The sequence below is a fragment of the Erythrobacter sp. KY5 genome, from assembly GCF_003264115.1.
GTDB lineage: Bacteria > Pseudomonadota > Alphaproteobacteria > Sphingomonadales > Sphingomonadaceae > Erythrobacter.
Genome location: NZ_CP021912.1, coordinates 2177705 through 2293047 on the forward strand (window position 1 = coordinate 2177705; position 115343 = coordinate 2293047).

Annotated in this window: 104 protein-coding genes and 1 tRNA gene (2 of these 105 running past the window's edge); 36 read left to right on the top strand and 69 right to left on the bottom strand. The window is 60.4% G+C overall.

The annotated features are described in order from the left end of the window. Positions 1-1014, bottom strand: partial view of an acyl-CoA dehydrogenase family protein gene (locus CD351_RS10325; RefSeq protein WP_369880239.1) — the 5' portion only. 159 nt of this gene lie to the left of the window's left edge; only the first 1014 of its 1173 coding nucleotides appear in the window; its start codon is at positions 1012-1014; the stop codon falls past the left edge of the window. Positions 1015-1139: 125 nt separating this feature from the next. Here CD351_RS10325 and CD351_RS10330 point away from each other — a divergent pair, with 125 nt between their 5' ends. The 5 genes from CD351_RS10330 to CD351_RS10350 all read left to right on the top strand — a co-directional run bounded on the left by CD351_RS10330 (position 1140) and on the right by CD351_RS10350 (position 10041). Next, on the top strand, positions 1140-2012 hold the full coding sequence (locus CD351_RS10330; protein WP_234027101.1) for a mechanosensitive ion channel family protein: 873 nt from the start codon (positions 1140-1142) through the stop codon (positions 2010-2012). Between the two features lie 79 nt (positions 2013-2091). After that, on the top strand, positions 2092-3003 hold the full coding sequence (locus CD351_RS10335) for a haloalkane dehalogenase (protein ID WP_111992577.1): 912 nt from the start codon (positions 2092-2094) through the stop codon (positions 3001-3003). A gap of 62 nt (positions 3004-3065) precedes the next feature. After that, on the top strand, positions 3066-4229 hold the full coding sequence (locus CD351_RS10340; protein ID WP_111992578.1) for an MFS transporter: 1164 nt from the start codon (positions 3066-3068) through the stop codon (positions 4227-4229). Positions 4230-4575: 346 nt separating this feature from the next. After that, positions 4576-6612 (top strand): S9 family peptidase, encoded by a 2037-nt coding sequence (locus CD351_RS10345; protein ID WP_111992579.1) that lies wholly within the window; start codon positions 4576-4578, stop codon positions 6610-6612. 105 nt (positions 6613-6717) lie between these two features. Beyond that, complete coding sequence (locus tag CD351_RS10350; protein WP_162627689.1) at positions 6718-10041, top strand: S41 family peptidase; 3324 nt, start codon at positions 6718-6720, stop codon at positions 10039-10041. 17 nt (positions 10042-10058) lie between these two features. On the opposite strand, the gene CD351_RS10355 is transcribed toward CD351_RS10350, so the two are convergent. The 5 genes from CD351_RS10355 to grxC form a co-directional block, all read right to left on the bottom strand. Continuing rightward, positions 10059-12179, bottom strand: a complete 2121-nt coding sequence (locus CD351_RS10355; RefSeq protein ID WP_111992581.1) for a S9 family peptidase — start codon at positions 12177-12179, stop codon at positions 10059-10061. Between the two features lie 87 nt (positions 12180-12266). Next, positions 12267-12343, bottom strand: a tRNA-Arg gene (locus CD351_RS10360). A 33-nt stretch (positions 12344-12376) separates the two neighbouring features. After that, entirely contained in the window at positions 12377-12865 is a 489-nt protein-coding gene (locus CD351_RS10365; protein ID WP_111992582.1) for a DUF1178 family protein, read from the bottom strand. A gap of 21 nt (positions 12866-12886) precedes the next feature. After that, on the bottom strand, positions 12887-13708 hold the full coding sequence (locus CD351_RS10370; protein WP_111992583.1) for a carbon-nitrogen hydrolase family protein: 822 nt from the start codon (positions 13706-13708) through the stop codon (positions 12887-12889). After that, on the bottom strand, positions 13709-13972 hold the full coding sequence (gene grxC, locus CD351_RS10375; protein WP_111992584.1) for a glutaredoxin 3: 264 nt from the start codon (positions 13970-13972) through the stop codon (positions 13709-13711). Between the two features lie 177 nt (positions 13973-14149). Here grxC and CD351_RS10380 point away from each other — a divergent pair, with 177 nt between their 5' ends. Then, positions 14150-14641 carry an Hsp20 family protein gene (locus CD351_RS10380; RefSeq protein WP_111992585.1) on the top strand — a complete coding sequence of 164 codons (492 nt, stop codon included), beginning with the start codon at positions 14150-14152 and terminating at the stop codon, positions 14639-14641. 532 nt (positions 14642-15173) lie between these two features. Here the strand turns inward: CD351_RS10380 and CD351_RS10385 are convergent. The 3 genes from CD351_RS10385 to tpiA form a co-directional block, all read right to left on the bottom strand. After that, positions 15174-16811 carry a CTP synthase gene (locus CD351_RS10385; RefSeq protein WP_111992586.1) on the bottom strand — a complete coding sequence of 546 codons (1638 nt, stop codon included), beginning with the start codon at positions 16809-16811 and terminating at the stop codon, positions 15174-15176. A 104-nt stretch (positions 16812-16915) separates the two neighbouring features. After that, entirely contained in the window at positions 16916-17338 is a 423-nt protein-coding gene (gene secG / locus CD351_RS10390; RefSeq protein ID WP_111993703.1) for a preprotein translocase subunit SecG, read from the bottom strand. 115 nt (positions 17339-17453) lie between these two features. Beyond that, positions 17454-18218 (bottom strand): triose-phosphate isomerase, encoded by a 765-nt coding sequence (tpiA, locus tag CD351_RS10395; protein ID WP_111992587.1) that lies wholly within the window; start codon positions 18216-18218, stop codon positions 17454-17456. Between the two features lie 293 nt (positions 18219-18511). Between tpiA and CD351_RS10400 the strand changes: the two genes are divergently transcribed. From CD351_RS10400 to lexA, 10 genes are all read left to right on the top strand, one after another. Continuing rightward, positions 18512-20449, top strand: a complete 1938-nt coding sequence (locus CD351_RS10400) for a SurA N-terminal domain-containing protein (RefSeq protein ID WP_111992588.1) — start codon at positions 18512-18514, stop codon at positions 20447-20449. A gap of 50 nt (positions 20450-20499) precedes the next feature. Further along, positions 20500-22017, top strand: a complete 1518-nt coding sequence (trpE, locus tag CD351_RS10405; RefSeq protein ID WP_111993704.1) for an anthranilate synthase component I — start codon at positions 20500-20502, stop codon at positions 22015-22017. Beyond that, positions 22014-22853 carry a phosphodiester glycosidase family protein gene (locus CD351_RS10410; RefSeq protein ID WP_111992589.1) on the top strand — a complete coding sequence of 280 codons (840 nt, stop codon included), beginning with the start codon at positions 22014-22016 and terminating at the stop codon, positions 22851-22853. Before trpE ends, CD351_RS10410 begins: the two co-directional genes overlap by 4 nt. Continuing rightward, positions 22846-23823, top strand: a complete 978-nt coding sequence (gene pip, locus CD351_RS10415; RefSeq protein ID WP_234027102.1) for a prolyl aminopeptidase — start codon at positions 22846-22848, stop codon at positions 23821-23823. The genes CD351_RS10410 and pip overlap by 8 nt, the downstream gene beginning before the upstream one ends. Before the next feature lie 4 nt (positions 23824-23827). Beyond that, on the top strand, positions 23828-24430 hold the full coding sequence (locus CD351_RS10420) for an aminodeoxychorismate/anthranilate synthase component II (protein ID WP_111992591.1): 603 nt from the start codon (positions 23828-23830) through the stop codon (positions 24428-24430). Next, complete coding sequence (trpD, locus tag CD351_RS10425) at positions 24427-25419, top strand: anthranilate phosphoribosyltransferase (protein WP_111992592.1); 993 nt, start codon at positions 24427-24429, stop codon at positions 25417-25419. Before CD351_RS10420 ends, trpD begins: the two co-directional genes overlap by 4 nt. Before the next feature lie 5 nt (positions 25420-25424). Continuing rightward, complete coding sequence (trpC, locus tag CD351_RS10430) at positions 25425-26213, top strand: indole-3-glycerol phosphate synthase TrpC (protein WP_111992593.1); 789 nt, start codon at positions 25425-25427, stop codon at positions 26211-26213. A gap of 168 nt (positions 26214-26381) precedes the next feature. Next, positions 26382-26858, top strand: a complete 477-nt coding sequence (moaC, locus tag CD351_RS10435; RefSeq protein WP_111992594.1) for a cyclic pyranopterin monophosphate synthase MoaC — start codon at positions 26382-26384, stop codon at positions 26856-26858. Then, on the top strand, positions 26855-28033 hold the full coding sequence (locus CD351_RS10440) for a molybdopterin molybdotransferase MoeA (protein WP_111992595.1): 1179 nt from the start codon (positions 26855-26857) through the stop codon (positions 28031-28033). Before moaC ends, CD351_RS10440 begins: the two co-directional genes overlap by 4 nt. A gap of 214 nt (positions 28034-28247) precedes the next feature. Then, entirely contained in the window at positions 28248-28952 is a 705-nt protein-coding gene (gene lexA, locus CD351_RS10445) for a transcriptional repressor LexA (protein WP_111992596.1), read from the top strand. Here lexA and CD351_RS10450 read toward each other — a convergent pair. Further along, on the bottom strand, positions 28946-31261 hold the full coding sequence (locus tag CD351_RS10450; RefSeq protein ID WP_111992597.1) for a ComEC/Rec2 family competence protein: 2316 nt from the start codon (positions 31259-31261) through the stop codon (positions 28946-28948). The genes lexA and CD351_RS10450 overlap by 7 nt on opposite strands. A 36-nt stretch (positions 31262-31297) precedes the next feature. On the opposite strand from CD351_RS10450, the gene gltX reads away from it, so the two are divergent. Together gltX and CD351_RS10460 are read left to right on the top strand one after the other, a co-directional pair. Then, entirely contained in the window at positions 31298-32701 is a 1404-nt protein-coding gene (gltX, locus tag CD351_RS10455; RefSeq protein ID WP_111993705.1) for a glutamate--tRNA ligase, read from the top strand. A 45-nt stretch (positions 32702-32746) separates the two neighbouring features. Continuing rightward, positions 32747-34033, top strand: coding sequence for a citrate synthase (locus CD351_RS10460; RefSeq protein ID WP_111992598.1), 1287 nt, complete (start codon positions 32747-32749; stop codon positions 34031-34033). A 65-nt stretch (positions 34034-34098) separates the two neighbouring features. Here the strand turns inward: CD351_RS10460 and CD351_RS10465 are convergent, their stop codons facing one another. The 4 genes from CD351_RS10465 to CD351_RS10485 form a co-directional block, all read right to left on the bottom strand. Then, positions 34099-35520 (bottom strand): sensor histidine kinase KdpD, encoded by a 1422-nt coding sequence (locus tag CD351_RS10465; RefSeq protein ID WP_111992599.1) that lies wholly within the window; start codon positions 35518-35520, stop codon positions 34099-34101. Continuing rightward, on the bottom strand, positions 35517-36455 hold the full coding sequence (locus tag CD351_RS10470; RefSeq protein WP_111992600.1) for a hypothetical protein: 939 nt from the start codon (positions 36453-36455) through the stop codon (positions 35517-35519). Before CD351_RS10470 ends, CD351_RS10465 begins: the two co-directional genes overlap by 4 nt. 41 nt (positions 36456-36496) lie before the next feature. After that, positions 36497-37705, bottom strand: coding sequence for a hypothetical protein (locus CD351_RS15725; protein ID WP_162627690.1), 1209 nt, complete (start codon positions 37703-37705; stop codon positions 36497-36499). Between the two features lie 122 nt (positions 37706-37827). Beyond that, on the bottom strand, positions 37828-38145 hold the full coding sequence (locus CD351_RS10485) for an Hpt domain-containing protein (protein ID WP_111992603.1): 318 nt from the start codon (positions 38143-38145) through the stop codon (positions 37828-37830). Positions 38146-38215: 70 nt separating this feature from the next. Here CD351_RS10485 and CD351_RS10490 point away from each other — a divergent pair, with 70 nt between their 5' ends. Further along, on the top strand, positions 38216-40795 hold the full coding sequence (locus tag CD351_RS10490) for an ATPase (protein ID WP_234027103.1): 2580 nt from the start codon (positions 38216-38218) through the stop codon (positions 40793-40795). Positions 40796-40801: 6 nt separating this feature from the next. Here the strand turns inward: CD351_RS10490 and CD351_RS10495 are convergent, their stop codons facing one another. From CD351_RS10495 to CD351_RS10595, 22 genes are all read right to left on the bottom strand, one after another. Continuing rightward, positions 40802-41092, bottom strand: a complete 291-nt coding sequence (locus CD351_RS10495) for a DUF1467 family protein (protein WP_111992605.1) — start codon at positions 41090-41092, stop codon at positions 40802-40804. Then, positions 41092-42759 carry a ribonuclease J gene (locus CD351_RS10500; protein ID WP_174214265.1) on the bottom strand — a complete coding sequence of 556 codons (1668 nt, stop codon included), beginning with the start codon at positions 42757-42759 and terminating at the stop codon, positions 41092-41094. The genes CD351_RS10495 and CD351_RS10500 overlap by 1 nt, the downstream gene beginning before the upstream one ends. A gap of 32 nt (positions 42760-42791) precedes the next feature. Next, positions 42792-43589 (bottom strand): type III pantothenate kinase, encoded by a 798-nt coding sequence (locus tag CD351_RS10505; protein ID WP_111992606.1) that lies wholly within the window; start codon positions 43587-43589, stop codon positions 42792-42794. Between the two features lie 15 nt (positions 43590-43604). Continuing rightward, positions 43605-44315, bottom strand: a complete 711-nt coding sequence (locus tag CD351_RS10510) for a biotin--[acetyl-CoA-carboxylase] ligase (protein ID WP_111993707.1) — start codon at positions 44313-44315, stop codon at positions 43605-43607. 14 nt (positions 44316-44329) lie between these two features. Beyond that, a complete protein-coding gene (gene nuoN / locus CD351_RS10515) occupies positions 44330-45808 on the bottom strand; it encodes an NADH-quinone oxidoreductase subunit NuoN (protein ID WP_111993708.1) in 1479 nt (492 codons plus the stop codon). A 2-nt stretch (positions 45809-45810) separates the two neighbouring features. Then, complete coding sequence (locus CD351_RS10520; RefSeq protein ID WP_111992607.1) at positions 45811-47352, bottom strand: NADH-quinone oxidoreductase subunit M; 1542 nt, start codon at positions 47350-47352, stop codon at positions 45811-45813. A 15-nt stretch (positions 47353-47367) separates the two neighbouring features. Continuing rightward, positions 47368-49377: an NADH-quinone oxidoreductase subunit L gene (nuoL, locus tag CD351_RS10525; RefSeq protein WP_111992608.1), complete on the bottom strand. Its 2010-nt coding sequence runs from the start codon at positions 49375-49377 to the stop codon at positions 47368-47370. Between the two features lie 6 nt (positions 49378-49383). Further along, positions 49384-49692 carry an NADH-quinone oxidoreductase subunit NuoK gene (gene nuoK, locus CD351_RS10530; RefSeq protein ID WP_111992609.1) on the bottom strand — a complete coding sequence of 103 codons (309 nt, stop codon included), beginning with the start codon at positions 49690-49692 and terminating at the stop codon, positions 49384-49386. Then, the gene (locus tag CD351_RS10535) at positions 49689-50312 is read right to left on the bottom strand and encodes an NADH-quinone oxidoreductase subunit J (RefSeq protein WP_111992610.1); all 624 of its coding nucleotides are present in this window, start codon (positions 50310-50312) and stop codon (positions 49689-49691) included. Before CD351_RS10535 ends, nuoK begins: the two co-directional genes overlap by 4 nt. A 42-nt stretch (positions 50313-50354) precedes the next feature. Beyond that, the gene (gene nuoI, locus CD351_RS10540; RefSeq protein ID WP_111992611.1) at positions 50355-50843 is read right to left on the bottom strand and encodes an NADH-quinone oxidoreductase subunit NuoI; all 489 of its coding nucleotides are present in this window, start codon (positions 50841-50843) and stop codon (positions 50355-50357) included. Beyond that, entirely contained in the window at positions 50840-51982 is a 1143-nt protein-coding gene (gene nuoH, locus CD351_RS10545) for an NADH-quinone oxidoreductase subunit NuoH (RefSeq protein ID WP_111992612.1), read from the bottom strand. The genes nuoI and nuoH overlap by 4 nt, the downstream gene beginning before the upstream one ends. Beyond that, entirely contained in the window at positions 51979-53997 is a 2019-nt protein-coding gene (gene nuoG, locus CD351_RS10550; RefSeq protein ID WP_111992613.1) for an NADH-quinone oxidoreductase subunit NuoG, read from the bottom strand. The genes nuoH and nuoG overlap by 4 nt, the downstream gene beginning before the upstream one ends. Then, on the bottom strand, positions 53990-54160 hold the full coding sequence (locus CD351_RS15730; protein WP_162627691.1) for a hypothetical protein: 171 nt from the start codon (positions 54158-54160) through the stop codon (positions 53990-53992). Before CD351_RS15730 ends, nuoG begins: the two co-directional genes overlap by 8 nt. A 2-nt stretch (positions 54161-54162) precedes the next feature. Next, a complete protein-coding gene (gene nuoF / locus CD351_RS10555; protein WP_111992614.1) occupies positions 54163-55446 on the bottom strand; it encodes an NADH-quinone oxidoreductase subunit NuoF in 1284 nt (427 codons plus the stop codon). Then, on the bottom strand, positions 55436-55621 hold the full coding sequence (locus tag CD351_RS10560) for a hypothetical protein (RefSeq protein WP_111992615.1): 186 nt from the start codon (positions 55619-55621) through the stop codon (positions 55436-55438). The genes nuoF and CD351_RS10560 overlap by 11 nt, the downstream gene beginning before the upstream one ends. Before the next feature lie 217 nt (positions 55622-55838). Next, the gene (gene nuoE, locus CD351_RS10565) at positions 55839-56507 is read right to left on the bottom strand and encodes an NADH-quinone oxidoreductase subunit NuoE (RefSeq protein WP_111992616.1); all 669 of its coding nucleotides are present in this window, start codon (positions 56505-56507) and stop codon (positions 55839-55841) included. Beyond that, positions 56507-57718 carry an NADH-quinone oxidoreductase subunit D gene (locus CD351_RS10570; RefSeq protein ID WP_111992617.1) on the bottom strand — a complete coding sequence of 404 codons (1212 nt, stop codon included), beginning with the start codon at positions 57716-57718 and terminating at the stop codon, positions 56507-56509. Before CD351_RS10570 ends, nuoE begins: the two co-directional genes overlap by 1 nt. After that, a complete protein-coding gene (locus CD351_RS10575) occupies positions 57715-58494 on the bottom strand; it encodes an NADH-quinone oxidoreductase subunit C (RefSeq protein WP_111992618.1) in 780 nt (259 codons plus the stop codon). The genes CD351_RS10570 and CD351_RS10575 overlap by 4 nt, the downstream gene beginning before the upstream one ends. 1 nt (position 58495) lies before the next feature. After that, positions 58496-59089 (bottom strand): NADH-quinone oxidoreductase subunit B family protein, encoded by a 594-nt coding sequence (locus tag CD351_RS10580; RefSeq protein WP_234027104.1) that lies wholly within the window; start codon positions 59087-59089, stop codon positions 58496-58498. Continuing rightward, complete coding sequence (locus CD351_RS10585) at positions 59086-59460, bottom strand: NADH-quinone oxidoreductase subunit A (RefSeq protein ID WP_007164322.1); 375 nt, start codon at positions 59458-59460, stop codon at positions 59086-59088. The genes CD351_RS10580 and CD351_RS10585 overlap by 4 nt, the downstream gene beginning before the upstream one ends. 129 nt (positions 59461-59589) lie before the next feature. After that, positions 59590-60828: a hypothetical protein gene (locus CD351_RS10590; protein ID WP_111992619.1), complete on the bottom strand. Its 1239-nt coding sequence runs from the start codon at positions 60826-60828 to the stop codon at positions 59590-59592. Positions 60829-60839: 11 nt separating this feature from the next. After that, positions 60840-62273, bottom strand: a complete 1434-nt coding sequence (locus CD351_RS10595; RefSeq protein ID WP_255413007.1) for a coniferyl aldehyde dehydrogenase — start codon at positions 62271-62273, stop codon at positions 60840-60842. 157 nt (positions 62274-62430) lie between these two features. Between CD351_RS10595 and CD351_RS10600 the strand changes: the two genes are divergently transcribed. Beyond that, positions 62431-63627, top strand: a complete 1197-nt coding sequence (locus CD351_RS10600) for an acetyl-CoA C-acyltransferase (RefSeq protein ID WP_111992621.1) — start codon at positions 62431-62433, stop codon at positions 63625-63627. Between the two features lie 4 nt (positions 63628-63631). Here the strand turns inward: CD351_RS10600 and CD351_RS10605 are convergent, their stop codons facing one another. After that, positions 63632-64132 (bottom strand): SH3 domain-containing protein, encoded by a 501-nt coding sequence (locus CD351_RS10605; protein ID WP_111992622.1) that lies wholly within the window; start codon positions 64130-64132, stop codon positions 63632-63634. 88 nt (positions 64133-64220) lie between these two features. On the opposite strand from CD351_RS10605, the gene CD351_RS10610 reads away from it, so the two are divergent. Further along, complete coding sequence (locus CD351_RS10610; protein WP_111992623.1) at positions 64221-65240, top strand: D-glycerate dehydrogenase; 1020 nt, start codon at positions 64221-64223, stop codon at positions 65238-65240. On the opposite strand, the gene CD351_RS10615 is transcribed toward CD351_RS10610, so the two are convergent. The 9 genes from CD351_RS10615 to CD351_RS10655 form a co-directional block, all read right to left on the bottom strand. Continuing rightward, positions 65237-65689, bottom strand: coding sequence for a GNAT family N-acetyltransferase (locus CD351_RS10615; RefSeq protein ID WP_111992624.1), 453 nt, complete (start codon positions 65687-65689; stop codon positions 65237-65239). The two genes, CD351_RS10610 and CD351_RS10615, sit on opposite strands and share 4 nt — an antisense overlap. Positions 65690-65691: 2 nt before the next feature. Then, complete coding sequence (locus CD351_RS10620) at positions 65692-66480, bottom strand: enoyl-ACP reductase (RefSeq protein ID WP_234027105.1); 789 nt, start codon at positions 66478-66480, stop codon at positions 65692-65694. Positions 66481-66492: 12 nt separating this feature from the next. Continuing rightward, entirely contained in the window at positions 66493-67722 is a 1230-nt protein-coding gene (locus CD351_RS10625; RefSeq protein WP_111992626.1) for a beta-ketoacyl-ACP synthase II, read from the bottom strand. Between the two features lie 42 nt (positions 67723-67764). Continuing rightward, the gene (gene fabA, locus CD351_RS10630) at positions 67765-68274 is read right to left on the bottom strand and encodes a bifunctional 3-hydroxydecanoyl-ACP dehydratase/trans-2-decenoyl-ACP isomerase (protein WP_067506891.1); all 510 of its coding nucleotides are present in this window, start codon (positions 68272-68274) and stop codon (positions 67765-67767) included. Between the two features lie 122 nt (positions 68275-68396). Then, complete coding sequence (locus CD351_RS10635; RefSeq protein ID WP_111992627.1) at positions 68397-69119, bottom strand: class I SAM-dependent methyltransferase; 723 nt, start codon at positions 69117-69119, stop codon at positions 68397-68399. Beyond that, positions 69116-70243, bottom strand: coding sequence for a peptide chain release factor 2 (prfB, locus tag CD351_RS10640; RefSeq protein WP_111992628.1), 1128 nt, complete (start codon positions 70241-70243; stop codon positions 69116-69118). The genes CD351_RS10635 and prfB overlap by 4 nt, the downstream gene beginning before the upstream one ends. Positions 70244-70316: 73 nt before the next feature. Beyond that, positions 70317-70853, bottom strand: a complete 537-nt coding sequence (locus CD351_RS10645; protein ID WP_111992629.1) for a peroxiredoxin — start codon at positions 70851-70853, stop codon at positions 70317-70319. Further along, on the bottom strand, positions 70853-73363 hold the full coding sequence (locus CD351_RS10650; protein WP_111992630.1) for a penicillin-binding protein 1A: 2511 nt from the start codon (positions 73361-73363) through the stop codon (positions 70853-70855). Before CD351_RS10650 ends, CD351_RS10645 begins: the two co-directional genes overlap by 1 nt. Before the next feature lie 60 nt (positions 73364-73423). Next, the gene (locus CD351_RS10655) at positions 73424-74308 is read right to left on the bottom strand and encodes an N-acetylmuramoyl-L-alanine amidase (RefSeq protein ID WP_111992631.1); all 885 of its coding nucleotides are present in this window, start codon (positions 74306-74308) and stop codon (positions 73424-73426) included. Positions 74309-74771: 463 nt separating this feature from the next. Here CD351_RS10655 and CD351_RS10660 point away from each other — a divergent pair, with 463 nt between their 5' ends. Continuing rightward, entirely contained in the window at positions 74772-77489 is a 2718-nt protein-coding gene (locus CD351_RS10660; protein ID WP_111992632.1) for a ribonuclease E/G, read from the top strand. Positions 77490-77562: 73 nt separating this feature from the next. Here the strand turns inward: CD351_RS10660 and CD351_RS10665 are convergent, their stop codons facing one another. Continuing rightward, positions 77563-78165, bottom strand: a complete 603-nt coding sequence (locus CD351_RS10665; RefSeq protein WP_111993709.1) for a class I SAM-dependent methyltransferase — start codon at positions 78163-78165, stop codon at positions 77563-77565. A 204-nt stretch (positions 78166-78369) separates the two neighbouring features. Between CD351_RS10665 and CD351_RS10670 the strand changes: the two genes are divergently transcribed. Next, positions 78370-79386: a phosphoribosylglycinamide synthetase gene (locus tag CD351_RS10670; protein ID WP_111992633.1), complete on the top strand. Its 1017-nt coding sequence runs from the start codon at positions 78370-78372 to the stop codon at positions 79384-79386. A gap of 85 nt (positions 79387-79471) precedes the next feature. Continuing rightward, positions 79472-79756, top strand: coding sequence for a hypothetical protein (locus CD351_RS10675; RefSeq protein WP_162627692.1), 285 nt, complete (start codon positions 79472-79474; stop codon positions 79754-79756). Here the strand turns inward: CD351_RS10675 and CD351_RS10680 are convergent. Beyond that, a complete protein-coding gene (locus CD351_RS10680) occupies positions 79753-80487 on the bottom strand; it encodes an SDR family NAD(P)-dependent oxidoreductase (protein ID WP_111992635.1) in 735 nt (244 codons plus the stop codon). The genes CD351_RS10675 and CD351_RS10680 overlap by 4 nt on opposite strands. 317 nt (positions 80488-80804) lie before the next feature. Here CD351_RS10680 and CD351_RS10685 point away from each other — a divergent pair, with 317 nt between their 5' ends. Genes CD351_RS10685 through zapE form a run of 3 tightly spaced genes read left to right on the top strand, consistent with a single transcriptional unit; the run spans position 80805 to position 83249 of the window. Beyond that, positions 80805-81587, top strand: a complete 783-nt coding sequence (locus CD351_RS10685) for a succinate dehydrogenase iron-sulfur subunit (protein ID WP_007164343.1) — start codon at positions 80805-80807, stop codon at positions 81585-81587. Between the two features lie 49 nt (positions 81588-81636). Beyond that, positions 81637-82137, top strand: coding sequence for a PaaI family thioesterase (locus tag CD351_RS10690; RefSeq protein ID WP_111993710.1), 501 nt, complete (start codon positions 81637-81639; stop codon positions 82135-82137). Continuing rightward, complete coding sequence (gene zapE, locus CD351_RS10695; protein ID WP_111992636.1) at positions 82134-83249, top strand: cell division protein ZapE; 1116 nt, start codon at positions 82134-82136, stop codon at positions 83247-83249. The genes CD351_RS10690 and zapE overlap by 4 nt, the downstream gene beginning before the upstream one ends. A gap of 9 nt (positions 83250-83258) precedes the next feature. On the opposite strand, the gene CD351_RS10700 is transcribed toward zapE, so the two are convergent. The 13 genes from CD351_RS10700 to CD351_RS10760 all read right to left on the bottom strand — a co-directional run bounded on the left by CD351_RS10700 (position 83259) and on the right by CD351_RS10760 (position 99522). Then, positions 83259-84188 carry a crotonase/enoyl-CoA hydratase family protein gene (locus CD351_RS10700; protein ID WP_111992637.1) on the bottom strand — a complete coding sequence of 310 codons (930 nt, stop codon included), beginning with the start codon at positions 84186-84188 and terminating at the stop codon, positions 83259-83261. 222 nt (positions 84189-84410) lie between these two features. After that, positions 84411-86309 carry an XrtA/PEP-CTERM system amidotransferase gene (locus CD351_RS10705; RefSeq protein WP_111992638.1) on the bottom strand — a complete coding sequence of 633 codons (1899 nt, stop codon included), beginning with the start codon at positions 86307-86309 and terminating at the stop codon, positions 84411-84413. 14 nt (positions 86310-86323) lie between these two features. After that, complete coding sequence (gene xrtA, locus CD351_RS10710) at positions 86324-87355, bottom strand: exosortase A (protein ID WP_234027106.1); 1032 nt, start codon at positions 87353-87355, stop codon at positions 86324-86326. After that, positions 87345-88574: a TIGR03087 family PEP-CTERM/XrtA system glycosyltransferase gene (locus CD351_RS10715; protein WP_234027107.1), complete on the bottom strand. Its 1230-nt coding sequence runs from the start codon at positions 88572-88574 to the stop codon at positions 87345-87347. Before CD351_RS10715 ends, xrtA begins: the two co-directional genes overlap by 11 nt. Before the next feature lie 10 nt (positions 88575-88584). Further along, positions 88585-89646 carry a FemAB family XrtA/PEP-CTERM system-associated protein gene (locus CD351_RS10720; RefSeq protein ID WP_111992639.1) on the bottom strand — a complete coding sequence of 354 codons (1062 nt, stop codon included), beginning with the start codon at positions 89644-89646 and terminating at the stop codon, positions 88585-88587. Next, a complete protein-coding gene (locus CD351_RS10725; protein ID WP_111992640.1) occupies positions 89643-90578 on the bottom strand; it encodes an XrtA system polysaccharide deacetylase in 936 nt (311 codons plus the stop codon). The genes CD351_RS10720 and CD351_RS10725 overlap by 4 nt, the downstream gene beginning before the upstream one ends. 3 nt (positions 90579-90581) lie before the next feature. Next, complete coding sequence (locus CD351_RS10730) at positions 90582-91754, bottom strand: XrtA/PEP-CTERM system-associated ATPase (RefSeq protein ID WP_111992641.1); 1173 nt, start codon at positions 91752-91754, stop codon at positions 90582-90584. Between the two features lie 20 nt (positions 91755-91774). Next, complete coding sequence (locus CD351_RS10735) at positions 91775-93394, bottom strand: preprotein translocase subunit YajC (protein ID WP_234027108.1); 1620 nt, start codon at positions 93392-93394, stop codon at positions 91775-91777. A gap of 2 nt (positions 93395-93396) precedes the next feature. Then, a complete protein-coding gene (locus tag CD351_RS10740) occupies positions 93397-94377 on the bottom strand; it encodes a P-loop NTPase (protein WP_111992643.1) in 981 nt (326 codons plus the stop codon). A gap of 10 nt (positions 94378-94387) precedes the next feature. Next, a complete protein-coding gene (locus tag CD351_RS10745) occupies positions 94388-95911 on the bottom strand; it encodes an XrtA system polysaccharide chain length determinant (RefSeq protein WP_111992644.1) in 1524 nt (507 codons plus the stop codon). Between the two features lie 18 nt (positions 95912-95929). Then, entirely contained in the window at positions 95930-96571 is a 642-nt protein-coding gene (locus CD351_RS10750) for an XrtA/PEP-CTERM system exopolysaccharide export protein (protein ID WP_111992645.1), read from the bottom strand. Positions 96572-96745: 174 nt separating this feature from the next. Continuing rightward, positions 96746-97978 carry a pyridoxal-dependent decarboxylase, exosortase A system-associated gene (locus CD351_RS10755; protein ID WP_111992646.1) on the bottom strand — a complete coding sequence of 411 codons (1233 nt, stop codon included), beginning with the start codon at positions 97976-97978 and terminating at the stop codon, positions 96746-96748. Further along, the gene (locus CD351_RS10760) at positions 97978-99522 is read right to left on the bottom strand and encodes an acyl-CoA ligase (AMP-forming), exosortase A system-associated (protein WP_111992647.1); all 1545 of its coding nucleotides are present in this window, start codon (positions 99520-99522) and stop codon (positions 97978-97980) included. Before CD351_RS10760 ends, CD351_RS10755 begins: the two co-directional genes overlap by 1 nt. Before the next feature lie 25 nt (positions 99523-99547). Here CD351_RS10760 and CD351_RS10765 point away from each other — a divergent pair, with 25 nt between their 5' ends. The 4 genes from CD351_RS10765 (at position 99548) to CD351_RS10780 (ending at position 102456) form a co-directional block, all read left to right on the top strand. Further along, on the top strand, positions 99548-100570 hold the full coding sequence (locus CD351_RS10765; RefSeq protein ID WP_111992648.1) for a GNAT family N-acetyltransferase: 1023 nt from the start codon (positions 99548-99550) through the stop codon (positions 100568-100570). 123 nt (positions 100571-100693) lie between these two features. Continuing rightward, entirely contained in the window at positions 100694-100960 is a 267-nt protein-coding gene (locus CD351_RS10770; RefSeq protein WP_111992649.1) for a phosphopantetheine-binding protein, read from the top strand. Positions 100961-100984: 24 nt separating this feature from the next. Beyond that, entirely contained in the window at positions 100985-101668 is a 684-nt protein-coding gene (locus CD351_RS10775) for a hypothetical protein (RefSeq protein WP_234027109.1), read from the top strand. Further along, a complete protein-coding gene (locus tag CD351_RS10780; protein ID WP_111992651.1) occupies positions 101665-102456 on the top strand; it encodes a hydrolase 1, exosortase A system-associated in 792 nt (263 codons plus the stop codon). The genes CD351_RS10775 and CD351_RS10780 overlap by 4 nt, the downstream gene beginning before the upstream one ends. Here CD351_RS10780 and CD351_RS10785 read toward each other — a convergent pair. Genes CD351_RS10785 through CD351_RS10815 form a run of 7 tightly spaced genes read right to left on the bottom strand, consistent with a single transcriptional unit; the run spans position 102453 to position 110309 of the window. Beyond that, positions 102453-103658 carry a class I SAM-dependent RNA methyltransferase gene (locus CD351_RS10785; protein ID WP_174214267.1) on the bottom strand — a complete coding sequence of 402 codons (1206 nt, stop codon included), beginning with the start codon at positions 103656-103658 and terminating at the stop codon, positions 102453-102455. The genes CD351_RS10780 and CD351_RS10785 overlap by 4 nt on opposite strands. Continuing rightward, entirely contained in the window at positions 103649-105040 is a 1392-nt protein-coding gene (locus CD351_RS10790; protein ID WP_111992652.1) for an NAD(P)H-hydrate dehydratase, read from the bottom strand. The genes CD351_RS10785 and CD351_RS10790 overlap by 10 nt, the downstream gene beginning before the upstream one ends. After that, a complete protein-coding gene (locus CD351_RS10795; RefSeq protein WP_162627693.1) occupies positions 105033-105386 on the bottom strand; it encodes a hypothetical protein in 354 nt (117 codons plus the stop codon). The genes CD351_RS10790 and CD351_RS10795 overlap by 8 nt, the downstream gene beginning before the upstream one ends. Continuing rightward, a complete protein-coding gene (ilvD, locus tag CD351_RS10800) occupies positions 105367-107082 on the bottom strand; it encodes a dihydroxy-acid dehydratase (protein ID WP_111992654.1) in 1716 nt (571 codons plus the stop codon). The genes CD351_RS10795 and ilvD overlap by 20 nt, the downstream gene beginning before the upstream one ends. Before the next feature lie 40 nt (positions 107083-107122). After that, positions 107123-107845 carry an N-formylglutamate amidohydrolase gene (locus CD351_RS10805; protein ID WP_111992655.1) on the bottom strand — a complete coding sequence of 241 codons (723 nt, stop codon included), beginning with the start codon at positions 107843-107845 and terminating at the stop codon, positions 107123-107125. Further along, positions 107842-108666: a 4-(cytidine 5'-diphospho)-2-C-methyl-D-erythritol kinase gene (locus tag CD351_RS10810; protein ID WP_234027110.1), complete on the bottom strand. Its 825-nt coding sequence runs from the start codon at positions 108664-108666 to the stop codon at positions 107842-107844. Before CD351_RS10810 ends, CD351_RS10805 begins: the two co-directional genes overlap by 4 nt. After that, entirely contained in the window at positions 108663-110309 is a 1647-nt protein-coding gene (locus tag CD351_RS10815; protein ID WP_111992657.1) for an electron transfer flavoprotein-ubiquinone oxidoreductase, read from the bottom strand. The genes CD351_RS10810 and CD351_RS10815 overlap by 4 nt, the downstream gene beginning before the upstream one ends. Before the next feature lie 103 nt (positions 110310-110412). Between CD351_RS10815 and CD351_RS10820 the strand changes: the two genes are divergently transcribed. The 5 genes from CD351_RS10820 to CD351_RS15735 all read left to right on the top strand — a co-directional run bounded on the left by CD351_RS10820 (position 110413) and on the right by CD351_RS15735 (position 115040). Beyond that, positions 110413-111186 carry a hypothetical protein gene (locus CD351_RS10820; RefSeq protein ID WP_111992658.1) on the top strand — a complete coding sequence of 258 codons (774 nt, stop codon included), beginning with the start codon at positions 110413-110415 and terminating at the stop codon, positions 111184-111186. Further along, positions 111168-112949 carry a lytic transglycosylase domain-containing protein gene (locus CD351_RS10825; protein WP_234027111.1) on the top strand — a complete coding sequence of 594 codons (1782 nt, stop codon included), beginning with the start codon at positions 111168-111170 and terminating at the stop codon, positions 112947-112949. Before CD351_RS10820 ends, CD351_RS10825 begins: the two co-directional genes overlap by 19 nt. A gap of 14 nt (positions 112950-112963) precedes the next feature. After that, positions 112964-113494 carry a molybdenum cofactor biosynthesis protein B gene (gene moaB, locus CD351_RS10830; RefSeq protein ID WP_111992659.1) on the top strand — a complete coding sequence of 177 codons (531 nt, stop codon included), beginning with the start codon at positions 112964-112966 and terminating at the stop codon, positions 113492-113494. Between the two features lie 179 nt (positions 113495-113673). Next, a complete protein-coding gene (locus CD351_RS10835) occupies positions 113674-114762 on the top strand; it encodes a PA0069 family radical SAM protein (RefSeq protein WP_111992660.1) in 1089 nt (362 codons plus the stop codon). A 125-nt stretch (positions 114763-114887) separates the two neighbouring features. Then, positions 114888-115040 (top strand): hypothetical protein, encoded by a 153-nt coding sequence (locus CD351_RS15735; RefSeq protein WP_162627694.1) that lies wholly within the window; start codon positions 114888-114890, stop codon positions 115038-115040. Between the two features lie 75 nt (positions 115041-115115). Here CD351_RS15735 and CD351_RS10840 read toward each other — a convergent pair whose 3' ends face one another. After that, positions 115116-115343 carry the 3' portion of a universal stress protein gene (locus CD351_RS10840; protein WP_111992661.1) on the bottom strand. The gene runs 603 nt beyond the window's last position, so 228 of the gene's 831 nt are visible here — the last part of the coding sequence; its start codon lies beyond the right edge, outside the window — the gene reads right to left on this strand; its stop codon occupies positions 115116-115118.

The window sequence follows — 115343 nt, forward strand, 5'->3', positions numbered from 1 at the left end:
GTCCGCCGCCGCCCAGCTGGCTTCGGAAGCGAGCAGCTTTGCCATATTGGCTTCCGCTCCGGGATTGCCGCCTTCATCATAGACATGGGCCGCATGGTGGACCATCAGCTCCGCAGCGCGCATCTGCGCGTAACAGCGTGCGATTGGGAACTGGACTCCCTGATTTTGTCCGATGGGTCGCGCGAAGACGTTGCGGTCGCCCGCGTAGTTCTTTGCTTGTTCGATGAACCACTTGGCATCCCCGATGCATTCAGCAGCGATCAGGATGCGTTCGGCGTTCATGCCGGAAAGGATGTAGCGAAAACCCTTCCCCTCCTCGCCGACTAGGGCACTCGCCGGGATGCGCAGGTCATCGAAGAACACTTCGCAGGAAGAGTGGTTCATCATCGTGCGGATCGGCTTGATGCTCATTCCATTTTTGAGCGCGTCCTGCATGTTGACGAGAAAGATCGAGAGGCCCTCGGTCTTCTTTTCGACCTGTTCGCGCGGCGTGGAGCGCGCAAGAAGCAGCATGAGGTCGGAATGCTCAGCGCGGCTGGTCCATATCTTCTGACCCGAGATGACGTATTCATCGCCATCAAGAACGGCGCGCGTCTTTAAGCTCAGAGTATCTGTACCGCTGGTCGGTTCGGAAACCCCGAAAGCCTGAAGCCGCAATTCGCCGCGCGCGATCCTCGGCAGATACTCTGACTTCTGCTCGTCCGACCCGTATTTGAGCAGAGTGTTCATGATGTACATCTGCGCGTGGGCCGAAGACCCGTTGCAGCCGGTCGCCTGAATTTCCTCCATAATGACTGCGGCCGCATCGAGCGACAGGCCGCTGCCACCAAACTCTTCAGGGATGAGGGCGGCGAGAAAACCCGCCTTTGTGAGCGCATCGACGAATTCGCCGGGATATTCACGCGAGGCATCCTTTGCCCGCCAGTATTCTCCGGGAAAACCATCACACAAGGCGCGTACAGCACGGCGGATCTCGGAAAGCTCTTCGCTTTCATTCGTCATCGGCATCGTCATTGGCCTGCCTTGCCTTCGAGTGCGCGCCGCGTCCAGAAATTGTGTGGTGTCTGCCCCCTACAGCTAAGGAACAATTCAACAGGTCCGTTCGTTTGTCGGCTAACAGAGTTACCAGACGGGGAAATATGCTTACCACTTTGATGGACCAACTGAACGAGATGGGCACGGAATTCGTGCGCTTGCTGCCTTCGCTTGGTATCGCGCTCGTGATCGTCGTCATCACCGCGATCATCGCGGGTTTTGCAACAACGATTGCAGACAAGATCACGGGCAAGACGGACCTGCGGCCTTCGCTGCGCCAGTTGATCGAAACCCTCGTCAAGCTGGCCGTTTGGATCATCGGACTGCTCGTCGCGATGATCGTGATTTTTCCCGGCCTGACCGTCGGTAGCCTGATCGCCGGGCTCGGCATCGGCGCAGTTGCGATCGGCTTTGCGTTTCAGGACATCTTCGAAAACTTCCTCGCAGGCGTGCTCATCATGGTGCGCGAGAAAATGCGCATCGGCGACGTGATTGAGTGCGAAGGCATGATGGGCAAGGTCGAACATATCACCTTGCGCGAGACGCACATCCGTAAGCTCAGTGGCGAAGTCACCGTCGTGCCCAATTCTATCCTGTTCAAGAACCCGGTCGAAATCCTCACCGACAAGGAACAGCGCCGCCACGATGTCGTGATCGGCGTATCGTACGACACTGATCTGGACGAAGCCGCCGAAGTGATCCGCAAAGCGGTCACCGGCGTTTCGGAGGTGGATGAAGCCAGGGGCATCGACATTTTCGCGCAGGAATTCAATTCGTCCTCGGTCGATTTCCTGGTGCGCTGGTGGTCGGGATCAACCCCGCGCGCTGGCTGGGAATCGAAAGACAAGGTCGTGCGCGCGATCAAGCGTTCGCTTGACGATGCCGGGATCGAGATCCCCTTCCCCTACATCACCCACACCTTCAAGGAGAAGGTGCCGATGGGAGAGAGTCCGGGCGAGCCGAGCACGGGGAGCTAAGTTCACACCGTTTGATGAAGCGGGTTGGGATTGGGTCTTTTCGTGCTACTGACCTTCGCAACAGCGAAGGAGAACACCCTTGCAAATCCTGACATCCGATCCCGCCCGTTTCGCGAACCTGCCCGACTACGATTTTGCCGAGCATTGGATAACAGTCGATCTGGGTGAAGGTCATTCTGGCCGAATGCACTATATCGACGAAGGGCCAAGGGATGCGCCGCCTGTGCTGCTATTCCATGGCGAACCGAGCTGGAGCTTCCTCTACCGCAAGATGATCCCGGTGCTGGTCGATGCTGGTTTCCGCTGCCTTGCGCCCGATCTCATCGGGTTCGGCAAAAGCGACAAGCCTGACGACATCGCCTTCTATACCTATGACCGGCACATCTCATGGCTGCGCCAATGGCGTGAGGCGGTGGTGCCTCAACCAGCTGCGCTTTTCTGTCAGGACTGGGGTGGATTGCTGGGGCTCCGGCTTGTGGGTGAGGAACCCGAAAAATTCACTTGCGTCGTTGCGAGCAACACCTTCTTGCCGACCGGCGGAACCCCTTCACCCGCATTTCTCGCATGGCGCCAGTTCGCAAAAAGTTCGCCTGAGTTCCAGATCGGAGAATTGCTCCAGCGCGCAACCGCGACCGAGCGGACGCCAGAAGAGGTAGCCGCATATGACGCGCCCTTCCCTGACGAGCCTTCGAAAGCCGGCGCGCGTGCATTCCCTCAGCTTGTTCCCGTCGAAGATGGGATGGACGGAATCGAGCAGAACAAAAGAGCCTGGGAAGGCCTCGCAGCATTCGACAAGCCGTTTCTTACCCTGTTTGGTGCGGATGACCCGGTTACGGGCGGTCTGGGCAAGACACTGAGCGAGAGGATCAAGGGCGCAGAGGGCATGCCGCATGAGATACTCAGCACGTGCGGCCATTTTTGCCAGGAAGACCGCCCGAAGGAGTTGGCCGAAGGTGTGGTCCTGGCCGCCAAGAAAGCGGGCATGCTCTGAGCGAGACTGACGCTCCGCCCAAGCCAGCCTATCTTACACGCGGCCAGGAATATGCCTTGGCCGTGACCGCAGCCGTGGTCATCGCGAACGCCTATTACATCCACCCGATCATCGGAGAGGTGGCAGCGCATTTCGGCGTGAGTGAAGCGCGCATCGGGATTGTGCCTGCCCTTAATCAGCTCGCGCTGGCGCTCGGTATCCTGTTGCTCCTTCCGTTGGGCGATATCCACTCGAATCGGTCGCTGTGCATCATCTTCGTAAGCGCGCAGAGCCTGTTTATGCTCGGCATGGTGCTGGCTGAGGACTTTGCCTCGTTCACGCTGGCCTCGACCCTGCTCGGCTTCGTAACGATTGCGCCTTATCTCATCCCCGCCTTCGCCTCCAAGCGCGTTTCGCCTGACCGACTGGGGCAGGTCACCGCGCTCCTGACGGTTGGCGTCATCTTCGGGATTCTGGTCGCCCGCGTCGGTGCGGGCATTGTGGCCGAGCAGTTTGGCTGGCGCGCGGTATACTGGTGCGCCTTCGTCCTGATGGCGGCGACGACCGCCCTCCTCCCGCTGACTTTTCGGAGCGAAGGCAGCTCCGGCAAACAGCCCGGAACCGGTTACGGAGCCCTGCTCGCATCGGTTTTCACCTTGGCCAGATCCAACAGGGACATGCTGATTTCAGGAGCGATACAGGGTCTGAACTTTGCCGCTTTCACTGCGACCTGGCTTGCGCTGGCGCTACATCTGACCAGCGACGAACTTGGTTACGGAGTCGATACGGTGGGTTATCTCGCGGGGGTTTCCGCGATAAGCCTGTTCACCACAGCCCGGCTCGGCAAGATCGCTGACCGCATGGGAGCGCGCCGTGCTCGCTTCTATGCAGCAATCGTGCAGATGGTCGGAATTGCCCTGATGTACCCTCTCGGTTGGAACGCATGGGCGGTGGTCGTGCCGTTGGTCATCACGAACATTGTCGGGCCAAGCATCGATGTCACCGGGCGCATGACTTACCTCAGCCTCGAACCGGCAATACGCACCCGTCTGACCACGACTTATATCGTCATCATGTTCATCGGCGGAGCGCTTGGGAGCGTGCTTGGAACCTCGATCTACGATTATGCTGGATGGCTCGGAACCTGCGCCTTGTTGCTTGCGATTTCGGCGTTTGTGGTGGGTCTTTCATACTACGCACAGGCTACCTGGAATGATCGCCCGCAACCAAGTGGCGGCCCTAGGTAACAGTGCCTAGGAACCTTTTGTTGTGAACTGAAAGTTGAGCAAGTACAGAGGCTTTGCGCACGCAGGCACTAAGAGTTTGACCGAATGATCTTCAGCGTGACCTGATCATTCCCGGTCTTTTCGAATGCGGTGTGGTCAGCCCGAACTCCCACTGGACGGGAGATAAAAAAGACGCTGAGGCTTCATCCCGAATGGCTTTTCGCAGAGGCCTCTCCCGGGTTGGCCGAGCGTCTTTTCTATCGCACATCTTCGATGCATTTGATGGTTGCCTCTGCGCCACGCATTGCCCAAGCTGAGCGCCTGTTTTTCTCAAAGCAAAAGGTGCTCGATGCAACGAATTCTGGCTATGGCGATTTTTGCCGCAGGTCTGGCCACACCAGCGCTCGCCGACGATCACAGCGAAGAGCTGAGATTGTTTTCAGCCGAAGATGTGTTTGAGCTGGAATGGGCAGATGACCCGCAGGTATCCCCTGATGGCAGCCAGGCCATATATGTGCGGCGCTTCAACGACATCATGACCGATCGCACACGCTCGCATGTCTGGATCGTCAATCTGGATGGCAGCAGACACGAACCGCTCTTGGCCGATAGCGGATCATACCGATCGCCGCGCTGGTCGCCCGATGGTTCGCGTATCGCTTACATGACGTCCGAGAACGGTCAGACCGCGCTTTATGTTCATTACCTGCAATCGGGCAGAAGCGCGCTGATCGGCAGTTTTGAGCGCGGCCCATCGAACATTACGTGGTCGCCCGATGGAAGCATGATCGCCTTTTCGATGTCAGTCGAAGCCAAGAGCGACAAGCTTTTAAGCCTTCCGTCGCGACCCGAAGGCGCAAACTGGGCCAAGCCTCCCGTCGTAATTGATCGCGCCCGCTATCGTACAAATGGCGAAGGCTTCGTCGAGCTTGCCTACGACCATATCTTTGTCATCCCGGCAGAAGGTGGCACGCAGCGACAGCTCACCTCAGGCGATTTCAATCACGGTGGATCGCTCTCCTTCACTCCCGATGGCGAGCATATCCTGTTTTCGGCCAATCGCGACGAAGGCTGGGAATTGCAAAGCCGCGAGGCCGATGTGTTTTCGGTCACTATCGCTTCGGGAGAGCTGACGCAGCTCACAGACATGCCGGGCACCGAGACTAGCCCGCAAGTCTCACCCGATGGCGGATCAATTGCGTTTCTCGGCACAGGTAACGCGCGCGAGCCGTTCCTTCCCACCAATGTCTTCGTAATGGATCGCGATGGAAGCGATGCACGAAACCTGACCCAGGGTCTGGATCGGCGCGCAGGCGATGTGCAGTGGCTGTCGAATTCCGAAATCGCCTTCACGTTTCAGAACCGGGGCGAGAACAATATCGGCGTAGTCGACACGCGAGGCAATCGCCGCACTGCGGTCGAAGGCATCGGCGGGACGACCATCGGCCGGCCCTATGTCAGCGGATCCTATGACGCAGGCGCACGCGGCACGCTCGTTTACACCAAGGGCAGCGCGCAGCGTCCCGCAGACCTTTATGCATTTCGTTCCGGGCGCGACACGCGGCTCACCTCGCTCAACGGGGACCTGTTGGCCCACCGCGATCTTGGTGAGGTTACCAGCTTCACCTTCAATTCCGAGCTGGACGGGCTTGAGGTTCAAGGATGGATGATCAAGCCTCCGGGGTACGAGGAAGGCATGACCTACCCCCTTATCATCGAAATCCACGGTGGCCCGCACCTTGCCTATGGCCCGCATTTTTCTGCCGAACTGCAACGGATGGCGGCACAAGGATATGTGGTGATCTACGACAATCATCGCGGGTCGATCGGGTATGGGAGCGAGTTTGCGAACCTGCTGAAATACAAATATTCCAGTCCCGACGACTTCGCCGATCACAATTCCGCGGTCGACTGGGCGATCGACAATGGATTTGCCGATCCCGAAAACCTGTTCATCGCCGGCGGATCGGCAGGCGGGATTGCGACCGCTTATGCTATCGGGCTCACCGATCGTTTCAACGCGGCGATGGCGGCAAAGCCCGTGATCAACTGGGTTTCCAAGGTGCTGACCGCCGACAGCTATATCGATCAGATCGCAAACCAGTTTCCCGGACCGCCTTGGGAGCATCTGGATCACTATTGGGAGCGCTCGCCGCTCAGCCTGGTCGGCAATGTCACGACCCCGACCATGCTGATCACAGGCGAGGTAGACTATCGCACGCCGATTTCAGAGACAGAGCAGTTCTATCAGGCGCTGCAACTGCGCGGCGTGCCCAGTGTGATGGTTCGCGTGCCGGACACCAATCACGGCATTGCCTCGCGGCCCTCGCTGCTGAATGCAAAGACCGACTACACTATCGCCTGGTTCGAAAGGTATCGGACCGACCGCGATGGGGAGGAATAATCAGTTTATCGATCAGGGAGGTGCTTCATTCCTCCCTCGACGCTAGCCATGGATGATTATGCGAGGGGGCCGTCGCATCCTTTCGCGCAACAGGGGACTATACTCATGAAGCCATTTCGTCGGCGCACGCTTGCGCTTGCCGCTGCACTTCTGACCTCGGCCGCTGCACCTGTGATGGCCGAGGAAGGGTTCTACCAATATCCCGCAGCGCGCGGCGACGTGCTGGTCTTTGCCAGCGAGGGCGACATCTGGCGCGCATCGCGAACCGGGGGGACCGCAGTTCGTCTCACCAACCACGAAGGTGAAGAGCGCAACCTTCATATCTCTCCCGACGGATCGATGGTCGCATTCAACGCAAGCTATGACAGCGGCGACGATATCTATGTAATGCCGGTCGCCGGCGGGCGTCCCGCTCGCCTGACATATGAAGGCGGCGGCGTCACGGTCGTGGGGTGGACGCCCGATGGACAGGTGATCTTCTCATCGCGGCTTCGTGGAAACGGTCAGGGCGAAGTGCTCCACACCATCGCGCCCACGGGCGGGCGGTGGAACGATATCCCGCTCTGGCGCGCCAACAGCGCGACCTATGGCTCTGACGGCACACTCTTCTTCAACCGCCGCGGCCTTTACGCCCGCGCACGCGACAATGCCGTCCTCTACCGTGGAGGCGGCATGGCGCAATTGTGGAGCTGGAAGCCCGGTTCAAGCGACGAAGCCACACAGCTTGTCGCCGATTTCGATGCGCCGATCCGCATGCCGATGGCGCATGGCGGGCGCATCTATTTCATCTCTGACAAGAGCGGCGCGGATGCGATCTGGTCTGTTGCCGAAGATGGCAGCGGCGTCACTCAACACAGCGAAGAATTTGCCTTCCCGGTTCTGCAAGCCGCAATCGATGGCCATGCGGTCTTCGTGCAGAACGGCGCGGACCTGCACGTCTTCTCGCTCGCCTCGAACACGCTTTCGACGCTTTCAATCGACCTTGTAACTGACCGTGAGCAGACGCGCCTTCGCACTCTGGACAATCCGATGGAGCAGGTTGAGGCAGCGCGTGTATCACCAACCGGCGATACTATCGCCGTGACCGCTCGCGGACAGGTGGCGCTCGCGTCTCCCCTCGCCCGGCGCCGGGTCGAATTCAACGTGCCCGATGGCGCACGCGCTCGAGAGGCCGTTACGGGTCCTGAGGGCGACAATCTGTTTCTGATTCTGGACCGGGGACAGACACGCGACCTTGTTCGCATGGATGCAGACGGATCTGGCGAACCGACCGTCATCACCGCAAACTATAATGCCCACATTTGGTCCTTCGTCGTTTCACCCGATGGCAAGACGCTGGTTGTCAGCGACAAGCAAGCCCGCCTGCAAAAGGTGGACGTCGCAAGCGGTGCCGTGACGCTGCTGGCGCAAAATAAGACGGGCAATGACAATGTTTTCTCAAACATCGTCTTTTCGCCCGACAGCAAGTTCATCGCCTATTCCGAAACCGGGCCAGAGCAGTTCTCCAACACTGCCAACATCCAGGTCCAGAACCTCGCCACAGGTGAGCGGGTGCAGGCAAGCTCCGGCAAGTTCAACGACTTTGCACCGGCGTTCTCTCCGGATGGGCAATGGCTCTATTTCATCTCGGAACGCAATTTCTCGCCTGAGCCCGGAAGCCCGTGGGGCGACCGCAATATGGGGGTTTCCTTTCCCGATCGCGGCGAGATCCACGCGCTCAAGCTCGACCCGGAAGCCGATTTCCCTTTCCGGGAAGACAACGAACTGACCCTTGCCGGCGAAGACGAGGATGAAGGCGAAGACAGCGAAAGTGAGGATGACAACGACGAGGACGAGGCAGAAGAGGACAAGAAGCCATCAGCCAATATCGTCCTCAATGGCCTCGCTGATCGGCTTTACAAGCTGCCGGTAAAAGCGGGTGCGGGCGGGATGTTGTTCGTTACCAAGTCCCATCTGTTCACGCGGATCGGCGATGAATGGGTTTCAATCGCCATCGACAAGAGCAATCCCGAGGTGGAAACCTTCTCCGCAAACGCTCTTGGCATTGAACTTTCTGCCGACCGGGAAACCCTCGCGGTTGCGCTTCCGGGGCCAAATGGCCCCCGAATCGCCCTTGTCCCTGCCGGTCCGAAAATGCCCGACAAGCTCGATGGCAAAATGGTTCGTCTGGACGATTGGAAGCTGACCATCGATCCGGTCTCGGAATGGCAGCAGATGTTCCACGATGCATGGCGTCTTCACCGCGATTTTGCCTACGATCCTTCTCTCCGAGGTATCGACTGGGAGGCGGTGCGCGACCAGCATGAGCCGTTGGTCAGTCGCATCGGACACCGGGCGGAGCTCAATACGATCCTTGGTCAGATGGCCTCGCAACTCGGCATTCTGCACAGTCAGGTGCGATCGGGCGACCTGCCTAGCGATGACGAAAACAGCGATATGGCGTTTCTGGGTGCAGAGTATTCGCCCGTTTCCAGTGGGCTCAGGATCGACCGCATCTATCAAGGTGATGCTGATCTCGTGTCGCTGCGACCGCCACTACGCCGCCCGGACGTCGATGTGCGCGAAGGGGACATTATCCGCCGTGTCGACGGGCGGAGCGTCGCATCGCTGGCCGATCTGAGGCTCGCGCTTGCTTCGAAGGCCGGACAGCAGGTCCGCCTCGACCTTACCCGCGGTTCGACCGAAGTCTCCGAGATCGTCTCACCCATGAATGCGCAAGGGCGCGCAATGGCCGAGTATTACGACTTCACCGAAGATCGAAAAGCGGCGGCAGAGCGCCTTTCTGGCGGCGACATCGGCTACCTGAAGCTGCGCGCCATGGGCAGCGGCGATATAGCCAGCTTTGCGCGCGATTATTTCTCGCAGCTGGATAAGCCCGGCCTCATCATTGACGTGCGCAACAACAGCGGCGGCAACATCGATTCCATCCTGATTTCGCAACTGATGCGCAAGGCGTGGGCATTCTGGGGCGCGCCCGATGGAACAGGGCAGCAGACCACCAACATGCAGAACGCCTATCGCGGGCACATCGCGGTGCTGATCGACGAGCGCACCTATTCCGATGGCGAGACATTTGCCGCCGCTGTCAAATCGCTGGGCCTCGGCCCGCTGATCGGTACGCGCACGGCGGGCGCCGGCATCTGGCTTTCCGATCGCAACCGGCTCGTCGACAGTGGCGCCGTCCGGATCGCGGAATACGCGCAATATGACATCGACGGAAACTGGATCGTCGAAGGCTACGGCGTTGCACCGGATTTCGTGGTCGAGAACGGGCCGGTCGCCACCTATCAGGGCAGCGATGCCCAGTTGGAGGCAGCTATCGGGCTCCTGCAGCAGCGCATCGCCGAAGATCCGGTCATGCCGCTGAGGCCCCGCCCTCTCAGCCCGCTCGGGACTCCTGCAAGGGACGTGTCGCCGCTCCCGGATTGAGCGGCGACATTAGTCGCTCATTCAGCAGGCTCGCCGGGCTCCCAGCCTTCGGCATAGCGCGCAAACCACGCGAGGATCGCGGAGGCTTTCGCAGCGCTTTGTGACGGCCTTGCGGTGATCGCGTGACTGGCACCGGGAACGCGGATTAGCGTGGTCGGCACTCCTGCGAGCTGGAGCGCGGAATAATACTGCACCGCTTCGCTGACCGGAGTGCGATAATCCTCGCCCCCGACGACCACCAGCGTCGGCGTCTGCACATTGCCGATCAGGGAAAGCGGCGACTGATCCCAGAATTTCTGAGGGTTTTCCCAAGGCCGTGACCCGACCCAGTAGAGCCCGAAATAGCCAGTCCCGTCAGCCGTCAGTGCCTGAGTGGTCCAGTTGATGACCGGTTTCTGTGTCGCGGCGGCCTTGAACCGGTTGGTCTTGCCCACAATCCACGAAGTCAGAACTCCGCCCCCCGAACCGCCAGTGACGAACAGCTTGTCGGGATCGGCAATGCCAAGCTCAATCGCGCGATCAACGATGCTGATCAGGTCGTCAAAATCCTGGCCCGGATAAGCCTTGTCGATCTCCTGAGCGAACCCTTCGCCATAGCTGGTGCTTCCGCGCGGGTTGGCCGACAGAACGGCATAGCCGCTTGCCGCGTAGAGCTGGTTGTCGGTCGAGAAGTGCGGGCCATATGCTGCAAACGGTCCTCCGTGAATCTCAAGGATCAAGGGGACCCGCGTTCCTTCGGTGTAGCCCGGCGGAAGCGTCAACCAGCCCTGCACTTCCTGCCCGTCATGGCTTGACGGGGTCGTGATTGCGCGCACTTCGCCAAGACGCTTGGTCGTGAGCAGGCTTGCATTGAGCCGGGTCAGATAACGCGCATTGCCGCGCTGTGTGACTTTGACCTCGGGCGGGCGGGTCGCAGTGCCGCCTGTGAAAGCGACCGTTCCATTATCGGCGACCGAGAAGCTTCCTCCGGTGTAGGGCCGATCAAGCCCGCCGCCGGAAACGCCTTCGACCACATCGCGGACCGAACCGTCGAGCGACATGCGTGCAACGAAGGTTTCACCGCGCTTGTCGTACTGGACGTAAAGCGCGCGCGAATTGGCGTCCCACTCCATAGCGTCGGGACTGAAATCCCAATCACCGGTCAGCAGCCGCGAATTGCTGCCATCGGCGTTCATCACATAGATTTCTGTCTGCTCGTAAGCGCGTCCCTCATCGTCGAATCCGACATAGGCGATCATCGAGCCATCTGGTGAGACCTGAGCCCCGCTGTCAGGCCCGTCGCGCGTGGTCAGCTGGACAAGCCCCAGCGAGCGCGTATCGACAGACCAGATGTCCGCCTCCACCGGGTCGGTCTGCCAGTTAGGGTTGCGGTTCGAGCTGAAAAACACCCTGGCCTCATCTGCCGACCAGCTCAGCGGTCCGCCATCATGGTTGGGGCCGAAGGTCAGCTGTCGCGGTGCGCCTCCGGTTGCCGGGATGACGAAAATCTTCTGGAAGCCCGGCTTGATCTCACCTGCTCCATCTGCCCTGAAATTCACAAGGTCGGTGATCTGCAGGGCATCGGCCCACGTCGCGCCTTCGGGACGGTTCGATGGCGCGGAACCGAGCGATGGAGCGTTGTCGTCGACCATCATCACGTAAGCGATCTGAGTGCCATCGGGAGACCAGGTGATGTTCATCGGCGAGTTCGGCAGGCCGGTCAGCTTCACCGCTTCGCCGCTGTCCATCCACTTGACCCACAATTGCGCTCCGCCGTTCTGCGTCGAGACATAGGCAACGCGCGATCCGTCCGGTGACCAGCGCGCTCCGAAGGCAGCCCCCTCATTACCCGCAAACGGCCGTTCCTCTCCGCTTGCGACGTCGATCGACCAAAGGCTGTTCACGACCCGGTCGGTCATGATGTCGCTCTGACGGCGGGTGTAGATAATGGTCGATCCGTCGGGACTGATCTGCGGGTCGGTTGCGTATGCAATGTCGAACAGGTCTTCGCCCGTTAGCTGCGAGTTCGGACCGGTTCGCTGCGATCCCTTGCCCGTGACAGAGGCGACAGGCGTGCCATCGCTGGTCTGCGCGTTGAGGACCGCGGGCGGAACGGCAATCAGGGCAAACGCGCCAAGCGCGACAAGGGTTGATCTCATGGTGGGAGGCCTCTTTCTCGGGAGTTGTCGATCCCAAGTGATAAAGGCCCGCGCCATGCGGTCAATCGCGTAGTGAACAGCTGGAAATGGTGACCCCGGCGCGATTCGAACGCGCGGCCCTCAGATTAGGAATCTGATGCTCTATCCGGCTGAGCTACGGGGTCCCGCGCACCGCTTTAGCAGTGCGGGCTGTCCAATCAATTGAGTTCATCAGGTGGAGCAACAGGAAATGGCAGCGGAGCAACCGGCACGCCTTCATCCACCAGTGCCTTTGCCTCTTCAAGGCTCGCCTGCCCGTGGATCGGTGCTTCGTCACGCTCGCCATAATGCATCGCGCGCGATTGGCTGGCGAAATCCTTGCCGACCCACGTGCTGTTCTTGAGCGCCTTTTCCTGCGCCTTTGCGAGCGCGGTCAGGGCCTTTTGAACTTCGGGAGTGATCGGCGTGTTGGACACAGGCTGCGCATCGCCTGATCCGGCGGTCGCGGGGACAGGCATTCTCGCATCTGACGCCGTGTTGCTTTTTGCACCCACCGCAGGAGCCATCGGCGCCTTGCCGACCACGTCCGATCCGCAATGCGGGCAGCTTACAAGGCCGTGGGCCTTTTGATCTTCGTAGTCTGAAGACGAGCCGAACCAGCCCTCGAACCGGTGGCCCGCATCACAGTGGAGGTCGAAAACGATCATAACACTCTTCTAATTGGGAATTTAATTGGGAATTTCGCGGCGGTTAGCAAGGCTCGGCACCTGCGAGCGGACTTCTTTGATACGGGCAAGGTCAATGTCGCAAAAGGCGAGGCCCGGTGCCTCTCCGCCCATATCGAGCAGAACTTCGCCCCACGGATCGACGACTAGGCTGTGGCCATAGGTTTCGCGGCCGTCTTCGTGTTTACCAACCTGTGCGGCGGCGATGACGAAGGCGCTTGCCTCGATCGCGCGGGCGCGCAGAAGCACGTGCCAGTGCGCCATGCCGGTTGGTTTGGTGAAAGCCGCAGGGATAGCAATAGCGTCGCAACGGCGACTGCCAAGCGTCTCAAACAGCGCGGGAAACCGCATGTCGTAGCAGATCGCGAGGCCGAGCCTGCCGAGCGGTGTCTGATCCACGGCAACGACTTTGCGACCAGCTTCGTAAGCGTTGCTCTCTCGCCACGTCTCGCCGGTCGACAATTCCACGTCGAACATGTGAATCTTGTCGTAGGTGACAGGCTCGCTGCCTTCTGCGGAAAAGTAGAATGTTCGATTGGCGAATTTGGCGCTGTCTTGTGCGCCCACCGGTATCGAGCCCACCGCAATGTCGATCGAGTTGTCACGGGCGGCCTTCGCAAGCCGCTCGGCCATGAGTGCGGGCGCATTGCTGGCGATCCAGGGCGCGGCGCGTTTGCGATCACGATCCAGCAATACCGACATTTCAGGCGTGAACAGAACCCCCGCACCGCCCTCGCTCGCCTCTTTGGCGCCGCGCTCTATGGCAGCGCAATTAGCCTCCGGGTCGATCCCCGAAGTCATCTGCAAGACGGCGATCTTGGGCATTCAACCCGCCAGAAGCGCGTCGAGCTTGCCTTCGCGTTCAAGCGCAGCAAGGTCATCGGAGCCACCGACATGAACGTCGCCGATGAAGATCTGCGGCACCGTTCGTGCCGTCGGAGCGCGCTCCATCATCTCTTCACGCTTGGGCCCGCCCATAGTGATGTCGTATTCGTTGAATTCGACGCCCTTCTGCTGAAGCAAATGCTTCGCACGCACGCAGAACGGGCAGGCAAACTTGGTGTACATATCGATTTGCGGTGTGCTCATATCTCAATCCCATTGAGCCCGGCTGAAGGCCCTTGAAAGCGTTTTCGCCAGACTTAACTAGAGTGTGTCGCCCGGTTCCGCCAGTCTTGGGGAACATCCACGGACGACAAAAGCGGGTGCTGCATGAGGCAGGCCTGCACCAGAAACCAAATTGCTCAGACAAAGAGGATTTGAATTATGTCACGTCTCGATTTTACTCCGTATCGCCGTTCGACCGTTGGTTTCGATCGCCTGTTCGACATGATCGAAAACCAGGCCCGGCTGAATTCGGGAGACAATTACCCCCCTTTCAACATCGCTAAGAACGGCGAGGACAACTACCGCATCACTCTCGCGGTTGCAGGTTTCCGCCCGCAGGATATCGACATCACCGCTCAGGCAAACCTGATGGTTATTCAGGGCAAGAAGCGCGACGATGCCGATGAAGGTGCGGAGCTTTTGCATGTCGGAATCGCGAATCGCGGGTTCGAGCGCCGATTCGAGCTTGCTGACTATGTTCGCGTGGACAATGCACAGCTTGCCGATGGCCTGCTTGTGATTGATCTGGTGCGCGAAGTTCCAGACGCGATGAAGCCCAAGAAGATCGCCGTCAATTCCGCGACGACGCTGACCGCGGTGCCTACTGTCGAGGCAGAAGCCGGGTCCGAAAAGTCCGCTGACGCGGCCTGATCCAGACCTCCTGACGGTGGCACAAGGGTTTCGGAGCGATCCATGATCGCATTGAATTCCAAAACCTTGTGGACTTTTCAAAGATGTGGGGGCGGCCTGTAAAGGTCCGCCCCCGCGACACTGAAGTCGCCCCGCTCGACAATGATCATCCGGGTCGCAGAAGATGATCAATGCCGACACGAGCTCGGTGTAGCCAGGCTGCCGATCCATCAAGATCGGGGCGAAGCTGAAACTTTTTCTTGTCCCTCCAGACCCGAACCATGGTGTTAAAAACCCCCGTGATCCGGAGCCTACCCCTTTAGAAAAGCTGTAGGCTTGCGAGTGTCGTAGGGCGCAAATTGGCAGGCACGCAAGGATTAATTGCCAAGCTTGTACGAACACGACACATACCGACGCATTAAGGGTCGTTTCGGGACAACTACGAGGAAATCGGCTTGAAAAGCAGGAGATTTTGCGGGCCCCGCACGGTGCTGCGAAATCCCGAATTCGATACGATGTTTACAAGATATCTTATATCTGCCGCGTCTCTGGATCAGACCAGACGCGATTGTTCCAGAGCAGCGGCAATGAAACCGGCAAACAGCGGATGGGGATCGAACGGCTTGGATTTCAGCTCGGGATGGAACTGGACGCCGACGAACCACGGATGATCGGGACGCTCCACGATTTCGGGCAGCAGACCATCAGGCGACATGCCTGCAAAGACCAGCCCCTGTTTCTCGAGCGGTTCGATGTAAGCGCTGTTGACCTCGTATCGGTGACGGTGACGCTCTGAGATGTGCTCAGCGCCTCCATAGATCGCCGAGGTGTGGCTGTTGCCTGCAAGCTTGGCCTCATAAGCGCCAAGCCGCATCGTACCGCCCAGATCGCCGCCCTCTTCGCGCTGCTGGAGGCCTTCTTCGCTCATCCATTCGCTGATGATGCCGACAACCGGTTCCTTCGTCTCGCCGAATTCGGTCGACGAAGCGTTTTCGAAGCCTGCTTCGCGTGCGCCTTCGATACAGGCCATCTGCATACCGAGGCAGATGCCAAAGAACGGCACCTTGCGCTGACGCGCGAAACGCACGCTGGCGATCTTGCCCTCGCTGCCGCGCTCGCCAAAACCGCCGGGGACGAGGATCCCATGCATCGGCTCCAGCGCAGAGACGATTTCAGCCTCGTCTTCACCCTCGAAGATTTCGGCATCGATCCACTTGATGTTGACCTTGACGCGGTTGGCAAGGCCCCCGTGGACAAGCGCTTCGTTGAGACTCTTGTAAGCGTCTGGCAGGCCGACATATTTTCCAACCACGCCGATCGTGACTTCGCCTTCGGGGTTGAAGTAGCGGTCGGTCACGTCGTTCCAGCGCGAAAGATCGGGCGCAGGCGCGTCGGTAATGCCAAAGCCGCGCAGCACCTCTGCGTCGAGGCCTTCCTCGTGATATTGCAGCGGCACCGAATAGATCGAGGGCGCATCGAGCGCCGGTATGACCGCTTCCATGCGAACGTTGCAGAAATTCGCGATCTTGCGGCGCTCACCCTCTGGGATCGGGTGCTCAGCACGGCACAAAAGGACATCGGGCTTGATCCCAAGCGAGGCAAGCTCGCGCACAGAGTGCTGCGTCGGCTTGGTCTTCAGCTCTCCGGCAGCAGCGATGTAAGGCACCAGCGTCACGTGGACGCTCAATGTCTGGAACGGCTCAAGCTCGTTACGGATCTGCCGGATCGCTTCCATGAACGGCAGGCTTTCGATGTCGCCCACGGTCCCGCCAATCTCGCACAGGATGAAATCATGGTCGTCCTGATCCGCGAGAGCGAATTCCTTGATCGCATCGGTCACGTGCGGAATCACCTGCACGGTTGCGCCCAGATAGTCGCCGCGACGTTCCTTGGCGATGATGTCGCGATAGACGCGCCCGCTGGTAATGTTGTCGCTCTGACGGGCCGACACGCCAGTAAAGCGCTCGTAATGGCCGAGGTCGAGGTCGGTTTCCGCCCCGTCGTCAGTGACATAGACCTCACCGTGCTGATACGGGCTCATCGTGCCCGGATCGACGTTGAGGTAGGGGTCGAACTTACGAATGCGGACCTTGTAGCCGCGCGCCTGGAGGAGAGCAGCAAGCGATGCTGCCATGAGACCTTTGCCAAGCGAGGAGACCACGCCGCCGGTTATGAAAATGTACCGCGCCATGGGAGTTGGGCCTTAATCGTGATGAGGGATTCGAGGCAAGCGAATTGATCGGGTGAAGCCCGTCCAATCCACAAAGCTGTGATGAAACTGGTGTGTGAGCGCGCTTATTCGGCGAGCGGATCGTCGCTGGCAGGCTCTGCGTTCACCGGATTTTCGCCAAGCAGGTATTCGAGATCTGCCGGATCGGACGCAGCGCCATCTGGCGACACGCCCGCAGGCGCACCTTCGCCCAGCAGGTCAGCCGCGCTTGGCGCGTTGACGTCGCGGTCGAGGTCCGAACTCACGTCACCCATGCTCGATTCGCTGACTGCCAACGCGGCAAGAAAGATCGAAAGCGCCACAAAGGCGATGGCCAGCCAGCGGGTCGACTTGGTCAGGAAGTCAGCCGCACCGCGCGCACCCAATGCGCCCGAAGGATTGCCGCCAATACCCAGGCCGCCGCCTTCTGAGCGCTGCATAAGGACAACGCCCACGAGCGCAGCAGCCACGATGGTCTGGATGACAGTGAAGATGATAAAGAGCGACATGATCCCGGCTGTGTTCTTCTGTGTAAAATCGTAAATTGCGAATGCGTTTGCATCGCGCATCTAGGGATGCACGCGCCTCTCGGCAAGTGTGACGCGGATGCTCGCCCTTGCTGCCTTAGACTTCGTCAGCTTCGCCGGCCGCCAGCGCGATCCCCATGAAGCTGTCGGCTGCAAGGCTTGCCCCGCCGACCAGTGCCCCACCCACTTCGGGAGCAGAGAGGATTTCGCCAGCATTTTCAGGCTTAACCGAGCCGCCATAGAGGATACGGACTTCTGCGCCGGCTTCCTCGCCATACATCTTGACCAGCAATGCGCGGATTTCTGCGTGCATCTCGGCAATATCTTCGACCGTTGCCGTTTTGCCCGTGCCAATCGCCCAGATCGGTTCATATGCGACAGCCAGCTTTTCGGCGGCATCTTCGATCTCGTCGGGAAGCGATGCCTTAAGCTGCTTCTTCACGAATGCGACCGCCTTGCCCGCGTCGCGCGTCTGCTCGCTTTCGCCGCAGCACAGGATGATGCGCAGACCGGCAGCAAGCGCCGATTCGGCCTTGGCGCGCACGGTTGCGTCTCTTTCGCCGTGGTTCTGCCGCCGCTCGGAGTGGCCGAGGATTACGAATTTCGCGCCCGCATCGGCAATCATCGCAGCGGAAATGTCGCCGGTATGCGCGCCGCCATCTTCGTGATGACAATCCTGCGCACCCACGGCGATCTGCTCTGCCTCGCGATGAATCGGATGGATCAGCGTATATGGCGGCGCCAGCGCCACTTCGACTTTCATATGCCGCTGAGCGGCGCGGTCGATCGCGCGCGCTTCTGAGAGCATGGCGCGGGTGCCGTGCATCTTCCAGTTTCCAACGATATAGGGCCGCTGGGACATCAAGTAATCCTGTCTATGGTGAAGCTTGAATTCGAATCTTGGTTGACCCGATTTAGGGTCAGGGGGCTGGGTCGGCTAGCGGAGGCGCAAGATTTAGTCAAAAGCTCCGCCAACCTGTTGCCGGGAGGTCGCAGGGCCGATAAAGCGCTGAACTCTCCCCGGTCGAGGTTTGGGCGCGCGCCTGCCAGCCCTTTGCCCCGGACCGAGCCACAATTGCTTTATCCACCGCCACAAGGGCAAGTTTCGCGCGCATTTTCGCCAACGCGATCACACAAAACCGGAAGCCAACAAGAATGATTTCGCTGTTTCGCAACTTCTTCCAGTCGAAAATTGGCCTGCCAATCTTCATCGGGTTCCTCGTGCTGGTTGCCCTTGCCTTCGCAGCTTCGGACATTTCGGGGTCCGCGACCTTTGGCGGGCTGACAGGTGACGACAAGGTCGCGGTCGTGGGCGGCGAACCGATCAGCAGCAACGAGATGAGCGGCGCAATGAACAACGCGCTGGACCGTGCGCGCGAGCAGAACCCGACGATCACGATGCCTCAGCTTGTTGCGAACGATGGCCTCAATCGCGAGCTTGAGCTGCTGATTGATCGGTATGCGATTGGCCAGTTCGCTCAGAAATACGGCCTGCGCGCGGGCGATAATCTGGTAAACAGCGAGATCCTGCAGATCGGCGCGTTCCGCAATGTCACCGGAGAGTTCGACCAGGCGACCTATCAGGCAGCGCTGCGCCGCCAGGGGATCACCGATGCGATCCTTCGCAAGGACATTGCTGACGGCCTGCTTGCACAGCAGCTCCTTCGCCCCGCATTCGCCGCACCGCAGCTGCCGCGCGCCGCTGCCCGCCAGTATGCGGCGCTGGTGATTGAACGGCGTCAGGGCCAGATCGCACTTGTCCCGAGCAGCGAATATGCACCTGAAGGCGATCCGACTGCGGAACAGCTGAACAATTTCTACAGCGAGAATCGCTCCGACTTCATCCTGCCCGAACGCCGCACGATCCGCTTCGCACGGTTCGGTGCCGACAGCGTGCAAAGCGTTGCGGACCCGACCGATGCGCAGATTGCGGCCCGTTACGAGGCTGACGCCGCGCAATATGCAGCGCAGGAACGCCGCGCGATCAGTACTTTCGTCGTACCGACCGAAGCGGCCGCACAGGCTCTTGTCGAACGTATCCGGGGAGGTCTCAGCCTCGAAGCGGCCGCAAGGCAGGCAGGCTTCAACGTGTCGGCAGGCGAGCTGCGCGACCGCGAGAGCATGGCTGCATCAACCAGCTTTGCACTTGCAGAAGCAGCCTTTGCTGCAGACGAAGGCGATGTAATCGCGCCTCAGCGGTCCCAGCTTGGCTGGTATGTCGCGCGGGTAGACGATGTCGAGAACACCCCTGCCCGCTCACTCGCAGACGTTCGCAGCGATATTGTCGCTCAAATCCGTAGCGAAGCTGTCGCTTCTCAACTGATCGAACTCAGCTCGCAGATCGAAGAGCTCGTCGATACCGGCACCTCGCTGACCGATGCGGCAACGCAGTTTGGTCTTGAAGTCACCGCCGTACCGGGTGTGCTTGCTGATGGACGCCTTTACGGGACACCTGGCCAAAGCCTCAATCAAGCGATCCGTCCCATCCTCGAAACTGCGTTCCAGATGGATGAAGGCGAGCCGCAGCTGGCAGAGCTGGTCGCGGGCGAGCAGTTCCTGATTTTCGACGTCGCGGACATTACGCAAAGCGCAGCGCCGCCGATCGCCGAAGTGCGCGAGGAAGTGACCGCCGCATGGCGTCGCAGCGAAGGCAATCGCGTCGCGCAACAGGCAGCCAACCGCATTCTCGAAGCGGTTCGCGCAGGCACTCCGCTTGCCGAAGCGATGCGGGCAGAAAATCCGGCCCTCAATCAGATCGAACGGATCGACCTTGAGCGCCGCGAATTGCTGTCCAATCCGAACCAGCGTGTGCCCTCTGCCCTGATCCTGATGTTCTCGATGGCGCAAGGGTCGACCAAGATCCTTGAGGAAGAGAACGATCTGGGCTGGTTCCTCGTCGATCTTGACGAAATCGTGGTGCCGGACGTGGCGAACGACAACCCGATCCTCGATCAGACGCAAAACTCGCTCGCTCAGGCTCTGGCCGGAGAGTACAACGCGCAGTTCGCCGCCGCAGTGCGCGAGGAAGTCGGCGTCGAACGTAACGATGAAGCAGTCGAAGCGCTGCGTCGTCAGCTTGCCGGCGAAATCTGAGCAAGGACATTTTCGTAACTGCCGTGACCGCAACTCCCGCATCCTTTCCGATCGGGCTAGAAAACGCTGCCGGGGCCGCGAGTGCTCTTGAACGCGGCGCCCCTGCGCTTGTCTGGCGCAAGGTCGTTGCCGACAGCGACACGCCTGTGGGTGCGGCGCGCCGCCTGATCGTGCCCGGACGCGGAGACTTCCTGCTGGAATCGGTCGAAGGCGGCGAAGTGCGCGGGCGCTATTCGCTGCTCGGCCTTGATCCCGACCTCGTCTTTCGAGCGAGCGCAAGCGAAGCGGCGATCAACCGCACATGGAAGGCGAACCGCGATGCTTTCGAGCCATGCGAAGGCGATGCCCTGAGTGAGCTTCGCGCGCTCGCCGATGCATGCCGCGTCGACGTGCCCGAGGGGGTTCAAAACCCGCTTCCCCCCGCCCTCGCCTGTCTGGTTGGCTATTTCGGGTATGAAACGATCGGCCTTGTCGAAACGCTCCCGCGCGCGCCGCAGAGCGAGCTTGCATTGCCGGACATGCTGTTCGTGCGCCCCACGGTGATCCTTGTCTTTGACAGATTGAGCGACGCGCTTTTCTGCGTGGCACCGATCTGGGAGGCCGATGATCCGCACGCAGCCATCGAAGCGGCGGGAGAACGCATCGACGAAACCCTGCGCGCCCTCGTCCAGCCTCGCCCGGAAGCGCCCCGTATGGCGGCTGACACGCCTGAACCCGAACTCACCCCGGTCATGGCGGGAGAGGATTACAAGGCGCTCGCCCTTCGCGCGAAGGAGTACATTCTTGCAGGCGATATTTTCCAGGTGGTGCTGGCCCAGCGCTTTACGTGCCCGTTCGAATTGCCGCCGCTTGAGCTTTATCGAAGCCTTCGGCGGGTCAATCCTTCGCCCTTTCTCTATTTCCTCGACCTGCCCGGTTTCGCCATCGTCGGCTCAAGCCCGGAAATTCTTGTGCGTGTGCGGGATGGAGAGGTCACGATCCGGCCAATCGCAGGCACCCGCCCACGGGGCGAAACTCCCGCGCTGGACCGCGAGAACGAGCAGAGCCTTCTGGCCGATCCGAAAGAACGCGCCGAACACCTCATGCTGCTCGACCTTGGTCGCAACGATGTTGGCCGGGTGGCAGCACGCGGCAGCGTAGAGGTGACTGACAGCTTCACCATCGAACGCTACAGCCACGTCATGCACATCGTGAGCAATGTCGTCGGCCGCCTTGCAAGCGACAGGGACGCGCTCGATGCGCTGTTTGCAGGCTTTCCGGCGGGCACCGTATCAGGAGCGCCCAAGGTGCGTGCGTGCGAAATCATCGCTGAGCTCGAACCCGAGACCCGCGGAGCCTATGCTGGCGGCGTCGGCTATTTCGCACCGGACGGGTCGGTGGATTCGTGCATCGTTTTGCGCACCGCGGTCGTGAAGGACGGTACCATGCACGTTCAGGCGGGCGCAGGCATCGTTGCCGACAGCGACCCGGACTACGAGCTTGCCGAATGCCGCGCTAAGGCGGGCGCACTCATCGCTGCGGCGAAAGAGGCCGTGCGTGTCGCAAGCGAACCGGGATTTGGACAATGAAGCGCAGCGCAATCATCCTGAGCGCCCTCGCCCTTGCGGCATGCGAGCAGCAACCGGCTGGCGAACCCGTCGTGAGAGCCGAGCTTAGCGATGCGGTAGCGGGCGATGAACTCGCCGCTCTCGAAGAGCTGGTGCCGGATGTTGGCGGAGTGCCCGATCCAAATTCGGCCTGCCTTCCGGTCACGTTTGAAGAGACCTCGCTAACCCACTGCACTGCCGATCCAGCCACCCATCGCATCCGCACTTCACTTGCTCCTGCAAGCGGCGAAGAGTTCGGCACGATCAGCGCCTGGGCCGCCGGCCGCAACGAGAGTGCAATCGCCTTTGTCATGAATGCCGGTATGTATGGCGACGACCTGCGCCCGCTGGGCTACTTCGTGCAGGATGGCGAACGGCTTGCCGAGCTTGATCGCGGCGAGGGTTCGGGCAACTTCTACATGAAGCCTAACGGGGTCTTCTTCGGCACCGGCGGCAATTGGAACATCGTTGAAACCGGCGTATTTCTGCGCACCATCGGCACGCGGCCCGCATTCGGAACTCAGTCCGGTCCAATGCTCGTCATGAACGGCGAGCTTCACCCCGAATTTCAGGAAAACGGCCCCTCGCGCGCGATCCGCAATGGGGTGGGCATTGACGAGGAAGGCCGCGCTCATTTCGTGATTTCGAACGAGGCAATCAGCTTCGGACGCTTCGCCCGTTTCTTCCGCGACGAATTGCAGACCCCCAACGCGCTGTTCCTCGACGGCAACATTTCCTCGCTCTGGAATCCAGCATCCGGGCGAATGGACGAACGCCGCGTCGGACCGCTGTTGGTGGTGGAGAGAATTGATGATTAACTCGAACATGCTCGACTACAAACGCACGCTCTATCCCGAGATCGAGCCCTATGAGACCGGTATGCTGGACGTTGGTGAAGGCCACCAGCTTTATTACGAGCGCGTCGGCACGCCGGGTGCAAAGCCTGCGGTGTTCCTGCATGGCGGCCCCGGCGGCGGTATGGCTCCTACGCACCGGCGGCAGTGGAACCCGGAATTGTACGATGTCTTGCTGTTCGACCAGCGCGGCTGCGGCAAGTCGCTGCCTTTCGCGGAAATCGAGAACAACGACACCTGGCGCATCGTCGAGGACGTTGAGCGTCTGCGCGACATGTGCGGGCATGAAAAATGGCAGGTGTTCGGCGGCAGCTGGGGCGCGACGCTCGCGCTCGCCTATGCCCAAAAGCACCCCGAGCGCACCTCCGAGATCGTGCTGCGCGGCGTATTTCTCGCCCGCCAGAAGGAAAAGGCGTGGCTTTACGAATATGGCGCGAGCGAGATTATGTCGGAGCAATGGGACCAGTTTACCGGTCTCATTCCCGAGGGTGAGCGCGGCAATCTCGTCGAAGCCTATCACGACCGCCTGACCAGCGAAGACGAGGCCACGCGCCTCGCCGCCGCCAAAGAATGGTCGCTGTGGGAAGGCACGGTCGCGACCCTGCTCCCCAACGACGCACTGCTCGCCGATTTCGAAGATCCGGCAAAGGCTGTCCCCTTTGCCCGCATCTGCGCGCGCTTCTTCCTCAACGACTTCTACCTCGAGGAAGCGCAGCTGCTGCGCGACGTCGACAAGATCCGCGACATCCCGACAATCATTGTGCAGGGCCGCCATGACATCTGCACCCCGCCCACCAGCGCGTGGGAGCTAAAAAAGGCCATGCCCGAGGCCGAGCTGTGGATGGTCCACGACGCAGGCCACTCGGCAAGCGAGCCGGGCATCATTGACGGACTGGTCCGCGCAACCGACAAGCTGGCGGGCAAGACCGCTTGAGACCATGAACCAGATCCTCGTCATCGACAATTACGACAGCTTCACCTTCAACCTTGTCCATTACCTGATGGAACTGGGCGCGGATGTGCGTGTGGAGCGCAATGACGCGATCAGTGCGAGCGAGGCGCTGGCGACGAATGCGAGCGGGTTTCTGATCTCGCCCGGTCCTTGCACTCCCAATGAAGCGGGTATCAGTCTCGATCTCGTCGCCGCCTGCGCGGATGCCGAGAAGCCTCTGCTTGGCGTGTGTCTGGGCCATCAGGCAATTGGTCAACATTTCGGCGGCACGGTCACGCGCGGCGGGTTGATGCATGGCAAGACCTCGCCGGTCACACATGAGGGAACCGGCGTTTTCGCTGGCCTGCCCTCGCCCTTCACCGCGACGCGCTATCACTCGCTGATCGTCGAGGACATCCCCGAGGCGCTTGAAGTGAACGCCAGGTCCGATGACGGTTTCGTACAGGGCTTCCGCCACGCAGACCTTCCCATCCACGGCGTCCAGTTCCACCCAGAAAGCATCGCGACCGAGCACGGCCACGACCTGCTCGCCAACTTCCTGCGCCTGTGCGGGATAGCGACGCCAGAAAACGAGAACATTCCCGCATGAAGACGCTCCCCCTCGCCGTACCTCACATGAGCGAGACCGAGGCCGAGGAGGTCTTCGGCTGGATCCTCGATGGCGAGGCGACGGACGAGGAAATCGCGCGCTTCCTGCTCGCCATGACCGAGCGCAGCGAAACGGCTGACGAAATTGCCGGTGCAGCGCGAGCCCTGCGAGCCCGCCTAATCCCGATTGAAGCGCCAGAGGGCGCGGTCGATTGCTGCGGAACGGGCGGCGACGGGCATCATACGCTGAACGTCTCGACCGCGGTGAGCCTCGTGGTCGCGGCCTGCGGCGTGCCGGTGGCAAAACACGGCAACCGCGCTGCCTCGTCCAAGTCGGGGGCGGCGGACACTCTGGAAGCGCTCGGCCTCGATATGGACGCAGCCGGACGCACGGCGGAGAAGGCGTTGGCACAGCTCGGCATCTGCTTCCTGTTTGCAAAGAACCATCACCCTGCCATGGGCCGCATCCAGCCCATTCGCCTTCAGATCGGCAAGCGCACGATCTTCAACCTCATGGGACCGCTGTCGAACCCGGCAGGCGTGAAGCGCCAGCTGATCGGCATCGCGCGCCCCGGTTACGTCCCGATCTATGCCGAGGCGAAAGCGAAGCTGGGTACGGAGCGCACATTCATCGTTTCGGGCGACGAGGGCCTCGACGAACTCAGCCTAGCGGGCGGAAACGAACTTGCCGATGTCACCGGCAACGAATTTGCAATGCGCCGTGTCGATGCATCGGACGTAAATCTCCCCCACGCCCCGGTCGAAGCGATCCGCGGAGGCGATGCGCAGCACAATGCGAAGGCCTTGAAGGCGCTGCTCGAAGGCACGCCCGGACCATACCGAGATGCCGTTGTGCTGAACGCTGCGGCGACTTTGGTGGTTTCAGGCAAGGTTGATGAATGGGCCGATGGCGCCGCCATGGCGGCCGAGGCGCTCGACAGCGGAGCGGCGGCAAAGCTGCTTGCCGACTGGATAGAGATGGCGGTCTGACGCGCATGAACAAGCTTGAAGAAATCTGCGCGGCAAAGCGCGAAGTGGTCGCCGCCCGCAAAGGCGCTGTGCCCCTCAGCCAGCTCGAACAGGCGGCGGCCATCCAGACCGCTCCGCGCGGCTTTGAGGCGGCTTTGCGTAAACGCGCACAGACCGGCTTTGCGCTGATTGCCGAAATCAAGAAAGCAAGCCCGTCAAAAGGCCTGATCCGCGAGGATTTTCACCCGGCACGCCATGCAGCCGACTATGAAAAAGGGGGCGCGGCCTGTCTTTCGGTCCTGACCGACGCGCCCTATTTCCAGGGGCACGAAGACTATCTCGTCTCCGCCCGCGCCGCGTGCCAGCTCCCTGTCCTGCGCAAGGACTTCATGGTCGACCCTTGGCAATGCCTCGAAGCGCGCGCAATCGGGGCGGACGCGATCCTCATCATCGTTGCCGCGCTGGAAGATGGCCAGATGGCCGAAATCGAAGCCGCCTCACTCGAACACAATATGGACGTGCTGATCGAAGTCCATGACGAGAAGGAACTCGATCGCGCCGCTACGCATCTGAAAAGCCGTCTCCTTGGCGTCAACAACCGCGACCTCAAGACTTTCACCACATCGCTTGGCGTCACCGAACGCCTTGCTCCGCTTGCACCGGAAGGCGCGTTGCTGGTGGGGGAAAGCGGTATCTCGGATCATGCCGACCTCGAAAGGTTGGCGAAAAGCGGGGTGCGGACGTTCCTCGTCGGCGAAAGCCTGATGCGGGCCGATGACATCGTGGCGGCGACGCGGACCTTGCTCGAAGGATAATCGCGCACTGTCCTACATGCCGCCTTCGTGGCATCACCCGGATATGACTGGCGCAGCGAATGTCCTTAATGATCGAAAATGGCTATCAGACCGCGTTGGTGTGATCGACCCACTATTTGCCTCTGGACCGTGTAACATGCGGTCCACTTCTCAGGTAAGGTCCTGAATATGAACGGTTTGACACACCTCGATTCGCAAGGCTCCGCGCGCATGGTCGATGTCGGCGGCAAAGCCGAAACGCAGCGTATCGCGATTGCGTCCGGGCGGATCGGCATGTCTCCCGAAGCTCTCGAAGCAATCCGCCAAGGCGATGCGCCCAAGGGGGATGTACTCGGCACGGCGCGCATCGCCGGGATCATGGCCGCCAAGCGCACGGGCGAGCTGATCCCGCTGTGCCATCCGCTCGGGCTTGAAGCGGTGAGCGTCGAGTTCGCTTTCGAAGATCGCTCGATCCGTGCCACCGCTACCGCATCGCTGACAGGCAAGACCGGCGTGGAAATGGAGGCGATGGTCGCCGTTTCGACCGCGCTGCTCACCATCTACGACATGGCGAAGGCCATCGATAAGGGGATGGTGATTGGCGAGGTGCGCCTCATCGAGAAGCGCGGCGGCAAGTCCGGCGATTGGAAAGCGCCCGCCGCGTGAGCGGATTGCTCGACCTTGACGAGGCGCAAGAGCGGCTGCTCGCGCTTGTACCGGTGCTGGGCGCGGAAACGGTCCCGGTTGAAGAGGCATTGGGCAGGGTCCTGGCGCACGACCTCAAGGCGGCCCGAACCCAGCCTTCCGCAGACCTGTCGGCGATGGATGGCTACGCGCTTTCAGGTGCGGGACCATGGAAGCTCGTCGGTGAAAGCCGCGCCGGTGCGCCCTTCGATGGAAAGCTGGCTGAGGGCGAAGCCGTGCGGATCTCAACCGGTGCGCACATGCCCGCCGGCAGCGATAGCGTCCTCATTCAGGAAAACGCCCACGTCACGCAAGACGAAGTGAGCGCCGAGGATGCCCCGCCCCTCGGAAAGCATGTCCGCAAACGCGGTTTCGACTTCGCCTCCGGAGACACCGTACTCGAAGCCGGAACCCGGATCGGCCCTGCTCAACTCGCGCTGGCCATCACATCGGGTCACGGCACGTTGGCGGTCCGCAAACGCGCAAAAGTGGCGGTGCTCGATAGTGGTGATGAGCTGAGCTCAGATCCTGAAAACTGCGGTCCGAACCAAATCCCCGCCTCGAACGGAGCGATGATAGCCGCCATGCTGCGGCCCCTCGTCGGTGAATGCATGAGGATCGGACCGGTGGGCGACGATATGGGCGCGCTCGCAGCCGCTCTCGCCAGAGCGGAAGGCTGCGACATCCTCATCACATCGGGGGGAGCATCTGTGGGAGACCACGATCTCGTGCAATCGGCCTTGCGCGAATGGGGCGCGGATATAGCCTTCTGGAAAGTGGCTATCCGGCCGGGCAAGCCGCTCATGGTCGCGACGCGAGGCTCGCAAGTGGTGCTTGGCCTGCCGGGGAACCCTGTCTCAAGCTTCGTGACCGCGTTTCTGTTCGCGCTGCCCCTCGCCCGTGCGGCGATGGGAATGGCGGCGCGCTTGCCGGTCGCGGTGACTGCTCAAGCCGCTGAGACAATGCCCGCGACAGGAGCTCGCCGCGAGTTCGTGCGCGGTGTCTTCGACGGGCAGCGCGTTCGCCGCGCAGCATCGCAGGATTCGAGCGCAATCCGCTCACTTGCAGCAGCCAACTGCCTGATCGAACGCCCTGCCGGATCAGGCGAAGTGCAACCGGGTGAGCCTGTGCGCATCTACAACATCGAAAATGGCTGATTCCCTTGGGTTTGTCGACATAGTCCGCTTGACACGATTTCCGAAGTTGCCTACTTGTTCCACATTCGTTCACCATATCGGTGCGCGGTTAGTGCTCTGTATCGCACCTGTTCCGTTTTGACGGACGGTGCCTCTGGGAGCGCGCGAGTTTGGCATTGCGCACGGGCCACTTCCGGCTCAGGCGCGGACAATGCGGCTTTTACGGAGTTTGCCCATGTTGACGGCAAAACAGCATGAATTGATCCGCTTCATTCAGCAGCGGCTTGAAGAAACCGGTATCTCGCCGAGCTTTGAGGAAATGAAAGAAGCGCTCGACCTGAAGAGCAAATCGGGGGTTCACCGCCTGATATCTGCTCTTGAAGAACGCGGCTTTATCCGCCGCCTGCCCAACCGGGCTCGCGCGCTTGAGGTAATCAAGGTGCCGGAAGACGCGGTGACTGCAACGAGGTCGCAGGCCGCGCCCGCTTCGATTACGGCGAACGATGCGGTTGCTTCAGCTTCCAGCGTCATGGCGAAGGCGCCTCAGCCTGCCAATGACGTGATCGAAATCCCGCTTCACGGGCGCATCGCGGCTGGTGCACCGATTGAGGCACTCGAAGGGCAAAGCTCACTGCCGGTTCCTGCGGCGTTGCTTGGCCCGGGAGAGCATTACGCTCTTGAAGTGTCGGGAGACTCGATGATCGAGGCTGGCATCTTCGATGGCGATTTTGCCCTTGTTCGCCGAACCAACACCGCCCGCGATGGTGAGATCGTGGTGGCTCTGGTTCGCGGAGAAGAGGCAACGCTCAAGTACCTGCACAAGGAAGGCGCCATGGTTCGGCTCGATCCGGCCAATGCGACTTATGACGCACAGGTCTACGGCCCTGACGAGGTCGAAGTTCAGGGTAAACTTGCAGGTCTGTTGCGGCGTTATCACTGATTGCGTGGTCGGCGGGGTGATGCAAGGTCGTCTTCCCCCCGCCACCAGCCATGCCCTCCCTGACCTTCGGCAACGCTGGACACCTCGCCATCTTCAAGGTTGAGCGCAAGTCCGCCGGTGCGTGACAGCAAACGGCGGTCTGCCTTGAGCCAGCGAGGCTGGCACGATCTCGGCAGGAAACGGTCGGCGACCACGATATCGGCCCGCTCGCAGGCGGCAGAGAGCGAGCGCTCCTCTATAAGATCGCGATTGCGCGCAAGCAGGAGAGACCAGGTCCTCCCTCCCCGTTCGATCACCAGCGTGCAAAACTCGGTCGAACACTGTGCGCCATCCCATTGTGCAAGAGGGATGGGTTCGCTTTGAACGCTCGCCAATTCGAGAAGGTTGTCGCGTGAATAGGAGGATCGGCTGTCACGCAAAGACAAGAGCCTGAGACTGCCATCGTCATCTTCGATCGTGATGCCGACATTGCGTCCTTCCCTCCCGATCAGGACATCCGGTATCGGCGTGAACAGCAGCAGGGCCGTCGCAAGACCTGCCGGCACGAAGCCGAGCAAACGCGCCCTACCGCTCCACAGGGCGAGCCATAAGCCACCGCCTACGAAAAGCGCGATGGTCAGGCCGCTCATCTGAGGCATGAGCTTGACGGCACCGGGCTGTGAAGCGGTGAAGTGGGCAATGGTAAGCAGCGCCTTCAAAGAGGTCTCGACAAGCCACCAGAACGGTGCGCCGAGGCCAACGATATCGAACGCCAATGCAACCGCGATGAGCGGCATCGAGATGAAGGTTACAAGCGGGATTGCGAGCACATTGGCGAAGGCCCCGTACAAGCCCGCGCGGTGGAAGTGGAATAGAACGATCGGCATGAGCGCGATCTCGATAACGAGACCGGTCACGAACAGCATGAACACCCCCCTGCCGAAACGGCGCGGCCAATGCTCTTCCCGCGGCGCGAGGAATGCTTTTACAGGCCCCGAGGAATGGAGCGCCACGATCGCAAGGACTGCAGCAAAGCTCATCTGGAAGCTCGGCCCGATGACGCTCTCCGGCCAAAGCAGCAGCACGAACGCGGCTGCGACCGCAACCATTCTCAAAGACAGCGCATCGCGGCCCATCGCAAGCGCGATCAGAACCAGCATGGCTGCGGCGCAGCTGCGCACGGTTGGAACCTGCGCACCTGTCAGCAAAGTATAGCCGATCCCGGCCAGCGCTCCGATAGCGGCAGCTGCGACCGGGAGCCTCACGCGCAGAGCGATGGCGGGGAAAAGCGCAAGCAGCTTGAGCGCCATGAAATAGGCAGCCGCGATCACCGCGCTCACATGCAGCCCGCTGATTGCAAGCAGGTGGGTAAGGCCTGCATCGCGCATGGCGTCCTCGTCCGCCTCGGCGATTGCTCCCCTGTCGCCGCTTGCAAATGCAGCAGCGATTGTACCGGCCGAACCGTCGACGCGGTCCCTAACGTGGGCCGACAGAGCGCGTTGCATCGAGGCAATTCCGCTGGTTTGCGGCGCAGGCTCTATCACTTCGACCTCGCCCAGCACGCTGCCAGTGCCGCTCAACCCCTTGAACCAGGCTGCTCTGGCAAAATCGTAAGCGCCCGGTAGCATGGGGCTCGCCGGTGGCATGAGGCGGACGCGCATTCGGACGACCGCTCCTTCAGCCAAGGCCCCGGCATCGAGGCCCTCTGTCGCATCCTGAGCAACGCCGAGCGGGACATTGACCCTGATCCTTCGGCCCTGCCCATTGGCCGCATCACGAACAGCCAGCGTGAGGCGAATGCGGTCCTGCGATGGCTGATCCACGCGCTCAAGCACATATCCCTGAACGCGCTCGATCATGGGGCGCTCAATCGGCTCCGCGCCCACCATTTCGGAGCGCAGCCAGATGACGCTGACCCCTGCGGCAAAAACGAGGCCACACGCGATCAGGGCCGTTCGAACATGGTCGCGTTCCGGCCGGTCCCTCCACGCAGCCAGCGCGAACAAGGCCGTGAGCAAAGAGAGAGCGATCCCTGCGCACCATTGCCATTCGTTGCGCAAGGCGAACCAGCTAAGGATTCCTGCGACGAAGACGACGGCCAGCCACGGTGCACGGTCGAAGCCCGCTCCGGCCAGGAAGGCTTCGACCTTGGTCGCAAGCGCGCTCGCAGCGCTGGACAATCCGCCGCCCCTTTGCCACAGGCGCGCAGCGGCCTCTCGAGGGCCAGACGGATCGGTTCGCGCAGCCTCAACGCTGCTGTCGGGCTCGCCCGCAATCGGAATGATCGGCGTATTGGCCAAGGGCCCATTTCCCCCTTCGGGTTCGGCCATACTCAATGCGCTAGAATGAATAGGAATATCAAGCCCATGGCAAGCCCAGTTGTCACCCGTTTTGCCCCGTCGCCTACAGGCTTCCTCCATATCGGCGGAGCTCGCACGGCGCTCTTCAACTGGCTCTTCGCCCGCCATCACGGCGGAAAGGCGCTGTTGCGCATCGAGGATACGGACAAGAAGCGCTCCACGCAGGAAGCGATCGACGCGATCCTGGATGGATTGGACTGGCTCGGCCTCGACTATGACGAAGCGCCCACATTCCAGTCGCAGCGCGCGGACAGGCACGCAGAAGTTGCGCACAAGCTTCTTGAGGCAGGTCATGCTTACAAGTGCTTCGCCACTCCTGAAGAACTGGAAGCCATGCGGGCAGACCAGCGCGCCAACAAGCAGCCGATGCGGTATGATGGCCGCTGGCGTGACCGTGATCCATCGGAAGCGCCCGACGGCGCTCCTTATGCCGTCCGACTTAAAACGCCGCTCGAAGGAGAGGCGACCATCGAAGACAAGGTCCAGGGCACGGTTTCAGTGCGCAATGAGGAACTAGACGACTACATCATCCTGCGCGCGGACGGGACACCGACCTACATGCTTGCAGCGGTGGTGGACGATCACGACATGGGGGTCACGCACGTTATTCGCGGCGACGATCACCTCAACAACGCCTTTCGCCAATTGCCGATCTACCGGGCGATGGACGAAATTGAGGGGGGATGGCCCGATCCGATCTACGCCCACGTGCCACTGATCCACGGCTCGGACGGGGCGAAACTGTCCAAGCGACACGGCGCTCTTGGGGCAGAAACCTATCGCGACGAATTCGGCATCCTGCCCGAGGCGCTGTTCAACTACTTGCTGCGCCTTGGCTGGGGTCACGGCGACCGCGAAGAGATCACCCGCGAAGAGGCTGTCGAACTGTTCGACCTCGCCGGTGTGGGTAAGAGCCCGTCGCGTTTCGACATGAAGAAGCTCGAAAATCTGAACGGGCATTATATTCGCGAGGCTGACGATGCGCGCCTCGCCGGTCTGGTCGCATCCAGAATCGGCGAAAATGCGGATGTAGCGATCCTGACCAAGGCTATGCCTGTGCTCAAAACGCGTGCCAAGAATATCGATGAACTCGTTGAAGGCGCAGGATTTCTCTTTGCGAAGCGACCGCTGGAAATGACGGAAAAGGCAGCCAAGCTGCTCGATGAGGAGGGCCGCGCGAGACTTGCACTGGTTTCAACGGCGCTTGCAAAGGAAAATAGCTGGACAATCGAAGCGCTCGAAGCCACTACCAAAGCGCTTGCAGAGGAACAGGAATTGGGGCTCGGCAAGCTGGCGCAGCCTATGCGCGCCGCACTGACCGGGACGACGACGTCGCCCGGTATTTTCGATGTTCTGGTCCTGTTGGGACGGGAAGAATCCCTGGCACGGATCGACGCGCAGGCTTCTTGAAGTCTGGGCGATCACGCTGAAAAGAATTACGGCAGGAGACTTAACTTGGCAGACAAGCAGGCGAAACTCGAACTGGGTGGGCAAACTTACGAGTTTCCCGTGCTCGAAGGCAGCACCGGCCCGGATGTGGTCGATATACGTAAGCTGTATGGATCGACCGGCGCCTTCACTTTCGACCCCGGCTACAAGTCGACCGCGAGCTGCGAAAGCGCGCTGACCTATATCGACGGCCAGGAAGGCGTCCTGCTTCACCGCGGCTACCCGATCGGGCAGCTGGCTGAACATTCGAGCTTCATGGAAACCGCTTACCTGCTTCTCAATGGCGAACTGCCAAGCCAGCAGGAGTACGAGGACTTCAACTACACGATCACGCGGCACACCATGCTGCACGATCAACTGAACACGTTCTACCAGGGCTTCCGCCGCGATGCGCACCCGATGGCGATCATGTGCGGCGTTGTAGGTGCTCTGTCGGCATTCTATCACGACAGCACTGACATCTCGGACCCTGAGCACCGCAAGATCAGCTCGCACCGATTGATTGCGAAGATGCCAACCATCGCAGCGATGGCGTACAAGTACTCGGTCGGTCAGCCTTTCATGCAGCCCAAGAACGACCTAAGCTACACGGGCAACTTCCTGCGCATGACCTTCGGCGTTCCGGCTGAAGAATACGAAGTCATTCCGGCGGTAGAAAAGGCAATGGACCGGATCTTCATCCTCCACGCCGACCACGAACAGAACGCATCGACTTCGACCGTCCGTCTTGCCGGTTCTTCGGGTGCGAACCCGTTCGCCTGTATCGCAGCGGGCATCGCCTGCCTGTGGGGTCCGGCTCATGGCGGCGCAAACGAAGCGGCGCTCAACATGCTGCGCGAAATCGGCACGCCTGATCGCATTCCGCACTATATCGAGCGCGCCAAGGACAAGAACGACCCGTTCCGCCTGATGGGCTTTGGTCACCGCGTCTACAAGAACTACGACCCGCGTGCGACGGTTATGCAGTCGACCGTGCGCGAAGTTTTCGATGCACTGAACGTCAAGGATCCGGTGTTCGAAACCGCCCTTCAGCTCGAAGAAATCGCTCTCAGCGACCCGTATTTCAAGGAAAAGAAGCTGTTCCCGAACGTCGACTTTTATTCGGGCATCATTCTTTCGGCGATCGGTTTCCCGACCACGATGTTCACCGCTCTCTTTGCTCTTGCACGCACCGTTGGCTGGGTCGCGCAGTGGAACGAGATGATCTCCGATCCAGCACAGGTCATCGGTCGCCCTCGCCAGCTCTATACTGGCCCGGTTGAGCGCGACTATGTGCCGCTGAGCGAGCGCTAAGGCTAGCGCAAAGAAGCGCGAAGAACTTGACGAAAGGCCTGCCCTTAACCGGACGGGCCTTTTTGTTAGGAATTTGAACTATCCGCAGCGGCCAGCGTCAGCTTGAACTGCGCGCCGGCGATCGCTTCGCCCTCATCAGGCTGAACGATTTCGAGATCGCCTCCCATCGCAAGAGCAAGCTTGCGCGAGATATAAAGCCCGAGGCCCGAGCCGGTGTCGTTCCCGCCATCGCTGTCGCGGCCAAGCCGTTCGAACTTGTCGAAGATTTTCTCGGCCTGCCCGGCATCGACGCCCGGCCCCTCGTCGCTCACGCTCGCGCTCACCAGGCCTTCGCCTTCGATTTGCGCGGTTACCGTGACGGTGCTCCCCTCGGGAGAGTAAGCGATGGCGTTGCCGATGAGGTTGATGAATATCTGGAGCACCCGGCGGAATTCGGCAGTCGCAATGACCGGATCGTCACTCTCTTCAATTACGAAGTCGATCTTGCGATCGCGCGCACGCACGCCGAGAATTCCCGTCGCCCGTCGGGCAACGTCGGCAAGGTCCACCCGCTCGCTGGCAGTTGAGAAGCCGGGAGCCTCAACCACCTCAAGATCGGCGAGGTCATCGAGCATGCCTGACAAGTGTTGACCCGCAGCCGCGATGTTGCCTGCATATTCGCTGTACTCGTCCCGCAAAGGCCCGGCGAGCCGTGTACGGATGGTTTCAGCATTCGCGATGATGCGCGCGATGGGTTGGCGCAGGACCGGCGTGAGCGCGCTGCCGATGATGCGTGAATGAGCGCCTCCAACCTGTGCCGGCTCCGTCCCCTTGCCCTCTGCAGGAAGCGGCTCATTCGACAGCAACAGCAATTCAAACCCGCGCGGCGCCGCGCCATTGGGGCCCAAGGGGATTAACCTGACGCGCCAGTTGCGAGAGGAGCCGGGTATCGTGGCGCTAGCCCCGTCGAGCAGACGCCAATGAAGCGGCTGTTGGTGGGAAATGCCCTGCAATTCAACGTAATCGGACCACGCGCAGCCCGGCTGCGCTTCGATCGCATCAATGAAGCTGACCGCGTCAGGGACGCAGACGCTGACCAACTGGACCTGTTGACGCGCATCGAGGCGCGCACGCACCTCGGCGGTCGCACGGTCGACTTCGTCAATCCGTTGCGCATCCTCATGCGAGGTCGTCTCACTGTGCACGGCGCGATGCCAGTTTTCGACAATAACCTCGCATCCGCCAATTTCGTCATCGTCGATGGGCTGAATACGGGCAAATCCGCTGACAAGCTCCTCGCCATCGAAGGCGCTGAATTCTCGCGCTATGCGAAGTCCCAGCCCTCTCGCGCGGCGCACGAGTGCCAGCAGCTCTGGAATGGCGAGCGTGCCCGGCAGAGTGCCGCCGCAGGCCTCATGGAGTTCGGCAAGCGGCTCATCGGCGGACAGAAGTCTGTCACTCGCATCGGTCAACCCGCGGGCTGCTGCTATGGATTGCTGCCGGTTCACGCCAGCCCACCATTCGAGGCATTGAGCATGTCAAGCGCGACTTCGGGCGGCATTGAACCAAGTCCATCAGGCGGCGACTGGCTTTGATCGAGCAGCCCGAATTGCGCTTCGATATCTTCCGCATCCAGCCCCGCCGCACGCAAGCTGATTGCCAGTCGCGCCGATTGGCGATCATGGCAGGAAAAAATCGCGCGATCTCGGCTTTGCGAGGTGAGTGCGGCGAGCGAGCTGGTGAACAGGGCCAGGCCGGCATGTTCAAGGTTAAGCCCGGCAATCGCGCCGCCGCGCATGCCAGCGGTCAGCCGGGCCAGCAGCCCAATGCGCGTTCCAGCTTCGTCATAGTTGGCCCGAAGCTGCTCGATTGCGCGGTCAAGCGGTGCAGGCTCGCGATCCTGCGCTGCCTCGCAAAAGCGCTCTAACACCGCAGAAAACAGGTCCGCAGGAAGTTCGCCAATCGGCAGTTCCATCCGCCTCTGCCCCAGGCTGAACCGCGATTGTGCAGCCATAGCGCTCATCGCAAGCTCTGCTGTTGCAGGATGATCCGAAGCAATCAGTTCCTGCACAAGCGGACTGAGAACAGGATCAATTCCGAACCGCTCTTCCAAGCGATCAGCAAGATGCCCTTCCAGCGCTAGCGCATAAAGGTGGTCGATCAGGGCGCTGTCATCCGAAATATCTTCGACAAGCTGGTCAATCGCAACATCGCTCGCGGTGGCGGGCGCACCGGCTTCAAGCAATTGGCGCGCAATGTCGCCGAGCATGCCGCGCAGCCGTGCCACGACCGCGTCGCTCACCAGCGATCCGCCGCCTGTATCGAGCATATGCGAAATGACCGGCGCAACCGAACGCAGCGCACGATCCTCGCGCTCAAGCTCATCTTTCAAGATGGCTTCCACATAGGTGGTTTCAGTCCGGTCCATTGCCATTTCGCCCATCCGGCACCCGATACAGCGCCTATGGTTAAAGCCCGGTTAGCTCAATATGCCTGCTCGCGCAGCATCAATTGCACAGTTGCGCCAAGAGCGAACACTGCCAACGCCTCGGGAAGCACTCCGAACACTGCTGCCAGTGCAAAAATCGCCATGTGGACCGCGCGATCACGCCAGATGGCCGTACCGGCACTTAACTGACTGTTCGCGCACCCTTTCCCGACGGTCCGAGATAGCAATATCGCTAGCAATGCCAGCGATATGAGAGGCAGTGAGGTGCTTACCATGCTCAGCGCCAGAACGAGCGCAGCGGTGCACAGAAGGTCCGTGGCCAGCACCAGTGCGCGCTCAATCTGCACATTCGCTCTTCGCGACCAAAGCGCCGAACGCATTCGCGCCCACGAACCGCTCAATTGCCCCGCGAATGCGCCAAGCGCCGCAACACCCAGCCCCCACATCCCCTGCCCAAGCGCTGACAAGGCGACGCCCGCGCTAAGCAATACGATGGATGCAACCGCGCTCCTCTCGGCACCTTTATCCAGCCAGCGCGGCGCTGTTTCGCGCACAATTGCATCGGCAACGGCCTGCAATGGCGCGCTTAGCGGCGCAGCGGGGGCGTTTGCAGTAATCAAATCCTGTTCACGCTCTTCCAGTGCAGCCTGCGATGTCGCGAGCAACCAGCGGCCCGCTTCCAGGCTATCAGAGGAAAGAGCGTGGCATTTGGTCCGGGCCTGCAAGGCTAGCCTCAGCAAGAGTGACATCGCGTCCCCATCTTGCGGCAGATCGGCAAGCTCCTGAACCTTGCCGGCCTTCATGACAGCAATCCCGGCCCAGTGCCTATCCCGGTCGATGCGCTCAAAATCTTCGGGGAAGGATTCGGCCAATTCGTGGCCTGCCGCGATCGTCCATATGCCCCTTCGCAGTTCGCCTTCATCCGGCATGAGAGCGTGCACGGCTTCCCGATCTGGCACCAGCCCATCAGCGATAAGGACCAGTTCGTCATTGGCCCGCATAATGCCTGTCAGGTGGATGTTGCCGCGCACGGCGTGAAACTCACGCCCCTCGCTCTCGACCCATTTCTGCTGAGCGAGCACTTCATCGGCTGGCCCCTCGCAAATGCACACGACCCGCTCGCAACCCAGCTCGCGCGCGAGTTCGATCTGCCAAGCCAGAACGCTTCGACCGCCAAGCATTAACTCAGCGCGTAGATTGCCTGACGGGGTACGTTTGATCGCGGCGACAAGAGCGGTGCGCAAATCGGGTCTTTCCAGTTGAGAGCGTTGACGACGCTAGGCGTCGCAAACGGCGATCTTCAAGCGGCGTTCGCCGGCAAACCCCATCATTTTGCGGTGAGTGGCAGCTAAAACCGCCCGCGCCGTTACTGGAACCCTGCGCCCCGGCCATCGAAGCGGTCCAGAACCGTCTCGATCTGGCGAATGGCCGCAGGCTCACCCGGCGCGCATGACAGCGCGTTTTCGGCAGCGAGCAACAATTCCTCGGCGTGGAAGCTGGCGGCCAGGCCCTTGAGTCGCATCGCGGCGACATTCCAGTTGCCATCGCAGCGTGAGCGTTTGAGCAGATCGAGCTGCTTGTGCGCGCTCTCCACGAATGCAGAACGCAACTCGCCGAGCAGCGCCGGATCATCTCCGGCAGCCGCAGCTAATGTCGCATCAAGGGCTCCGCTTTCATAGGCCATGCGTGGGACTCATAAGCACTTGGAGTTAATGCGGGGTTTATCCCAGCCCCGGCTGTGGTATCTTCATCGAATGTCAGGCGGACACCATATCCGGGCTGTGGGCCCCAACGCCGCGCAAGATGCGCAATCCGAAACCGAATCGGCAGCTTCGATGCCTGCCGACGATGCCGCAAGCGATGCGGAACTCGACCTTTCGGAATACACAGAGGAATATGCCGATGAGGCAGCCTTTGAAGATGACACCTATGTAACCGCGTCGCGTTTCGGATGGGTCACCCCTGCACTGGCCTTCAGCGTGGTCGCAATATGGACCGGGCTATATGTCTGGGCGATGCAGGATCAGCTGCTGAATGCGGCCAGTGCACCGCCTGCTCAATGGACACGGTGGATCATAGACTGGTCGGTGCCCGTCTTGCTCGTTTGCGTGGTGTGGCTTCTGACCATGCGTCATTCGCGCGCTGAAGCGAGGCGCTTTGCCGAAACCGCCGCGCTCCTTTCCCAAGAAAGTCGTGAACTTGAAGATCGGCTGACCGTGGTGAACCGCGAGCTCAGCCTTGCTCGTGAGTTTCTCGGTGCGCAATCGCGCGAACTGGAATCGCTCGGCCGGATCGCGAGTGAAAAGCTTTCGACTCACGCCGCCGAACTCCAATCGCTCATCAAATCAAACGGCGCTCAGGTCGATGCGATCGGCAGCGCGAGTGAAACGGCGCTCGGCAATATGAACCGGCTTCGCGACGATCTTCCGGTCGTTGCCAATTCTGCCCGAGATGTGACGAACCAGGTGGGCGCTGCCGGACGCACTGCACAAGAACAGCTGGACAAGCTGGTCACCGGATTCGAACGCCTCAACCAGTTTGGCAAGGCTAGCGAAAACCAGGTGAGCGCTCTCAACAATCGAGTGGGTAAAATTCTCGCCAGCTTCGGGTCACAGATCGCCGCGGTCGAAGACACCGTCGGCAAACGGTTGGAAGCGGTCAAAACCATGGCTGCCGACTATCGCACGCAGGTTCAAGCCGCCGAGGAGCAAGCCATTGCGGCTATCGGCCAACGCATCAGCTCGCTGGAAAGCGAAACTGAAGCAGTCTCGATCAAGCTGCGCGATGCTGAAACAGGCGCGCTTAACCAGTTGCTTGCCTCGAAGAAGCGCTTCGAAGAAGAGGTCGGGAAGACGGTGGAGTCTCTCGATCGCCTCGATGCCCACGCTCTTGCCGCCTCGCAAAAACGAATCCATGAGCTCAATCAGGAAGCCATCCGCTTCGATGAACGCCTCGGCATTCGCGACCGCAAGTTTCTCGAGGAGATGACCCGCCGCCAGGAGGAATTCGAGACACGCGAAGCTCAAGCTAGCGAGATACTGGCGCAGCGCCTGGCCGATCTCGACGACGCGCTTGCAGAGCGGCGCAGTGCGCAGGCTCAGGAAACCGAGAAACTCGTCGCCCATTCTGCCGCTATTGGTGAGCAGCTTGAAAAGCTTTCGACACTAATCGGTTCGATCGACAGGCAGGGCGAGGCGACGCGTAACGGGCTGACCGCAGGACTTAGCGATCTCGACAAACAACTGGCCGAGAAGCGCGCCGCGCTAAGTGAAACCGAAGCGCAACTGGCCGAATTGACCGAATCGGGAATCAGGTTGCTTGAGATCATTCAATCCGGCGCGAAGTATAGCCGCGAGGATCTGCCCGAGGCGATAGAAACTGCGCTCGGATCGCTTGGCTCCGTGGAAGAGCGCGCGGACAAGCTTTCCAGCATCATGTTCAGCACGCGCGAGAATGCGGAAGGACTGGCTGACTACCTTCTGGATACGCAGGGCAAGATCAGCGACACCGAAAGCCAGGTGGCAAACTTGCAGGCGAAGCTGACCGAGCAATCCGAAGAAGCGCTCTCGCGCCTTCAGGGCCTGCGTGGTGGCTTCACCCGCCTGAGCCTTGAAAGCAGCGAGTTTGCCGAAGGTACGCAAGACACACTCCGGATCGCACTCAACACTCTGGAAGACGCCACCAAATCCGCTTTCGCCGCTCTCGAAGACGGCGCGCGTGAAAAGGTCGGCACACTCGCGCAGACCATATCGAAGGAGGCCGCGCAGGAAATTGAACGCGCCCTGCGCAACGACACCGCTGAGACTGTCGGCAAACTCGAACAGGCGGCAAGTCATGCAGCCGGCGTAGGCCGTGAGGCAACCGCGCAGCTTCGCGATCAGCTTGCCAAGGTGAATGAACTGACAGTGAATCTGGAACAGCGCGTATCGCGGGCACGCGAGCTCGCCGAAGAGCAGGTCGGCAATGATTTCGCACGGCGCATGGCTCTCATAACGGACAGCCTCAACTCAAACGCCATCGACATCGCGTCCTCACTGTCGAGCGAAGTCACCGACACCCAGTGGGACGCCTATCTCAAGGGCGACCGCGGCATCTTCACGCGGCGGGCAGTGCGCCTCGTCAACAGCGCAGAGGCCAAGGAGATTGCTGAGCTTTATCAGCGAGACGATGCGTTCAAAGCCAATGTCAGCCGCTACATCCACGACTTCGAAGCGATGCTGCGCGCAATGCTGTCGACCCGAGATGGTAACGCCTTGGGCGTTACGATCCTCGGTTCGGACATGGGCAAGCTCTACGTTGTTCTCGCTCAGGCGATCGAGCGTTTCCGCCAGTAATCGACCCTAGTCTCGCGGCCCGATCTGCGTGGGCGGCTCCGGGAAGATGTCGAGATCTTCGGCAGACAGCCAGCCATATTCAAAGTTGAGCACGAACAGCGTTGTCAGTACGCATGCGATGATCGTTGCCTTGATCACCAACGGCCCAGGCCTGAAGTTTGTCGGTGCGCTCTCAGCCTGTCCTGGCACCTTTTCGATACCTTCCTCGTCCGCCGTGCGCACGCCGAAAGGCAGGAGCATGAAGGCACTCATCACCCAGAACAGGAAGTAGACCGCAAGGATCGAGGTCCATTGCATCAGTCAGCCTCCGGTGAGCCCAGGCCCGGCATTATCACCCGGACTTGCGGATTCTTGCCCGACCACCGCCTCGCAGAACGCCGCGCTGCGAGGCGCGCCGCTTCGTGCACGGCCACCGGATCAGAGGCATCGCGTCCCTTGAGCTTGCCAATGGCCTTCAGGATATCGTTCTGGGTCTCTTCAACAAAATCAGGCAGATCTTCATCAAGCGGCAAACCAATAGCCTCAATCACGGGCGTCTGTCCGCGGGCGAGCACTACGACTACCAGACCTTCAAAGGATATCCGGCGGCGAGTCGTCACCGCTTCGCCATCAGCCGGTGCGATTATGTCTCCGTCGAGGACAAGGCGTCCGCTCAAAACCTCTGCGATCTTGCCGGGTTTTCCGGGTGCAAGGCGAACCACATCGCCATTCTTCTGCACGACACCCGCAGGAATGCCGCACGCTTTCCCGAGACGAGCTTGCTCGGCCATGTGGCGGATTTCGCCGTGGACCGGAACCAGCACTTCTGGCTTCAGCCAGTCGTACAGCGCCTCAAGCTCTGGGCGGCCCGGATGGCCAGAGACATGGATCAGGCTCTGGCGGTCGGTGATCATGGTGATCCCCTTGGCGGCCAGCTGGTTCTGCATCTTGCCGATCGCGATTTCATTGCCGGGGATCTGTCGCGACGAGAAAAGCACGACGTCACCCGGCACCAGTTCTAGCGGGTGGTTGTCGTCTGCAATGCGGGCCAACGCAGCACGCGGCTCCCCCTGTCCGCCGGTCGCAAGGATCAGGACCTCGCCGCGAGGAAGGCTCATGGCAGTGTCAAAATCGACCGGTTCCGGAAAGTCCTCCAGGTAGCCGTTATCCTGCGCCACTTCGATAATGCGGTCGAGCGAGCGTCCCGCCACGCACAATTGCCGGCCGGTTTCTCGAGCAACTTCGCCGAGCGTGTGCAAACGCGCGACATTGCTGGCAAAGGTAGTAACCAGCACGCGCTTTCCAGAATGCAGCGCAATCTCCTCCATCAATCCTTTGTGAACCGCACCTTCCGATCCGGATGGGTTGGGATTGAAGACGTTGGTGGAGTCGCAAACCAGCGCAAGAACGCCGTCGTCACCGATAGCGCGCAGTTCCTTTTCCGTCGTAGGTTCGCCGATGATCGGATCTTCGTCGAGCTTCCAGTCGCCGGTATGAAACACCCGGCCATACGGGGTGTCGATCAGGAGCGCGTTGCCTTCTGCGATGGAGTGAGCAAGCGGTAGGTAGGTTATGGAGAAGGGGCCGATCTCGATCTGCCCATGATCTTCTTCAATGATGTTGATCTCAACCTGTCCGAGCAAGCCAGCTTCCTCAAGCTTGCGAGCCACGAGTTCAGCCGTGAACGGCGTCGCATAGAGCGGCACGCCCAGCTCACCGGCAAAATACGGTACGGCACCGATGTGATCTTCATGCGCGTGAGTGAGGACAATTCCCAGAAGGTCCTTGGTTCGCTCTTCAATGAATTCAAGATCGGCAAAGACAAGGTCGACACCGGGATATTCGCCGCCCGAAAACGTCATCCCCAGATCGACCATTAGCCACTTTCCATCGCAGCCATAAAGGTTGACGTTCATTCCAATTTCGCCTGATCCACCAAGGGCCAGGAAAAGCAGTTCCTTTTCAGGAGTGTAATTCTTCTTCACAGATTCTCTTTTTTTATTCTGGAGAGAGGGGGTTATTCGGCGGCCTGCCGCGCAAGAATTGCGAGGCCTTCGATTGTTAGGTCGGCGTCGACTATGTCGAAAATGTCAGTCGCCTCATCGAACAAGATAGCGAGCCCGCCCGTTGCGATCACCTTGGTCGGGCGCCCGATCTCTTTCTTCATGCGGGCAACGATCCCCTCCATCATCGCAACGTAGCCCCAGAACACTCCGATGAGCATCTGATCTTCGGTGTTGCGTCCGATGACGCTTGTGCTTTCCGGTGAGCGAATTGCGATGCGGGGCAGCTTCGCGGTTTTCCCTACAAGCGCATCGAGCGAGAGGTTGATCCCGGGCGCGATCGAACCGCCCTTATAAGTGCCGTTGAAATCGATCGCTTCGAACTTGGTCGCGGTGCCGAAGTCGATTGCGATGATATCACCGCCATATTTCTGGTGCGCAGCGAGGATGTTGAGCGCCCGGTCCGCACCCAGCGAACTGGGCTGATCGACGTCTATCTCAAACTTCCAGGCTGCCTTGCCCTCGCCTGCTTTGAGCGGAGTGATGCCAAAGTATTTCTGTGACAGCACGCTGAGATTGTGATCGGCGCGCGGCACGACTGAGGCGTATACAATCTGGCTGATATCGTCACGGCTCACGCCTTCAATGGTCAGCAATTGCAGCAGCCATACAGCGTATTCGTCTCCCGTTCGACGCGGATCGGTCGCAATTCTCCAGCGAGCGCGCGGTGGGCAGACATAGCCGCCCTCCCCGTCCGCTTCGAACAGGGCGAAAACGACATTGGTATTTCCGACATCGGCCGCCAACAGCATGGGCCTTGCACTCCTTTAGGTAATGTCGCCCGCTCGAATGACACGTTCGGAGCCATCCGCCAAGTTCAGCTTGAGCGCGCCGTCCAACGGATCGAGCCCTGCGAATGCTCCTTCAATCCGTGAGCCATCGGTGTCGTGCACTTGCACAGGGTCGCCGGTCCGGTGGATTGAAGCGTCGAGAAAAGCGCGCAGAACCGCGGCAAGGCCGCTCCCGCGCCAGATCGTGACATAGCTCGCAAATCGGCGCGCGAGCTCTTCGGCAAAGGTCTCAAGGTTTGGTGCCTGTCCAAAATCGGCTAGCGCTGCGGTCCTGCGGTCCGCAAGTTTGGGTGCCATTGCCAGATTGACACCGATCCCCACCACGACACTGCGATCTACCATTTCGAGCAGGATGCCCGAAACCTTTGCCCGCGCAATCAGGACGTCATTGGGCCATTTGAGTTCAGCGCGTATCGGCCCATCGCTTGTTTCATGGATCGCGTCAGCGACCGCGAGCGCTGCGACAAAACTAAGCGAGGCTGGCGGTGGGTCACCATCGCGAATGGCGACCACGGTCGAGCCCATGAAATTGCCCGTCCCATCAAACCACTCGCGCCCTTGCCGTCCTTTACCAGCGGTCTGTCGGCGAGCGACGAGCCAGTCATCCCGTGCGGGTGGATCGCCAGAACGCAGCGACGCTGCGAGATCGGCGTTGGTGGAGCCGGTTTCCTCTATGAAGCGGATCAAACCAGCCTGTCCGATCAAACCGCCATGAAGAGCGCGCGTGCCGCCTTGTCCGCAAGATCAGTCAGCGACGGCGTGAGCAGATAGCCAAGCGGTGAGATGATCACGGCGGTGATTGCCAGCAACACCCAATGCGCGGCTCCGCTCTTGCCGGTGGCGACGCCAGCGGGCTCATCGAAGAACATTACCTTGACGAACTTGATGTAATAGAATGCACCAATGACACTCGCCGCGATAGCGATGGCTGCGAAGACCACCAGACCGGCCTCAACTGTTGCCTGAAACACCACGAACTTGCTGTAAAAGCCGAGCAGCGGCGGAATACCCGCAAGGCTGAACATGAGCAGGAGCAGGCACCAGGCAATCGCCGGGCGCGTCACTGCCAGGCCAGCAATATCGCCGAAGGTCTCGAACAAGTTGCCGTCTTCGCTGCGCAGCATGAGAAGCGCTACGAAGCTGCCAAGGCTCATCGCGACATAGATGAACAGATAGATAAGCATCGCGCTCGCCCCCGCTGGGGACGCCACTGCAAGGCCCAGCAGGATAAAGCCGATATTGTTGATCGAGGAATAGGCGAGCAAGCGCTTGAGGTTCTCCTGACCGATAGCGCCGAGCGCGCCGAAAACGATTGAGGCGAGCGCTGCGAACATAACAATCTGTTGCCATGCGAGGACTTGACCGCCGAACACTTCGAATACAACGCGAGCGGTAAGCGCGACTGCGGCTACCTTGGGTGCGGTGGCAAAGAAGGCGGTGACAGGGGTTGGCGCGCCCTCGTAAACATCAGGCGTCCACATGTGGAACGGCACCGCCGCGATCTTGAACGCAAGGCCTGCCATGACGAAGATCAACCCGAACAATTGCCCGGTGGAAAGTTCGCCTTCGAGCCCGGCCCGCACACTCGCAAAGTCGGTCCCGCCGGTGAAGCCATAAAGCAGGCTTATCCCGTAAAGCAGAATGCCAGAGGCAAGCGCGCCGAGAACAAAGTATTTCAGACCCGCTTCCGCAGAGCGCTGGTCCGCGCGAAGGATCGATGCGAGCACGTAAGCTGCGAGCGAATTTAATTCGAGACCGAGATAGAGCGTCATGAAATCGCTGGCCGAAACCATGATGCTCATGCCGAGCGTCGCGAACAGGACCAACACCGGGTACTCAGCTCTAAGGCCTCGTTCTGCCCCGGCAGCGGCTGAATTGAAGAACGCGGGCGCCACGATGAGGCAGCCGATGGCCGCAAGGTAGATCAGCGCCTTTGAAAACAGCGCGAAGCTGTCGACCTTCATGAGCGTGCCGAACGCGAAAGTGTCCGGCCCGTCGACACCGAAGTGCAGGCCGGGAACCGTCATGATCCCGGCACCAAACAGCGCAGAAACAGCCAGGATCGCGACCGGACGAGCGAGCTTGTCACCGCCCCATGCTGCAACCAGCAGCAAAATGAGGCCCGCTGCGGTCAGCAACAGTTCCGGCATGACGAGCGCGAAAGAGGATGCAAAGTCGATCATCAGTGACCCTCCCCTTCGGCGTGATCATACTCGATGGCGTTGGCCGCCTCCGCGCGAGGATCACCTGCGGCAAGATCGGCATCGCTGGCAGGAGCCGCAGCCGCGATCTGGGCATCGAGCACCGCAATGTCCGCACGCATCGGAGCAAGGAAGCTCTCTGGATAAACGCCCATCCACAGCACCACGGCTGCGATCGGTGCCATCATCACCCATTCGCGAACGGTCATGTCGGACATGGCCGCCGCATCAGGGTTTTTCTGGCCCCCGAAAGCGACGCGGCGGTAGAGGTAAAGCATGTAGGCAGCGCCAAGAATGATACCGGTGGTGCAGATCAGCGCCACGAGGCTGGAAGTCTGATAGATGCCGGCGAGCGAGAGGAACTCGCCAACGAAGCCGCTGGTGCCCGGCAGGCCGATCGAGGCCATCGTGAACAGCAGGAAAAAGATCGCATAATAAGGCATGTTGATCGACAACCCGCCGTAACGCTCGATTTCGCGCGTATGCAGGCGGTCGTAGATCACGCCCACGCACAGGAAGAGCGCGCCCGACACAAGGCCGTGCGAAAGCATGACAATCATCGCGCCCTCAAGCCCCTGCACGTTGAATGCGAACAAGCCGACGGTGACAATCGCCATGTGAGCGACCGACGAATAGGCGATGAGCTTCTTCATGTCCGCCTGCACGAGCGCGACGAGCGAGGTGTAGACCACTGCGATCATAGAGAGGATGAAGACAAACCATGCGAAGTCAGCGCTGGCTTCCGGGAACATCGGAAGGCTGAACCGGATAAAACCGTACCCGCCAAGCTTGAGCAGAACGCCGGCGAGGATTACCGACCCCGCGGTCGGCGCCTGAACGTGAGCATCGGGAAGCCAGGTGTGGAAAGGCCACATGGGGACCTTCACCGCAAAGCTCGCGAAGAAGGCGAGCCACAGCCAGGTCTGCGCTCCGCCAGGGAACGGGTATTCCATCAGCGCCGGGATGTAGGAAGTGCCGGCCTCGGCCACCATCCAGAACATCGCCACCAGCATAAGAACTGATCCGAGCAGCGTGTAGAGGAAGAATTTGTAGCTCGCGTAAATCCGGTTATCGCCGCCCCATACACCGATGATCAGGTACATCGGGATAAGACCCGCCTCGAACATGATGTAGAACAGGAAGATATCCTGCGCAGCGAACGTCCCGATCATAAGGACTTCCATGAACAGGAAGGCGCTCATGTATTCGCCAATGCGCTTGGTGATACCTTCCCAACTGGCGAGAATGCAGATCGGCATCAGGAAGACGCTCAGCATGATGAGCATCAAGGCGATGCCGTCGATGCCTAACGCGTAAGAGAAGCCAGCGACGAGGTTGTAGCGTTCCTGGAACTGCCACTGTGCGCCGCCGATTTCGTAATTGACCCACAGCATCACGCCCAGACCAAAGGTTACGAGCGTCGCGCCTAGCGCAATCACGCGGGAAGCATTTCCTGCAAACAAGCAGGCAATCGCTCCAGCGAGCGGCACCAGCATCATGGTGGTGAGGATGGGAAAATCCATTGCTCTCAATGACCCCTAGAGCAGCACAAAAGTGACAGCGGCAATCAGGCCGAGAAGCATGATCAGCGCGTAAGTGTAGAGATAGCCCGATTGGATGGACTTGGCGGCCACCGAGCCACGCTGGACCACGGCGGCAATGCCGTTGGGGCCAAAGCGGTCAATCGTGCCGATGTCGCCAAGCTTCCAGAACTGGCGTCCCAGCCAAAACGCAGGCTTTACGAAAATCGCGTTGTAAAGCTCGTCAAAGTACCACTTGCGGAACACGAAATTGTGGAGCGCGCCGAAAGTGCCGACGAACTTCGCCGGAATGTCGGGCTTCGCGATGTAAGCGATGTACGCGCCGATAAATCCAGCGATCATGACGACAGTGGCGGTCAGCTTGACCCACAGAGGCACCGCATGAAGCGCGTGGACGAGATTCTCGTTAAAGTAGATCGAGCCTCCCCAGAAAGCGCCGTTCACTGCGTCGGATGCTCCATCGATGAACGGATACTTAAAGACGTATCCAGCAAACACCGCACCTACAGTCAGCAGACCAAGTGGAACGAGCATAGTGATCGGGCTTTCATGCGGATGGTATCCGCCAGTCGTGTCCTCGCCGGCGTCCTCAGGCGTTTTGTGAACCGAGTGCTGGATATGCTCGCTCTCAATCCAGCGCGGCTTGCCCCAGAAAGTGAGGAACATCAGACGCCAGCTGTAGAAGCTGGTCAGCAAAGCAGCGATTGCGCCCGCCCAGAAGGCAAACTGTGCAACGCCAGTACCGCGCGCCCAGGCCGCTTCGAGGATTGCATCCTTCGAGTAGAAGCCCGCGAAACCGAACACGCCAAGCACACCGACACCAGTGATCGCGAGCGTCCCCGCCATCATCGCCCAGAAGGTGACCGGAATCTCTTTCCGCAGGTTGCCGTAATAGCGCATGTCCTGCTCATGATGCATCGCGTGAATGACAGAGCCTGCGCCAAGGAACAGCAGCGCCTTGAAGAATGCGTGCGTGAAAAGGTGGAACATCGCCACGCCATATGCGCCCACACCTGCTGCAAAGAACATGTAGCCCAGCTGCGAACAGGTCGAATAGGCGATGACCCGCTTGATGTCCCATTGCGTCGTGCCGATCGTCGCTGCGAAGAAGCAGGTGGCGGCACCGATCACAGTAACGATCATTAGCGCGGTCGGCGCGGTCTCGAACATCGGCGAAAGGCGGCAGACCATGAAGACGCCCGCGGTCACCATGGTAGCCGCGTGGATCAGCGCCGACACCGGGGTCGGGCCTTCCATCGCATCGGGCAGCCAAGTGTGAAGACCAAGCTGCGCCGATTTGCCCATCGCGCCGATGAACAGAAGGATACACAGAATATCCATCGTGTAGAGGCGCATGCCAAGGAAGGTGATGGTCGTCCCGCTCATCGCGGGCGCTGCATCGAGGATTTCGGGGATCGAGGTGGTGTTGAACACCAGAAATGTCCCGAAAATGCCGAGCATGAAACCCAGATCGCCCACACGGTTAACCACGAAAGCCTTGATCGCAGCGGCATTGGCGCTGGGCTTCTTGAACCAGAAACCGATCAGCAGATACGAGGCAAGCCCCACCCCTTCCCATCCGAAGAACATCTGGACGAGGTTATCGGCAGTCACGAGCATCAGCATCGCGAAGGTGAAAAGTGACAGGTAGGCGAAGAAGCGCGGCTGATCCGGGTCTTCTTCCATGTACCCCCACGAATAAAGGTGCACGAGCGCTGAAACCGAGTTGATGACCACGAGCATGACCGCAGTCAGCGCATCGACGCGCAGCGCCCAGTCAAAGCTCATGTCGCCCGACTGCACCCATTGAAGTACGGGTACGACTTCAGCCGTATGCGTACCTGCAAGAAAACCGATGAAGATCGGCCAGCTAAGGATCGCGGACAGGAACAGCGCGCCGGTCGTGATCGACTTGGTCACGGTGTTGCCAAGTGCGCGGTTGCCCAGCCCCGCAATGATCGACGCAACGAGCGGCGCGAATACGATGATGAGGATTTGCGTTTGCACCGGTGCTTATCCCTTCATCCGGTTCACGTCGTCGACCGCGATTGTGCCGCGACCGCGATAATAGATGACGAGGATAGCGAGCCCGATGGCTGCCTCTGCCGCGGCGACGGTCAGGACCATCATCGCGAAAACCTGTCCTACGAGATCGCCCTTGAACGCGCTGAATGCGACCAGGTTGATATTGACGCTCAGCAGGATCAGCTCGACCGCCATGAGGATGACGATCACGTTCTTGCGATTGAGGAAGATACCGAGCACGCCGAGCACGAACAGGATCGCGCCCACTACGAGGTAATGTTCGATGCCGATGCTCACAGCTCGACCCCCTTCCCGTATTCGGGATTTTTCATGACGGTTGCCTCTTCGGGGCGGCGGCGGATCTGCTTGCCGATGTCCTGGCGGCCACGTGCACCCGGCTTTGCCTCACGGTGGGTGAGAACAATCGCGCCGATCATCGCCACAAGCAGGATGATGCCGGCGATCTCGAACAGCACGATATAACGTCCGTAAAGCAGCGCTCCGATGGCCTCGATGTTGCTAACACCCTCTCGCTCCACCGCAGTGCCATCGGGCGTCCCAAGCTCAATCCCGCCCGCACCATATGCGCCAAGACCAAGGATCAACTCTGCCAGCAGGATGAGCGCAATGGCGATCCCCAGTGGGAAGTTCTTGATAAAACCAGCGCGCATCGCGGCGAAGTCGATGTCGAGCATCATAACCACGAACAGGAACAGGACCGCGACCGCTCCGACATAGACAATCACGAGCAGCATCGCGATGAATTCCGCGCCGACGAGAACCATCAATCCCGCCGCATTGAAGAAGGCGAGGATCAGCCACAGGACGCTGTGCACCGGGTTGCGCGACATGATGACCATGACCGCGCTCGCGATGACGAGCCCTGAGAACAGGTAGAATGCTAGAACTTGAATCATGATCCCCGTTTTGAGTCCCTTGTACTCTTGGCCGCAGCGCCCTTAACGATAGGGTGCGTCAGCTTCAAGATTGGCCGCGATGGCCCGTTCCCACTTGTCACCATTCGCGAGCAGCTTTGCCTTGTCATAAAGCAGCTCTTCGCGGGTTTCGGTGGCGTATTCGAAGTTTGGCCCCTCTACGATCGCATCGACCGGGCACGCTTCCTGGCAAAAGCCGCAATAGATGCACTTGGTCATATCGATGTCGTAGCGGGTGGTGCGGCGGCTGCCGTCTTCGCGCGGCTCTGCCTCGATCGTGATCGCCTGAGCGGGGCACACCGCTTCGCACAGCTTACAAGCGATGCAGCGTTCTTCGCCGTTCGGGTAACGGCGCAGTGCGTGCTCACCGCGGAAACGCGGGCTGAGAGGCGACTTCTCGAACGGATAGTTGATCGTCACCTTGGGTTTGAAGAAATACTTCAAGGTCAGCGCGTGAGCCTTCAGGAACTCCCAAAGGGTGAACGATTTGAGGAGCTGTGTTGCGGTACTCATGATGCTTCACTTGCAGCAATTGGCTGCGCTGCTGGTTGGGTTTCAACGAAATCGGCAGGCGGTACGCTGGCGGGATCCACGAGCGGCGCCGGGCGGTCGAAATGGCCTGTCGCCATCAGGTAGCCGCTGATCGCCGCGACGAAGAGCAGGCTCATCGGAAGAAACACTTTCCAGCCAAGCCGCATCAGCTGGTCATAGCGGTAACGCGGCACGGTCGCCCAGATCCAGCTAAAGATCAGGAAGAAGCCAAAGGTCTTCAGCAAGAACCACACGATGCCCGGCACATAATAGAGCGGTGCCCATTCAATCGGTGGCAGCCAACCGCCCATGAAGAGCAGCGTGCACAGCGAGCACATCAGCAGGATGTTCGCATATTCGCCCAGCCAAAACAGGGCGAAGGCCATGCTCGAATATTCAGTCTGGTAGCCAGCGACGAGCTCGGATTCCGCCTCGGTCAGGTCGAAGGGAGCGCGTGCAGTCTCTGCCAAGGCGGAGATGAAGAACACAACGAACATCGGGAACAGCAGCAGGTTGAAGAAAAACCCGTTAACGATCCCGAAACCGTGCCCACGCTGCGCCTCGACAATGCCGGTCATGTTGAAGGTCCCCGCCCACAGCACGACGCAAACGAGGATGAAGCCGATCGAGACCTCATAAGAGATCATCTGCGCGGCGGCGCGCATGGCGGAGAAGAACGGATACTTGGAGTTTGACGCCCACCCGCTCATCACCACGCCGTAAACGCCCAGCGAGCTGATCGCGAGGATGTAGAGCAGCCCGACATTGATGTCAGCCAGCACAACGCCCGCATCGAACGGAATCACCGCCCATGCCGCAAGCGCAACGGTGAAGGTGATGATCGGCGCGAGAAGGAAGATGCCCTTGTTCGCGGCGGACGGGATGATGGTTTCCTGAAGGAACACCTTTAGGCCATCAGCAAAGGATTGAAGCAACCCGAATGGCCCCACAACGTTGGGACCACGGCGAAGCATGATCGCGCCCAGCACTTTGCGGTCAACGTAGATTACCATCGCGACCGAGAACATCACGATCAACGAAATCGCGAGGATGCCGGCGAGGGTGGCGACGGTCCATGCCCACTCATAGGACATGCCAAAGCCTTGGAAGAACTCGGTCATTCCGCAGCCTCCTTGATCTCATCTGCATGCAGCAGTTCGGCCGAGCATTGCTGCATGACCGCGCTCGCCCGCGCGATGGGGTTGGTGAGGTAGAAATCCTTTACCGGATAGGCACTGATCGTGCCTTCGGCCTTGGCGCTGCTGTCGGCCTTGGGCAGGTCGCCGTAATCGGCGAGCCCTTCCTCGCCAAACGCAGGCACTTCGGCGATCATCGCGCCTTGAAGCTGCGTGAAACTGTCGAAGCCGACCGAGACTCCCAGCGCGTCTGCAAGCGCACGCAGGATCGTCCAGTCTTCGCGCGCGTCACCCGGCGCGAATACGGCTTTCTCGGCATACTGCACCCGGCCTTCGGTGTTGACGTAGGTACCGTCCTTTTCAGCATAGCTTGCTGCTGGCAGGATGATGTCGGCAGCATGCGCGCCCTTGTCGCCGTGATGCCCGATATAGACTTTAAGGCTGTTGGCGAATGGCTCGTAATCCATTTCGTCCGCGCCGAGGCTGAGGACGACCTTGGGCTTGGCCGCCGCGAGATCGGCCATGCCGCCTTCGACCGTGAAATCGAGCATCAGCGAGCCCATGCGAGCCGCGCTCATATGCAGGACGTTGAAGCCGTTCCAACCGTCCTTTACCAGGCCGAACTTGTCCACCAGCTTCAATGCCGGGGCGAGTGCACCGGCTGCAAGAGCCGCACCGCCGAGGATAACAGCCGGGCGTTCCGCAGCCTTCATCGCATCTCCAAGAGCCTTGGGTGCGCGGTTGAGAACCTTGAGGTCTTCGCCGAGAAACTCAGCAGGATAGGTGGTTTCCCATTCCGGGCCGACCACGAACACCTTCGCGCCGTGCTTAACCGCCTTGCGGATGCGCGCATTGACGAGCGCGGCTTCCCAGCGGATGTGCGAGCCGACGATCAGGATCGCATCAGCGGTCTCGATCCCGGCGAGCGTCGAGTTGAAATTGACCGCCGCAATGTTCGACACATCGTAGGTCATGCCGGTCTGACGCGCTTCGACGAGGTTCGATCCGCAAGCCTTGAGAAGCGACTTCGCCGCAAACATCGTCTCGCAATCGACCATGTCGCCAGCTACCGCCGCAATCGCGCTCTTGTGGCTGCCGAGGTGGCTTGCGATCGTATCAAACGCTTCGCTCCAGCCCGAAGCCTGAAGCTTGCCGCCCTTACGAATGAAGACCTTGTCGAGACGGCGCTTCATCAAGCCATCGACCTGATAGCGGCCCTTGTCCGACAGCCATTCTTCGTTGACGTCGTCATTGATGCGCGGGAGTGCGCGCATCACTTCGCGGCCCTTGGAGTGAAGCGAAATGTTGGCGCCAACCGCGTCCGATACGTCGATACTGAGCGTGCGCTTTAGTTCCCACGGACGCGCTTCGAAAGCATAAGGACGCGAAGTCAGAGCGCCGACCGGGCACAGATCGATCACATTGGCTGAAAGCTCGTGCTTTGCAGCCTGCTCCAGATAGGTCGTGATCTGCATGTCCTCGCCGCGATAGAGCGCGCCGATCTCGTCCACGCCCGCGATCTCTTCCGAGAACCGCACGCAGCGGGTGCAATGGATGCAGCGGGTCATGATCGTCTTGATCAGCGGGCCCATGTATTTTTCGGTGACCGCGCGCTTGTTCTCGCGGTCATAGCGCGATCCGCCGCGGCCATAGGCCACCGCCTGATCCTGCAGGTCGCACTCTCCGCCCTGGTCGCAGATCGGGCAGTCAAGCGGGTGGTTGATGAGCAGGAACTCCATCACCCCTTCGCGCGCCTTCTTGACCATCGGCGTGTCGGTGCGGATTTCCTGACCGTCAGCAGCCGGAAGCGCGCAGGACGCCTGCGGCTTGGGCGGCCCCGGCTTCACCTCGACCAGACACATGCGGCAGTTGCCCGCGATGCTGAGCCGCTCATGATAGCAGAAGCGCGGGATTTCCTTTCCGGCAAGCTCGCACGCCTGCAGCACGGTCGCGCCGTCGGGAACCTCGATTTCCTGACCGTCTACGATGACTTTAGGCATCGTCAGCTCTCGATCCACGCGAACCGGCTCGCTTTATCAGGGTTGACAACTCACGTAGCTCCACTTCGACAGCAGCCAGCCGTTTCGACTGCAAATAGACGACCAGCCACGGCACTCCGATACCGAACAACAACATGGAAATGACCAGGAAAAACTCTTCCATGATTACTCCGCCGCCTCCGGAAGTCGTTCGTTGATGCGCCGTTCCAGCTCGGGGCGGAAATGGCGGATCAGGCCCTGGATCGGCCAGGCCGCCGCGTCGCCCAGCGCGCAGATGGTGTGGCCTTCGACCTGCTTGGTGACCTGCTGCAGCATGTCGATTTCCTCGATCGCGGCATCGCCGGTGCGCAGGCGTTCCATCATGCGCCACATCCAGCCCGTGCCTTCGCGGCAGGGGGTGCACTGGCCGCAGCTTTCGTGCTTGTAAAAATAGCTTAGTCGACTGATCGCGCGAACGATGTCGGTCGACTTGTCCATCACGATCACGCCCGCCGTGCCGAGGCCCGAGCCGAGGTCTTTCAGCCCGTCGAAATCCATCGGCGCGTCCCAGATCTGCTCGGCCGGGACCAGCGGAACCGAGGAGCCACCGGGGATCACGGCGAGGAGATTGTCCTTGCCGCCGACGATGCCGCCGCAATGATTTTCGATCAGCTCGCTGAACGGGATACTGAGCGCTTCCTCGACCACGCAGGGCTTGTTCACGTGTCCGCTGATCTGGAAGAGCTTGGTGCCTTTGTTGTTCTCGCGTCCGAAGCTCGCGAACCACGATGCGCCGCGACGCAGGATCGTGGGGACGACCGCAATGCTCTCCACGTTGTTGACCGTGGTCGGGCAGCCATAGAGGCCTGCACCTGCCGGGAACGGCGGCTTGAGGCGCGGTTGCCCCTTCTTGCCCTCCAGGCTCTCGATCATCGCGGTTTCTTCGCCGCAAATGTAAGCGCCAGCGCCGCGATGCATGAAGACGTCGAAATCGAAGCCCGTGCCGCTGGCATTCTTTCCGATCAGGCCTGCGTCATAAGCTTCGTCGATGGCAGCCTGCAGCACCTGCGCTTCGCGAATATATTCGCCGCGAATGTAGATATAGGCGGCACGCGCACGCATCGCGAAACCGGCGACGAGTGCGCCTTCGACCAGCTTGTGCGGGTCGTGACGGATGATCTCACGGTCCTTGCACGAACCCGGCTCAGATTCGTCGGCGTTGATGACGAGGAAGCTCGGACGGCCGTCCTTCGATTCCTTTGGCATGAACGACCATTTAAGACCGGTGGGGAAGCCTGCCCCGCCCCGCCCACGAAGACCCGATGCCTTGATCTCTTCGATGATCGCGTCCTGCCCGCGTTCGATCAAAGCCTTGGTGTTGTCCCAATCGCCGCGCGCCTGCGCAGCCTTGAGCCCGGCATCCTGGAAGCCGTAAACGTTGGTGAAGATGCGGTCCTTGTCAGCCAGCATCGCCTTGATCCTTCACTTTAGAAATTCTCAGCTGGCGCAGCGTCAGCGCCTGAAACAGAAGGCCCATACCCATCAGGGCAATACCAACGGGACGCTCACCAGTGGCAGCGAGATACGCGCCGGCACCAAAGCCCACGAGGCCTGCAATCATCAGTGCGAGCGTGCCGCCGTTCATTGCCGACGACCTTCGAAATCGGCCGCGCGCATCTCTCGTTTGGCGCGTCTGAGAATCCACAAGCTTGGTACGAAAAATACCAAACATAGTACGAACCCAAAGACACTGAATGTAAATGGATAAAGGCCGAGGATCGCTACGGCACCAAAAAGCCAAAACAGGCCAATGAAAGATCCGGTCAAGCCGACCGCGACCAAGGCTCGTGTACTGGTCGCCATCACCAGTCCCCCCGGTAATCGTGGTTGGCGTCGACCATTTCCTTGAGCGTGGTCGGGCCACCGCTCGGTTCGGAGGTGTGGCGGCCCGGCTCTTGCGTGCCCGTTTTGGGCTGCTCGCCAGCGGCCAGCGCGTCGAGCACAGCGTCGAGACGTTCGACGGTCAGGTCCTCGTAATTGTCGTCATTGATCTGGACCATCGGCGCGGTCGCGCAGTTGCCCATGCATTCCACTTCGGTGAGGGTCCACAATCCATCCTCGGACACCTTGCCGAACGCCATGCCGCGCTTCTTGCACGCGCTGATGATGTCGTCCGATCCACGCAGCATGCACGGCGTCGTGCCGCAAACTTGCACGTGGTACTTACCGACCGGCTTCATGTTGTACATGAAATAGAACGTCGCGACTTCGAGCACCCGGATAACCGGCATGTCGAGATAGTCGGCGATATATTCGATCACCGGAAGCGGGAGCCAGCCCTGCGTATCGGTTTCCTCGCCAACCTGACGCTGGCCGAGATCGAGCAGAGCCATCACTGCCGATTTCTGGCGACCTTCAGGATACTTGGCGATCTCGCGATCGGCCTTTTTCTTGTTCTCTTTCGACCACTCGAAAGAGCCCCAGCGCGCGCGCAGTTCGGGCGTATCGGGTGCGGGAGTACGGTCAGCCATTAGCGATCACACTCCCCAAACACGACATCAATCGCGCCGAGAATGGCGGTGGCGTCAGCCAGCATGTGTCCCTTGCTCATCATATCCATGGCTTGAAGGTGGCTGAAAGCCGTCGGGCGGATTTTGCAGCGGTACGGCTTGTTCGTGCCGTCGCTGACGAGATAGACGCCGAACTCGCCCTTGGGGCTTTCGGTCGCGACGTAGACTTCGCCCGCGGGCACGTGGAAGCCTTCGGTGTAGAGCTTGAAGTGGTGGATCAGGCTTTCCATCGACTGCTTCATCTCGCCGCGCTTGGGAGGCGAAACCTTGCCGTCGGTGCTTGCGATCGGGCCTTCGGGCATGTCACGCAGGCACTGCTTGATGATCTTGGCGCTCTCGCGAACTTCCTGCACGCGCACCATGAAACGGTCATAGCAATCCGAATTCGTGCCGACCGGAATGTCGAATTCCATGCGGTCATAGACGTCGTAAGGCTGCGACTTGCGCAGGTCCCACGGAATGCCCGCAGCACGGATCATCGGGCCGGAAAAGCCCCACGCGACCGCGTCATCACGGCTTACGACGGCGATATCGACGTTGCGCTGCTTGAAGATGCGGTTGTCCATGACGAGGCTCATCGCGTCGTCGAAGAGCTGGAAGAAACGGTTATCAAGCCAGTCGCCAATGTCGACCAGCAGCTTCTCCGGCACATCCTGATGAACGCCGCCGGGACGGAACCAGGCAGAGTGCATGCGTGCGCCCGATGCGCGTTCAAAGAAGTTGAGGCAATCTTCGCGCAGTTCGAACACCCACAGGTTCGGCGTCATTGCACCCACGTCCATGACGTGCGCGCCGATGTTGAGCATGTGGTTGCAGATGCGGGTCAGCTCGGCGAACAGCACGCGAAGGTACTGCGCACGCTCTGGCACCTCGAGGTTCAGCAGCTTCTCGATCGCGAGCACGTAGGAGTGCTCCTGACACAGCGGCGAACAATAATCGAGCCTGTCGAAATAGGGCAGCGCCTGAAGATAGGTCTTCTGCTCGATCAGCTTCTCGGTACCGCGGTGGAGCAGGCCGACATGCGGATCGACACGCTCGATAACTTCGCCGTCAAGTTCCATCACCATGCGCAAGACGCCGTGCGCCGCAGGGTGCTGCGGGCCGAAGTTCAACGTGTAGTTGGTGATGACTTCGCCGTCGGTTGTCGGCGATTCTTCGATCTGGACGCTCATTCGTCGCCCTCCTTCACATCGTCGTCATCGCCGATCTCGACCTCGATCATGTCGGGTGGAACGGCGGCGGTGCCTTTGGCGGCGTTTTCCTCGGCCCTTGGGCCGGCACCGGTGTCGGCGGGTTTCTCGGTTACCTTGGGCTTGTCTACCTGCGGCGGGCCGTCTGCCTTCTCATCGCCGGGAAGCACGTAGTCCGACCCTTCCCATGGCGAGAGGAAGTCGAATGTGCGCATGTCCTGCGGCAGTTCGACCGGTTCGTAGACGACGCGCTTCTCGTCTTCGGAATAGCGCAGCTCGATATAGCCGGTCATCGGGAAATCCTTGCGGAAAGGATGCCCTTCGAAGCCGTAATCGGTGAGGATGCGGCGAAGGTCCGAGTTTCCGTCGAATACCACGCCATACAGGTCGAACACCTCGCGTTCGAGCCAGCCAGCGTTAGGCCATAGCGACGTTACGCTTGGCACGGGCGTCGCCTCGTCGGTCGAACACTTGACCATGATCCGGTGGTTCTTGGTCAGGCTGAGCAGCATGTAGACCACCTCGAAACGCTCATCGCGGTCCGGATAGTCGGCCCCGGCGATTTCCATCAATTGCTGGTATGCATGGTCATCGCGAAGGATACGCAGCACATCGGCGACGCTGTCGCGCTTTACCGAGAGGATGATCTCGCCGTGCTGCTCTTCAGCACGCTCAAGCCAGACGCTGACGCTTTCGCTCAGAGCATCAAGGACGCCATCGTTCGAGGCGAATTTGGGGGCGGAGTGGAGGACGGTCATATTAACGCTCAATCGTCCCGGAACGGCGGATCTTCCGCTGCAGCTGCATCACACCATAAAGCAGCGCCTCGGCGGTCGGAGGGCAACCGGGCACGTAAATGTCGACCGGAACGATCCGGTCGCAGCCGCGAACGACGCTGTAGGAATAGTGGTAATAGCCACCGCCATTGGCGCACGAACCCATGCTGATCACGTATTTTGGATCAGACATCTGGTCGTAAACCTTGCGCAAGGCCGGAGCCATCTTGTTGCACAGCGTCCCTGCGACGATCATCACGTCCGACTGACGTGGCGAGGCGCGCGGGGCGATGCCGAAACGCTCCATGTCATAACGTGGCATGTTGACGTGGATCATCTCGACCGCGCAGCATGCGAGGCCAAAGGTCATCCACCACAGCGAACCGGTACGCGCCCACTGAAACAGGTCTTCGGTCGAAGTGACGAGGAAGCCCTTGTCATTCACCTCTGTCTGAAGCGAGCGGAAGTAATCTTCGTCAGGCTGGCGCACCTCACCCGCTTTCGCGGTTTCGAGTGCGCTCACATCCGGCAGATTGTCCGGAGGGGTGACCCCTATTGTCTGTTGGGGCGTGCTCATTCCCAGTCCAGAGCTCCCTTCTTCCACTCATATGCAAGGCCGATCGCGAGGATGCCGAGGAAGGTCATCATGCCGATCCAGCCTACCCAGCCCGTTTCACCAAGGCTCACCGCCCAGGGAAACAGGAAAGCGGCTTCGAGGTCGAAGATGATAAAGCTGATCGCGACCAGATAGAACCGGACATCGAACTGGCTGCGCGCGTCTTCGAATGCGGGAAAGCCGCATTCATATTCCGACAGTTTTTCCGCGTCAGGATTGTGCGCACCGGTGAGGCGGGAAACGCCCATCGGCAGAAACACGAAAAGCACGGAAAGCCCGAAGGCGATGAAGATGAAGAGCAGTATCGGCAGATACTGAGCGAGATCTATCACAGCGATGTCCAGACGTTATTGGTCCCAATGCGCTGCCTCTAGGCGTGTCGTCACTGCCGCGCAAGGGCGCGACTCGGTCAAATCAGCACATATCTGTTGCAGAAAATCGAACTGCGGGCCTGGCCGATGTCAATCCTGACCGGCCAAAAGTGGCAAGCGGCGAATCTCGGTCGGTATTGCGGGTTTGTCCTGAACCGGTTCACCCTTGATGAAGCGGTCCCATTGGCCGGTCGCAACGTAAACAAGCGCATTGCCAGAAATGCTCCCACCCAATGGCTCCGTCCAACCGGGATGCGCTTGCTCAAGCGTCTCGACCGCGGTGATGCTCAGCCCATCTTCCGACAGGGTCAAAGCGGTGATCCGCATGGGCGATGTGCCGTTCTGCATCGCAATGAGGCGGTCGCCATGCCGCCACAGGCCATCGACCCCGTCGAGGATCGCCGGCACGTCCGTGCGCAGTCGCGAAACGGAGCCGTCCTCAAGGTCGATGATCGCCAGTCCATAGCGATAGTCGCTGGTGTAGAGCCGCGTGCCATCGGCGCTGAGCGCCAGACCTTGTGGTGATCGGAAGGTTCCCGGCGCAACCAGCTCATGCATCTCGGTCGCGCCGACAGGCTTGCGATAGACCCCTCCCCCGACCGGATCGCTCGCATAAACGGTTGCATCTGGACCAATCGCGAGGTCGGACAATGCCTTTGCGCTTTCGGGCGAGGCCACGAATACCGGATTTTGAAAGTCGCCGCGCAGTCCGACAAGGCCGGTAAAGAGTTCCTCAGCGTCTTCTGAATCGTCAAGATTGGCAGACGCAGCCCAGCCCATGGAATCGTCCGGCTCTCCGACGATGCCGGACAAGTCATTGGCTCCCGGCACCGCAATCGCCGTCCACCCCGCGTCCGGAACAAAGATATGGATCGCGTTACCCGTGACCGAAGTCGCCACCATCAAAGGAGCGGTCGCTGGGGCGAAGACGCTTTCGATGAGCCCCGCCTCGGCCGGCGCGGTCGCGATCACCTCGCTTGCCTCGATGATGTCAGCCTCGGGGATGAGCAGCGCCGCCACTTCCCCGGCATTATCCTCCCCGACCAGACGCGGCAGCTGGCCGCGAGCGACTTCGCTGAAAAGGTAGCCGCGATCTTTCAGCCAGCGCAGCGTTTCCTTGAGGCCTTCGATATCCTCGGCACCGAGCTGGGCATTCAACAACCGAAGCCGCACCGAGGAACTGTCGGGAAAGGCTTCGACCAGCTGCGTCAAACCGTCGAGGTCGCTAATCTGCCCGGTCTGTGAATCGACGCTTCGCCACGCAGCGCTTTCTTGCGCGAACAGAGGCGACGCAGCCGTTAGCGCGAGTGCCGCGAGGATCGCTTTCATCGGGGCAGCCCTTACGCGCTTTCCTTGGCCTTTCCATAAGGCGGCTTCATCTTGGCAAGCTTGGCCACGTCAATCTTGGGCTGGTGATAGACCGCGCGCGCATGGCTGAATTCCTTGAAGCCTTCTATCGCGTGGTAGCTTCCCATGCCCGAAGGACCGATCCCGCCGAACGGCAGGTCCTCCATCGAGACATGGAAGATGACGTCATTGGTGGTCACGCCGCCTGAAACGGTGCGGGAAAGAACGCGCTCCTGCTCGTTCTTGTCTTCGCCGAAGTAGTAGAGGCCAAGCGGGCGGTCGTTGGCATTGATGTAATCCACTGCCTCATCGACCGCCTTGTAGGTCTTTACCGGCAGGACAGGGCCAAAGATTTCCTCCTGCATTACGCTCATATCGTCATTGACGCCGCGCAGGACCGTCAGTGGCATCTTGCGCTGGTTGGCGCTCGCAAAGTCCTCACCCGCCGGATTGACTTCGATAACCTCGGCGCCCTTGTCGCGCGCGTCTTCGACCAGGCCCTGAAGCCGCTCGAAGTGGCGGTCGGAAACGATGGACGCGTAATCATCGTTTTCGAGCACGGTCGGATACATGGTCGATGCGGCGTTGGTCACGCCGGCAATCGCTTCGTCCTCGCTCTCTTCGGGCACATACATGTAATCGGGCGCGAGGCAGATCTGCCCGGCATTCATCATCTTGCCCAGCGCGATGCGCTCACCCGCTTTCGCGAAATCAGCGCTGCGACCAAGCACCACGGGGGACTTACCACCAAGCTCAAGCGTGACGGGCACGAGGTTTTCGGCGGCGGCCTGCATCACCCGTCGCCCGGTCGCAGTCGAGCCGGTGAAAATCAGGTGGTCGAACGGCAGCGACGAGAATGCGGCGGCAACTTCCGGCCCGCCGGTGACGACGACGCATTCGTCCGGAGTGAAGTACTCTTCGACCAGTTCAGCCATCAGCAGCGATGTGCGCTCGGTAAATTCGCTTGGCTTGATCATGGCGCGGTTGCCGGCAGCAAAGACCTGCATCAGCGGCGAGAAAGCGAGGTTCACAGGGAAATTCCACGGTGACAGGATGCCAATGACGCCCTTGGGCTCGTAACGAACCTCTGCCTTTGCGCCCATAAGGCCGAGCGGGAACTGGACCTTGCGCTTTTCAGGCCTCGCCCATTTGTCCATGTTGGACAGCGCGTTCTTGCCCGCTCCAATCGTGCCATCGATATCTGTAATCATGGATTGGTGCATCGCGCGATTGCCGAAATCCGCGCTCATCGCTTTGCAGAGGTTTTCGCCATGATCCTTGAGCAGAGCCATTGCGCGCCGAATGCGATTCTTGCGCATCTTCATGCTTTCCGGACGCGATGCGGTGAAGGCGCTGCGCTGCAATTCGAGCAGACGTTCAAGTTCTTCGCGTTTGTCGTCGGCCATTTTGGTCTCTCTCTCCGGCACAATTGGTTTCGCTTTGCCACGCTTTGTGAGCGAAACCGCGAGCGCTCGCAAGCTAATACCAATTGCCGATGGCAAAGCTGATCACGCGTTGCCATGAGACTGGCACGACACTAAGTCGGGAGCCAAATCTCCCCCTCGTTTCTCAAGGAAGTGCATCATGGCCCAGTTTTCCGCCGACGATCCGATTGTCATCCTTTCCTACGCGCGCACGCCGATGGGCGGAATGCAAGGGGCGCTTGCCGATGTGTCGGCGACTGACCTGGGTGCGACTGCCGTGAAGGCAGCGGTGGAGCGTTCGGGTGTGCCGGGCGAAAAGTTCGACCGCACCTATATGGGCTGCGTCCTTCCCGCAGGCCTTGGCCAGGCGCCCGCGCGTCAGGCGACGATCAAGGCGGGCCTTCCCGAAAGCGTGCAGGCGACCACCGTCAACAAGGTATGCGGCAGCGGAATGCAGACCGTTATCATGGGCGCCGAAGCGCTTGCCAGCGGTACGGTCAATTACGTCGTTGCTGGCGGCATGGAGAGCATGACTAATGCGCCATACCTCCTCAAGAAGCATCGTTCGGGCGCGCGCATTGGGCATGACACGGCGTACGATCACATGTTCCTCGACGGGCTCGAAGACGCCTACGAAGAAGGCCGCGCGATGGGCACCTTTGCTCAGGACACCGCCAACGAATACCAGCTGACCCGCGAAGAAATGGACGAGTATTCGATCACCTCGCTCAACCGCGCGAACAAGGCTATCGAGAGCGGCGCGTTTGCGGATGAAGTGGTCCCGGTGACCTTTGCGACCCGCAAGGGTGAAGTCACCGTCGACACCGACGAGCAGCCCGGCAAGGGCCGCCCCGACAAGATCCCGACGCTTCGCGCTGCCTTCGCCAAGGACGGTACGATCACGGCGGCTACGTCGAGTTCAATCTCGGATGGCGCAGCGGCTGTCGTGCTCACCCGTGAAAGCGTGGCCAAAGAAAACGGTCAGAAGCCGGTCGCCAAGGTCGTGGCGATGGCCGCTCACGCGCGCATGCCCAAAGATTTCACTGTCGCACCTGTCGGGGCGATCGAGAAGGTGCTCGACAAGGCAGGCTGGAGCGTCGACGACGTTGACCTGTGGGAAGTGAACGAGGCCTTCGCCTGTGTCGCAATGTTCGCGATGCGCGACATCGGCATTGATCATGCCAAGATCAACGTGAACGGCGGCGCGACCGCGCTCGGCCATCCGATCGGCGCATCGGGCACGCGCATCATCGTGACGCTGATCAACGCTCTCAAAACGCAGGGCAAGACCAGGGGTGTCGCCTCGCTGTGCATCGGCGGTGGTGAAGCGACGGCGGTGGCAGTCGAACTGGTTTGATGGGTTAAGGGGCGTCGGGCTCCATCGCGCCCACGCCCCACAGCCGCTCCATCGCGACCCAACCAATCCTGCCACCGACGTCGATTTCGCAGAAATTGTCGCGGCACTCGATGAGCTCGCCGACCACGCCGGGCTCGGCGCGCCAGCGCATCGCGGAGTTGGCGGCGGGCTCTTCGCGCAGCTCTGTGAGGCCTTCACCGATGATGAGCACGCCCAGCTTTGGATTGAGCTGACTTGCCGCCACCCAGCCCTGCGTGCCTTCATGGTCCTGTACGAGCCGCCAGCTTTCCCTCACACGCACGACTTTCACCGGGAGGCCCCTGCGCTTGTAGACCCAGTCGATCTTGTATTCCTGGCTTGGCCCCACGCGCATATTGACCTCATCGAAACGCAGCGTGGCCCAATACGGAACCTCCCGGTTCTGGGCCCGAAGCGTGTCGGCGAAGATCGCACCGGCCAAGACAAGGCACAGGCCGAGGACGGCAAAAAATCGAAGCGCGGTCATGGCTCCCTGATAACCTTTTCAATCCCACATCATCAAGGACCAACAGGCCGCTTGACGCTTGGCTGCGAAAGCCCGTAGCGCTTTGATCATGGCTATTAGCGAGACCCCTCCCGAATTTGCCTCCGGCAAGCCGAAAGTGGTGGTTACACGCCACCTAGCCCCTAGCGTGGAAGCGCGCATGAGCGAGCTTTACGATACGGTGCTCAACACGGACGACACGCCGATGAGCCGCGAGCAGCTGATCGAGGCCATGGCGAGCTGCGATGTGCTTGTACCGACAGTCACCGACCGGATCGATGCCGAGCTGATCGAGGGCGCTGGCGAAAACCTGCGCCTGATCGCCAATTTCGGGGCGGGAACCGAGCATATCGACCTCGCCGCAGCAGCGAAGCGCAAGATCATCGTCACCAACACGCCCGGCGTCTTTACCGACGACACCGCCGACCTCACCATGGCGGGCATTATCGGCGTGCCGCGCCGGATTCGAGAAGGTGTCGAACTGGTGCGCAGCGGCAAGTGGACCGGTTGGGCACCGACCGGAATGCTGGGGCGCAAGATCGGCGGCAAGGTGCTTGGCATCATCGGCATGGGCCGGATCGGTCAGGCGGTCGCTCACAGGGGGCGCGCTTTCGGCCTTGAGGTGGCCTATTACAGCCGCAAGCCGCTTCCTGCGGCACTCGAACAGATGCTGGGTGTACGCCATGTTGCCAAGCTCGACGACCTCGTTGCCGAGGCCGATATCCTGACCCTGCACTGCCCGCTTACCGATGAAACCCGCCACATGATCGATGCGCGCAGGATCGCGCTGATGAAGCCCGGGTCAAGCATCGTGAACACCGCGCGCGGGGAACTTATCGACCAGGAAGCCCTGATCGAGGCGCTGCAATCGGGGCACCTCGCGGGAGCAGGTCTCGATGTCTATCCCGACGAACCCAATGTCGACCGCCGCCTGATCAAGAACCCAAATGTGATGACCCTCCCCCATATCGGCAGCGCAACGGTCGAAGGGCGCGAGGCATCGGGCGAGAAAGTGATCGCCAATATCCGCTTCTGGGCAGATGGACACAGACCGCCGGATCAGGTGCTGACGGCGTTGGTGGGAAGCTAGATCTTCAGCGAAAAGAGCTTGTTGAATTCGCCAGGCGTGTAACCAGCGAACGACCCGCATGGCTCGAAGCCGAAGCTGCAGTAAAGCCGCGTGGCGGGTTCAAACAATTCGCCTGAACCCGTTTCGAGCTTGATCTCTGGATAATCGAGCTCGCGCGCCCGCTCGATCAGTGCTGTGAGGATCGCCTTGCCCGCGCCCGTTCCGCGAGCCTCGGGGTGAGCGCGCATCGACTTGATCTCGGCGAAACCGTCATGCTTGCGGATCGCACCGATGGCGAGAAGGCGCGCGCCGTCCCATGCGGCGTAGGCTTCCATGTCGGGCGTCGTCAGGCCCGAGAGGTCGAGAGCGTGGTTCGTGCCCGGCGGGGAGCCTTCGAACATTTCGCGCGTGTGCAGGTCGATCAGCGCAGCGACTTCAGGTTCGCTGAGGTCGGTGCGCCGGATCTCCATCGTCACAGATTGTCGTGCTGGGGCATGCCGAGAACGTGGAAGCCGCCATCGACGCGGATGATCTCGCCGGTTGTGCACGCGCCCGCATCCGAGCACAGATAGACCGCCGTGCCTCCCACCGCGTCAAGCGTCGCATTGGCGCGCAATGGGGCGTTGGCTTCGGTGTGCTTGTAGGTTTTGCGAGCGCCGCCAATGGCCGACCCTGCAAGCGTCTTCATCGGCCCCGGACTGATGGCGTTCACGCGAATGCCTTCGGGGCCGAGGTCGTTGGCAAGGTATCGCACACCCGCCTCCAGCGCCGCCTTGGCAACGCCCATGACGTTGTAGTTCGGCGTGACACGGTTCGAACCCATATAGCTGAGCGTCAGAAGCGTGCCGCCATTATCCTTCATCATCGGATGCGCGCGGCGTGCGACCTCGATGAAGCTGTAGGCCGAGATATCCATCGAGTTCTTGAAGTTCGCACGGGTGGTATCGAGAATACGCCCGGTCAGTTCGGACTTGTCCGAATAGGCGACAGCGTGAACCAGAAAATCGAGCGTGTCCCACTTGTCGCGCAGCGCGCCAAAGGCCGCGTCGAGCGATGCGTCATCTGTGACGTCGACGTCGAGCATGGTGTCCGAACCAACGCTCAGCGCCAGTGGTGCAAGCCGCTTTCCAAAAGCTTCGCCCTGATAGGTAAAGGCCAGCTCGGCACCTGCGTCGGCGCAGGCTTTCGCGATGCCCCATGCGATCGAGCGATCGTTGGCCACACCCATCACAAGGCCGCGTTTTCCGTCAAGAACGCCCATTATCCGATCACCTTATCCGTGAAATTTCGACAGCAACATCGAGCCGTTGGTCCCGCCAAAACCGAACGAGTTCGTCATGACGGTATCCAGCCCCGCATTCTCGACCAGCTCGGTCGCAATCTCTTCAGGCTTGAGCGCTGGATCAAGCGTTTCGACATTGATCGAGGGGATGATGAAATCGTTCTCCAGCGCGAGCAGGCAGTAAACCGCCTCTTGTGCACCGGTTGCGCCCTGACTGTGGCCGGTCATCGACTTGGTCGAGCTTACCGGCGGAGTTGAGCCCTCTCCGAATACGCGGCGCACCGCTTCGATCTCGCCGACATCGCCTACAGGTGTCGAAGTGCCGTGAGCGTTGATGTAGCTGACCTTGCGATCCTCGCTAAGTGTACGGATCGCGCCGCGCATTGCGCGCTCCCCGCCTTCGCCAGACGGTGCAACCATGTCAGCGCCGTCCGAAGTTGCCGCAAAGCCGGTAACCTCGGCATAGATCTTTGCGCCGCGTGCCTGTGCATGTTCGAGGCTTTCCAGCACGACCATCGCCCCGCCCCCACCGATCACGAAGCCGTCACGGTCTGCATCGAATGCCCGCGAGGCGCGCTCGGGCGTTTCGTTATACTTGCTGGACATCGCTCCCATGGCGTCGAACAGGCAGGACAGGGTCCAGTCCAGCTCTTCTCCGCCGCCGCCGAACATGACGTCCTGCGTGCCAAGCGCAATCTGCTGCGCTGCCATACCGATGCAATGGAGCGAAGTTGAGCACGCGGACGTGATCGAGAAGTTCATGCCCTTGATCTGGTAAGCCGTCGCAAGGTTCGCGCTGACCGTCGACGACATGGTCTTGGGCACGGCGAACGGGCCGATCCGCTTGGTCCCGCCGGTCTTGAGCACGGATTGGTGCGCAGCCAGCATCGCCGAGGTCGAAGGACCGCCGGAACCGGCGATCACGCCCGTCATCGGGTTGATGACGTCCTTCTCTTCAAGCCCGGCATCGGCGATCGCCTGACCCATCGCGATGTGCGCGTAGGCTGCGCCCGGTCCCATGAAGCGAAGCGTGCGCTTGTCGACATGCTCCTTGACGTCGAGGTCGATTGCCCCCGCGATCTGCGAGCGAAAGCCGTGCTCGGCCATTTCCTCATTGAAAGTGATGCCGGATTTGCCCGCCTTCAGCGAGGCAAGCACTTCATCTGCATTGTTTCCGATCGAGGATACGATCCCCAACCCGGTGATAACGACGCGGCGCATAAATTCCCTTCTCGCCCCAGAGTATGCAGTCACGTGGCCTAATCAGGCCTCGGACAAAGCAACTTTCATGTCTTTGACTTGATAGATAACTTCGCCGTCGGCCTCGACCCGGCCATCGGCGACGCCCATGGTGAGGCGGCGGGTCTGAACGGCCTTGGTGAAATCGACGTAGTATGTGAGCATCTTGCGATCCGGGCGCACCATTCCGGTGAGCTTCACCTCGCCCACGCCAAGCGCATAACCGCGCCCCTGCCAGCCACGCCAGCCCAGGTTGAAGCCGGTCAGCTGCCACAGGCCATCAAGGCCGAGGCAACCGGGCATGATCGGGTTGCCGGGAAAGTGGCAATCGAAGAACCACAGGTCCGGCTTGATGTCGAATTCGGCAACAACATGGCCCTTGCCATGCTCCCCCCCATCGCCGGAAATATCGGTGATACGGTCCATCATCAGCATCGGCGGTTCGGGCAATTGTGCATTGCCCGGGCCAAACAATTCGCCGCGCGCGCATTTGAGCAAATCCTCGCGGTCAAAACGGGTTGGGAAATCTGTCATCCTGCGGCGACTATCCTCTTTTACTGGCCTCTCTCATCGGCCTGTTTTGTGGTCGCAGCGCCTAGCACCGCGCATCCGCGCTGGAAAGGGCGCACGGGCAGGTGTTGAAAAAGGGCCGGGCGTCAGTTGTTTGCGCAGACCGAGATGGCCTCGGGCTCAGGGCGTTCCTCACCGCGCTGGAAACGGGCGAAATAGCTGCGCAGATCAGGACGTTCGACGAATTCGACCAGCTTGTATCCAACCGCCTTAAGCTCGCAGAAAAGCAGCGCTGGCGGGATGCCATGGCGCCCGGTTGGGCGATCGACATCGACGACGATGATCTGCCCTTCATCCGCAAGGGCGGGCCACATGCGCCAAAGGAAGGCGTAAGGCTCCTCCACCTCGTGATACATGTGGACGAGGAAAATGCGATCAAAACTGTCGACCGGCAATTGCGGATCGTCCGGACTGCCCAGCTTGATCGAGATGTTCTCAAGCCGCTCACGCTCAACGCGTCGGCCAAGCCGTTGCAAAGCTTCGCGGTCGATATCCTGCGCGAGCACACGGCCATCTTCGCCCACGCGGTTTGCGAGGCGAATGGTGTAGTACCCCTCGCCAGCGCCAATATCGGCCACCGTCATGCCGGGCGAGATATCGGCGAGGTCCATGACGGCCTGCGCTTCGCCGCGTTCATCGCGGGCATCCTCGTTCGAAAACTGGTTTGAAACGGTCGCGGCGACATCGCGCGCAGGCCGCGGGAATTCGAGAGCGGTTTCAAGCCGGTCGCTGGGCGGCTCGGACAGAGCGTCGCACCCGCCAAGGGCAGCTGCAACCAGGCCCAGCATACCGAGCCTCGCGCCGATCATTCGACGTCCTCCACCTCGACTTTTTCGCCCGTCACACGCTGGGCGAGAGCGGCGGAGATGTAATCGTCGATATCGCCGTCGAGCACGCGGTCCGGCGAACTGGACGTCACCCCGGTGCGCAAATCTTTCACCATCTGGTACGGCTGAAGGACGTAGGAGCGGATCTGGTGACCCCACCCGATCTCGCTCTTTTCCTGATACTCGCCCGAGGCTGCGGCCTCACGCTCAGCCATTTCGCGTTCGAACAGGCGCGCTTTCAGCATGTTCATCGCGGTGGCGCGGTTCTTGTGCTGGCTGCGATCGTTCTGCGAGGCGACAACGATGCCGGTTGGCTGGTGCGTGATGCGAACGGCGGAATCGGTGGTGTTGACGTGCTGACCACCTGCGCCCGATGCGCGGTAGGTGTCGATCTTGAGGTCTGCGGGGTTGATCTCGATATCGATGTCATCGTCGATCACCGGATAGACCCAGACGCTTGAAAAGCTGGTGTGACGCTTAGCCGCACTGTCGTAAGGGCTGATGCGGACGAGGCGGTGAACCCCGCTCTCTGTCTTGGCGTAGCCGTAGGCGTTGTCGCCCTTCAGCAGCAGCGTCGCCGACTTGATCCCGGCCTGATCGCCCGCCTGATACTCGACCGTTTCGACCTTGAAGCCGCGCCGTTCGGCCCAGCGGCCATACATGCGAAACAGCATCTCAGCCCAGTCCTGAGATTCGGTCCCGCCTGCGCCTGCATGAATTTCGAGATAGGTGTCGTTGCCATCCGCCTCGCCCGACAACAGCGCCTGCACCTTGTCCGCATCAGCGCGCTTGGCGAGCCGCTCAAGGCTCTTGAGCCCGTCGTTGACGACGCTTTCCTCGCCCTCGGCCTCACCCATTTCGATGAACTCGACCGCGTCTCCCATTTCGGCGCTGATCTCGTTGACGGTGTTGACCGCGTCTTCGAGCTGCTTTTGCTCGCGGCTGATCTTTTGCGCTTCCTTGGGATCGTCCCAAAGCGTCGGATCCTGGACGCGCGCATTCAGCTCGTCGAGGCGACGCAGGGCGCGCTCCCAATCGAGCGATTGCCGGACGAGAGCGAGCGCCGCTTCGATCCGGTCGATATGTGCCTGGGCCTCGGCCCGCATAATTATTCCTTACGTTTCAGTTGGCCGACCCGCTTAGCGGCGGTCAGCCGATTGTAAAGCGCATGGGTCCGCTTCAGTCAGACAGTGCCCGTACCCCGGCCAAGGTTTCGCGCACATGACCGCGCCAGTCGCCGCTTGAATAGACATGGGCGATCCGGCCATCCTGACCGATGACATAGGAGGTGCGGCGCGCGAAACCGGAATTGCCGCTGCCAACGTCATACGCCTCGATCAGGCGACGGGTGGCAACGCCGACCGGAAAAGCATCGCGGCATTCCTCGCGGCTGAAACGCTTCAATGTTTCGATGTCATCGTTCGACATCCCGAGGACCGATGCACCCTCAGCTTTGAATTCGGGCATCGCCTCGGCAAAGGCGTTCGCTTCGAGTGTGCAGCCGCTGGTGAATGCTTTAGGGTAGAAATAGAGCACGACCGGCCCCTCGCGCAGCATGGCGGTGAGGATGACGTTCGTCCGCTCTCCGGCAAGCGCTGCGCTGGTGGAGAATATCGGAGCGGGATCGCCCACCTGCAATTGTGCCCTGGCGCTCGTGGCAGAGCCCATGGCGATGAGGCCGATCACGGCTGCGACCGCAGCAACCAGCTGACGCATCAGTAAATTCCTCCCTGCTCCTCGGCAAAGTTTGTCGGCTCACCCTCACGGCGGGGACCGCGTGCATTGCCTGATCGCCCTGCGGCGATCAGCGCGAGGATTTCGGCACGCTTGGCAGCGATCTCGTCCTGGCGGGTGCGGCGGTCTGGTTCTGTGTCGGGCTTGAAAGCTTCCCAGATCACGTCACCGCGCGGATCGCCGGTCGGCCAGCCATCCAGAACGCGCTTGCCGGTGCGGCGGTCGACGCGCACCATCCGGATGCCCTCAGGCGCAACAGGCGGCACGGTTTCCCAGCGCTCTTTCGAATTCTGGATCAAATCCTTGATGATCGGCGCTGCAATCGTGCCGCCATAGGCATAGCCGCCCATATTGCGCGGATTGTCGAAGCCGACATAAGCGCCTGCGATAAGGCGCTGCGTCCCGCCGACGAACCACACATCCTTGGGACCGGTGGTGGTGCCGGTCTTGCCGAACAGCGGCAGATCGAGGTCGCGCAGGATGGTCGCGGTCCCCCGCGTCACCACCCCTTCGAGCATGTGCATCGTCTGGTACGCGGTTCGCGCGTCCATCGCCTGCTCACCCTTGATGCCGAAGCGCGGCATCGGGCTGCCGTCATATTGCGCCATGTTGCAGCCATTGCAGGCGCGTTCATCCGCACGCCAGATCACGCGGCCATTGCGGTCCTGCACGTAATCGATGACCGTCGGCTGATTGAGCCGCCCGTGATTGGCAAGCGCGGCATAGGCGGCGACCATCTTGCCAACGGTCGTTTCTTCAGAGCCAAGTGCAGTCGCGGCATAGGGATCGGGATCGTCCGAAATGCCGAGCGTCTCGATCGTATTGACGACGTTTTCCATGCCGGCCTGCATGCCGATCTGCACCGTCATGATGTTCTGCGACTGCTCCAGACCGTATCGCATCGGGAACTGGCCCGCACGGCCTCCCCTGATGCACTTTTCGCCCAGACTGCGGCCCTGATAATAGCAATAGCGCGTGTTATCGACTTCGGTCGAAGGGGTCATGCCGTTGTCGAGGCCGGTCGCATAGACGAACGGCTTGATGGTCGAACCGGGCTGCCGCATCGCCTGCGTTGCGCGGTTGAAGTCGGACAGGCGGTGGTCGAACCCGCCCTGCATGGCGAGCACGCGTCCGGTCTGCGCGTCCTGTACGACAAGCCCGCCCTGCGCCTCTGGAACGGTCTCTACACGGAAACCGTTGCCTGCGGGGCTGACGGCAATCACGTCGCCGGCTTTCAGAGCATTGGGGAGGTTCGAGAGCGGCGCTTCGTCGCCGTTCGAAAAACCAATCGTGGCTGAAGAGCCGCTGCGCTGCGTGACGACACCGACGCGCCAGTCTTCGTATCGGACCCCCAGATAGGAGCTGGCCAGCTGGCTCGCCCAATTGCCTTCGCTCACGTCGATGGTCGCGATCGCTCCGGACCAGCCCCGGCCCCCGTGATACCGCACAAGGCCGCGGCGCAATGCATCGCGGGCCGCTTCCTGCAACCCTGTATCGAGCGAAGTACGAACCCACAGACCGCCCGCATAAACGCTGTTCTCGCCGTCCTCTGCGGTCTCACCGAATCTCTCGATCAGTTCGCGGCGCACTTCTTCAAGGAAGTAACCGGCGTCCGCGCTCCGCTCACTGCGCTGAGTAACCAGTCCCAGCGGCTGCGCAGCGGCTGCCGCGCGTTCCGCCTCGGTGATGAAGCCGTTCTCCTCCATCTGGGCGAGAACGAAATCGCGGCGCGACATCGCGGCTTGTTCCTGCCCGCTTCGACCATAGCGTTCGGGCGCTTTGGGAAGGATCGCAAGGAAAGCGGCTTCGTGGAGTTCCAGCTCGCCCACGTCCTTGTCGAAATAGGCGCGCGATGCGGCCTGAACTCCGAACGAACGGCGTCCCAGCGGAATTTCGTTCAGGTAAAGCTCGAGAATTTCCTCCTTCGAGAGCACCTGCTCGATCCGCCCGGCAAGGATCATCTCCTTGAGCTTGCGCGTGACCGAATATTCGTCACCAAGAAGCAGAATCTTCGCCAGCTGCTGCGTAATGGTCGACCCGCCCACGGCCCGGCGGGTGCGGCTGGGGTTAAGGTAATCGACCACTGCGTTGGCCGTGCCTGAATAGTCGACGCCGCCGTGGCTGAAGAAGGTCTTGTCCTCGGCAGACAGGTACGCGTTGATCAAAAGGTCGGGGAAATCGGCATATTGCAGCTGAACGCGGCGTTCGCGGGCGTACGAGTGTACGATCTCGCCATCTGTCCCGCGCACGACTGTTGGCAGCGGAGTTTCGTATTCGGTCAGGCTGGCGGCTTCGGGCAGGTCGCTCGCAAGCCAACCCCACGCGGCAATCCAGACCACGGCAAAGGCACCGAGCGCGAATGCACCGAGCTTGAACAGCAGGCTTTCGCGCCATTTGGCGGAAAACCACGCCATCGCGCCCGTCAGATCGCGGTTGAAGCGATAGCGGGCATAATCGACGAAATTGAGAGCTTGGGGGTCTGCTTCGGTCATTTGACTTCGCGATTTATCGTGGTTCGCCAAGGAATGCCAGCGCGGCTTGCAGATGCACGACTAAGGCTCGGCACGCCGTGCAAAATAGACGCGGATAGCCTGCGCCAGCACTTCGGCGTAGGATTGCTGACCTTCTTCAGTGGTCAGGCGGGCGCGATCTGCTTCATTAGTCACAAAGCCACTTTCGAACAGGACGCCCGGCACGTCAGGCGCACGAAGCACGGCCAGCACCGCAGAGCGGCGCGCCTGCGGGTGGAAACGGATCACATCGCCCCCTTCCCTTGCGATGAGCGAGGCAAACTCGGTCGCATCGTCCTGCGTGCGTTGTTGCGACAGTTCGACAAGGATTGCGCTCACCTGCGCGCTCTGCCCCTCGATTGTGATGCCATTGAGGCTGTCGGCGGCGTTCTCACGCTCGGCGAACCTTGCGGCGGCTTCGGAAGATGCCTCGTTCGACAAGGTGTAGATGCTTGCGCCAGCCACATCGCTGCGTCCACCGGCGGAATCGGCGTGGATCGAAAGGAACAGGTCGGCCCCCAACTGGCGCGCGATTTCGGGGCGCTGGGCAAGCGGCACGATGGTGTCGCCCGTGCGTGTCAGCGCAACCCTGATCCCGCCTCCTTCAAGCAGATTGTCACGAAGCGCGAGAGTGAGAGCCAGCACGATGTCCTTCTCAAGCACTTGCTCGCCGGATGCATCGAGCCCGATCGAGCCGGGGTCGCGGCCGCCATGACCGGCATCGAGAACGACAAGCGGCCGCGTCTCGTCCTCAGGCCCCAGGATTTCGGGCAGGTCGACCTCGACAGGCGCGGGATCGAGCAGGAACCGCATTACGTAGTCGCGCCCCCATTCGGGCACGGGAATGGTCACGCCCAGCGCCTTGGCGCCGCCCAGAACAAGGGCAGGCACAGCAATGACAAGCAACAGGAGCGTTCGGATGCTCATTATCTTAACGGCTTAGAATGTTGCGTTGTGTATGCGCAATAGAGTTGCGGCGCTTAACCACCGGTGCTAGCGCTTGTAATCGAAACGGGGTGTCCCGCGATCAATTCATGACGCACATACTCCCGGCTTCATTCACAAGGCCGAACAGCGCTTTATCCGGCGCAAAGACCGGCCACATAACAGGTTGATGCAGTGACGAGACGCTTCTCCTCGCAAGAACTCACTCCCCGCAATGGCGGCATGGGTGAGTTCGCGAGTCGCAGCGCGGACATGAGCCGCACTCTCTTCACAGCAGACACGATCACTGCGCGCTTCCCGCAAATGCAGAAGCGCGCATTCACCGCTACCGGCCCGACCATCGCCCCTGCCGACGCAGGGTCGAGACTTAGGGCCGATTACCCCAACAATACACGCCCTTCCCGCCATTCACTGGCGCAGCGACGGGGCGTTCGGAGAATAATACATGGCAACGCGCATGCTAATCGATGCGCGCCACTCGGAAGAGACCCGGGTGGCGGTGCTCAAAGGCAACCGGATTGAGGAATTCGATTTCGAATCTGCTGAACACAAGCAGATCAAAGGTAACATCTATCTAGCCAAGGTAACGCGGGTCGAACCCTCGTTGCAGGCGGCATTTGTGGATTTTGGCGGCAATCGCCACGGCTTCCTCGCCTTCAACGAAATCCACCCCGATTACTACCAAATCCCGCAAAGCGACCGCGAAGCCCTGCTCGCGGAAGAAGCGGAGGCCGCCGAAGAAGAAGCGCGCCTTCGTGACGAGGAAGAGGAAGACGGCATCACTCCTGGCGAGGAGTACGATGCCGATGACGAAAGCGCGGAAGCGCTCGCCGAAGACCTCGCCGAAGACGGGCTCGAGGAAATCGACACTTCGGACAAGGACAAGGTTTCCACCATCGAAGACGGCGCATCGGATGACGATGACGACGACGATGAGGAAGACGACAGCGACGAGGATGCAGAGAACTCGTCCGACGACAGCGACGATAGCGATGATGGCGATCAAAAGCCGCGTCGTGGTCGCCGGGGTCGCGGTCGCCGCCGTCAGAACGGCAAGAAAGGCCCGCAAAAGGGCCGCAGCCGCGCCAAGGAAGTCGACGAAGTCCGCGCCAAGCGTATGGCTCTTCGTCGCCGCTACAAGATCCAGGACGTCATCCAGCGTCGCCAGGTGCTGCTTGTCCAGGTCGTGAAGGAAGAGCGCGGCAACAAGGGCGCTGCCCTCACCACCTATCTCAGCCTTGCTGGCCGTTACACCGTGCTGATGCCGAACAGCTCGCATGGCGGAGGGATCAGCCGCAAAATCAATTCGGCCAGCGATCGCAAGCGTCTGAAGCAGGTGGTTTCGGATCTGTCGCTGCCCAAGTCCATGGGCCTGATCGTCCGAACCGCAGGGCTTTCGCGCACCAAGACCGAAATCAAGCGCGACTTCGATTATCTCGCGCGGCTTTGGGACGATATTCGCCGGACCACTCTGGCATCGACCGCGCCCAGCCTCATCCATTCCGACAGCGACCTTATCAAGCGTGCGATCCGCGACATTTACAATCGCGAGATCGAGGAAGTCGTGGTCGAGGGCGAAGAAGGCTACAAGTCGGCCAAGGCCTTCATGAAAATGTTGATGCCCAGCCATGCGCGCCGGGTGAAAGCCTATTCCGACCCCGTGCCCCTGTTCCAGCGCTACGGCGCCGAGGATCAGCTGCGTGCGATGTATGATCCGATGGTTCAGCTGAAATCAGGCGGCTATCTGATCATCAACCCGACCGAGGCGCTGGTTTCGATCGACATCAACTCAGGACGCTCGACCAAGGAGCACGGGATCGAGCAGACCGCGCTTCACACCAACCTTGAGGCCGCGCGCGAAATCGCTCGACAGCTGCGCCTGCGCGACATGGCCGGGCTCGTCGTCATCGACTTCATCGACATGGAATACAATTCCAACATCCGCAAAGTCGAAAAGGCGATGAAGGAAGCGCTCAAGAACGACCGGGCGCGCATTCAGGTCGGACGCATTTCGGGCTTTGGCCTGATGGAAATGAGCCGCCAGCGCCTTCGCACCGGCGTTCTGGAAGCGACCACTCGCGAATGCCCGCACTGCGATGGCACCGGCCTCGTGCGCACGGCGTCATCCGCTGGTCTGTCCGCGCTGCGCCTGATCGAAGACGAAGCGGCGAAGGGCAAAGGCAGCAAGATCTGTCTCGAAGCCAGCACCGAAGCGGCGGTCTATCTCCTCAACGAAAAGCGCCACGAACTGGTCGAGATCGAGCAGCGTTATGGCGTCATCGTCGAGGTCAAGCCTGAAGGCGAGGACGAAGGCGCGAAGATGAGAGTCTCGAGCCAGGGACCGCGCCCGACCGAAGCGCCCAAGTTCGAACCCATCGTGGATGACGATGAGGACGAGGACGACATCCCCGAGGATGACGCATCGGACGAGGACGACGATGCTCCCCGGAAGAAGAAGCGCCGCCGCCGTCGCGGAGGCCGTGGCCGCGGCAAGAAGCGCGACGATGACGGATCGTCAGAGGATGGCGAAGACGGCGACGAGGATGAACAGACGGGTGATGACGACACGTCCGAGAACACGTCGGATGATGGCGAAGAAAAGCCCAAGCGTCGCCGCCGCCGTGGTGGTCGCGGTCGCCGCAAGAAGACCGACGAAACGGTGACTTCCGAAGATGCGGAGCACCTCGAAGAGATCTCCGAACAGGTTCAGGAAGACATGACGGTTGTTGCCGGACCGGATGACGCTCCCGAAACTGCCGAGGCGATGGCTGCTGAGGCGGAAGCGGAAAGCGTGGAGGCTCCCAAGGAAGAAAAGCCCAAGCGCAAGCGCGCGCCTCGCAAGAAGAAGGTTGAAGACGCACCCGCGCAAGAAGCCAAGGCTGAAGAACCTCAGGCTGAAGAGGCCGCTCCTGCGGAAGAAAAACCTGCTGAGGAAAAGCCCAAGCGCAAACGCGCACCTCGCAAGAAAAAGGTCGAAGAGGCCCCCGCGCAAGAAGCACCCGCAGCAGAAGCTCCTGCTGAAGAGCCGAAAGCCGATGACGCGGCGCCTGTCGAAAATGCCGAGCCAGCGGTTGAAGAAGCAGCCGAAGTGGCCAGCAATGACGATCAGGCCCAAAGCGGCAAGAAACGCGGCGGTTGGTGGCAGCGCACATTCGGCGAGTAACCACCGCCTGAATCTGGAAATCAAAGGGGCCGGGAGAACGAATTCTCCCGGCCCCTTTTTTCATGCCCCCAAATCAGATCCCCACTTTGCGGGCGATCCCCCATTCGTTCCACATGGCGAATTTCGGCGCTTTGGGCAGATAACCCTGCCCAATCGGCTCAACCTCGAACCCGCTGCCACGAAACGCAGAGCCGATCGGGCGTGTCAGGTGACACCCACCCGCCATGCGTTTCCACACCGGCTCGATCCGGTCCTGCCATTTTGCAACGCCGCGATCGGGTGCGCGCCCATGTTCCAGAAAAAGCGCCTTTCCTCCCGGCCTCAGGATGCGGCGCATTTCTGACAGCACCTTCGCAGGATCCTGAACCGAACACAGGGTGAAGGTGCACACAACCGTGTCGAAGGAACCTGCGGCGAATGGGATATTCTCTCCCACCCCCTGCCTGATATCCGCCGGCCAGCCCTTCGCCTGCGCAGCGGCGCGCGCGTTGTCGAGCAGGCCTTCGTGCGGGTCGATACCGGCATAGGATGAAACCGCCGCAACATCGTAGAATTCGTGGTTGATCCCGCCCCCGCAGCCAAGTTCGAACACGTCGCCTTTGGCGAGCGGCACGACCATTGAACGGCGCTTCATAACCTGGCCTGTGCTGCACGCGCATCGAATGAGGCGCGGCATGATATGCGCGTCGTACAAGTCTCCCAAGCCCATCGATCCCTCCTGAGCCCGATTGCCGAGCGGTAAGTCTCCCTCAAATCCGGCGATTTGCCAAATCATTTTGTCGCATTCCGGCACCACGGCATGCGGTTTGTGCTGGCGCGTTATATTGAGTGCGACTAATGCGCGCGGAGGGCGGGGCGCATTATAAAAACCGGAAGAAGTATGAGCGATACCCTGACCCCGCTGCGCATCAGCGCTGAAGACAAAGAGCGCGTGCGGCTTCTCTTCATGGCAAAGCATGCCAACTGGGGCGGCGGGATGCACCCCGAAGACGGCAACCACGCCATTTACCATCACGAAGTGCGCACCAGCCTCGAACAGCTTGGGCTGAACCTGCAACTGGCTGACAGCTACGAAGTCCTGTTTACGCCGCCTGAGGTCGACTTCGTTTTCCCGCTGCTCAATCGCGGGGGGTTCGTGAACTCTGAAATGCTGATCCCGGTCCTGTGCAACATGCACCGCCTGCCCTACCTGGGTGCGATGCCGTTCCTGCGCGGGCTTGGCGATGACAAATCGGTTTCCAAGCTGGTCGCCACTCATGCCGGCGTTCCCACTGCGCCCTGGTTCTGCTTCCGCCGCGGGGCTCCGGTGCAGGAAAGCGACTTGCCCCCTTCCCCCGATGGACGCTGGGTCATCAAGCCCAATGCCAGCTCGGCAAGCTGGGGTATTTCGGACGCCTTCGACTGGAACGGCGCTACCAATTCCGTTGCGGACATTCACGGTCAGGGCCACGATGCAATCGTCGAGCCTTACCTTGACGGCTACGACGTCCAGTGTGCCTTCATCACCATGCACGGCAAGGCGGTTTCGCTCCCGATGCTGTGGTATGAGCGTGAAAACACTCAGAAATTGTGGACCTATTACGAAAAGCGCGATCTTGTCCCGAACACGGAGAAGGCCGCGCTGAAACGGTTCGATCACGAGGATTTCGCACCTAAGATCGAGGCAATGGCGCACAAATTCGCGCGCGAATTCCTACCGTTCGATTATGGCCGGATCGAGTTTCGCGTCGACCTAAAGACCGGCGACATCAACTTCATCGAGATCAACCTCAACTGCAATTTGTGGTCGGAAAAGGTCATGGCAAAAGCTGCCGCGCAGGCAGGTTTCAGCCATGGCGATCTGCTTGAGACACTGCTCGCCGAAGCGTGGCGTCGAAACGCTCTGATCGCGGGGTAATTCGACGCAGCGCTTGCCATTGGCGGGCAGACAGGTTCATACCATAGATCGGAGGCATCGACCCAAACCTATGGGAGCATGAACCATGTCCGCCGCCCTTTCGACCAATTCCAACTGTCGATCCTATCGGATCGCTTTTGCCGCCATATCCTGCGCGGTGCTGGCAATTCCACTTGTGGCCATGCAACTCACAGGCGAGGTCAGTTGGCAGATTGGCGATTTCGTCGTCGCGGCGCTGATGCTGTTGACGCTCGGTGCGGTGATTGAGTTTGTCGCCCGCTACGTTTCCGGACGCGCTCTCAGGGCGACGGCGATCGCCCTCACGCTTGCCGGGTTCGTCTTCGCCTGGGCGATGCTGGCAACCGGTTAGGCCGGGATCGCCTTACCCGCGAAGTCGAAAACCTTGCCGCTGTCATCGGGGCCAAGGCTGCGCATGACATCGACAAGCATGCGCGCTGCGTCTTGCGGCGTGGTCAATTGTCCCTCGGGCAGGTTCGACTGAAACCTTTCGGAAAGCTTCGTGTCGACCGTTCCCGGATGAAGGCCAACCACGACGCCTTCCTTGTGCGTGCGCTTGGTTTCGAGCGCAAAGTTGCGGAGCAGCATGTTCAGCGCAGCCTTCGAAGCGCGGTAGGAGTGCCAACCGCCCAGCCCGTTATCGCTGATCGAGCCGACGCGCGCGCTCAGCGCAGCGAAGACGAAGCGCTTCTCGCGAGGCATGAGCGCAAGCATATGCTTGGCGACGATGGCCGGGCCGGTGGTGTTGATGGCAAACACCTGCGCCATGGCAGCCGCGTCGAGGCGCTTGTAAGTGCGTTCTGGTCCGGTTCCGTCTGAAAGGGTCAGGATGCCACTGGCAACAAAGACGCATTCCGGAGGCGCTTTCTTCATCGCGCTTGCGGCGTCGGCAATGCTGCTTTCGTTAGTGAGGTCGAATGTGAAAGGGCGGAATGCCGGGCCCTCGGGAACGTTGCCGCTTCGCGACCCGACATGGACGATCTCGCAGCCGCCTTCCGCCAGCACTTCGCCAACGGCACGGCCTATGCCGCCGCTTGCACCGAACACGGCCGCGCTACGGGGCCATTTTCCTACTTGATCCATGACCGGTAGAGCGAGTGGGAAGACGAAAAGTTCCAGCGCCAGCGGCTTACGTCCACAACGAGATGGGTCAGAATATGAAAGGTCACATGTCCAACATCCGAAAGCTAAGCATTCTGCATATATGTCAGCAACTTGACGGTGTTCGCCATTTTCCCAAAAGGGCGCTTGTACGGTCCACGCACAGCTGCAAAACGCCATGGACGCGCCAGCGACTTGAGCATCTGGCAACACGCATCGCACAGCGCGCAAGCACTGCTGCCTTGCCTCCCATGCCACAGGCGTTAAGTAGGACATTGATAGACAGGGACATCTACATCATGGCGACATTCACCCTTCCGAAGAACTCGAAGATCAAGCCAAGCGGCAAAGTGCATAAGGCCGATGGCGCGAAACGGGTGAAATCGTTCAAGGTCTATCGCTACGATCCCGACAGCGGTGAGAATCCGCGTTACGACAAGTTCGAGATTGACCTCGATGATTGCGGCCCGATGGTTCTCGATGCCCTGCTCAAGATCAAGAACGAGATCGACCCGACGCTGACCTTCCGCCGTTCGTGCCGCGAAGGGATCTGCGGGTCGTGCTCGATGAACCTCAATGGTGCCAATGGCCTTGCCTGCACCACCGCGATCGAAGACCTGAAGGGCGAGATCCGCATCACGCCGCTGCCGCATATGGACGTGATCAAGGACCTCGTGCCCGATTTCACGCACTTCTACGCGCAGTACGCCTCGATCCGTCCGTGGCTGCAAACCGTCAGCCCGACGCCTTCGGGCAAGGAGCGCTTGCAGACCCCGGAACAGCGCGAGAAGCTGGACGGTCTTTACGAATGCATCCTGTGCGCTTGCTGCTCGACCTCGTGCCCGAGCTACTGGTGGAATTCGGACAAGTTCCTTGGCCCTGCAATCCTGCTTCAGGCCTATCGCTGGCTCGCCGACAGCCGCGACGAAATGACGGGTGAGCGTCTGAACGAGCTGGAAGACCCCTTCCGCCTCTATCGCTGCCACACGATCATGAACTGCGCGAATGTCTGCCCCAAGGGCCTGTCGCCGGCCAAGGCCATCGCAGAGACCAAGAAGATGATGGCCGAACGCGCCATCTGATCGAAGCTTTCCTACGGCGGAAGCCTGTGCCAAAGGCATGAGCATTCCCATGCGACATCAGCCCGATCCTTCGCAAGTCCCGTTCGATCACAGCGCGATCGCGCCAGAAGATGCGGGCGAAGAGGAAGGCTGGCATCGCTGGAACCTCCACGACAAGAGCCGCTACAACGCGGCGGTGTTGGGCGACATGCAGGTGCGGGTCGAAGGCAGGTTTTGCCGCCTGCGCATGTTTCCCGAGCAGCGTCACACAAACCTTGGCGACAACATTCACGGCGCGGCGACGCTGGGCCTGATCGACATTGCCCTGTTCGCGACCCTGCACACGCTCGGAACCGGTGAAGCGGGGCCTTCGGTGACGGTCGAGCTATCCACCCAGTTCGTCGGCGCAGGCGATCCGAAGCGCCCGCTTGACGCCGTGAGCGAGATTGTGCGCGAAACAGGGCGGATGCTGTTCCTGCGCGGTCAGGTGATGCAGGGCGACGACGTGGTCGCCTCCTATTCGGGCATCGTGCGCAAGATGAAGCCGCGTCCTCAACAGGTCGGCAGATGACCCGAATGCGCGCCCGTTACGAGCAGTTGATCGCGAATGGCGAGTTGCGGGAAGACCCGGACCAGCGCCGCGCGGTGGAACGACTTAACGCGCTTCAGAAAGAGCTTGAGGCGGAAAAGCCGGGCGGCCTGCTGGCGCAGTTGTTCGCTCGAAAGCAGGCGCGACCGCAAGGGGTGTATATGTGGGGCGGTGTCGGGCGCGGCAAGTCGATGCTGATGGACCTGTTCCACGACACGCTCGCCATTCCCGAGAAGCGCCGCGCACACTTCCATGCCTTCATGCAGGAGGTGCACGAGGAAATGCGGCTTGCACGCCAAAACCACGAGGGCGATCCGATCCCTCCCGTCGCGGCGAAGCTTTCAGAGGGTCTGCGCGTGCTCGCCTTTGACGAGATGGTGGTGAACAACTCAGCTGACGCAATGATCATGAGCCGGCTGTTCACGCAGCTGATCCGCGAACAGGATGTGTGCATCGTCACCACTTCCAATCGTCCACCGGCGGACCTTTACAAGGACGGCCTTAACCGGGAACACTTCCTGCCCTTCATCGACCTCATAAGCGAGGAGCTGGATGTGGTTGGATTGAATGGTCCCACCGACTATCGGCTTGATCGTATTGGAGATATGGCGACGTGGCATTCGCCATTCAGCGAAGAGGCAACAGCCAAGGTCCGCGAGGTGTTCTTCCGTCTCACCGACTTCGACCCGCAGGACGCAGCCAACGTCCCCACCGGCGTGCTCGACATCAGCTCAAAGCGCGACATGCACGTACCCAAGGCGCTGAAGGGCGTCGCCGCGATCAGCTTCAAACGCCTGTGCGGGGAAGCGCGCGGCGCATCGGACTACCTCGCCCTCGCCCGCGCGTTTCACACGATCATCCTCGTTGGCATACCCAAGATGGGGCCCGATCAACGCAATGAGGCCGCTCGGTTCGTTACCTTGATCGACGCGCTTTACGAGCACCGGGTGAAGCTCTTCGTCACAGCAGAGGCGCGCCCCGAAGAGCTCTACACCGCAGGTGACGGGAGTTTCGAGTTTGAGCGGACCGTCAGTCGCCTCAACGAAATGCAAAGCGACGAGTACATGGCACTAGGCCACGGAGCCGAGAACTGATCGTAAGCCTCAAGCGGCTGCGGTAGCGATCCGTTCGGCAAGGCGCGCCTGGGCGGCGACGAGGCGGCTCATGACCTTGAGGTCGGTCTCGCTCAGTTGCAGAGCGGTGTCGGCCCACATCTCAGTGATCTCATTGAGTTCCTGAAGATGAAGCTTCCAGACGCGCTTGGTTGCCATCCGGGCCCCGACCAGACCGGCATGGCGGCGTTCAGACTTCTTGATGAACTCGCGAACCGCGTTCGCCCCGTCACCAGGTTCTGCCAGCTGGTTGACGATTCCGAACTCGTACATCTGTTCGGCCGTAAAGGTCTCGTTCGAAACGATGATCTTGTCAGCTAGAGCCGATCCTAGTTTGCGAACCAGCAAAGCGTGAGCGCCCATGCCTGGATACAAACCGAACATCACTTCCGGCAGTCCGAACGTCGCGTGCCGCTCCGCAATGATGTAGTCGAACGACAACAGCGCCTCGAACCCGCCGCCCAGCGCAGTGCCTTGAACCAGACCGACGGTGAGCATCGGGATGTCCAAAGTGCGGATGTTGCGATCCAGTATGTTGCAGCAACGATGCCCGTACTCGACGAGAGCGTCGCGGTCCCGTTCCCTGATGAGGCGCTGGAAAAGGTCAAGGTCGCCGCCAAAGCAGAACACATCGGGCGACCTGCTTCCAAGGATCAGATAGCGCAAAGGCACCTTGTCGGGGCCGAACCCGCTCTCGATCAGATCCTGCCAGTTTTCGAAATCACCGAGCATGGTCGGAGTGAACGATGGCCGCCCTTCCGGGTTCATATACGTCCACAGCGCCGCGCTGCGGTCGTCGTAAAGGACATCGAGTTCCTGCAGGGAGAAGAGTTTTTCAGGGATGGAATTGTGGATCGCGCTCTCGGCGATCAAATCTTCATCGCCTGTCCATGGAATTGCCTTGCCGACGCTGCTGTCCATTGCGCGTAACTCCAATTCGACCCTGATACGCTTGACATCGTGATGCAGCGCGTTTGCGACCTTTTGGTCTGCTTTAACCCATTGCTAACCTACCACTTAGCTAAGAGGCAAACATTTATTTGAGTTTATGTGATGGGATGAGTCTCTATTTGGGCCAAATTTCATACAGATGAGACATTATATTCTCTTGCATTTGGGATAAACGCGGTTGTGCGCTGAGTCCTATCCCGAGACATTCAGGTGCTTGAGCGAGCGATCCAGCATCAGCAATTGCCAAAGAATGCGCGAGTTGTCGCTGCGACCTGAAATGTGGTCATCGCAAAGTCGCTTGATGGCGTTGGGTTTGAACCATCCCAACCCTGACAAGGTCGAACTTGATGCGATCATCCGGGCCTCGCCGCTCAGCGGCCCTCGCAGCCACTGCGCTATTGGGGTCACAAATCCTTGCTTTGGGCGATAGAGGATTTCGTCGGGAAGATAGCGTTCCATGCATTTCTTGAGCAGGTGCTTTCCCGTGGTCCCCTTCACCCTCATCCCTTCAGGCAGGCGGGAAGCAAATTCGACAAGCCGATGGTCGAGCAGCGGTTCTCGCGCTTCAAGGCTTACCGCCATACTCGTTCGATCGACCTTGGTGAGGATGTCACCGGGCAGCCAAAAAGTGAGATCGGCGTATTGTGCGCGGTCCAGACCGCTTCTTGCAGGAGCCGAGCGCATCAGAGAAACCAGCTCATCTTCTGCACGAAAGCCGCTCAAATTCCTGACAAATCCCGGATCGTACAAGGCCTCGCGCTGATCAAAACCAGCGACCGACAATCCGCGCGCGTATCCTTCTTCGCCGCTCTCGGCGAGAGCAAGCAGGGTTGCTTTGGCGCGCAAGGGTCGCGGGGCCCAGTCAGCCTTTGGCCAAAAGCGACCTAGCGTGCCGAAAAGCGACTGGCGCAATCCGGCCGGCAAGAGCGAGCGCACCCTCTCTTCGTTGTGGTGAAAGACTTGCCGCCGATATCCGGCGAACGCCTCATCCGCACCATCTCCGGATAAGGCAACGGTCACCTTTTCACGAGCGAGCTGACACACTCGCCATGTCGGCAAGGCTGACGCATCCGCGAATGGTTCGTCAAACATCGCAGAGATTTGATCGATTGCGCCAAAGTCGTCGCTGGCGACTGTGCGGCTCTCGTGGTTAGTCTTGAACTTCTCCGCTATTTGCGAGGCGTAATCGGTTTCATCCAGTTCAGCGACATCGAAACCAATTGAACAAGTACGAACCGGCTCACTACTTGCTTCGCTCATCAGAGCAACGACGCTCGAGGAGTCTACTCCGCCCGACAGAAATGCGCCAAGAGGTACATCCGAGATCATGCGTGACTGGACAGCTTCACGCATCAAATGGACCAGTTCAGCTGACAGGTCCGCTTCGCTGCCCTTCGTGCGATCCGCAAAACTGATGTCCCACCACCTGCGCTGGGCCGGGACAGGGCGGCCCTGTTCGAGAAGCAGAAAGTGCCCGGCCTGCAGCTTCTCCACACCGCTCAGGATTGAGTGGCTGTCCGGGACATAACCCCATGTCAGATACGCATCCACCGCTTGGGGATTGACCCGGCGCCGCATTTGCGGGTGAGCGAGAAGGCCCTTCAGTTCTGAAGAAAACGCCAGTCCGCCATCGGCAAGGCGGGTCATGAAAAGCGGCTTCACACCAAAACGGTCGCGCGCGAGGAGCAACTGCCGTTTGTCCAGGTCGTAAAGCGCGAAGGCAAACATGCCGTGGAGTTTATCGAGACAATCCACACCCCAGCGTTGCCAGGCGGTCAGAATGACCTCGGTGTCGCCAGACGTGCGAAACTTCGCGCCTTGGCCCTCCAGCTCGCGGCGCAGTTCACGAAAGTTGTAAATCTCGCCATTGAAAGCGATGACCGCGCGCCCGTCAGCTGAAAGCATGGGCTGTGGTGAGCCTTCAAGATCTATAATCGAGAGGCGACGATGCCCCAGCCCGACGCCCTGCTCGGTCCATACACCCGCACCATCGGGACCGCGGTGTGCCATTGCGTCGCACATCCGTTCGATCCGCCTTGGATCGACCGGCTTTGGCGTTTCAGCATGAAAGATTCCGGCGATCCCGCACATGGCTGGTCAAGCGGTTAGCCCAATGCTCCGGGGGCTACAATGCTCGCTGTTATTGCTGTGAGAATAACCATTGCGGCAAGACACGCGAACACAACGATTGCGCTCGACTGGAATCGCTCCATCGAGCGTATCAGCGCGAACCGCGCAACGCCATCAGCGGTCCAACCGTAGTTTTCGGGTTCCCGATCAAAGTAGCGCCAGGCAGCAGCCAGGATCAAGGCGACGACAATCGCAAAGAATATCCAACCGTAGAAGATATGGTCGAAGCCTGCTGCGAACTCCACCCCCTGGCTCTGCGCGATGTAGATCGTGCCCCAGGCGCGGATACCGTTCGCAACAATCGGCACGACGATCGATGCGAGAATGAACAGCGCGCGGTGCGACCAGCGCTCAAACCTTGTGAAGCACACGAGCACAGCAAGTGTCACCATGGCGATCAGGAACTTTACGCCGGAACAGGCTTCGGCAACGATGAAGAGGCCCGCAGGGGTGTCGATGTAGATCCCATCGATTTCAGCCGGAATGCCGCTCCAAAGCGTAAGCGCAATTGAGATTTCGGCAGTGATAGCCTGAAGCGGGGGAATGATTTCATCGCCGAATGGCACAAGGAACACTCCAAATGCGATAGGAAGCGCGAGAACCATTGAAGCTCTCGGGCCGATCGCCGCAATGACCATGCCTTGCAGCATCCCCACCGCGCCAGCGTGGGCAATCAGATTGATTTCGCTCGCCCTTCCCATCAGCCACAGTCCCAGTCCCGCCGCAACAATCGCCAGACCTGGCGACCATGAGCGCGGTACGACCTGAGCGAGTTCGCCGAACTTAAGCGCGACCAGCCAGCCAATGATTATCGGGACCAGAATGATGTGCGAATAGGTATCGATGTTCCACCATTGGTGCAGCATCTCGCCCCACTCGCGCGCTGTAAGAACGATCAAGGCAAATGAGGCAGCAGCCAGCAGGCCCAGTGCCTTTCGCCACTCGACCGGGATCTTTGCGATTGCCGCTGAAGAACTGCGAGATTGGGAGATGCTGTCAGGCTGCATTGCGCGCCTCGCTGCTTTGACCTGTGATGAGAGCCTCCAAGGGAGAAAGCATCGCATCCCACGCATGGTTCTCAAGAACGAATTCCCGCGCAGCTTGGCCAAGCTGAACGGCCTTTTCCGGGTCATCGACCAACTTCGAAGCGCAAGCGGCCATCGCTCCCGCATTCGCTTCACAGACGAGCCAATGGCGCCCATCCTCAGCGTCGATCCCCGTTGCAGCCTGAGGTGTAAGGAGAACGGGTCGCGCCATCGCCATTGCTTCAAGGACTTTGTTTTGAACCCCTCTTGCGATGGTGAGTGGCGCGAGAACGCATGTCGCTGCAGCAAGAAAGGGGCGCACGTCGGGCACCTCTCCCCAGACCGTCACTCCTGGCTTTGCGTTGCGCGATGACAATGCCTTGGTCGGATTGCGACCTATGACATGCAGTCGGGCCTTCGGCTGAAGCTCCTGTAGCTGAGGCAGAAGTTCGTCGATTGCCCACAACACGGCCGCTTCATTGGGAGGATAATCCATCTGTCCGGTAAAGACGAAAGCGGGGCCATCACTATCCAACAGAGCCTGATGAGGAACCACCTGCTCCGGATCGAAAGCATGCGCATCGATGCCGTTGCCGATGACCTGAACATTCGCCATCGAAGGAGATTGCAAGCGAGACTGGAAAAGCGCAGCCTCATTATCGCTGATCAGAACCGTCGCATCTGCGCGGCGACCCAGCCTCTCTTCTTCGCGTGCTAACAGGCGACCTTCGCGTGCGTTGAGCCAAACCCGCTGGCCCGCGGCTGCGTAACTTTCGAACTTGGCGCTATCGACATCGCACAGGTCAATAATCACACGGCCCGGATATTCCGCCGGAATGTATTGACCCATCTGGCCCGAGAACACGACGATCGTTTCGATATCTTGCGACGCGATCGTCTCTTGTACCCAGCGTTCCAGCACGGTGCTGTAGAACGCGGTAAGGCTGACCGGCTTTCCAGAAAGCACTGCCTCCACGCCAGCAAGGACGAGTGGCTTACTGCGATTGGCGATAAGGTGCGACGTGGCCAAAGCTTCGAGTTCAGCGATTCCTGCCCGGTCTTCTTCGCTTTCGGAAAAGGCGCCGACATGCACCGGCGCAATCTTCGCAAGTTTGCGGAGCAGGTTCGCGCTGCGGATTTTGTCGCCGCGATTGGGCGGAAAAGGCACGCGGTGCGCAAGGAAGAGAATATTGCCCGTCACGACCATCACCTCACGCCAGATCGCGCGCGATAAGCGGGCCCAGTCGATTGGCCACAGCCAGCGGGAGCTTCTTCCATACCGCGATCTTGCTTGCGTAAGCATCGCTCGTGGGATCGATGTCGCGCGCCTCTTCGCCTGGTGCGGTCCACGTCGAATATGTGAGAGGTTCAGGATCAAAGCCCCAGTTCTTCTTGAACCGGTATGGACCACTATCGGTTTTCGAACGGCCGAAATCGAAGCTGCTCATGCCCATTCGCCGCGCGTGGAGCATCAGCTCATAATACATCAGCTCATTTGCCCGCGCATCGCGAGAACAATGCTTGCCGCCGCCCCAGAAGGGCAGCACCGCGCCATTATGATAGAACGACAGGACGCTTGAGATTGGCACACCATCCTGAACGACTGTGAGGATATCGCTGCTTTCAGGAAACGCATCCAGCATCGCGCGGAAGAGCCGCTTCGGGAAAACAGGCGTTCCAAGGTTGCGCACGCTTTCTGAATAGACAGCGAAGTGAGCGGCAATATCTTGCGAACTTCGACCGATCCTGACCTCAAGTCCGTTCTTCAGCCCCTTGCGAACCTCTGCGCGCGCTTTACGCGGGATCGCCAGCAATTCCGCCTCATCGTCCTGCGCAAGGTCACGGGCAAACCCGCAATGTTTGTCGCTCACCGCTTTCCAACCCGGCGGAACAGGACCGCCGCGCATCTCGGCACTCGCAAAGCCATAGATCTGCGCATAATTCTCAACCGCACGTGCCAGAACGCGTGCGGCATCGTCACTCTCGGCGAGGATGCCTCCCCCAACTCCAAATCCGCTTGAGACGAGTGCCTGCCCAAACAATAGGGAGCGCACCTCGGTAAGCGGAACCCAGCCCGTGATTGCGCCCATTTGTTCGGTAATGAAACCGCTTGCGCGGTGACCCGAGGCGCGTTCTGCTGCTTTCAGCCATTGCGGCAGATGAAACAGACTTCCCCTCTCTTCGCTAACGAACTCCTCAATTCGACGAGCGAGGCGGTCGTCGGACAAATCGACAAGCGATGCCGTAACGGTCATGTTGAGAGGCGCGTTCATGATAGCGCCTTTGCTTCCACCGGCGGGCGAATAAAGGGTTTCGCCCGGCGAGCCTCCCGGCGCGCAACCTCATCCATACGCCCCCAGTCAAACTCCGCGACAAGGGTGGCAAGCTTCCCGTCCATCTTGTCGAGATTTGTATAGTGACGCAGCTTCGAACGGATCGGAGCGTTGGCGACACGCGGCTGATCGGGATCGACTTCCCACGGATGGAAGTAGAAAACCGCCGGGCGCTGGTCCACCTTGTTGACTTGACGGATGGCCCAGCGCGAAAATGCGTATGGCAGGACCCGAAAGAAGCCCCCTCCCCCTGCACCCACGCGGCGCTTGCCCAGCATCGCGGTGGTCACCGGGATTTCAACAAGGTCGGACCCTTCGACCGGGTTAAACGCGAAACGAGGCGCGTCGCGCCACCCGTAATGGTCATGCCTTACTGGGGCCACGCTGGACGAGTAGGCGTAGCCCTGCTCTGCAAGTTCCTCGAAGGCCCAGAGGCAACGCGGGTCGACAGAGAAACTTGGCGCGCGGTATCCGGTCACTTCCTGTCCGGAGCAATCTTCAAGGATCTCGCGGGCCTTGCGAATATCGTCGGCGAAGGCTTTGCGTTCGAACGTGAATACGCGCGCATGATCGTAACCATGGCTGGCGATTTCGTGCCCCGCCTCTGCGATGCGTCTGACCATCGATGGATGGCGCTCTGCAATCCAGCCAAGAGTGAAGAAAGTGCCCTTCACCCCAGCCTCGCCGAACAGGTCTAGGATGCGCGCGATATTGTCTTCGACCCGGGTGGAGATCGAGTCCCAGTCAGCCCGGTCGATTACGGTTTCGAAAGCGCCCACCTGAAACCAGTCTTCGACGTCAACTGAAAGACCATTCGCAATTGCGCGGCCCTCGATCATGTCGTGGTCTGAAAACGGATGAGGCGCGTTCATGGCTCAGGCAGCCTCGCGTGACGTGTCGTCCTCAAGCCATTCGATCAGCATCGTCAGCACGTGCCGGAACGAGCGCTCCTGCTCTTCAAGCCGCGATTCAATACGCTCCAAGGCCGCACCAAGTCCCGTGTCAGCATCGCCCGATGCAGGCAAAGGCGATGCGCCCGCAGCCCGCAGATCGTTGATTGCAGCTTCAAGCTCTGCCGTTCGTGCATCGCGCTGGGCGAGAAGGGCCGCGACTTCCGTGGCAGGCACACTGTCAATGTCCTGCCGTTCAGCAGGCGCCGCTGAATGCGTCGATACCGAATGCTGTCCCACAGGCTCGATGCTCAGGGGGCTCGGTTCGGGGCTCGATCCGCGCGACTGATCAGCGTTCATCTCAGCCATCACAGCGTCGAGCATTTGGCTTCCGACCTGATCCTTTTCCTCGATCGCGCCGAGCAGAAGCAGACGATTCATGACCTGGTTTACGCGGCGCGGAATACCATCAGTCGCCTTGTACAGCGCCTCAAGCAGCCCTTCTTTAAACAGAGGGCGTCCGTCCCAGCCAACGTGACGCAGGCGATGAAAGATGTAATCCTCTACCTCATCTTCATCGAGAGCTTCGAGATGGTGCGAGGCGATAATGCGCTGGCGCAGCTGATCAAGATCGGGGTGATGCGCAAGCGTACGGCGAAACTCCGGCTGACCGAGCAAAAGGCTCTGCAAAAGCGGATGGGCACCGAGTTGAAAATTGGAGAGCATTCGCAGCTCTTCGAGAGCGGTAAAGTCAAGGTTCTGGCATTCGTCGACCACGAGCAGGCAGCGCCGCCCTTCGCGAGCCTCGTCCTGCAGAAAGCGTTCGATTGCGCCCAGTGCACCGGCCTTGTCATGACCTTCGACCGCGAGGCCGAAAGCCTGAGCGATGACGTGAATAAGCTCCTCACCGTCAAGAGCGCTGGTGACAACCTGCGCGACGGTAAGCGCTTCGGGGTCGATACGTTCCATCAGGTGCGCGACCAGTGTCGATTTACCCGCGCCAACCTCACCGGTGATTACGATGAAGCCTTCGCCCTGGTTCATGCCATAACCAAGATAGCTCATCGCCTTCTTGTGACTGGCGCTTTCGAAATAGAATTGCGGGTCCGGCGTGAGCTGGAATGGGCGTCCGCTGAAGCCGTAATATTGATCGTACATCTCAGGTCAGCTCCGTGGGCTTAGAAATTATAGCGCAGGCCAAGCAGCGCGGTTGCGGTGGCAAAGTCTTCTGCGGTGAATTCGCTGTCGAAATAGTCGACCGCCAATGCGGCACGAGCCGATAGTCGCTCAGTGATCGAACGGTTATATGCGGCGGACGCGCCCACTGCGGTGAGATCGTTCCCCGGCGTGCCGGCTTCGAACCAGTTCGCGTAGGCATTGGCCTGAAGGTTTGCGCTGTTACCCAGCTGCCGTGTGAGCGCTCCGGTGACATAGTAGCTTTCGTCACGCAGGCCATCCGCGGCTTCCAGTGCGCTTCCAGCAGCGGCGATGAAGGTGCGACGGTCATAACCTGCGCCAAAGGCGGCGGTGAGGCGGCCCATCTGACGCTGATAAGTCGCGTTTACGCCGCGTCCTCGGAAAGCGGCAGAGCGGACCGAGCCAAAGGAATTAACGAGACCAGGCGTCTCTCCACCCGAAACCAGCCCGCCAAAATCTCCCGTGACGGGGTTGCGATTGGCCACGAAGTCGCTCGACAGGGCAGACAGCGCATTATTGAGCACACCGCCAAAACCGCTGATGCCGTCATAAACCGAAATGCTCAACGCACTGCGGCGACTGGGGATGTAGGTGAAGTTCCCGTAATAGGTGGTGCTGTCGTAACGTTCCCCCACCCGCGCTTCGAGCGAGGTGCGGGTAGAGGGACGCCAGAGGACGCCCACGTCCCAAAGCAGGCCGTCAACATCGAAGGCCACCAATCGCGGTGAGGACCGGTCGGTTACGACGCGGCCATCTGTGCCAATTACCGGATTACCAGCAGCATCGCGCAGCGCGTCGCGACTGGAAACCTCGACGTCCTCGTAACCAACGCCGCCCACGAAGGCGAGGCTTGGTGAAACCGGAATGGTCACATCGCCGCGTACGAAGGTGTCGCGCACGCGCTGGTCCAGGTTTGAGATGTCCTCCTGAAACCCGCCCGCAGTTACAGCGAGGCCAATGGGGAGAGGATCGCCAACACGTGTGCCTGCGCGAACTTGCCCTTGATAGGTCACGGAATCATCGAAGATATCGACCGGATTTCCGGCCTGATCGATCACCGCGTCATTGGCCTCGAAACGATTGTATCCGGCCCGCGCGAAACCTGTGACATCGAGAACGCCTAGGCGTGTGGCGATGGTTGGCCCGGCGTAGACGCTGTAGACTTGGCTCGTCGCATCATCGCTAACGAGAGGATTAGGCGAGACCGCTCCGCCTGTATCCACCCGCGTCCGGCTAGCAAGAGCCCCAGCTTCGAGCGTGAGGGCACGCGGGATGACGGATAAGTAACCGCGCGCGACACCGCTGATCGTGTCGGTATCGACTGCATCACCGTAGCCGATGTTGCGCTCATACCGGACTGATACGGAAGCGCCGCTGTTACGGCCTTGCGCATTGACGTCGACGCCGGCTGCCACTTGAGTGAAGGTCAACACCTCATCGCCCGGCGACAACTCGGCGGTCAGGATTTGACTGACCTCGATATAGGGCTGGATAAAGACCGCTCTACGGTCACCATCCTGCTGTTCGGACTGGGCTTGCACCGGTGCCGCAGCAGCAAGAGCCGCGCACCCAACGAGAAGCGTTTCCCGGAAGAACCGCATGATCATTCCTCCCTTTCGCCATAATCGCCGAAGCGGCGACCTGACGGGCTGAATTGCGCCGCATTGAGGAGCAGCTTGATATCCGGGCAGGCCGACAGGAGCTGGCGAGCATCGTCGAGTGCCGCGCGGCTCGTCTCGTCAGCGCGCACGACGAGAAGAGCTTGCCCGGCATGGGCGGCCAACTCTGCAGCCGGGGACGCGGCCAAGGCAGGCGGCGTGTCGAAAATCAGAAAACGATTGGGAGCGCCTCGTGTGAGGCGATCAAGCACCTCACCGGTGCGTGCGCTGGTCAGGTATTCGGCATCAAGGACGCTGCTTGTACCCGCCTGCATGACGAACAGACCGTCAATATCGGTCGCAGACACAAGGTTTTCCGGCTTGATCGATGGATCAACCAGCGCATCCATCAGGCCCGCACCCTCTTCGATACCAAGGCGGCGCGAGACGGAGGGATTGATCACGTCGGCATCGACCAGCACGACCTCAATATCGCGCTCTGCAGAAAGGGCGAGCGCAAGGTTCGCAGCGCAGTAGGTCTTGCCCTCGCCCGAATGCGGTGAGCAGACAAGCACCCGCCGTGAGGCATCGTCGCCAGCTGCACGTGCATCGGCGATCAGCTCTCTCTTCACGATGCGAAACTCTTCCAGCAGCCCGGTCACAGGCTCCTCGGGAACAATCAGGCCCGCATCGCGCAGCTTGCCGCGATCGACAGTGACCCGCTGCCCTTTAAGAGCCAACGGCTGCTCAACACGAGGCGTCGGTGCAGGTTGGGTTTGCACACGGGCGGATTCTGATGGGGCAGGGCGAGGCGCGGGTGAGGCTTGCGCACGCTCGGGCGGTCGCTTCGTTCTTGGCAGATTGTTGGGCACTACCGCAGGCGCGATGCGGTCGAGGCCAAAGGCGGCGTCGGCGCGCTCGAACAGCGACGCGCTCTTGTGAGCGCGCTCGGCTGACTTGCGATCTATCTTGCTATGCTCGGTCATGCTCGCCTCCTCACGCGATCGTTCCGACCGAGACAATCTCGATCGCCAGAAGGACGACAAGCACGCCGAACAAGCCTGCGGTCGCACCGGCAAACTGCTTGAACCGGCGGCGGCGAAGAGCCTTTGCGGTTTCCGAAAGGGTCAGCGAAATCGACCCGATCACCGGCAGACCCATGGACTTTTCCAGGCTCTGCGAAGTCGAGTACGTGGAACGCAACTGACCCATGACATAGGCAACCCCGGCACCAGCCCCCAGCCCCACAAACAACACTGCGATCAGCAGCAACGGACGATTGGGCGCGGATGGCGCTTGCGGAACGACTGGCGGGTCAACCAGCTCGAACTTGAACTGACTGGTTTCGTCGATCACGTCGCCGCGCGTGCGCAGTTTTTCGCGATCTTCCAGCAGTCGCTCGTAGTTTTTGCGGAGCACGTCGTAGTCGCGACTGATCCGGTTTGCCTCTGCTGCGACAGCAGGTTCGGTAGCCTGACTTGCCGCAAGCGAAGCGAGATTGGATTGGAGGGCAGCGCGGCGCGCTTGCAACGAGTCGATCGTCGCCTGACGGTCGGCGCGAAGGGCCACTAACTGAGAATAGGCCGGGTTCGGTGAACCTGTTACCTCGCCCGGACCCGCAGCAGCGACCTGACGGCTCAAAATATCAACCTGTCGACTGGTCGACACGACGTCAGGGTGTTGATTGGTGAGACCCCGAGAGCGCAATTCCGCAAGCTGTGACTGCGCCTGCAAGAGCGCTGCTTGGGGACCCACCGCCCCGGGACCACCGGCGATGGTGCGCGGGGTCGAAGCGATCTGAGAATTCATCTGTGCCAGCGCGCTCGATGCCGCAGCAAGGTCCGCGTCGATATCGCGAAGTTCGGCACGGGCTTGCTGCACGCGCGCCGAAAGCGAGACTGACCCGCCCGCCAGATCCGGGTACTGCGCTTCGAAAGAAAGCCGGCGCTCCTCGGCCTGCTCGAGCTCAAGCTTGCGCTCTTCCAGTTGGTCGTTGAGATCGGCAATTGCCCCGCTGACCTGCGCGCGGTTGCCGGAGATATGTTCTTCGCGAAAGATATCGAGCAGCTTCTGGACTACGTTACGCGCGAGCACCGCGTTTTCGGCATCGCTCAGACTGCGAACACCGACTTCGGCGGTGATCGAGAAGAGATTGTCCTCTTCGCTCTCGACTTTGACGTTTTCCGAGAGGCGCGCGATCGCGGTGTCCATCTCGCTCTGCTGTGAGATGTCCTGGCCCAGCTTTGTCGCGGTTATGACCTTTTCAAGATTGACCGAGCCGAGCAGTGTCTGACGCACTTCGCGGATCTCTTCCTGGCCATCACCGGCGATGCCGAGTTGTTCGGAAAGGACGTCATCCACGTCGACATAGATGCGCGCTTTGGATTCGTAGGAATTGGGGATCAGCGCAACCACCAGCCAGCCCAGAAGGCAGACTCCCCACGCCACGGCAAGCACCAGCCAGCGGCGGTGCCATACCGAATAGAGCGCCGTGCGCAGATCGTCGAAGAGTTCGTTCATCCTCCCGTCCGAGCTCCCTTAAAATCGGCTCTCGGGGATGATGATCGTGTCACCCGGACGAAGCATGACATTAGCAGTGCTGTCACCGCGCTTAAGAAGGTCGGAAAGGCGCAGGCGGTATTCCTTCTGCGTACCAGCCTCGCGATCGATACGGAGCAGCTTGGCACGATTGCCAGCAGCAAACTCTCCCAGACCACCGACCGCGATCATCGCGTCGAGAACCGTCATATTGGCGCGGTAGGGCAGCGACGCTGGCTGCTCAGTCGATCCGACCACGCGGATCTGCTGATCGAAAGTGGAATTGAACTGGTTTACAATGACAGAGACGATCGGCTGCTCGATATATTGAACAAGCTCGTCCTTGATATCGTCCTGAAGCTGTGTCGCCGTTTTGCCCACCGCAGGCATGTCACGCACGAGCGGGATCGTGATCCGCCCGTCTGGGCGCACCTGGATCTTCTCTGCACTCAGTTCGGGATTCCGCCAGACATGGATCGTAATCTCATCGAGCGGACCGATGATGTATTCTTCGCTCGGCTCGCTCTGTGCGCCGGCATAGCTCGCCGAGGGCAGCTCCGGACCGCTACCGGCGCATGCCGAGATAGCTAAAGTAGCAAGAGAGATTCCCGCAAGACGGGCGAGAGTAAGCGAATTGGGCATTGATACGTATCCTTGGCCAGATGCTGCGGCCCCGGATCGTCATGGCAGGAGCGACCTGCCTCACCCGGGTTCGCGAATGACCCGGAACTTGTGCTCTATAATGGTGAACATATTGTTAGTGATACGTGGCAGTTTACCCGCCCATCCCGTTTCGGGACAGCCGCTCTGCCAACCCTAAACGAGCATTTCGGCAGCAGGCCCATGACCCAGAAAATTCTGCGGACTCGCCGTGGCGCCGTAGGCTCCAGCGCAGAACACCGCGACGAGATCACCCACGTCTGCTCGGGGTAGAAATGCTGCGTCTGCCAGCCGGTCAAGGGGTGTGCAAAGGCATCCGACGACGTTAACCACGTCGTCAGCTTCGCGCTCAAAACAGCTTGCGATAGCGACAGGATAGTTGCGCCTTACGACCGTTCCGAAATTGCCGGACGCAGCGAGCTGGTGGTGCAAGCCGCCATCAGTCACGAGGTAAGTTACCCCGTGACTGACTTTGCGATCGATCACTCGGCACAGATAGACGCCCGCTTCGCCGACAAGATAGCGCCCAAGCTCCAGGCAAAGCTCTGTATCATGCAGGCTATCGGGGAGATCGGAAATCCGTTCATCAAGCGCCTGACCCACCGCATCGAGGTCAAGCGGCTCATCTCCGGGGAAATAAGGAATACCAAAACCCCCGCCCATATTCAGCTTTGGCAAGCCCTCACCGATTTCATCAGCCAGTCTTGCTGCAAGGTCGATGACGTTCCCCTGTGCCTCAATAATCGCATCGGCGCTGAGCGCCTGGCTTCCCGTGAAGATATGCAGGCCGCGCCAGTGTGCACCGCCAGCGATCAGCATCCGAGCCAGAGCAGGCACACGTTCAGCATCGACGCCGAACGGCTTGGCACCGCCGCCCATCTTCATGCCCGAGCCCTTGAGTTCGAAATCGGGGTTCACCCGGATCGCAATTCGAGGAGCTTTTCCAAGACGCTGAGCAATCGCGAGAGCCCGCTCGCCCTCCCCTTCAGACTCGCAGTTGAGTGTTGCTCCTGCAGAAATTGCTGCTTCAAGCTCGTCGTCGCGCTTTCCCGGTCCGGCGAAACTCACTCTCGATGCGTCAATGCCTGCATCCTCAAGCTTCGCCAATTCTCCTGACGATGCGACGTCGAACCCGTCGACCAGCGAATCCATGTGAGCAATTACAGCGGGATGAGGGTTCGCCTTGACCGCATAATTCACTCCGATCCGTTGAGGCAGCGCGGCGCGCAGATCAGCCATGCGGCGATCAAGATGCTTTTTCGAATAAACGAACAACGGCGTTCGACCGGCCGTTTCGACAAGGCTGGTTGCAGTCTGCCCGCCGATGGCAAGCTCGCCATCTCTGGCCTCATATCCGCTTGGGATCGGTCCGGCTGGCTTGGTCTTCATCACGCACCCTCACCTGTCAGTTCACGATAGAGCGCTGTCCGATCAATCTTGCCATTCGGATTTAGCGGCATGGCATCACGCCAATGGATTACCTGTGGCTGCATGAAATTGGGTAGCTCTTTCAGTAGCATTTTCGGAAGCGTTGCCTGCTGTGCTTCGTCACTGGTCCCTCGAACAACGAGGTGAACCGCGTGACCCAGCCGATCATCGGGAATGCCAAGTGCAACGGCTTCGGAAACGAGGTCTGTGGCGATCGCTGCTTCTTCAACCTCCTGAGGGCTGATCCGGTTGCCAGCGCTCTTGATCATCGCATCGCGACGTCCGACGAAATAGAGCAGACCATCGTGCGCCCTTCTCACCCGGTCACCTGACCACACCGCTACACCGCCATATCTGGACTGGTCGGGCGCAGGCTTGAAACGCTCTGCTGTGCGCTCGGGATCCTGCCAATACCCTTGCGCCACCAAGGGCCCGCAGTGAACAAGCTCCCCCTCTTCTTCGGGTGCTGCCACCGCGCCAGCGTCATTGATCACCATGATCTCGGCAAAGGGAATGGCGGTTCCCATCGAAGTCGGGTGCTGGGCAACAAGTGCAGGTTCGAGATAAGTGGAGCGAAATGCCTCAGTGAGGCCGTACATCGGATAGAGGTCGGCAAGAGGAAATATCTGTCGCAAATCGTTTACAAGGTCGGTTGTCAGCGCGCCCCCGCTGTTGGTGAGGCGCCGCAGCGAAGAGCTGGCTTCTTTAGGCCATTCGAGCTCGGTCAGTTGAACCCACAAAGGCGGTACGGCGGCAAGCGTCGTTACCTGATGCTTGGCGCAAGCCTTCGCGACGTCGCGGGGGAACAGGAAGTCCAGTGGGGCCACGCAGCCACCGGCATACCATGTAGAGAGCAGTTGATTTTGCCCGTAGTCGAAGGAAAGCGGCAAAACGGCGAGAGTGACGTCATCGGAAGCCATGCCAAGATAGCCCGCCACGCTCACTGCACCAAGCCACAGATTGGCGTGACTCAGCATGACGCCCTTGGGCCTGCCGGTCGAACCCGACGTATAGAGGATTGCGCACAAATCGCCCGTATGCGCTTGCGAAGGTCCAAGACTGATCCCTGTCGCATAGGCTGCTTCGATCGCTGCAACCTCCTCGAGCAAAGAACAATCGTCGGGGGTGTCGCCAGCGTCCAGCGATCTCAGCCTCGATCCCGTGCCGATGAGCATCTTTGCCCCGCTGTCGGCCAGAATATGCGCAACCTGAGCGCGTTTGAGCAACGGATTAATCGGTACATGGACCTTGCCCGCTCTCGCAGCAGCCAGCGGCAACAGGCAGGTCAATTCACCTTTCGATGCCCAGCTCGCGATGCGCGCGCCGGGCTCGGCAACCTCCTGAGCTATCCAACCCGCAAGCAATTCGACACGCTGTCTTAACTCATCGTGGTTAAGCACAGCATCGCGAAGCACCAATGCCGGCGCATCGTCTTTACCCATCGCCGCCGCCCTTTGGGTGAGATGATCGATCGGAAAAGGTGTTGAATCGAGGGTTTCGTGCATCGGTGTCCAAAGGGAATGAGTACGAGTGATCGAAGCGCGGTATCACGACAGGGTTAACGTCTTGCAAGACCTCTTTGAAAAAGGAGTTCCTGCAACGACGGCCCCGTTCGATCGCGCCGAATGGTACGGTTTGCTTGCCGAGACCGGTCTTACCCCGCTCATCGCCATCGCGACAGACGCGGACAAGGCAGCCGCTCTTGCACTGATGGAGCGAAATGGACGAATTACCCCCCTTCGCAACTGGTACAGTTTCACCTGGCGTCAGCTGGCAACTGAAGGGCCTGAGGGCGACCGACTGCTCACTGAGATTGCGCGCCAGCTCAAACAGCGCGCGCACCGCGTAACTCTCGAACCTGTGCCTGACGAGGATGGCTCCGCAACACGGCTGGCAAAGGCATTTTCGACCGCTGGCTGGCGTGTTGAAGTCACGCATCAAGACACAAACCATGTGCTTCACGTGGGAGGCCAATCTTTCGAACAATACTGGCAAGGCCGTCCTGGCAAGCTGCGAACAACACTAAAGCGCAAGGCCAAGAAGGTCGAAACTCGGGTCCTGAGTCATTTTGACGAAGAGCTTTGGGCGCAATATGAAGCCATTTACGCGTCAAGCTGGAAGCCTGAGGAAGACGAACCCTCGATGCTTCGTCAGTTCGCTCGCGAAGAAGGCGCATCTGGTCGGTTGCGTTTTGGTATCGCCCATCACGACGGAAAAGCAGTCGCGGCGCAATGTTGGACCGTCGAAAACGGCACGGCGTACATTCACAAGCTCGCGCACCTCGAAAGCGTCCGCAACCTCTCTGCGGGCACGACACTCACCGCTGCCTTATTCCGGCAGGTGATCGATATCGATGGAGTAAAACTTGTCGATTTCGGCACCGGTGACCAGGCCTACAAAGCCGACTGGATGAATGCAGCAAGACCCCGCTACCGGATCGATTGCCTCGATCTTGGCAGTCCGCGCGCCTGGGTCGATCTTGCTCGCCAGACCGCATGGCGCCTAACTGAGCCCGACGTCCCCGCGCTTGCGCCTTACCCCCCGCGCGGTTAAGGGCGCGGGCCAAGAGTTATATAAACCGCCCGATAGCCAGCGGCGCCCCAGTAGGATCGATCAGAAATGAGCACTTCTTCTGCGACCGGAAAAACTCCTGAGAAGACCGCACCGGGCCTTGCGATGAGCCGGGCAGCGCTCGACAAAGAGCTTAAGTCGATCATCTCCGACGTTCTGGGGATCGATGAAGAAACCGCAGATGCGCTCGACGACGAAAGCGGTTTGTTTGGTCATCTTCCCGAACTTGATTCCATGGCCGTTGCCGGGCTGCTGACCGAAATGGAAGATCGTCTCGATATCGTCATCGAAGATGATGACGTCGATGGCGAGATGCTGGAAACCTATGGCGGGCTTCTGGCGTTTGCCGAAGGTAAGCTGGCCGAGCGCTAACGCGCGCGCCAAGCGACACACCGCATGATCTCAACCTGGACAGCCTCTCTACCCGGCGGCAAAACCTCCGAGGAGATGCTGGTCAGTCTGGATCAGGGGCGCGCGAGACGGGTGCTTATCGTGCCTGCATGGTTTGACGAGGCCAACAAGCTGCGGCGGTTCACAATAGAGACGATGCGAGCGCTGGATGAGGACGGCGTTGACTCTTTTTTGCCCGATCTACCCGGCACAAATGAGAGCCTCGTTCCTTTGGAAAATCAGTCGATCGCGAGTTGGCAATCGGCTGCAAGGGACGTTTCGGAGCAAGTGGGAGCCACTCATGTTCTGGCGATCCGCGCCGGAGCGCTTATTGCGCCGCATGACCTTCCCGGGTGGCTCTATGCTCCTCAAACCGGTCCAAAGCAGCTTCGTGCCATGCTGCGCGCCCGCACGATCGCATCACGCGAAAGCGGGATAGATGAGTCTGGCGAGGGACTTCTGGAAATTGGTCGTCGCGAAGGTCTTACGCTTGCCGGTTGGCGAATTGGTCATGAGATGCTGCGCGAGATGGAGACGGCAGAGCCGGCACCAAACAACGCCCACACTACGATTGCGCAGAAAGAACTGGGCGGGCCAGGATTGTGGCTCAGGGCAGAGCCGGACGAGGACGCCGCACAATCAGCAGCGCTTGCTGCGATCGTGGCTGACGACCAGTGTGGCGCCAAGTGAGCCGGCTGCACTTTCAATTCGGCTGCGGAAGCCTGAAGCTTGCGGGGTCTCTGGACACTGCCCCGGGCAGCACTGGCTTGTTACTGGTCAGCGGCGGCAACGAAATCCGTTCGGGCGCTTTTTCGGGGCAGTCACACCTTGCCGCGGCAATAGCGTCGAAAGGTTTTCCGGTTTTCCGGTTCGACCGGCGCGGGATCGGGGGCAGCGAAGGCGAAAATCGCGGGTTTCGATCATCTGCCAAGGATATTCGCGCCGCGCTTGAGGCATTTCGCGGCATGGTCCCGCAAATGGACCGCGTGTTTGCCTTTGGAAACTGCGACGCCGCCTCTGCTCTGATGCTGACCGGGGGTGAGAGGCTTGAAGGCCTTATCCTTTCCAATCCGTGGACTATCGAGAGCAACGAAGAAGAAGGCGACGCCGCTTCCAATCACACGCCCGATGCGATCCGCGCTAGGTATGCCGAGAAGCTGAGGAACCCGCGCGAAATTGCACGCCTTTTGCGTGGCGGAGTGGACCTGAGAAAGCTGGGCAGAGGCGTGCTTTCCTCGTTGCGCCCGGCGCCTGCGCCATCAACGCTCGCACAGGAGATGAAGACCGGCCTCGACGATTTCGAAGGACATGTCGCGATCCTTCTCGCGACAGCAGACCGGACTGCGCAATTGTTCGAGGCGGCGTGGGAAAGCTCCGATCCCCGCATCGCTCGATGCGAAGGGGCGGGACACTCCTATGTCGACGACGAGCATCGCGAATGGCTTGAGGCGCAAATTCTCATAGCATTGCGCAGTTAGCGGCTGAAAACGCTCACCAATTCCACGTGGGTCGACCATCGGAACTGCCCAACCGGTCGCAGCGTTTCAAGGTTGTAGCCTGCGTCGCACAACACGGCTGCATCGCGGGCCCAGCTCGACGGATTACAGCTTACATAAACGGCACGCGGGCAGTCACTTTGGGCAAGCTGAGCGACCTGCGCCCTCGCCCCTGCCCGCGGCGGGTCAAGCAACACGCCTTCAAACCTGCTCAGTTCTGCCGCCTGTAGCGGGTTCCGGAACAGATCGCGGTGCATCGTCAGAACGCGTCCACCAGTCCTCACCGCAGAAGCCTTGCATGCCAGATGAGCCGCCTGATCCGCTTCAACCGCCAACACCTTGCGTCCAGCAGGTCCGCTCCTTGCCAGGGCAAACGCGAAAGTCCCGAGGCCAGCGAACAGGTCCGCCACGATCCGCGCATCGTCCAACGCCTGCCCGGCGTCGACAACCATCAGATCTTCGGCGTCCTGTGTCGCCTGAAGAAATGCTCCTGCAGGCATGGCGACGGGAACGCCGGAAAGCGAAATTGTCGCTGGTTCCGGCTCCCACACCGTCTCGGCTCCATAGCCCTGATCGATCGTAAGCCGCGCAAGTTGATGTCCGCGCGCAAAATCCAGCGCCGCTTCGGTCGCTGCAAGCCCATCAAGCGGAAAATGCGACAGACCCACATCGACGCCCTGATCGCAAAGTGTCAGAGCGATATCGACGTTACGCTTGGGTCCATGCTTCGCGACAAACTCACGCATCGCCGGGATCAGGGTCGCCAGCTCGGGCCTGAGCACCGGGCACTCCGAAAGATCGACAAGCCGATGCGAACCCGCCTCGCGAAAGCCCACGATTGCGCCGTTGGCAACCCTGAGGGCATGGAGCGACGCTCGCCTACGGGAACCTTCGGGAGAGAGGTGTTCAGGCAGCAAATCGCCGATGTCCACACCCTGCCCTCGCGCTGCGTTGACCACCCGGTCACGCACGAATGCTCGCAGGATTTCCTCGTCCGCGTGCTGAAGCTGGCAACCCCCGCAGACGGTGAAGTGCCGGCACGCCGGATCGACATGGTGGGCACCGCGTTCGATGATGCCATCCGAGGCGACCACATCGCCCGGAACTGCGAGCGATACATGCTGGCCATCGGCAGTCACACCATCACCCTCCGCAGCAAGGCGAACAATCTCGCTCACAGGCATTCCGCCAATGCACCAGATACTGCGTGGGCAAGCTCCATCGCTGTAAATGCAGCGCCGCATCGTTGAGCAGCGCGGCTGTGCAGCCAAGCCGCCTCACAAGCTGCATCGAAGGGCTCAGCTCCAGAAGCGAGGCGACTGACCGCAATCCCCGCCAGCACGTCGCCGGTTCCAGCAATCGAAAGCCACGACGGTGCCGGTGGTACCAGACACACACGGCCATCTGGCGCAGCGATAGCACTATCGGGTCCCTTTGCGAGGACGACCATTCCGCTTCCCCTTGCCAGAGCCAAGGCCCGATCGCGGCGACTTTCCGCAACCACACTGAAAGCCCTGCATAGCTTTTCGAGTTCGCCATCATGAGGCGTGGCGAGAGCAACCGGGTCATCGGGCAGCATGTCCGGACGGAGCAACATCAAGGCGTCAGCATCGAGAACCGTAGGTTTCTTCATCGAAAGCGCATACGAAAGGCGCTCCTCCGCCCCATCATCGCGCCCCAAACCCGGCCCGATCAGGATTCCATCGAGCCGCCTATCACCAAGCGCCTCGGCCAATGGAGAAGTGTCGATCACAAGACCCGGATCGGTACGACCGGTAGCCTGATCGGCGAAAAGCTTCACATACCCAGCGCCGCTGCGCATCGCTGCCTCTGACGCGAGGACTGCAGCGCCGGGCATCGAGCCTCCCACGACAGCAGCAAAGCCCCTGCGGTATTTGTGAGCGTCAAGCGAAGGCGGTGCCAGTCGCGGTTTCGAAACAGCATGCGCGGCCCCCTCAACGTCTTCGACGCCAATGGGAACGAGGCGCTTGGTTCCCATCTTGGCGCGGCCAGGAAGCAACCAGTGTGCGAACTTCCAAGCGCCGAGCGCGAGGGTGACGTCAAACTCGGGGAGCTTGTCGTTAAGGAGCGCGCCTGTGTCGCTCGCAATCCCAGATGGCACATCGATCGCAATCCTCGTGGCGTGTCGATCCGCCAGATCGCGAAGGAGAAGAGCGTGTTCGCCCGAAAGCGGGCGCGAGAGGCCCGACCCGAACAGGCAATCGACAAGGATATCGGCGCCCTGACGATTTCCGGAGGTAAGAACGGCGCCACCCCAAAGGTTGCGAGCCTCCTGCGCTGCGTCAGTCTTGGGTTCCAGAGGCGCGATCACGGTTACTTCGTTGCCGAACTCGCGAAGTCGGTGGGCGATGACATAGCCATCACCGCCATTATTGCCGGGTCCGCAAAGGACGGTAACGCTGCGTCCGCCTGCCAAGCGCCGTATCCATTCCGCAGCGCCTCCAGCGGCAAGCTGCATAAGCTCGAAAACGCTTGTGCCCCTATCGAAAATACGTTGCTCAGCAGCCTGCATCTGAGATGCGGTAAGGATCTGAGAGCTATTCATACTGAGGAGCCGTGATCAGGGCCGGGTCGACCCGGTAGACATCGTCCTCGACTGCGAACTCCAACGGACTATCATCGCTTATGACCGCAACCGGCGCAGCGCCATCGATGGATATCACCGAGACGCCTTGATCATTCTGTTGGACTTCGAAGCGTCTGAAACCGCCGTTCGGCCCGTGAATGACAAACTGCCGCGGTCCCAGTTTTTCAAGCACACACTCTTTGGAATAGTCGGCCCCTGTTCCTATCGCGCAATCCACCATATCGACTTCGGGCATCGGGCTGCCAGTGCCGCAGGCAGCAAGAGCAACGGTGCTCGAGGCGACGCTAGATATCCGCGAAAACATGTGTTTCAGACTTGGCCCCCGGATGAGTGAGCGCACCATTTCGCGCAGGCCCGACATTTTGAGCATAACGCCAAAGAGCGCCCGACTGGTAATCGTTGGTGCGCGGCTCCCATTTTTGACGGCGTTGTTCTAGCACGCTTTCATCGACCTCAAGGTCGATTGTGCCCCGCTCAGCATCGATACTGATCGTATCGCCATCCTCGATCAGTGCGATTGGTCCGCATTCGGCCGCCTCTGGCCCGACATGCCCGATGCAAAAGCCACGCGTGGCCCCCGAGAACCGTCCGTCTGTGATGAGGGCAACTTTCTCTCCCATACCCTGTCCGTAAAGCGCAGCGGTTGTAGCAAGCATCTCGCGCATGCCGGGGCCGCCCTTGGGCCCTTCGTACCGGATCACGATGACGCTGCCCTCTGTGATATCGCGGTTCTCAACCGCAGCAAAAGCATCTTCTTCACATTCAAAGACACGCGCCGGACCTGAGAATTGCAGTCGCGCCATCCCGGCGACTTTCACAATCGCTCCATCGGGCGCGAGCGAGCCTTTGAGTCCGACGACTCCGCCGGTCGGGGTGATCGGACTTTTCACATCGTAGAACACCTTCTGATCGGGATTCCAGGTGATCTCCTCGATATTCTCACCCAGCGTCTTGCCGGTGACCGTCATCGGCTCAGGGTCGAGAAAACCGCCATCCAGAAGCGTTTTCATGCCCATGTAGACGCCGCCTGCCTCGTGCATATCCTTGGCCACGTACTTCCCGCCGGGCTTGAGGTCGGCGATGTATGGGGTGGATTTGAATATCTCTGCCACGTCGAAGAGATCGAAATCTATCCCGCACTCGCTTGCCATAGCGGGAAGGTGAAGCGCGGCATTGGTGGAACCGCCGGTTGCCGCGACGACGCGTGCAGCGTTTTCAAAGGCGGCCCGTGTGCAGATATCCCGAGGACGCAGATTGCGTTCCAGAAGGACCATCACCTGCTCTCCAGCGGCACGCGCGATTTCTTCGCGCGAAGTGTAAGGTGCAGGCGCCATATTGCTGTTTGGCAAAGACAATCCGATTGCCTCGCCAACACAGGCCATAGTGTTAGCTGTAAACTGACCACCACATGCGCCGTGTCCGGGGCAAGCTACCTTTTCCAGCGCGATCAATTCCTGAAGCGGGCAATTGCCAGCGGCATGCTGGCCTACGGCCTCGAACACGTCGACTACGGTTACGTCCTTACCGTTATGGGTGCCGGGGAGGATCGAACCGCCGTAAACGAAGATGCTTGGCACGTTCAGCCTCAGCATCGCCATCATCATTCCCGGCAGGCTCTTGTCGCAACCGGCAAAGCCGACCAGAGCGTCATAGCAGTGACCGCGCACCGACAGTTCGACCGAATCCGCGATCACCTCTCGGCTTACCAGAGAGCTTTTCATGCCCTGGTGACCCATCGCGATCCCATCGGTCACGGTGATCGTGTTGAAACGGCGCGGCGTGCCTCCGCCGGCGATGACACCTTCGCGGCAGATGTTAGCCTGCGGATCAAGAGTGGTGTTGCACGGTGCGGAATCGTTGCCCGCACTTGCGACAGCGACGAAGGGCCGCGCGATTTCTTCCTCGCTCATACCCATCGCGTAGTAATAGGACCGGTGCGGTGCCCGCTCCGGACCGACCGAAACGTGCCGGCTTGGCAATCTGGATTTGTCGAAAGGCATGGTGTTTCCCGTCGCTGATATACGATGAGAAGCAGTGCCGTTAGTCGAGCGCGAGCGCAACCCTTCCGCAAACATCAGCGATCATTGTGGCCCAGCGGGCCTGATCGGCGCGGTTCGAGATAAGGTCCTGCCGCACCTCAATCGCGCAATAGGGCCGCCCGTGCGCTTCCGCATGGCGATTCATCGTCGCGTTCAATTCCTTGCCCGAATACGGCTCATTATCGCCGACCGTGAGGCCGAGCTCGCCAAAAAGGCGGATGGCGTGGCGAGCCGCGCGATCGTCTTCGTTATAGAGAAGCCCCACTTCCCATGGGCGCTCCTCGTCACTTGTCTCGAGCTTTGGCGTGAAGCTGTGAAGCGATATGATAAGCTCCGGCTCAGCTTCGTCGAGCCACTTGGTAAGCGCATCGTGATACGGGCGATAGTAGCGCGTCAGACGCGCTTCCACATCCGCTCCGATATTGCCCGGGATCAGGTGCCCGTCGCTTGTGGTAGGGACCACCTTGGGGTGATCTTCCTCACGATGCAGGTCGATCACGAGGCGGCTGATCAATGCCATATGCGCCGGAATGCCGTGCCGTCTGGCCATGCGCGAGGCGACACCGGCGACACCGATATCGACGCCGATATGCGTTTCCAGCAGATCATCAGGTATGCCAAGCGGCAAGTCGCCGGGTACGTAGCTGGATGCGTGGTCGCTCACACAGACCAACCCGCCGCGCTTCACTTCACCGATTTGCTCGAACACCTGCCCGTCGATCATCTCAAATTCCCTGCAAGCAGCCACCAGTCAGCGTGCTCGTTCCTGAGCCGCTCAGCAGCGTCATCGCGCGCGGTCTCATTCTCGTACAACGCAAAGCAGGTGGCTCCCGATCCCGACATGCGGGAGAGCCACGCCTCGCCCCCTGCAAGAGCGTCTAGCACATCCCTGATAGCAGGGCACAATTCAATCGCGGGCGAGGTGAGATCGTTTCGACCTTCGAGCGCGATTTGCCTCGATGACCCCTGCGGCAAGGCGCCGCGGTCTTGCCCGTCCCAGGCGTTGAAAACCGGTCCTGTGGCCAGCTTTGTTCGCGGATTGACCAGCAGGACCGGCGTGTCCCTCAGATCCTGCTCAGCTGGTTGCAGCTGCGTCCCCGTACCGCGTCCGACCACGGTCTCGCTTCGAACGCAGCAGGGCACATCCGCGCCCAGTTTTGCCGCGCGTGCCTGCCAGTCATCGGGGAGACCGTGCACCTTCTCCACCATGCGAAACACCCCCCCGGCATCAGCAGAGCCACCGCCGAGGCCCGCTGCCACCGGTAGGTTCTTTTCAAGTGTGATGTCGAGGCCCTGAGCGCGTGGTAGCGCCGTCAACGCCTTTGCAACGAGGTTGTCGAGTGGATTATCTATGCCGGTTGCGAACTCGCCGACCGTCGCAACCCGGTCCTTGTCCGAAAGCCGGGCTGACAACACATCCCCAGCATCGACGAACGCAAACAGCGTCTCGAGCTCATGATAGCCATCCTCGCGCCGCCTGCGGACATGCAGCGCGAGGTTGATCTTGGCGTATGCGGTTTCGGTGATCGCCAATTGGCGCGTCACATGTTCGGATAGTTCGGACCACCGCCGCCTTCGGGCGTGACCCAGTTGATGTTCTGGTTCGGGTCCTTGATGTCGCAGGTCTTGCAGTGGACGCAGTTTTGCGAGTTGATCTGAAACTTGGCTTCCTTGCCCTCTTCCAGGATCCACTCATAAACGCCCGCCGGGCAATAGCGTGCCGAAGGACCGCCGAAGACCTTCAGCTCGCTTTCGCGCTGCAAGTCGCGGTCGCCGACCTGCAGGTGGACCGGTTGGTCCTCCGCATGGTTGGTAAAGCTGAAGGCGACATTGGTGAGGCGGTCGAAACTGATGACGCCATCGGGCTTGGGATAATCGATCTTCGGATACAGATCAGCGCGGCCCGTCATGGTGTGGTCCTTGTGGTGCTTCATGCTGATCGGCAGACCGATCTTGAGTGTACGCATCCACATATCAATCCCGGCAAGCGCAGTGCCGATATCGCCGCCATACTTGGCGACGGCAGGCTGCGCGTTCTGGACCTTCTTGAGTTCATCCGCGATCCAGCTGGAACGGACAGCCGCATCGTAATCCATCAGCTCTGTTTTCTCATCCCCGGCAGCGATCGCAGCCGCGATGCTTTCGGCAGCCAGCATACCGCTCTTCATCGCGGTGTGACTTCCCTTGATGCGGGGCACGTTGACGAAGCCAGCCGCGCAGCCGATCAGCGCGCCGCCCGGGAAGGCGAGCTTGGGTACGGACTGCCAGCCACCTTCATTGATGGCCCGCGCGCCGTAAGCGACGCGAGTACCGCCTTCGAGATATTCGCTGATCGCAGGATGCTGCTTCCAGCGCTGGAATTCCTGATACGGCGACACCCACGGGTTCTTGTAATCGAGCGCGGTTACAAAGCCGAGCGCAACCTGCCCGTTAGCCTGATGGTAGAGGAAGCCCCCTCCCCAGCTGTCGCTTTCCGTAAGCGGCCAGCCTTGCGTGTGAATTACGCGGCCGGGCACGTGCTTCTTGGGATCGATGTCCCAAAGCTCCTTGATGCCAAGGCCATAAACCTGTGGCTGGCAATCAGCTTCAAGGTCGTACTTCGCCTTCATCAATTTGGTGAGCGAACCGCGCGCGCCCTCGGCGAAGAGCGTGTACTTGGCGTGGATTTCCATGCCGGGCTGATAATCCGGTTTCTGCGTGCCATCGGCGGCGATGCCCATGTCCTGCGTTATGACGCCCGAGACGCGGCCCTGCTCATCGAAGATCGGAGCCGACGCCGGGAAGCCGGGGAACACCATAACGCCAAGAGCTTCTGCCTGCTCACCAAGCCAGCGGGTCATGTTGCCGAGCGAGCCGGTGTAGCAACCGTGGTTGCTCATCAGAGGCGGCATGATCGCATGCGGGAGCGAAGTCTTCCCAGACTTGGACAGAACCCAGTGCCAGTTGTCGGTCACCGGGGTCTGTGCCATCGGGCAATCCATGTCGCGCCAATCGGGGAACAGTTCGTCCAACGCCTTGGGATCGACCACCGCGCCCGAGAGAATATGCGCCCCGATTTCAGAGCCTTTCTCAAGCACGACAACCTCAAGCTCTTCATTGATCTGCTTGAGTTTGATCGCAGCGGTCAGGCCAGCCGGCCCGCCACCCACAATCACGACATCGCATGGCATTGATTCGCGTTCGCTCATCGGCTTTCGTACCTCAAAGTGTTTGTGCGCACTCGTTTGCGCATATCTGTCGCAATGCACTTGCTAAGGAGGGGTCCGACAGTCAAGGCCTGCCTTAAAGACTATGAACGCACCTGCATCTTCATTGAAAGCCGAACTGGAAGCCGCGATGGATTGGTGGCGGATGGCCGGTGTCGATTGCGACTTCACCGACGACGCTACGGATTGGCTAGGTAGCGAAGCACCGGCGATTGCTCGCGACGACGGGCCACGCGCACCTGAAAGCCGCAAATCGACGGCGTCAGAACCTGCACCGGCGCCCAAGTCCAAAATCACGCGCAATGATCTTTTGGGTGCCAGTCCGCCCACTACACTCGAAGAATTCCGCGAGTTCTGGCTGCAAACGCCGGGCCTCGACGCGATCGGACCGCGTGGGCGCGTTGCACCGCGGGGCGTGGCGCAGCCTGAGCTCATGGTGATTGTCCTCGACCCGGAAGAGCGGGATAGCGACAGCCTTCTCAAGGGACCATGCGGGCAACTGCTCGGCAATATCCTGCGCGCAATGGGGATCGATGAAAGCGCGGTTTATCTCGCATCCTCGCTTCCCCGGCACACACCCATGGCCGATACGACATCCATCGCTGCCTGCGGCATGGATGCGGTCACCGCGCATCACATTGCTCTGGTGGCTCCAAAGCGCGTGATCGCCTTTGGTTCGAGCATCCCGCCGTTAATTGGGCACGAGTTAACGAAAGACATCTCGTCTTTACGTCAAATCAACCATGAGAAGCGAAGTGTACCGCTGATGGTGAGCGAAGGGCTGGATGCCATGATGGCGATGCCCCGGCTCAAAGCCCGGTTTTGGCGGAGATGGATGGAATGGTCAGCCGATCTATGATGAATTACGGTTTGCGAGCTTCGATTGTCGGGTTCGCTGCGGCTTCAACCTTTGCCCTTGCCTCTGCCGCCTCAGCACAGTCTTCGAACATGGTGGCGCATTATGATCGCAGCGACACTGCGAATGCCGCGGTTCCTCAGGTTCTGACCACCGACGAGCGCGAGCATTACCGCTCGCTGTTTGCCGCTATCGACAGCCAGAATTGGGACGATGTTCGTGTGCGGCTTGATCGGCGTGACGATGGCGTTCTCAACCAGATCGCAGTGGCTGAGTTCTACACACACGCCAACAGTCCCCGTGTTTCCTCGGAGCAGGTCGCGCAGTGGTTTGAGGATGGCGTCGATTTGCCGCAGGCAGAGCAGCTTGGCCGGATCGGTGCCAATCGCGGCCTTGAATGGATGCCGCAGCTTCCAGAAGCGCAAAGCTTTGCCCGCCAACCTTCAGCCTCCAGGCGCATTCGTCCACGCAGCATCGACGATGGTTCGATTGCGCCGCGCTCGAAGGAAGCGATCCTCAGCGCGATCCGCGACGACGACCCTGTCAATGCACACGCACAGCTTGTCGAGATCGACCCCTATCTCAGTGCCGAAGCGCGCGCTGAATGGCGGCAGCGAGTGGCGTGGAGTTACTATATCGAGAACGACGATCGCAACGCTCTCATGTTGGCGCAGACGGTCTCCGAAGGTTCAGGCCCCTGGGTGGCAGAAGGCGAATGGGTCGCGGGCCTTGCATCCTGGCGACTGGGCGACTGTTCGCTGTCGGCTGACGCGTTCGAGCGAGCCGCTTACCAATCCACCAATGTCGAGCTCACATCGGCTGCGCATTACTGGGCGTACCGCGCGCTTGTGAGGTGCGGCGATCCAGAGCGTGCGCAGCGCCACCTCGATGCGGCGTCGCGCTATGACGAGACGCTGTATGGCATGCTGGCCATCGACCAGCTGGGTATCGACCTTCCTGCGGCTGCGCCGGCAGAGCCATTCAGCAGCACCGACTGGAACGCGATCTCCGACCGCAAAAACGTCCGCGTTGCGACCGCCCTTGTCGAGATCGGACGCCATGGCCTCGCCGATGAGGTGCTTCGACACGAAGCGCGGATCGGTCGGGCGCAGGACTATCCCGCAATCGCGCGCCTTGCGCGGACACTGGGCCTTCCCTCGACACAGCTGTTCATGGCTCACTACACCCCTTACGGAGTGCGTGCTGACCGCTCGCTGCTGTATCCCGTCGCCGGATGGCAGCCACGCACAGGTTGGCGTGTCGATCCCTCGCTTGCCTTTGCGCACGCCCTTCAGGAATCGGGTTTCCGCACCCGCGCAGTCAGCCCGGCCAATGCGCGAGGGCTCATGCAGATCACCCCGATCACCGTTCGCGAGCATGCCCCGCGCCTCAACATGAGCGCTTCCTATGTCGACCTCGACGACCCGGAAGTGAACCTCGCATTCGGTCAGCGCAATCTTGAGATGCTGCGCGACAATCCGGCGACGCAGGGCCTGTTGCCCAAGATCATGGCCGCCTACAACGCAGGGCTCTCGCCGATCAGCCGCTGGAACTCCGAGATCAACGATCAGGGCGATCCGCTGCTCTGGATGGAGTCGATCCCCTATTGGGAGACGCGCGGCTATGTCTCTATCGTCATGCGCAACTACTGGATGTACGAACGCGCCGCAGGTGTTGCCTCGCCCAGCCGCCGTGCGCTGGCGCAAGGCGAATGGCCCCTTTTCCCCGGCGCCGCCCGCTCCCGCTCGGCCAGCCTCGAGCGTTGAGGCAGGCTGACGCAATGGCGATTGACGAGACCCTTCCCTTCACCCCGATCAACATCGCTGTTCTGACCGTCTCCGACACCCGCACGCGCGACGACGACACGTCCGGCGACATACTCGCCGCAAGGATCGAGGCCGCCGGTCACACCATCGCCGAACGCGCCATCATCAAGGACGATGCGATCCTGCTCGTCGACGAGATCGAGAGCTGGATCGACAACCCGAAGATCGACGCGATCATCTCGACCGGTGGCACTGGCCTGACTGGCCGTGATGTCACTCCCGAAGCGCTTTCGCGTATCGATGGCGGTCGCGACATTCCCGGCTTTGGCGAGCTGTTCCGCTGGATCAGCTACAAGACCATCGGAACCAGCACCGTCCAGTCACGCGCCTGCGCCATCGTTGCGCGGGGCACTTACATCTTCGCGCTTCCCGGTTCTAACGGAGCGGTCAAGGATGGCTGGGACGGCATCCTTGCCGAACAACTCGACAGCCGCAACAGGCCATGCAATTTCGTCGAGCTGATGCCCAGATTGCGCGAATCCTGAAGTCTAGCGTTTTTAGCACTTTGCTTGAGAAGTGGACCGCATGTTACACGGTCCTGGTGCTAAAATCTGTCCTCCTTCCGAATGCCTGTTTTCCATGTGGTTCTCATGCCTTTTCGTGCGCCATGTAGGAAAGCGAAAACGGGTGACATGAGCGTGCATGTTCCTTATATGTTCCACCCATGCGGACACCCGACCATCCCGATTTTGAACGCGGACGCGGCGCTGCTTCAGGTGATGTCTCGACCCGCTTCGGCCTCGCCACGCGGGATACAGATGGCGACTGGCGCGATCATATGGAGGCGTTGGACGGACCGCCGATAAAATTGCGCACGACGGTGACAGAGGAACGCCCGAAAACGATCCTCACCTTCAACAAATCGCCCGATGTCCCCTTCGACCGATCAATCAACGCCTATCGCGGGTGCGAGCATGGCTGCATCTACTGTTTCGCGCGCCCTACCCACGCCTATCACGACCTGTCGCCGGGCCTCGATTTCGAAACGCAATTGTTTGCCAAACCCAATGCGGGCGAGCTTCTTCGCGAAACTCTGGCGAAGCGGAAATACCTCCCGAAACCCATCGCGCTGGGCACCAACACCGACCCCTATCAACCGATCGAGAAGCGATATCGTATCACTCGCGATATCCTCGAAGTGTGTCTGGAGGCGCGGCATCCGGTCACCATCACGACCAAGTCCGACCGGGTTATCCGCGATGCTGACCTGCTTGAGGAATTGGCGCAATGCAAACTGGTGGCGGTGGCGATTTCGGTCACGACGCTTGACCCCATCCTTTCGGGCAAGCTCGAACCGCGCTGCCCTGCCCCGGCCAAGCGGATCGCGGCGCTTGGCAAGCTGGCAAGTCTCGGCGTGCCGGTCCATTGTTCGATCTCGCCCATCATTCCGGCGATCACCGACGAATTCATGGAAAGCATAATCGAACGTGTCGCTGCGCTGGGCGTTCAGAGCATCGGCTGGATACCGCTGCGCCTGCCGCACGAAGTGTCGCCGCTGTTCCGCGAATGGCTTGACGTTCACTACCCCGAGCGTGCGGGTAAGGTTATGAGCATCGTTCGCTCAATCAGGCAAGGGCGCGACAACGATCCCGATTTCTTCACACGCATGAAACCGTCAGGCGTCTGGGCGGACCTTCTTCGAACGCGGTTCCGCGTCGCATGCAAGCGCGCCGGTATCGGGAGGCCTGGTTTTGAGCTTGATTGCTCGCAGTTCAGGCCTCCTGAAACCGGTGGTCAGTTGAGCCTATTCTGAGCGAGACTAATTGTCACGTGATTGTCGTATACTTCAGCTCGTCGCACTCTTTACAAGAAATTAACTAAATTGGATGTTTAATTACCAGTGCTGATGACCAATTGGTACATTCGGGGGAGACGAGTATGACCACGACATCAACTACCAGCGAGGGCGGTGCATCGGACCGTCGCGTATCGGATCGACGTTCAGGCGATCGTCGCAAGTCCAACACCCCATATGACGGCCCGGAGCGGCGCAAGTATGTTCGGCGATCAGGCGAAGAACGCCGCGCATAATTCTAGACGATAAATCGGCGGTCGCCGAGTTCGGCGGCCGTCTGGACACTCTGATCTCCTGACGCTTCGCCGCTATCAGTGTTCGGCATCGGCGGAATTGATCACCAGCGTATCGGCATCGAGATAACGCAGCAGCTCGCTTGTCACGCTGCCGATTGTCGCCTGTTTGAAGCCGCTTGTCCCGTGGCTGCCAACGACGACGAGCGCGTCCGGATTGACCGCAATCGCCTGTCGCAAGGCATCGCATGCATCACCCTGGATCACTTCGCTGGTCGCATCGGCGAGGCGCCCCTCCCGCTCGGC

Bases quoted from the DNA above. Each gene is read 5' to 3' on its own strand.
- CD351_RS10615 (WP_111992624.1), bottom strand. From the start codon at position 65,689: ATGGAGATCCGGCGCACCGACCTCAGCGAACCTGAAGTCGCTGCGCTG.
- nuoE (WP_111992616.1), bottom strand. From the start codon at position 56,507: ATGGCTGACCGTACTCCCGCACCCGATACGCCCGAACTGCGCGCGCGC.
- CD351_RS10825 (WP_234027111.1), top strand. From the start codon at position 111,168: ATGGTCAGCCGATCTATGATGAATTACGGTTTGCGAGCTTCGATTGTC.
- CD351_RS10345 (WP_111992579.1), top strand. From the start codon at position 4,576: ATGGCGATTTTTGCCGCAGGTCTGGCCACACCAGCGCTCGCCGACGAT.
- CD351_RS10805 (WP_111992655.1), bottom strand. From the start codon at position 107,845: ATGATCGACGGGCAGGTGTTCGAGCAAATCGGTGAAGTGAAGCGCGGC.
- CD351_RS10505 (WP_111992606.1), bottom strand. From the start codon at position 43,589: ATGCTGTTGGCGGCCGATGTCGGAAATACCAATGTCGTTTTCGCCCTG.
- CD351_RS10350 (WP_162627689.1), top strand. From the start codon at position 6,718: ATGAAGCCATTTCGTCGGCGCACGCTTGCGCTTGCCGCTGCACTTCTG.
- nuoI (WP_111992611.1), bottom strand. From the start codon at position 50,843: ATGAGTACCGCAACACAGCTCCTCAAATCGTTCACCCTTTGGGAGTTC.
- CD351_RS10420 (WP_111992591.1), top strand. From the start codon at position 23,828: ATGAACCAGATCCTCGTCATCGACAATTACGACAGCTTCACCTTCAAC.
- prfB (WP_111992628.1), bottom strand. From the start codon at position 70,243: ATGCGGGCCGAGGCCCAGGCACATATCGACCGGATCGAAGCGGCGCTC.
- CD351_RS10720 (WP_111992639.1), bottom strand. From the start codon at position 89,646: ATGAACGCGCCTCTCAACATGACCGTTACGGCATCGCTTGTCGATTTG.
- CD351_RS10655 (WP_111992631.1), bottom strand. From the start codon at position 74,308: ATGAGCATCCGAACGCTCCTGTTGCTTGTCATTGCTGTGCCTGCCCTT.
- ilvD (WP_111992654.1), bottom strand. From the start codon at position 107,082: ATGCCTTTCGACAAATCCAGATTGCCAAGCCGGCACGTTTCGGTCGGT.
- CD351_RS10705 (WP_111992638.1), bottom strand. From the start codon at position 86,309: ATGTGCGGGATCGCCGGAATCTTTCATGCTGAAACGCCAAAGCCGGTC.
- CD351_RS10760 (WP_111992647.1), bottom strand. From the start codon at position 99,522: ATGCACGAAACCCTCGATTCAACACCTTTTCCGATCGATCATCTCACC.
- CD351_RS10735 (WP_234027108.1), bottom strand. From the start codon at position 93,394: ATGCGGTTCTTCCGGGAAACGCTTCTCGTTGGGTGCGCGGCTCTTGCT.
- CD351_RS10370 (WP_111992583.1), bottom strand. From the start codon at position 13,708: ATGCCCAAGATCGCCGTCTTGCAGATGACTTCGGGGATCGACCCGGAG.
- nuoH (WP_111992612.1), bottom strand. From the start codon at position 51,982: ATGACCGAGTTCTTCCAAGGCTTTGGCATGTCCTATGAGTGGGCATGG.
- CD351_RS10600 (WP_111992621.1), top strand. From the start codon at position 62,431: ATGGCCCAGTTTTCCGCCGACGATCCGATTGTCATCCTTTCCTACGCG.
- CD351_RS10450 (WP_111992597.1), bottom strand. From the start codon at position 31,261: ATGGCCGAACCCGAAGGGGGAAATGGGCCCTTGGCCAATACGCCGATC.
- pip (WP_234027102.1), top strand. From the start codon at position 22,846: ATGATTAACTCGAACATGCTCGACTACAAACGCACGCTCTATCCCGAG.
- CD351_RS10575 (WP_111992618.1), bottom strand. From the start codon at position 58,494: ATGACCGTCCTCCACTCCGCCCCCAAATTCGCCTCGAACGATGGCGTC.
- CD351_RS10740 (WP_111992643.1), bottom strand. From the start codon at position 94,377: ATGACCGAGCATAGCAAGATAGATCGCAAGTCAGCCGAGCGCGCTCAC.
- CD351_RS10365 (WP_111992582.1), bottom strand. From the start codon at position 12,865: ATGATCGTTTTCGACCTCCACTGTGATGCGGGCCACCGGTTCGAGGGC.
- CD351_RS10660 (WP_111992632.1), top strand. From the start codon at position 74,772: ATGGCAACGCGCATGCTAATCGATGCGCGCCACTCGGAAGAGACCCGG.
- moaC (WP_111992594.1), top strand. From the start codon at position 26,382: ATGAACGGTTTGACACACCTCGATTCGCAAGGCTCCGCGCGCATGGTC.
- tpiA (WP_111992587.1), bottom strand. From the start codon at position 18,218: ATGTCCCAGCGGCCCTATATCGTTGGAAACTGGAAGATGCACGGCACC.
- CD351_RS10725 (WP_111992640.1), bottom strand. From the start codon at position 90,578: ATGAACGCGCCTCATCCGTTTTCAGACCACGACATGATCGAGGGCCGC.
- CD351_RS10400 (WP_111992588.1), top strand. From the start codon at position 18,512: ATGATTTCGCTGTTTCGCAACTTCTTCCAGTCGAAAATTGGCCTGCCA.
- CD351_RS10535 (WP_111992610.1), bottom strand. From the start codon at position 50,312: ATGATTCAAGTTCTAGCATTCTACCTGTTCTCAGGGCTCGTCATCGCG.
- CD351_RS10490 (WP_234027103.1), top strand. From the start codon at position 38,216: ATGTCAGGCGGACACCATATCCGGGCTGTGGGCCCCAACGCCGCGCAA.
- CD351_RS10625 (WP_111992626.1), bottom strand. From the start codon at position 67,722: ATGCGCCGCGTCGTTATCACCGGGTTGGGGATCGTATCCTCGATCGGA.
- CD351_RS10645 (WP_111992629.1), bottom strand. From the start codon at position 70,853: ATGCGTCAGCTGGTTGCTGCGGTCGCAGCCGTGATCGGCCTCATCGCC.
- CD351_RS15735 (WP_162627694.1), top strand. From the start codon at position 114,888: ATGACCACGACATCAACTACCAGCGAGGGCGGTGCATCGGACCGTCGC.
- CD351_RS10560 (WP_111992615.1), bottom strand. From the start codon at position 55,621: ATGAACGGCGGCACGCTCGCACTGATGATTGCAGGCCTCGTGGGCTTT.
- zapE (WP_111992636.1), top strand. From the start codon at position 82,134: ATGACCCGAATGCGCGCCCGTTACGAGCAGTTGATCGCGAATGGCGAG.
- CD351_RS10355 (WP_111992581.1), bottom strand. From the start codon at position 12,179: ATGAGATCAACCCTTGTCGCGCTTGGCGCGTTTGCCCTGATTGCCGTT.
- CD351_RS10820 (WP_111992658.1), top strand. From the start codon at position 110,413: ATGAACGCACCTGCATCTTCATTGAAAGCCGAACTGGAAGCCGCGATG.
- CD351_RS10580 (WP_234027104.1), bottom strand. From the start codon at position 59,089: ATGAGCACGCCCCAACAGACAATAGGGGTCACCCCTCCGGACAATCTG.
- CD351_RS10670 (WP_111992633.1), top strand. From the start codon at position 78,370: ATGAGCGATACCCTGACCCCGCTGCGCATCAGCGCTGAAGACAAAGAG.
- secG (WP_111993703.1), bottom strand. From the start codon at position 17,338: ATGTCGCTCTTTATCATCTTCACTGTCATCCAGACCATCGTGGCTGCT.
- CD351_RS10570 (WP_111992617.1), bottom strand. From the start codon at position 57,718: ATGAGCGTCCAGATCGAAGAATCGCCGACAACCGACGGCGAAGTCATC.
- trpC (WP_111992593.1), top strand. From the start codon at position 25,425: ATGAACAAGCTTGAAGAAATCTGCGCGGCAAAGCGCGAAGTGGTCGCC.
- xrtA (WP_234027106.1), bottom strand. From the start codon at position 87,355: ATGCAGCCTGACAGCATCTCCCAATCTCGCAGTTCTTCAGCGGCAATC.
- CD351_RS10675 (WP_162627692.1), top strand. From the start codon at position 79,472: ATGTCCGCCGCCCTTTCGACCAATTCCAACTGTCGATCCTATCGGATC.
- CD351_RS10380 (WP_111992585.1), top strand. From the start codon at position 14,150: ATGTCACGTCTCGATTTTACTCCGTATCGCCGTTCGACCGTTGGTTTC.
- nuoG (WP_111992613.1), bottom strand. From the start codon at position 53,997: ATGCCTAAAGTCATCGTAGACGGTCAGGAAATCGAGGTTCCCGACGGC.
- CD351_RS10790 (WP_111992652.1), bottom strand. From the start codon at position 105,040: ATGAATAGCTCTCAGATCCTTACCGCATCTCAGATGCAGGCTGCTGAG.
- CD351_RS10755 (WP_111992646.1), bottom strand. From the start codon at position 97,978: ATGAAGACCAAGCCAGCCGGACCGATCCCAAGCGGATATGAGGCCAGA.
- CD351_RS10775 (WP_234027109.1), top strand. From the start codon at position 100,985: ATGATCTCAACCTGGACAGCCTCTCTACCCGGCGGCAAAACCTCCGAG.
- CD351_RS10410 (WP_111992589.1), top strand. From the start codon at position 22,014: ATGAAGCGCAGCGCAATCATCCTGAGCGCCCTCGCCCTTGCGGCATGC.
- CD351_RS10385 (WP_111992586.1), bottom strand. From the start codon at position 16,811: ATGGCGCGGTACATTTTCATAACCGGCGGCGTGGTCTCCTCGCTTGGC.
- gltX (WP_111993705.1), top strand. From the start codon at position 31,298: ATGGCAAGCCCAGTTGTCACCCGTTTTGCCCCGTCGCCTACAGGCTTC.
- CD351_RS10770 (WP_111992649.1), top strand. From the start codon at position 100,694: ATGAGCCGGGCAGCGCTCGACAAAGAGCTTAAGTCGATCATCTCCGAC.
- CD351_RS10605 (WP_111992622.1), bottom strand. From the start codon at position 64,132: ATGACCGCGCTTCGATTTTTTGCCGTCCTCGGCCTGTGCCTTGTCTTG.
- CD351_RS10685 (WP_007164343.1), top strand. From the start codon at position 80,805: ATGGCGACATTCACCCTTCCGAAGAACTCGAAGATCAAGCCAAGCGGC.
- trpD (WP_111992592.1), top strand. From the start codon at position 24,427: ATGAAGACGCTCCCCCTCGCCGTACCTCACATGAGCGAGACCGAGGCC.
- CD351_RS10785 (WP_174214267.1), bottom strand. From the start codon at position 103,658: ATGCCTGTGAGCGAGATTGTTCGCCTTGCTGCGGAGGGTGATGGTGTG.
- lexA (WP_111992596.1), top strand. From the start codon at position 28,248: ATGTTGACGGCAAAACAGCATGAATTGATCCGCTTCATTCAGCAGCGG.
- CD351_RS10815 (WP_111992657.1), bottom strand. From the start codon at position 110,309: ATGAGCGAACGCGAATCAATGCCATGCGATGTCGTGATTGTGGGTGGC.
- moaB (WP_111992659.1), top strand. From the start codon at position 112,964: ATGGCGATTGACGAGACCCTTCCCTTCACCCCGATCAACATCGCTGTT.
- CD351_RS10520 (WP_111992607.1), bottom strand. From the start codon at position 47,352: ATGGATTTTCCCATCCTCACCACCATGATGCTGGTGCCGCTCGCTGGA.
- CD351_RS10650 (WP_111992630.1), bottom strand. From the start codon at position 73,363: ATGACCGAAGCAGACCCCCAAGCTCTCAATTTCGTCGATTATGCCCGC.
- CD351_RS10635 (WP_111992627.1), bottom strand. From the start codon at position 69,119: ATGATCGGCGCGAGGCTCGGTATGCTGGGCCTGGTTGCAGCTGCCCTT.
- CD351_RS10470 (WP_111992600.1), bottom strand. From the start codon at position 36,455: ATGGGCGAAATGGCAATGGACCGGACTGAAACCACCTATGTGGAAGCC.
- CD351_RS10330 (WP_234027101.1), top strand. From the start codon at position 1,140: ATGCTTACCACTTTGATGGACCAACTGAACGAGATGGGCACGGAATTC.
- CD351_RS15730 (WP_162627691.1), bottom strand. From the start codon at position 54,160: ATGGAAGAGTTTTTCCTGGTCATTTCCATGTTGTTGTTCGGTATCGGA.
- CD351_RS10795 (WP_162627693.1), bottom strand. From the start codon at position 105,386: ATGTTTTCGCGGATATCTAGCGTCGCCTCGAGCACCGTTGCTCTTGCT.
- CD351_RS10690 (WP_111993710.1), top strand. From the start codon at position 81,637: ATGCGACATCAGCCCGATCCTTCGCAAGTCCCGTTCGATCACAGCGCG.
- CD351_RS10835 (WP_111992660.1), top strand. From the start codon at position 113,674: ATGCGGACACCCGACCATCCCGATTTTGAACGCGGACGCGGCGCTGCT.
- grxC (WP_111992584.1), bottom strand. From the start codon at position 13,972: ATGAGCACACCGCAAATCGATATGTACACCAAGTTTGCCTGCCCGTTC.
- CD351_RS10750 (WP_111992645.1), bottom strand. From the start codon at position 96,571: ATGCCCAATTCGCTTACTCTCGCCCGTCTTGCGGGAATCTCTCTTGCT.
- CD351_RS10485 (WP_111992603.1), bottom strand. From the start codon at position 38,145: ATGGCCTATGAAAGCGGAGCCCTTGATGCGACATTAGCTGCGGCTGCC.
- CD351_RS10495 (WP_111992605.1), bottom strand. From the start codon at position 41,092: ATGCAATGGACCTCGATCCTTGCGGTCTACTTCCTGTTCTGGGTGATG.
- CD351_RS10620 (WP_234027105.1), bottom strand. From the start codon at position 66,480: ATGGGCGTTCTTGACGGAAAACGCGGCCTTGTGATGGGTGTGGCCAAC.
- CD351_RS10700 (WP_111992637.1), bottom strand. From the start codon at position 84,188: ATGGACAGCAGCGTCGGCAAGGCAATTCCATGGACAGGCGATGAAGAT.
- CD351_RS10730 (WP_111992641.1), bottom strand. From the start codon at position 91,754: ATGTACGATCAATATTACGGCTTCAGCGGACGCCCATTCCAGCTCACG.
- CD351_RS10680 (WP_111992635.1), bottom strand. From the start codon at position 80,487: ATGGATCAAGTAGGAAAATGGCCCCGTAGCGCGGCCGTGTTCGGTGCA.
- CD351_RS10590 (WP_111992619.1), bottom strand. From the start codon at position 60,828: ATGAAAGCGATCCTCGCGGCACTCGCGCTAACGGCTGCGTCGCCTCTG.
- fabA (WP_067506891.1), bottom strand. From the start codon at position 68,274: ATGACAGATTTCCCAACCCGTTTTGACCGCGAGGATTTGCTCAAATGC.
- CD351_RS10745 (WP_111992644.1), bottom strand. From the start codon at position 95,911: ATGAACGAACTCTTCGACGATCTGCGCACGGCGCTCTATTCGGTATGG.
- CD351_RS10610 (WP_111992623.1), top strand. From the start codon at position 64,221: ATGGCTATTAGCGAGACCCCTCCCGAATTTGCCTCCGGCAAGCCGAAA.
- nuoF (WP_111992614.1), bottom strand. From the start codon at position 55,446: ATGCTGGCTGACAAGGACCGCATCTTCACCAACGTTTACGGCTTCCAG.
- CD351_RS10665 (WP_111993709.1), bottom strand. From the start codon at position 78,165: ATGCCGCGCCTCATTCGATGCGCGTGCAGCACAGGCCAGGTTATGAAG.